This window comes from Planctomyces sp. SH-PL14, assembly GCF_001610835.1.
Classification (GTDB): Bacteria; Planctomycetota; Planctomycetia; order Planctomycetales; family Planctomycetaceae; genus Planctomyces_A.
Map to the genome: position 1 here is coordinate 6,999,999 of NZ_CP011270.1, position 115,343 is coordinate 7,115,341.

A 115,343-nucleotide genomic window follows, 5' to 3' on the forward strand; every position below is an offset into this window, starting at 1 on the left:
TCATGTCGTGGAGTGCAGCAATGACGGGACGCGAAGCGATCAAGTCCGCCCTCGAAGGAACCCGCAAGATCCTCGAATGGTTCGTCAAGGACTTCAGCGACGAGGACCTCCTCGTCCGCCCGCTGCCGAACGCCAACCACGCCGCCTGGCAGATCGGCAACGTCATCTCGGGGGACGTCTACTTCGTCCAGTTCGAAGTCCCGACCGCCAAGATGCCCGAACTGCCCGCCGGTTTCATGGAGCAGCACGGTCCCGAAGGAGCGTCCAAGGACACCGGCTTCCTGACCAAGCAGGAGTATCTCGATCTGTTCGCCCAGGTCCGGGCCGGAACGATCGCGGCCCTGATGTCGCTGACCGATGGCGACCTCGACAAGCCGTCTTCCGAGAAGATGCGTCCGTTCTCCCCCACCGTCGGCAGCGTCTTTCAACTCGCTTCCGATCACACGCTGATGCACGCCGGCCAGTTCAGCGTCATCCGCCGCAAGCTCGGCAAGCCGATCCTGATGTAACCGGCTCCAACCGGACATCGTGGCCCGCCCGGTTGTCGCTGTTCTCGATTGCGAGTTCGCGCAAACGATGCGCGCTCAAGTTTCGACGGATTCTGGATGTCCTGTCGGATAAGCCGCTCGATTAGATGCAGGCTTGGAAATCTCCGGGTTGCCGGGGCGCGGCCCGCCGGAACAATTCGGCCGGACCGAATCAGGCCGACGGAGAGGTTGTGGACACGATGAGTGAAGCGACGGAGCAGGGGGCCGGCCCGCCGGGATCCGGAATGAGAATGGACGTCGGGGCCGCGGCCGGGCTGGGCCTGTTGCTGGCCATCGCCTACGTCGGTTTCGTGAGCCTGGGGCTTCCCGACCCGGTGGCAGGAGTCGCTTGGCCGTTCGTCCGGCAGGAGTTCGCTCTGCCGCAGCGCGGGTTCGGTCTGACCTTCATCGCTCTTGGTGCCGGATATTGCCTGTCGAGTTTCCTCGGCGGGAAACTGACGCCCGCCCTCGGTCTGGGGAACCTGCTGTGGATCAGCAGCGGTCTGGTCTCTCTGGCGATGTTCGGCAACGCTCTGGCCCCGGTGTGGGGAGTTATGATCGCGTGCTCGGTCGTCTGGGGACTTGGGTCGGGAGGGATCGACGCCGGGCTCAACGCGTACGTCTCGCGGCACTTCTCGGCCCGGCACGTGAACTGGCTGCATGCCTGCTATAGCCTCGGCGCCACTTTGGGCCCGCTCCTGATGACCCTGATGATCTCCACTCTCAGTTCGTGGCGGCTCGGCTACGCCCTTGTCGGCGGAATCCTCCTGGCGATGACGGTGATGTTCCTGGCGACGCGGGACCGGTGGACCGATCCGGTCCCCGCCTCCGCCGACGCGACCGCGACCTCGCCAGTCGGCCTCTGGGCCGCCCTGGGGCACCTGCTCGTCTGGCTCCAGATCTGCTTGTTCTTTCTCTATACGGGCCTGGAGTTCACAGTCGGTCAGTGGTGCTTTTCCGTCCTGACCGGGTCCCGGGGCGTTTCACCGGAGGTCGCCGGCGCGATGACCAGCGGCTACTACGCCGCGATCGGCGTCGGCCGCGTCCTGACCGGGGCGATCAGTCACCGGATCGGTCTCGACACGCTCGTCCGCCTCGCGATGGCGACCGCCGTCGCCGGGGTGGGGCTGTTCGCATTTGGCGGGAGCCCGGCCTCCTTGCCCGGCCTGCTCCTCGTGGGACTGGGGCTGGCTCCGGTCTTTCCGTGCCTGATGTCTCGAACGCCGCAGAGACTTGGCCACGACGTCGCCGTCCACGCTGTCGGTTTTCAGGTCAGCGCCGCGATGCTCGGCGCGGCGACGCCCGGCCTGGTCGGACTGTTCGTCGACCGGATGGGACTGGAACTGATCCCGCGCTTCGCGCTCGTGCTGGCGGGGCTTCTGTTCGTGACGCACGAGGTCCTCCTTCGCCGGCAGCCGCAGCAGGCAGTCGACACGGACGGCGCTGAGAACGCCGGGGCCGTCGAAAGCGTCCTCTGAGGGGAAACATCACCTTCGACATCGGGATGGCGCACGCGGGGCGCTCTCGCGTCCGCGTTCATCGGTGTTCGCCGGCAGCTGAACGCCTCTGGTCGCTGCTCTTCAGCCGATTCCTCTTGACGGTGTTTACAGGTGTAAATACTTTCTGACGTCGTGGAGGCGTGGCCCATGACGGAAGCGGTGGAACTGTCGGATGCCGAGTGGCAGGTCATGAACCTGATCTGGGAGCGGCATCCCATCACGGCTCAGGACGTGATCGGAACGCTCGCGGAGCCCTGCCGATGGTCCCCGGCCACGGTGCGGACGATGCTCCACCGCCTGGTGAAAAAGGGGGCGCTGCACTTCACGCCCGAAGGAAACCGCTACTGGTACCGCGCCGCGGTCCGACGGGCCGATTGCGTCCGGAAGGCCGCGCGATCGTTTCTTGACCGCGTCTTCAGCGGCGAAGCGGCTCCGCTCCTGGCCCACTTCGTCCGCACGGCCAAGTTCACCCCGGACGAACTCGCGGAACTCCGCAGACTTCTCGATCAACAGGAAGGTTGAATCATGGATGTCGGAATGCTCATGGAATGGAGTCTCTGGTTCGCCTGGAGCATCGTTCGAGCGGCGGTCCTCACGATTCCCGTCTTCGTGCTGGCGGTTGTGGTGACCGGGCTGGGCCGACGTTGGCTGGCTCCCTGGGTCCGCTGGTCGATCTGGTCGCTGGTCCTCGTCCGTCTGTTGATGCCGGTCAGCATCGGCAGTCCGCTCAGCCTGCAACGACTTCTTGGAAGCGATTGGTCGGAAGTGACGGAGGAGACGCAGAGTTTCGACCCGTTGCCGAATCCGGAAGACGGTGTAAGAGCCTCGACGACCCGCGACCTCGTTTTCGCCGAGGCGATCTCTCCGGGGAGCAGCATCTCGGCTGCTCCGACTGCTGACGATGTTCGGTTCGCCGACGCCGCTGAGATCGCACTGGCCGCTCTCCTCGCCGGAATGGCGATCATGGGACTCTGGACTCTGATCACGACGGTCCGGCTCCGCCTCTGGCTCCGGCGCGGCACCGAATGCGGTCGCGAGGACTGGCTGCAGATGCTGGCCGAAGGACGGAAGCGGTTCGGGATCTTTCGCCTCGTCGAGCTGCGGACCTTGCCGGGGCTGGGGAGTCCGGCGACCTGCGGATGGCTGCAGCCGACGATCCTTCTCCCGGAGGACATGCTCGATTGGTCCCCGGCCGAGATGCGGCACATTCTGTGGCACGAACTGGCCCATATCCGGCGGCGGGACGTGGCAACGAGCGGGGTCCTGGCGATCGCGAGGATTCTCCATTGGTGGAATCCCGTCTTCTGGTGGACTCAGCGATGCTGGCTCCTCGAACGGGAGCTCGCCTGTGACGCGATGGTCCTCCGACATCTCGAACGGGGCGATGCCCCCCAGTATGGGGAAACGCTGCTGCGAGTCCTCGAGCGTCTCGTTGGCCGCGGGCGGGGGATCGCGTCGCTCGCTCCAGGGTTTGTCTTCTTTCTCGGAAGGAAGCGAGCCGTTCGCCGTCGTCTCGCGGAGCTGTCGCGATCGGCTGCTCCGGAGACGAGAGGGCGCCGGTGGGTGGGCTGCGGCGCGGTCGTCTGCCTGGCCCTGATCAGTCTGACGGACCCTGTCCGCGCCAGGCCGGCGCCGCGGCCGACCGGCATCGCTCTTCCGGCCGAGACCGTCTGGACTCTCCTTCCCGCGGAGCCGCCTCTGGATATCGCGCGGGAAACCCGGGAGTACCAGCTGCGTCCGGCGATCGACCGCTATCTGCGGGACGAACCGAAGGAGAAGCCGGAGGCGATTGTGCAGGACATGGAACATGTCTTCCGGGCGTTGCTGCAGACGCCTCGGGAGGCCCGCGCCGAATTCCAGGCAGGACATCCCATCCCATTCTCGAAGGACGGAAGCTCCTATGAAGTCCGCGGCGAAACCCTCATCGTGCGAGGGACGGCCGAGCAACACGAGGAGATTGCAGCGCTGCTGGCCCGGTGGAGTCGGGACAACCGGCAGCAGATCGGCGTTGTCGCCCGGTTGGCGTCGACCAGTCTCTCGCTGGAGGAACTGCTTCCCGGTCCGGGAGGAACGGTCCTGAGCATGCCGGTTGGGCAGGAACAGCCCGACCTGGGAACGATGGCGGCTTGGACCCGGCATGACGTTCCGGCCTTTGTGCGGGTTCTCAGCGACGCGGAGATGCGGCACCTGATGCGGAAACTCCAGAGCGCCCGGGACAGCAATGTCTTGTTTGCTCCCAAGATTCTGACCTACGACGGCCAGTCCGCCTCCGTCCAGATGGGGTCGATCAGGCCGTTCGTGACGGGACTGCAGACCGGAGCGGCGAGCCGCCTGGAGCCGGTGGTTTCCGAGTTCACCGTGGGACCCGTTGTCCAGGTCCGCCCGATGATCGAGGAGGACGGAGGGACGCGGCTCGTCGTCCAGTGTCGCATCACCGAGGTCGCGGATGTCGATCACCTGAGCATGACCCACGACGGAAAGTCGGTCACGCTCCAGGTTCCGCACGTCTCGTCGTTGCAGATTTCGACGGCTCAGTCGATCCCGGCGGGGCACACGCTGCTCGTCGCTCCTCTGGAGAGGGACGCGACTGGGAACGTCTATGTGGCGTTCTTCTCCGCCGAGCAACTGCCCTGAACAAGGCGGGCGTCTCCCTGCGCCGGCAAAGTCCGTCGAGCGACTCTCCACGGAGCTGCGTGGATCTCGAGATGCGTAAGGCAAGCTCGTCTGAGCCGCGGCGAACAACCTCTCCTTGACAGAAATCCCGCACCGGGGAAGACTGAACCTGAATCTTGGGCGGCGTGAGACGCGGGGCCGCGTGGGCGAAAGCGAGGCCTCTCGTGAACTGCGCGTGACCGTTGGGCAATTCATTGTGGGAGAGGATCGTTGGCCCGGAAGAAACAGCCCAGCCAACCCATCGGGTGGATCGTGGCGGCGACCGCCGCGTTCGGCATCGCGGTCGGGGTCGTGCTGGCCGTGGTCTTGAGTTCCAGGGGGGAGCCCACCGCCGCCGCCGCCGCACCGCCGGCGGACGATCCGACCGTGCCCGCCCGGGCCGAGCAGGTCAAGTTGCAGGAACGGCTTCGGGAGCTCAGTGACGCCAATGCTGCCCGGGAGGCGGAGCTGTCCGCCAAGCGGGAGGAACTGGTGCGTCAGCAGCAGGAGTACGAGGTCCTGACGGGGCAGACGGCGCCGCTGTGACTGGAACAGACCGGCCCTCGGAGCGGCCGGGAAGGTGAGAATCGTTTTGAAGAGCGGCTGTGATTGGAAGGGGCCCATGAGCCTTCTGCGTTTCGCGACAGGGTGGCGGGGGACCGGCTGGCTGATGCCCGCCGCTGTCGCCGTGCTCCTCGGGACGCTCGTGGCGCACGGACAGGGGCCGAGCGAGGGACGGCCGGACGGGATTCCGAAGTCGGCGAAGCGTCCCGCGGGACAGGCTCCCCCTCCGGCGGATCAGCCGGCACGGCCGGGGGGAGCGGTTGGCGGCGGCGGTGCCGTCGATCCCGTGGAGACCATCCCGCTCCCTCCTCCCAAGACCGAGCTCGAGGCGGTCCAGCGACGCAACGACGAACTGCGGCGGCAGATCGAGCGGGCCGAGGCGTTCCAGCGGCAGATGGCCTCTGAAACGCCGAAGATCGAAAATTCGATCGCGTCGCTCCGGGCCGAGATCGAGAATCTCCGCGAGTGGAAAAAGGCGACGTTCGTCCTGGGGGATCCGCGGGGGACGGTGGCCGCCGCGATCCGGATCGACGGCGAGCGGTTTCTGGTCCAGGGGATCGCCGAAGGACGGCGGGTGTCGCCGCACCTCGCGGCCGCGGCCAAGGACCGGATCGTCTGCGTCGCGACTCAGGCCGGGCGCGACCTGGCCCGTCGGATCGCAAGTTCGTGCCGTCGCGGAGACGCAATCCAGGACGCGCTGCTGGAGGAGCTCAAGACCAAGGTCTGGAAGACACACCCGCTCCTTCCGCTGGCGGACGCGGGCGGGTTGCGGTTTGTCGTCTTTCGCGATGCGCAGAAACGGTCGCATCAGCAGATCGGCGTCTTCAGCAAGGTCGAAGGGGAAACGCTCTTCTACCAGCCGATCGGACGGGATGTCCGCCAGATCGATCGCAGCCGGATCGAGCCGGGAACCCTCCGCGCCGACGTGGGGGCGGACATCCTGGACGCCGTCGACGGGGACGCGACGTTCCTCGATTACTGCGTCCTGAGCGCGGCGCATGAGCTGTCCCAGATCGGCAAACTGCCGGGCCACATGGCCATCGGCGTCCGCGTCGAGCTCGACGGGATCTCGGGGAGCCTGCAGGATCAGTCCCGACTCCTCGTCCGCAGGGGGGACAGCAACGACTTCTTCCGGTGCGCGGGGATTCCGTTCTTCGACTTTGCGTTCGAATACACGACCTATCTGGCCGATCCCAACGCCGCCCTGAAGGAGCTGGCCCGCGGGATCGAGGACTCGCTCTACACCAAGCTCCACACCGCCGGGTTTCCCGTGGTCGAACTGGAGAACATCGAGTCGCTGCGGAAGCAGCCCGGTGACGTCCCGTCCTCGGAAATGGGGGCGGCGCTCAACGCCACGCACCTGCTCGTCGCCGAAGTCGGCCCGTCGCGGCGGAGCGGCATGTACCGTCTCTCGGTCCGCCTCATCGACAGCTACCGGGGGAACGTCGTCTGGGCGATCGACTCGGAGCCGACGCTCCCTCCGCACGACCCGAGCAACCCCCTGTTCCTGAAGTCCGGCCGGCTTGCCACGATCCGGTCCGTGAAGGACCTGCCGGAGGCCCAGGTTGTCCCGCTGGAAGGGATGGAGTCTCCGCTCCTTGTTCCGTTGGCCCGCGCCAACAGCCGGCCCCTGAGTCAGCTGGTCTTGCTGGAAGCGAGCCCTCCGGGAGAGGTTCGGTATCGCTCCCTCTTCAGCCGCAGGACCCTTACGCTTCCCGAGCGGCTCGTGTCGGTGCATGCCTCCGAGCCCTCGGAAGAGCCGAAGTTCCCCAAGACGGTCGTCGTCCGCCCGGTCGAGAAGGGGGTCGATCAGGTCGCGGACGAATCGATGCTCGAGTCGCAGCTGACGCGGGCGGTCATCTGGGCGATCGCGTCCGCCTCTATGACGCCGGCCGGCCGGATCGTCGAGGAACTCGAGGAGGGGAGGGCGTTTCGCATCTCGCTCGGTTCCCAGGACGGAATTCAGAAGGAGACGCTGCTGCGGATTCTGCGGCCCGGCCCCGGTCGGCCCGCGACGGACGCCGCGGCGGCGCTCTCCGGAGCGCCCTCGTCGGAGGAGTGTCCGCTCCCGATCACGTTCAAGGTCCGGACCCTGGATGCCGACTCGTGCGTCGTCGTCCCGATCCGGATGGGGTTGGAAATCGATGCGGAGTGGAACGACGGCCGCCTGACTCCCCGGCTGGGAGACATCGTTTACAACCCCTGCGAGCGGCCGCGGAAGTTCGCGGTCTTTCCTCCCGAGGACCGGCTGCGGGACGTGGCCGGAGTCGAGTTCGGCCGGATGCCGGTCTCGAAGCAGCAGAAGATCATGATCGACCAGCAGACCCTGGCCGCCACGATCCGCAGCAAGATCGTCACGAGCTTCGTGAACCTGCATGCGGCGTTCTCGGACGAGGGAATCTACGAGGACGATCCCGCCTGTCCCCTGCGGGATCGCCGGTTTCGCTGGAAGCTGCTGAACGTCCAGAAGACGTGCGAGCAGGTGGCGGCCAAGGGGGCGACGCACGCCATCGGGGGCTACATCAAGCCCGATCGGACCACGTTCGAAAACAACGTCCGGTATGAAGTCGAACTCGTCGTCTTCGAGCTCCACCGCGATGCGAACGGACAGTGGAGCATGACCGACACCAACATCCAGCTCCCCCGGCTGCGGCTGGGGGCCAAGCTCTGGGATTGACCCGTTCCGGGGCTGGCTCGAAGGGATCGCCGGGCCGTTAACGGAAAATCCATCTCGGCCAGGGAAGCCGTTTCAGAATGCCTCCGCATGCAAATCCCCCCCTCGGCGCGGGCCGTCGCCGAGGGAGCAACGCTTGCAATCCCACCCTCGATTTCTACAGTTTCCGAAATTTCGCGCCCCCGCGATCTCCCCACTCCCCCCTCCGTCGCCCCCCTGACGGAAACACTTCGGTGCCTTCGGGGTGATCGTCCGCGCGGAGCCTGACTGCCGGCCGTCTGTCCGCATGGCAATGTGCCACCGGAGCGGGCGGCCCCCACCAGCCTCCAGCAGAAGCCTGCCGTGCCCCGTCGCAACGACATCAAGAAGATTCTCATCATCGGCTCCGGCCCGATCGTCATCGGTCAGGCATGCGAGTTCGATTACTCCGGCACACAGGCCTGCAAGGCCCTGCGCGATGAGGGCTACGAGGTCGTCCTGGTCAACTCGAACCCGGCGACGATCATGACCGACCCGGGGACGGCCGATGCGACCTACATCGAGCCGATCACCTGGCAGTACGTCGCCGAGATCATCAAGAAGGAGCGGCCCGACGCCCTCCTGCCGACGCTCGGCGGCCAGACCGGCCTCAACACGGCGATGGACCTCTACCGCCGCGGGATTCTGGAGCAGCTGGGCGTCGAGATGATCGGGGCCAAGGCGGACGTCATCGCCAAGGCGGAAGGGCGGGAGTCCTTCAAGCAGGCGATGATCAAAATCGGCCTGGACGTCCCCCGCTCGCGGACGGTCCATACGATCGAAGAAGGCCGCGAAGCCCTGCGGGAAATCGGCCTCCCGATCATCATCCGCGCCAGCTACACGCTCGGCGGGACCGGCGGCGGGATCGCCTACAACAAAGAAGAGTTCGAAGACAAGGTCCGCAACGGCCTGGCGCTCTCCCCCGTCAGCGAAGTGCTCCTCGAGGAATCGGTCCTCGGCTGGAAGGAGTACGAGATGGAGGTGATGCGGGACAAGGCGGACAACGTCGTCATCATCTGTGCGATCGAGAACTTCGACCCGATGGGGGTCCACACCGGGGACTCGATCACCGTCGCGCCGGCCCAGACGCTGACGGACAAGGAATACCAGCGGATGCGGGACGCGACGATCGCGGTCATGCGCGAGATCGGTGTCGAGACCGGGGGTTCGAACGTCCAGTTCGCGATCGATCCCAAGACGGGGCGGATGACGGTCATCGAGATGAACCCCCGCGTCAGCCGCTCGAGCGCCCTGGCCTCGAAGGCGACCGGCTTCCCGATCGCCAAGATCGCCGCCAAGCTGGCGGTCGGCTATACGCTCGACGAAATCCCGAACGACATCACGCGGGAGACGCTCGCCTGCTTCGAGCCGACGATCGACTACGTCGTCACCAAGATCCCGCGGTGGACCTTCGAAAAGTTCCCGGACGCCGACCCGACCCTGACGGTCCAGATGAAGTCGGTCGGGGAGACGATGGCAATCGGCCGGACCTTCAAGGAGTCGTTCCAGAAGGCGCTCCGTGGTCTCGAGATCGGCCAGTTCGGCCTCGGCGGCGGGGCCAAGGACCTGTGGGGGAGCGACCAGCAGCCGGACGTCGCGGAGATCCGCAACAAGCTCGCCACGCCGAATGCCGAACGGGTGTTCTACATCCGCTATGCGTTCAAGGCGGGGATGAGTGTGGAGGATGTCTTCCAGCTCACGAACATCGACCCGTGGTTCCTGCGGAGCATGTGGGATCTCGTGGCGACGGAGCAGGAGATTCACTCCGCCGGCCGGATCGAGAATCTCTCGGCCGAGCAACTCCTCCGTTACAAACAGCGGGGCTTCTCCGACAAGCAGATCGCGTGGTGGCTCGGCTCGACGGAGCTGCAGGTTCGCCGCTACCGCAAGGACAAGGGGGTCATCGCGACCTTCAAGCAGGTCGATACCTGCGCCGCGGAGTTCGAAGCCTACACCCCGTACTACTACTCGACCTACGAGACCGAGGACGAGGCACCCAGCCGCCGGAAATTCGGCCCCGAGGGACGCGGGCTCCAGACGCTCGACGGCCAGCCGGTCGCCGGAAAAGAAGGCGTGACCGCGTCGGCGGTCAATGTCCAGGCGTCGACCGGCCACCAGCGGCGGGTCATGATCCTCGGCGGCGGGCCGAACCGGATCGGGCAGGGGATCGAGTTTGACTACTGCTGTTGCCAGGCGTCGTTCGCCATGCGGGAGCTCGGCATCGAGTCGATCATGGTCAACTCGAATCCCGAGACCGTCTCGACCGATTACGACACCTCGGACGTCCTGTTCTTCGAGCCGCTGACGACCGAAGACGTCCTCAACATCCACGACCGTCTCCAGCCGGACGGCGTCATCGTCCAGTTCGGCGGCCAGACGCCGCTGAACCTCGCCAAGGGGCTCGAAGCGGCGGGCGTCCCGATCATCGGCACGAGCCCGGCGATGATCGACGTCGCCGAAGACCGCGAGAAATTCAAGGAGCTGCTGAACAACCTCGGCCTCCGGCAGCCCCCGAACGGGACCGCCGACAAGGTCGAAGAGGCGATCGATTCCGCCCAGCACATCGGCTATCCAGTGTTGGTCCGCCCGAGCTTCGTCCTCGGCGGCCGCGGCATGGAGATCTGCTACGACGATGACCAGGTCCTCCGCTTCATGAAAGAAGCGGTCCAGATCTCGCCGGACCACCCGGTCCTGATCGACAAGTTCCTGGAGGACGCGATCGAGGTCGACGTCGACGCCATCTCGGACGGCGAGACGACCCTCGTCGGCGGGGTCATGGAGCATATCGAAGAGGCGGGCGTCCACAGCGGCGACTCGGCCTGCGCCCTGCCGCCGTTTTCGCTTCCCCAGGCGGTGATCGAGGAGATCAAGGACGCGACCTACAAGCTGGCCAAGGCGCTCAGCGTCCGCGGCCTGATGAATATCCAGTTCGCGGTGAAGCGGGAAGGTTCGGCCCACACCGTCTACGTCCTGGAAGTGAATCCGCGGGCCTCACGGACCTCGCCGTTCGTCTCCAAGGCGACGAATCTGTCGCTGGCCCGGATGGCCGCCAAGGTGATGGCCGGGGTGAGCCTGAAAGAGCAGGGGATCACCCAGGAGGTCTGGCCGCACTACACCTCGGTCAAGGAGAGCGTCTTCCCGTTCTCCCGGTTCCAGGGGGTGGACATCATCCTCGGCCCCGAGATGCGGAGCACCGGCGAGGTGATGGGGATCGATATGGAGTTCCCTGCGGCCTTCGCCAAGAGCCAGCTTGCCGCCGGGGTGAAGATCCCGACGGAAGGGACCGTCTTCATCAGCATGGCGAAGAACCACAAGGAAGCGATCGTCGAGCCCGCCCGCCGCCTGCGGGAGCTGGGCTTCAAGATCCTCAGCACCGCTGGAACCGCCAAGGTCCTCCAGCAGGCGGGGATCGAGGTCGAAACCGTCCGCAAGCTTCAGGAGGGCCGTCCGAACCTCCTCGACCACATGGCGAACGGCCAGGTCCAGATCATCTTCAACACGCCGAGTGGCAAGGGAGCCCGCAGCGACGAAGGCCGCATCCGCGCCAGCGCCGTGATCCAGGGGGTTCCCTGCGTGACGACGCTCCCCGGCTGCCACGCGATGGTCAAGGCGATCGAGTACCAGATCGCCCACCCGCAGCCGCAGGTGCAGGCCCTCCAGACGTGGGCCAAGTCGCTGAAGTAGCAGCGTCTCGGATCGAGAGCACTTCGCCCCCTGATGAACGGATCTGTCCGTTCGCCAGGGGGCGATTGTCATTCGGCAGCCCTCCTGGTGGCTCGGCAGCGAGGAGGGGCCCAAGGACGTTCGCGTCGCTTGAGCTCTCGCGGGCACTTTGCCATTGTGGTCGCATCAGCTCTTGTTGTTGCGACGTGAGGCGGCGATGCGGACGGCGATCTGGTTGGCTTCGATGGTCCTGATTTCCCGGTCGCTGATGGCGGCGGAGCCGTCGGCTCCAACGGGATCGCCCGAAATCGTCGCCGCGACCTCCCGTCTCGAGCACCTCTGGGGCGAGGGAGAATTCACCGAGGGGGCGGCCTGCGGGCCGGACGGGGCGATCTACTTCAGCGATATCCCGGATGCCAATCCGGGGAAGATCTACCGCTTCGATCCCGCCACGAAGAAGGTGACCGTCCACTGCGCCGAGAGCCGCAAGAGCAACGGGCTGGCCTTCACGAAGGACGGCCGCCTTCTCGCCGCCTGCGGGGCGAACGACGGTGGTCGGTCCTTGTGCGAGATCACCGCCGAGGGGAAAGTCGTTCCGGTTGTCGACCGCTTCGGCGGGAAGGTCCTGAACGCTCCCAACGATCTCGATGTCGACGCGGCCGGGAACGTCTACTTCAGCGACCCATTCTACGTCGGGAAAGAGCCGCTCGAGCTCGATCACATGAGCGTGTTCTTTGTCGACGGGAAGACGAAGGCGGTCTCGCGGGCCACGACCGACATCACCAAGCCCAACGGCGTCGCCCTCTCACCCGACGGTAAGACGCTCTACGTCGCCGAAACGAACAACGGCAAGCCGCTCCTCGCCTCCGCCGATCCGGCGTTCGCCCCCTGGCGAATGACGCTCAACGCCTTCCCGGTCGTCAGCCCGGGGAAGCTCGGCGAGCGGAAGATCCTGGTCGACTTCGGCAAGGGGGCGGGGATCGACGGGATGACCTGCGACGCGGCCGGGAACATCTATGCCGCGATCCGGAACGAGTCCCGCTTCGGGATGGCGATCTATTCGCCCGCGGGGAAGGAGATCGCCTTCATCCCGACTCCCGAACTGCCGACGAACTGCTGCTTCGGCTCCGCGGCGGATGAAACGGAGAAGCACCGGCTTTACGTGACGGCGGGGAAGGGGCTGTATCGGATCAACCTGCTCTCCGCCGGGCCGGTCTGGTACGCGCGTTGAAATGGCGCGCACCGGCGCGTCGAGGAAGGGGGCTGCCATGGGAAAGCTCGTGCTGTGGATGATCCTCCTGGCCGGTTTGGTCCCGTCGATTCTCGTCAGCGCCGCGGCGGCTTCCGCCCTGCTGTTTCGATCCCGCGGGCTTCCGAGGCGTTACGGGACGCAGGGCGTTGTCCATGAAGCCTACGTCCAGCTTTCGCTCTGGCCCCTCGACGTGACGATCGTGCCGCGGATCTGGCCGCTGGCCTTCACCCTGGCTGGCCTCCTGCTTCTGCTGGCGGGCCTGATCGGCCTGCTGCATTCGGGCCGCGAGACCCTCAGCCGGGCAGATACAGCCATTTCATCCGAGGCGTAATTCTCTCCCGTCAGCTGCCATTCGACCGCTTTCTGGGTTCTCCCGACCGGGGGGAGCGGGGTAAACTTGTTTGAACAGGTTTTGCGGTGAGGCTGCGATGTCCGATCTCAAGGTTCTGGAAACCAAGCCGACGGAAACGAAGACCGAAGTCGGCAGTTACTTCGTCTCGAACTACCCGCCGTTCTCTCAGTGGAAGAAGGAATCGGTCGGCGACATCTACGCCGCCCTCGACCGCGAGCCCGACCGGTCGGTCCCGCTGGGGATGTACCTCCACATTCCGTTCTGCCGGAAGCGGTGCAAGTTCTGTTACTTCCGGGTCTACACGCAGCAGAACGCCGACGTCATCAAGAACTACGTCGACACGCTGGACAAGGAAGTCGAGCTTCTCAAGACGCACCGTGGCATCCAGGACCGCAAGCTCCAGTTCGTCTACTTTGGCGGCGGGACCCCGTCGTACCTGAGCGCCAAGCAGCTCCTGATGCTCCGCGAGCGGCTGAGCGACTCGATCACCTGGGAAGAAGCCAAGGAAGTCACGTTCGAGTGTGAACCCGGCACGCTCAGCCTCGAAAAGGTCCAGACGCTGAAGGAGATCGGGATCACCCGCGTCTCGCTCGGCGTCGAGAACTTCAACGACAAGATCCTGGAAGAAAACGGCCGGGCGCATCTCTCGCCGGAGATCTTCCGGGCCTATGACTGGCTGAAGCAGGTCGGCTTCCCGCAGATCAACGTCGACCTGATCGCCGGCATGATCGGCGAGACGGACGAGAACTGGCACGCCTGTCTCGACAAGGTGATCGAGATGCGGCCGAACAACGTCACGATCTACCAGATGGAGCTCCCGTTCAACACGCTCATCTCCAAGGAGATGCTGGAGCACGGGATCGAGTCCCCCGTTGCCGACTGGCCGACGAAGCGTCGCTGGGCGAACGAGGCGATCGAAAAGCTCGGGAAGGCGGGCTACAGCCTCTCGAGCGGCAACGAGCTCGTTTTGGACGCGGAGAAGGACCGTTTCGTGTATCGGGACAACCTGTTCCGCGGGAGCGACATCCTGGCGGTCGGCGTCTCGTCGTTCGGCCACTTCCAGGGAGTCCATTACCAGAACAAGGACGCCCTGGAGGAGTACCTCAAGATCGTTCAGTCGGGCGAGCTCCCGATCAACCGGGCCATGACCCCCACGACGCATCAGAAGTTCATCCGCGAGTGGGTCCTCCAGATGAAGGAAGGGCACGTCGACGGGGGCGCGATCCGGCAGAAGTTCGGCCTCGATCCGTTCGTCGAGTTCGCCGAGCCGATCGCCAACCAGATCCGGGCGGGCTACCTAGAGCGGGAGAACGGCGGCGTCCGCGTCACCCGCAAGGGGCTGCTGCAGGTCGACAGCCTCCTCTGGGAATACTTCGAGCCGCAGCACCGCGCCGTGCGATATACGTAGAGAAAGTTTTCAGTCTTCAGTTCTCAGTCATCAGTTGATGAGAGCGATGGCGAGCGGTTTCTGAATCTCAGCAAGGCGATGTGATGTTCGAGCCCGTCCCCGGTTCCGTCGAGCGGGAGCTGGGAGTCCCGATTCCGGGCCGGATCGTCCCGCCTGACCAGTGGGCAAAGACGTCGCTCAAACGCGTGCCGCCGGGACCGATCGATTTCGCGGGGCTCTTCGGTCGGTCCGCGCCGGTCGTGATCGACATCGGCTGCGGCAACGGGCGTTCGCTCCTGCACAGCGCCGTAGCGCGACCCGAGTTCGATCATCTGGGGCTCGACATCCTGCCGGTCGTGATCCGCTACGCCACGCGGCGGGCCAACCAGCGGGGCTTGTCGAACGCCCGGCTGGCGGTCATCGGCGGCCTCGAACTGCTGCGGGAACATATCGCCCCCGGCAGTGTGACCGAGATCCATTGCTACCACCCGCAGCCGTACTATCGGATGGCGGATGTCGGTAAGCGGCTGATCACTCCGGAGTTCCTCCGTCTCGCGCATCGGGCCCTCATCCCCGGCGGGCTGCTGCGGCTGCAGACGGACCATCCGGCGTACTGGAAGTACATCCAGCAGATCGTTCCCGTATTCTTTGAGTGGGCCGACCGCCGCGAACCCTGGCCGAACGTCCGTCACGGCATGACCCGTCGCGAGCTGATGGCCCGCCGGCAGGGGCTCTCGATCTTTCGCGGCGAAGGCCAGTCGCGTATCGGCCTCGATCCCGACGAAGCGGAGCGGATCGCGGCGGAGCTTCCCCTGCCGAAGTTCAACGCGGACCGCCGGCTCCAGCAACTCGACGACCAGGAACGCCGCGCGAAGCCGTCGTGATCCGTCCGGAGACTCCGTCGATGCGTCCCGTTGCCCTCTGTCTCGCTTTCCTGGCCTCCGTGGCGCTCGGCGTCTGGGGAGCGACGTATGCCGACGAGTTCCTCGTCCAGTGGTTCCGGATTCCCGCGGGAGACCAGCGGGTCTGGATCGGGCAGGGGATCGTGGCGGTGGGGATCGCTTACTTCGTCGGCGCGCCGCTCTGGAAGGCGACGAGCTATCTCTTCCCGCGCCGCCGTCCACTCATCCCTTGCCCGGACTGCGAGAACCTGGTCTCCAAGCTGGCGAACCTCTGCCCGCACTGCGGCCGGCCGCTGGAGCCCGTGATCCCCAGCCCCAGGCCGCGATAGGGCAGGGGACTCAGCCGCCGGCGGGACGGACGATGCCCGTATCCGGGCTGCTGGCGGTGGCGTAGAGCTTCTTCGGGATCCGCCCGCCGAAGTACGACAGCCGCCCCGCAGTGCACGCCAGCTTCATGGCCGAGGCCATCGTCAGCGGATCGTCGGCGCTGGCGATCGCCGTGTTGAGCAGGACGCCGTCGCAGCCGAGTTCCATCGCGTACGAGACGTCGCTCGCGGAGCCGACGCCCGCGTCGACGATGACCGGATAGTCCGGATCGTTTTCCTTGAGGTACTCGAGGCAGATCCGGATGTTGTTCGCGTTGAGGATCCCCTGGCCGCTTCCGATCGGACTGCCGGCAGGCATGACCGAGGCGGCTCCCGCCTCCTTGATCCGGCGGGCTGTGATCGGATCGTCGGTCGTGTAGACCAGGACCTGGAATCCGTCCTTGACCAGTTCCTCCGTCGCCTTCAGGGTGGCGACCGGATCCGGCAGGAGGGTCTTCTTGTCGCCGAGGCACTCGAGCTTCACCCAGTCCGCGCCGGGGTTCTCGAGGCCCGACAGGATCTCGCGGCCGAGACGGGCCACGCGGACGGCGTCCTCGGCGGTGAAGCAGCCGGCGGTGTTGGGCAGGATCGTGTATTTGGAGAGGTCGATGTAGTCGAGGATGTTCCGGCCCTGGGCGTCGACGAGCCGTTCGCGCCGGACGGCCACGGTGATCACGTCTGACCCGCTGGCCTCGAGGCAGTCTCGCATCAGGTCGTAGGTGGCGTACTTGCCGGTGCCGACGATCAGGCGGGAGGTCAGCGTGTGGGTTCCGACGCGGAAGGGTTTGTCCGTAAACGGCATCTCGATGGCTTTCCAGAGCGTGGCCGGATGGTGTGATCGGTCCGGCGAATCGTTGATGTTAGAAATCCGGCCGGTTCTGTACCAGAAGCGGGGGCATGTCGAGTCTGCGTCCTTGCCGGACGGACGTTCATAGCTCAGACCCAACGTGCCCCGGCCGCTGGGGTCAAGGGGGCCTCGCCCCCTTGCCGCCGGAGGCACTCCTGTGAGGAACCGTGGTGGGCAACGGACGTCCCCTTTTTGGAACCGGCGTTGAGAACTCACCGCTCGCTCTGAAATCCCCGCGGGTCGGTGAGGGGGCATACGGCACGGTGTCCGCGCCTGGATACGTGCTCCTTCAGACATCTCTCGACGGCCAGGCCTCGGGCGGGCAAAGGGGCGTTGCCCCTCTGCACTCCCCACCAGGGTGCCCCTGGACCCGGCTCTTTCTTTGACTGCCCGTGACATCCGCGCCAGCTAACATACCCCCATGCCCGAATACCTCCTCGCCATCGAATCCTCCTGCGACGAAACCGCCGCCGCAGTCATCACCCGCGACCTGACTGTGTTGTCCAACGTCGTCGCCTCACAGGCCGAACTCCACGAACGCTTCGGCGGCGTCGTCCCGGAAATCGCCTCCCGAGCCCACGTCGAACGCATCCTCCCCGTCATCGACGAAGCCCTCACCACCGCCGGCATCACTCCTGCGGATCTGAAGGCCATCGCCGTCGTCACCGAACCCGGACTCGTCGGCTCCCTCCTCGTCGGCCTGACCGCCGCAAAAACGCTCGCGATGGTCCTCGACATCCCCCTCGTTCCGGTCAACCACGTCGAAGCCCACCTCTACGCCTGCCGCCTCGGCGCCGGCCGCGACATCTTCCCCGCCGTTGGCCTCGTCGTCAGCGGAGGACACACCAACCTCTACGACTGCCAGTCCGCCGTCGACTACCGCATGATCGGGGCCACAATCGACGACGCCGCCGGCGAAGCCTTCGACAAAGCCGCCGCCATCCTCGGCCTCCCCTATCCCGGCGGCCCCAACGTCGAGCGGACCGCCCGCACCGGCAACGAAACGGCCTACCGCCTCCCGCGGACCTTCCTCAAGGAGGACCGGCTCGAGTTCAGCTTCAGCGGCCTCAAAACGGCCCTCCTCTACGAGGTCCAGGGACAACCGGGCGCCCACCGCACCCCGCCGGCCATGACGCCGCAGCGCCTCGCCGACCTCTGCGCCAGCTTTCAGGCCGCGGTCGTCGACGTGCTGATCGCCAAACTCGAACTCGCCCTGACCCGCACCCGCCATCGCGCGATCTGCCTCGGCGGCGGCGTCGCGGCCAACGGCTACTTCCGCGACCGGGTCGAGGCGATGGCCCGCCGGCGGAAGGTGGAACTCTTCATATCCCCCCGCGAGTTCTGCACGGACAACGCCGGCATGGGAGCCGTCGGCTGGGAGCTGCTCGACCGGGGACGAACGGCGGAGCTCGACGTCGACGTCAAGCCGGGACTGATCCGATAGACCCCCGGACGCTTCACAAGAAACAGATCAAAGATCACGATTCGGTTTTTCAGACTCAGGAGTCCGCATGCAGCCGCAGGAAAAGGCCGAGAAGCTCGGCGTCACGTTCACCAAGCAGGAGCCCGGATACCTCAACCTCTGCATCCAGAGTGGCAACCAGCTCATCACCTCCGGCCATGTCAGCGACATGAAGGGGAAGCTCGGAGCCGGCGTCAGCGTGGAGCAGGGGTACCAGGCGGCCCGCGAGTGCGCCGTCAAGATTCTCCGCTCGGTGTGGAACACGCACGGAACGCTGAACGGCCTGCGGGTCCTCAAAGTCCTCGGCTGCGTCAACTCCTCCCTGGACTTCACCGACCAGCACCTCGTCGTCAACGGCTGCTCGGACCTCCTGCACGAGGTCTTCGGCAAGACCGGCGACGGCTTCCATGCCCGCAGCGCCCTGGGATTCGCCCAGCTCCCGACTGGGGTGGCCGTCGAAGTCGAAGCGATTTTCGAGATCAAGGCGTAGCCGTCCCGGCCCGGACCTGAACCCCGACCAGGATGCGATTGAAGCTCCGGTGGCTTCGTTTCCGATCGCTATGATTTCCGTCTGAATGTCTTCTCGCGCGGAGCGTCTGGATGCGGTATGCGTCGGCCTGCAATCGGATCGGGAATACGCATTCCGCCCTCGACCGCGCGATCGAAGACGTTCGCTCGCAGCTCGACGGCCGGACACCGGACCTCGCCTTCCTGTTCGTTTCGAGCGATCACGGTGAGGCGGAGTATTTGGGACTCCGGCTGCAGCACGATCTGGGCGTCCGGCACCTGATCGGCTGCACCGCCGAGGCGGTCGTCGGCACCGGAGTGGAGGTCGAGGCCGGCGCGGCGCTTTCCTTGTGGTGCGCCGCCTGGGACGGCGTCCCGCTTCGAACGTTCCACGTCTCGTGCGAGCGGACTCCCGACGGAATCCTGGCGAGCGGCTTCCCCGCTCCGGAAGACCTGGACTTCGTTCCCTCCGCCCTCTTTCTGCTGGGGGACCCGTTCTCCTGTCCGCCGGACAGCATCATCGAGCGGGTGGAGTCCGATTATCCGGGGCTTCCGCTGATGGGGGGGATGGCGAGCGGCGGCCGGGGGCCCGGGACCAACGCCCTCTTCTGCGACAACCGCCGGCTGGACGAGGGAGCCGTCGGAGTCCTGATCGGGCCCGGAGTTCCGGTCCATTCGCTCGTGTCGCAGGGGTGCCGGCCCGTCGGGGAGCGGTTCCTGGTGACGAGGGCGGAGCGGAACGTCGTCTTCGAACTCGGGGGCAAACCGGCTCTCGACCGGCTCGGAGAAGTCTTTTCCGGCCTGTCCCGCGAAGATCGGGAGCTCCTGCAGCGCGGCCCCCACCTGGGGATCGCGATGAACGAGTATCAGGCGGAGTTCCGCCGCGGAGATTTCCTGATCTCCAACGTTCTGGGAGGAGACAAGTCGAACGGGGCGATGGCGATCGGCAACCTGATCCGGGTCGGCCAGACGGTCCAGTTCCATGTCCGGGACGCAGAGACCGCCGATGAGGACCTGCGGGCGATGCTGAGTCGCACGCTGACCGAGATTCCGAAACCGGCGGCCGGCCTCCTGTTCAGCTGCAACGGTCGGGGGACGCGGATGTTCCCGGAGCCGCACCACGACGCGAAGGTCGTCGCGGAGCTGGCGGGGCCGATCCCGCTGGCGGGGCTCTTCGCCCAGGGCGAACTGGGACCGGTCGCGGGCCGAAACCACATTCACGGATTCACAGCCAGCCTCGCCCTCTTCGGTGACCAGCCCACGGCATAAGGGACGGATCGACTCGCTGTGAGCCTGCTCGCCGAGCGTCGGAGGTCCAGCCCGTATAGAAATGACCGGCATCCGCTGGTCGCCGGAGGCATCCCTTGGCGGAACAGCCCAAGCGACCCCAGGGCAGCCCATGCGCAAAGCGGCCCCGCGGCTCGCTTCCGGTCCCACTCCAGATGCCTTACCAATTCAGAGTCGAAGCCGATGGGCTTCGGTGGATTCGCCACCCGGAGAGAGGAAAATGAAAACCCTGCGACTGCTCGCTGTTCCTGCGGCCCTGGTCCTGATGGCTGGCCTGATGATGACATCCCACTCGCGTCCCGCCGGAGCCGATGAAGCGGGGAAAGTTCTCAAGCACGTCGTGATGTACAAGTTCAAGGACGAGTGCACGCCGGCGGACGTCCAGGCGGTCGTCGACGCGTTCGGCGGGTTGCCGAAGAAGGTCGACACGATCATCGGCTATGAGGCGGGGGTGAACGTCAGCGAGGAAGGGAAGTCGGAGGGGCTGACGCACTGTTTTGTCGTCACGTTCAAGAACAAGGATGGCCTGGCGACCTATCTCAAGCATCCGGCGCATGACGCCTACGTGCAGGTCGTGAAGAACCGCCGCGAGAAGGTGGTCGTCTTCGACTACTGGGCCGACACTGCGAAGTGATTTTTGCGGCTCGTTTTCAGCGACCGGCCGGGCCCCGCGGGGCCCGGCCGGTTTTTTTATGCGCCGGAGAAATGATGCCGCGTTGCCTCATTGAGGAGTGCATTGAGGCATCACCGCGAAACACCTGAAGGCAACGATGGTTACGTCAAAAGCCTGAGGCTGATCGTGTGGTTCGGTGGAGACGTGTTGCTTTGGGGAAACGTCGGTCGCCGCCGGTGTTCGCGAGTCGAAACGCCGGATTTGCGATTTGCAGTCTTCTGTAATGCCTTGTGCTGTAGGATGTTCCGCTGATCGGGCGAGCCGCGGATGTTCCTGTTTCTGAACACCCGCGCCGGGTTTGGCACCGCCGCTGCTTTACACCTTGAACATCACCAACCCCCGACGACACCGACCGAAAGACACCACGATGCGACTCTTCAACGCCCTCCTGAACGACGAAGCCGGCTTCATCGTCTCCGCCGAACTGGTCCTCATCGCCTCGATCGCCGTCCTCGGCCTCGTCGTCGGCCTCAGCGAAGTCGCCCTCAACGTCAACAACGAGCTCGAAGACGTCGGCTCGGCCTTCGCCAGCATCAACCAGGGCTACTCGGTCAACGGCACCGGCGGTCACAAGGGACGCACCAAGAACAGCAACTTCTGCGATACGGCCGACTTCTGCAGCAGCCAGTACGACATCCAGTAATTCCGTCAGCCCTCCGCGTCCCGTTCCCCTTCCACGCACAGCGGCCCGATTCACTTACGGCAGCATCGAGTGGGGTTGGTGTTCGCCGAAACCTCCGCCGGGAAACTGGCGGAGGTTTTTTTGTTGTTGAGCTGGAGGCTGAGCGTGGCGTGACGGTGTTGTGAACGAGGGAAGAAGAGAAAGGGCCACAGATGAACACAGATAGACACAGATAATGGCCAAGAACCGGGGTCCAGGGGGTACCCCTGGTGGGGGATGCAAGGGGGCAACGCCCTCTTGCCCGCCTGAGGCTTGGCCGTCGAGAGATGTCTGGAGGAGTGAGTGTCCAAACGCGGACACGGTGCCGTATGCCCTCTCACCAGCCCGCGGGGATTGCAAAGCCAGCTGTGCGATGTGAAGGAGTGCTCATAGCTGGTCCCACAAAGCGGACATCCGTTGTGTACCACCGTTCCTCACAGGACGTGCCTCCGGCGACAAGGGGGCCTGTGTTGTTTTTTGGCCCCTTGACCCCAGGCTGCCGTGGCACATTGGGATTGAGCTATGAGAGCCGCGCCGGCAAGGACGCAGTGCGAGCCCATCCGCCTCCTTGAGCCTTAGTCATCTCCACAAATCCGGAGGCAGGACCGGCCGCAGCGGCTCACTCTTCCTCTTCGTCACCGGTGCTCACGACCGCCACGAGGTCGTAGTCCTGCCGCTCCATGATCTCGACCGGAACCATGTCGCCGATCGAGAGAGCTTCGCCCTGCACATAGACCGTTCCGTCGATCTCCGGCGCGTCGGCATAGATCCGGCCCGCGAAGACCCCCGGCTCGACCTCTTCGTCGATCAGACAGTCGAGCTCATAGCCCACGAGCTGCTCGCCCCACTGGAAGGCGATGTTCTGCTGCATCTCCATCAGCGCGTCGCGGCGGCCGTTCTTGACGTCGTCCGGCAGGTGCCCGTCAAGCTTCATCGCCGGCGTGCCGGGCTCCGGCGAGAAGGGGAAGACCCCCATCCGCTGGAACTTCGTGTCGGCCACAAAGGACTTGAGCTCTTCGAACTGCTCATCGGTCTCCCCCGGGAAGCCGACCACGAACGTCGTCCGCATGACGAGGTTGGGGATGTTGGCCCGCAGCTTCTCGACGAGCTCCACCGTCTTCTCCCGGTTGACCCGCCGCTGCATCCGCTTGAGGACGGCGCTGCTGATGTGCTGCAGAGGCATGTCGAGGTAGGGGAGGATCTTGCTGGACGAGGCGATCGTCTCGATCAGCCGGTCAGTGAAGTTGACCGGATACAGGTACATCAGCCGGATCCAGTCGAGGCCGTCGACCTTCTCGAGCTCCTTGAGGAGGTCGACCAGCCGGACCTCCCCGTAGTAGTCCATGCCGTAGTAGGTCGTGTCCTGGGCGACCAGAATCAGCTCGCGGGCCCCGTCCTGGGCCAGCTCGCGGGCCTCGGCGACGACCATCTCGATCGGCTTCGTGACGTGCTTGCCGCGCATCTGCGGGATCGAGCAGAAGGTACAGGTTCGGTCGCACCCCTCGCTGATCTTGAGGTAGGCGTAGTGCGAGGGGGTCATCCGCAGCCGGGCCCGGTCGTCCATCGCCTTGATCGGGGCCGGCCGGAAGAGCTTACGCTGCTCATCGGCGATGGCACCAACGCGGGGAGCCACCGGAGCCGCGGTCGGCATACCGAGGCTGAGCTGAACGAGCGGCGCGGACATCTGCCGCTGCTGGCTGACCCTTGCGGCGACGTCGGCGATCTCATCCCGTCCGAAGACGCCGACGACGTGGTCGATGTCCGGCATCTCCTGGAGCAGGGCGTCCCCGCCGAGCCGCTCCGGCAGGCACCCGGCGACGATGACGCCGCCGGTCTTCCCCTGGGCCTTGAGGTCCAGCATCTCGCGGATGACCTGCTTCGACTCCGCCCGGGACTGCTCGATAAACCCGCAGGTGTTCACGATGACGAAATCCGCCTCGTCCGGATTGGAGACGAGGGTGTACCCGTCGAGGGCCAGGTTCCCGAGCATCTTCTCGCTGTCGACGAGATTCTTCGGGCAGCCGAGGCTGACGAAACAATACCGCCCCTTTTGCTGGGGACGTTCGTTCGTCGCCGAAAGGGGAGATGGAGGCGTACTAGCTAGGATCGGCAATTCGTTCATTCAAACTGTCTCAGGGAGGTCCATAGGACCGAACGTCGAGCGAAGTGTCGAAGTCGAGGTTAGAAGTAGTCTTCCATCCAGCTCAAATCTCGCTGAAGAAATCGACCAATGACATCTGTCGAGAAGAGCAATCGAAATCCACCGTAGGAAGACCCATCCCAGTACTGTTGATCTCCGAAGAACCAATTCCACGGCTTCGCAATCGTCCAAGTATCCCCGAACGGCGGCTTCGCATCATCACAGAAGCGATTTGGGTTCTCCCGAAAGTGACAGATCAATTGCGTTTCCGAATCCGCATGTAGGATCGCCGTGATTCCGGATTCGTCGAGTTCAACATCGGAGACTCGGGCGAGGCACCCGATTCCGTCCTCGATGTAGAGCCCTCGACGATTCTTGAACCAGGCGAGGCCTTCAGGAGGAGGAACCAGCTTGGGCATGTCCGACAGTGATTGAAGAATGGGGACGATCACTTCAGGTTCTTGGTTACAAACGGATACACCTTGACAAAACAATAGCGCCCTTTTTGGTGGGGGCGTTCGCTCGTCTCCGAAACGGGCAACGGAGGCGTACTATCAAGGATCGGCAAGTCGTTCATCAAACTGTCTCGGGGAGGTCCATCGAATCGGGCATCACGCAGCGACTGCGATCGATCGTCGGAAGTCATTTTCAAGCGTATCGCACTACGGTCGTCCCAAGAATTTTCGCCAACTGGGATTGGAAATTGGGTGGTTCTTCGCTGGCTGTCAAAATCACCTGAAAGTTCACCCTCGGAGGACAACCGGCGATCCATGTCTCGATCGTTCGACTGTCTTCCGTTTTGGTGACGTTGATCCCCATTTCAGGATTCTTGGAATACCCGTACTCCCAGTGGTTCTCCGAATCGAAGGTGAATGCGGGGAGGCTGAATGCCGACTGGAGTTCACGACAAACCTCCATCAGGTCGGCACTCGACAGCGCTGCGTAGTAAGAATTCAAAGACAGCGACGTCCCTGACCAAGTTTTGAAGTGACAAACGAATATGCCTTCACGAAGGCGTAGGTCCCCTTGGCCGCCGAAGGGGAGGGAGGGGGAGAGGCCGAGTCGAGGACTTCGAGAGACGGATTGGACACAGACGGTGATACCGGGCGTGGGATTCGGGCTTTCGGCGGGACGACGATCTGCCGTGCAGGACGGGCAGGACCGGTGAATGCCGAACGGGCCATCTTACCCGCCGGGACTCCCGCCGGGAATGCCGCGGCCGGGCGCACTGGGCCGGGGGTGCATTCGCCGATTGCTGGTCGCCAAGTACTGGTCAACCGGGTCCAGGGGCACCCTGGTGGGGAGTGCAGAGGGGCCTGTGCTGTTTTTCTGGCCCCTTGACCCCAGTCTGCCGTGGCATGTTGGGTTTGAGCTATCAGAGTCGTGCCGGCGAGGACGCGGTTCGAGGCAGCGGGACAAGGCATCCCGTCCCCCGTTAACCGCCCACCACCCAGCGAATGCACCCCATGCCGGGAGAGGGCATCCCGGGAGGGCGAGGCTCCAGCCGAGCCGCGGCGGTAGTGGAAGCGGCCGATTGCCTCCTCGGCGCGGTCGGGAGAGAGCCTTTCGCGGGCAAGCCCGTTGAGCCTGGAGGGGACGGATTGAAGGCGGTCTGGAACCCGCGCGGCTCAGCAGGAGCTTCGTCCTCCCGGGCGCTGTGGCCACACCGCTGACGTCAGGCGTCGGGACGTTCCATCGCCGAGGGACGCGGGAAGAAGGCGTCCTGAAAGACACAGACCAGCCGGGCTTCGACCATCCCGATCGCCCAGATCACAATCATCCCCACCAGCGGCCCCCAGACCGGCATCAGGACCTGTCCCCAGGTCAGAGCGGCGGGCCGGTTGAACTTGACGACCGACAACAGGAGGGCGGCTGCGACTGCCAGCGCCGGGGCGCCGTGCTTTCGCACCCAGAGGCCGACGGAGCGGGGGGAAGAGGAATCCATTGATGAAACGGGACCTGATACCGGTCTGTCGCCACCGGGCCGATTGTAGGCGGCCAGCCCCGGGTTTCGGCAACCGAGGCGGCGCCCACGCTGTCGCCGCCCCTGGCGCCCTTGAGCGACCGTTCATCGGCGGCCACCAAAACGAAAACGGCCCCGTGTTTCCACGGGGCCGTGTCTGACGCCAGCTCAGGCGGATCGCTCCGCCCGAGTCTCATCAAGGACTACTTGCAGGTGCTGCAGGCGGGAGCCGGAGCACAGCTGCAAGCCGGCACCGGAACCTGGCAGGTGATCTTCTTTTCGACCATCCGGCAGACCTGAACGTCGATTTCCTTCTGGACCTCGACCGGCACGCAGACGTTGTACTTCTCGGTCTTCTCTTCCGCGACGGTGTCGCAGACGGTGACCATGTACTTCTCTTCGCGGGTCTTCGGGACGCAGACGGTGAAGTTGCAGGTGCGGGTCTTCTCGACCGGAACCTGCTTGCAGACGGTGAACGTCCGGGTCTTCTTCTCCGGAACGCAGTTGGTCACCGTGTAGGTGTATTCCTGCTGTTCAGGCACCTGCTTGCAGACCTGGATCGTGCGGCTCCGCTGTTCGGGGGTGCACTTGGTCACACAGTAGGTGTATTCCTGCTGCTCAGGAACCATCTTGCAGACCTTGGTCGTGCAGCTCCGCTGTTCCGGAACGCACTTGGTCACGCAGTAGGTGTATTCCTGCTGCTCAGGAACCATCTTGCAGACCTGGATCGTGCGGCTCCGCTGTTCGGCGGTGCACTTGGTCACGCAGTAGGTGTATTCCTGCTGCTCGGGAACCTGCTTGCAGACCTGGATCGTGCGGCTCCGCTGTTCCGGAACGCACTTGGTCACGCAGTAGGTGAATTCCTGCTGCTCAGGAACCTGCTTGCAGACCTGGATCGTGCGGCTCCGCTGTTCGGCGGTGCAGACAGTGACGTCGTACTCGAACTGCTGGGTCGTGCAGACCGGCTTGCAAACCGTGTAAGGCACGTCTTCGCAGACGATGTTCGGACACCACTGACGGACGCACTTGGTGCAGCACGGGTTGCACGGATCGGCGACCTGAACGGTCGTCCAATGGCCGGCATCGCGCGACACCTTGCGGGTCAGCGTTTCCTGGGTCGTCGACCAGACCTGACGGCTGCCGGTCCGCTTTTCCGTGTGCGGAACCATGACCGTGTAAGGCTGTTCGACGTTCTCCGTGACGGTCTTGTAGACCGTCCGGGTCCCCTTCTTCTCTTCCGTCACCGGAACGAGAACGGTGTAGGGCTGTTCGACGTTCTCCGTGACGGTCTTATAAACCGTCCGGGTCCCCTTCCTCTCTTCGGTGTGGGGAACCATGACGGTGTAGGGCTGCTCGACCGACTCCATCACCGGCTTGTGAACGGTGCGGACACCCTTCATCTGCTCCTGCACCGGAACCATGACGGTGTAGGTGCGGGTCACGTCTTCCCAGACCGGACGGCCGACCGTGCGGGTCGCCTTGATCTCTTCCGTGTGGGGGACCATGACTGTGTAGGGCTGTTCGACGTTCTCCGTGACGGTCTTGTAGACGGTCCGGACGCCCTTCTTCTCTTCCGACACAGGAACCATGACGGTGTATTCTTCCGTCTTCTCTTCCTGGGCGGTTTCGTAGACGGTGTACTTTTCTTCGCGAGTCTGCGGCTGCTGCTCGGTGAAGTGCACCACGCGGGTGCGCTCTTCCTCGCGCGGAACCTGCTTGTGAACGGTGAACTTCCGCTCACGCTCTTCCTGCTTGTACTCGGTCACGGTGACGGTCCGCTTTTCCGTCACGGTTTCCGGCACCATGACGGTCTTCTCGACCGTCTGATACTGGGGGGCACACGGAGCGGCTTCCGCAGCTCCGCAGGCGGCGACCCCACCGCCACAGGGGTTGCACGCCGAAGCACACGGCGCCGGACAGCAGCGGGCGCGACGCAGGCGGCAATGGCCGGCGTCAGCGAACGCTGCGGTCAGGGCGAGTGCCACTGCGGGCAACGCCAGAACAAAACGTCTCATCAGCAGTCCTCCTCTCAAGGGTTGCCATATTGCGGCAATGCGCCGCAGTTGACGATAATCTCAGAGCAGACCCAGCCCAGGGTTAAAATGGAAAAAATGGAAATTCTGGGCAGGATGCCACGTCTTCATAAGATACGAGGCGTTTGAGGCTTTGCAAGGACTTGCACGGGTTCTTGAGTCGATCTCCCCCTCAGCCCATCAAAACAAGGACGGTACACCCATGCAAACGAAAAACCTACGTTTTATCGCTGCAATCTGCCTCATCGGAACGGCGTCTCCAGCCCTCCCAACCCTCATCGCCGACGACCTCTCGGCCTCGCAAACGGTCATTGTCATCTCCCCCAAGACGAAGGTCTTCGCGTCGGACAAGCCGATCGGAGATGCCCCTCCGGGGAGCATCCTGCACTACACGAAGACCAACGAAAAATGGCTCATGGTCCCCCGCTTCCAGGGGTGGGTGAACATCGAGGACGTCCTGCCGGTCGAGTCGGCCGTCAAGCACTTCGACAAGGTCATTGCCGAGAAGCCGACCGCCGAGGCGTACCACCACCGCGGCCTCGTCCAGATGCAGTTCGAGGAGTACCAGCAGGCCCTGGCGGACTTCGACCAGTCGATCAAGCTCGGAAACAGCACGCCGCAGATCTACATCAACCGCGGGAACGCGCTGCAGGAGATGGGCGAAGTCCAGCGGGCGGTCGCCGACTTCACGCAGGCGATCAAGCTCAATCCGACGCTGGGACGCGCGTACGACAACCGGAGCGCCGCGCTGGCGGAGCTCGGCTTCTATAAGGAGTCGCTCGCCGACTCGAACGAGGCGATCAAGCTCGATCCGAGCTACCCCGAGGCGTACAACAACCGCGGCGTGACCTACACCCATCAGAAGGACTACGCCAAGGCGGTCGCCGACTTCAACAAGGCGATCGAGCTCTTCCCGAAGTACGCCGACGCCTACGCCAATCGCGGCATCGCCCGCAAGGAAAGCGGCGACGCCGTGGCGGCCGTGGCGGACTACGAAGCGGCCCTCACGTTCCTGCCGGACTCTCCGTCGCTGAACAACGAGCTGGCCTGGATCCTGGCGACAACTCCTGACACCAAAGTCCGCAACCCCAAGCGGGCCGTGGAACTGGCCGAAGCCTCCGTCGTGGCGACCGAGCGCAAGGACGGAAAGTTCCTGGACTGTCTGGCGGCCGCATACGCCGCTTCGGAGCGGTTCGACCAAGCGGTCAAGACGGCGATCGAAGCGGTGAAGGTCCTTGGGACGACGGAAGAGGGCAAAGAAGCGTCTGACCGACTTGAGCTCTACCGCGGGAAGAAGCCGTTCGTGGAAACGATGAACTGACGTCGTCGCGCTGCGGCGGACAGGGCGTTCTTCCGGTCGGAGAGGGATCATGCCGGCGATCGTATTTCTGCTGGTATTGCTGACGCCGGTCCCCCGAACGCCACCGTGGACGCTGGTCGATTCGGAATGGCGGGTCGTCTCCGTCGAACGCGACGGAACGCCCGCCACCGACTTCCAGATCACGGAGCGAGCAAACGGCGGTCCCCCGATCCTGCAGGAACTCCGCACGCTCTCCTTCAAGCGGCGAGAGGCGATCTTCTTCGTCGGTCAGCCGGACGGGCGAAGGGGGCACGATCTCCATATGGGGACCAGCCCCTTTCCTCGCGGTCGGGAAGGGGACTACACCTTCCGCCTGCTGGGCCGGCCGCATCGCGGCCAATTCCGGATCGAAGGGGAGGAGCTGACCCTGACCCTCCACGACGAATCGGAGCCCGACGAAACCGCCACTCCGGCCGAGGCGGCGTTCGACAAGCCGCTCGTGATCCGGGCGCGGGCCGTCCCGGTCGATCCCCCCGCTTTCCCGTTCCCGGCCGCCGACTGATCGGGGAATCCCGTTCCGTCAGGGCTGTGGCGGCTTTCCGGCCACGGCTGCTCTCGAGGCCGGTCCCCGCCGGGCCACGCTGGCCGAACCCGTCGCCAGCGGATCGGCTCCAGTCTCGAATCACTCCGCGAGTTCGTCGGGACAGTAACTTGCGTCCCGGCAGCCCGCTTCTCACTATCTCCCTTCCTTCGAACTCTCGAACTGCCCAGCGTTTCCATGAAGACCGACGATCTCCGCGAAGCCTACCTCTCCTTCTTCGAGTCGAAAGGCTGCGTCCGCCGTCCCAGCGACGTCCTGGTCCCGCACGGGGACCCGACCGTCCTGTTCACCCCCGCGGGGATGAACCAGTTCAAGAACCAGTTCCTCGGCGTCGGTCCGATCGAGTTCACCAAGGCAACGACCTGCCAGAAGTGCATCCGGACCGGCGACATCGGGAACGTGGGGGTGACCGCCTATCACCACACGTTCTTCGAGATGCTGGGCAACTTCTCGTTCGGAGACTACTTCAAGCGGGAAGCGATCCACTGGGCGTGGGAGTTCCTGACCGGCAAGAAGTGGCTGGGGCTCGATCCCACGCGGCTGACGGTTACCGTCTATCTCGACGACGATGAAGCGTCGAACATCTGGAACAAGGAGATCGGCGTCCCGGTCGAGCGGATCTCCCGCTGCGACGAATACGAGAACTTCTGGCCCGCCGGCGCACCGACGGACGGTCCGGACGGCGTCTGCGGCCCCTGCAGCGAGATCTACTATCACACCCCCGGCGCTCCGAAGCCGGTCGAGATCTGGAACCTCGTCTTCACGCAGTTCAACCGCGTTGGCGCTCCGCCGAACAACCTCAAGCCGCTCCCCAAGAACAACATCGACACCGGGATGGGCCTGGAGCGGACGGCGTCCGTCCTCCAGGGAGTGATCACGAACTTCGAGATCGACACCCTCAAGCCGATCGTCCTCGCCGCGGCCGAGACCGTCGGCCAGAAGTACGAGCTGGAAGGACCGAGCGGCCGACCGCTGCGGCGGATCGCGGACCACGTCCGCGCCTGCACGATGTGCATCCACGAAGGGGTTCAGCCGGGGCCGTCGAAGCAGGGCTACATTGTCCGTCAGCTCCTCCGCCGCGCGCTGCTGGAAGGCTACCTCCTGGGGAAGAAGGACCCGTTCCTGTCCCAGGTCGTGCCAATGGTCGTCGAGATGATGAAGCGTCCCTACCCGGACCTCGTCGCCTCGCAGGAAATCGTCCAGAACGTCATCCGCGAAGAAGAAAAGCAGTTCCTCGGCGTCATCGACCGGGCCCTCCCCAAGTACGAGCGGCTCGCTCAGAAGGCGGGGAAGGGGGGAACGATCAGCGGCAAGGAAGCCCACGACCTGCACTCACAGGAGGGGTTTCTCATCGAGCTCATCGAGGCGATGGCCGCCCGCGACGAGGTCAAGGTTGACCGCAAGGGGTTTGAAGCCTGCGTCCGCGACCATGAGATCCGCAGCGGCTCGGGCGCCTTCGCCGATTCGGTCATGGCCGAGGGGCCGATCGACGCCATCCGCAAGGCGATCGGCAAGAGTGAGTTCCTCGGTTACAGCGACGAGACCGGCACCGGCAAGGTGGCGGGGATCATCGCCGAGGGGAAACTCGTCAACGACTTCGCCGAGATCGACAGCGCCGCTCCGATCGGGGTCGTGCTCGATCGCACACCGTTCTACGGCGAGATCGGCGGCCAGGTCGGTGACACCGGGAAGCTGGAAGCAAAGAGCTTCGTTCTCGACGTGACCGACACGCAGCGGGACGGGGATCTGGTGGTCCACATCGGCCGGCTCAAGAGCGGCAAGATCACCGTCGGCGACGAAGCGAGCGCCGTGATCGATGCCGAACGCCGCGCCGGGATCCGCCGGGCCCACTCGGCCACGCACATCCTCCACCACGCCCTCCAGACCGTCCTGGGCCCGAACGCCATGCAGCGAGGGTCCAAGGTCGAGGACGACGTGCTGCGGTTCGACTTCGCCCACAAGCAGGCGATGACCCCGGCGGAAGTGATCGCCGTTGAACGCGAGATCAACGCCCGCATTGCCGACGGCGCGACGGTGAAGACCGACGTCGTTGACATCAAGACGGCCCGTGAGCGGGGAGCGAAGGCGCTCTTCGGCGAGAAGTATCCGGACCTGGTCCGGATGGTCTCGATGGGGGACTTCAGCCTGGAACTGTGCGGCGGAACGCACCTGTCCAACACCGGACAGGTCGGCCTGACCCGCGTCATCTCCGAGGAGCCGGTCGCGGCGGGTGTCCGCCGGATCGTGGCCTACACGGGGGAGAAGGCGATCGAGAGCGTCCGCGATCAGGACAACCTCATCAAGCAGCTCCAGCAGCAGTTGCGGGCCGGCCTGCCGTCCGAGCTTCCGGCCAAGGTGACCCAGCTCCAGGACGAGCTTCGCGAAGTGAAGCAGGAGCTCTCCGAGTACACGAAGCAGTCGGTGGGGATCGAGTCGCAGAAGCTGCTCGCCGCCGCCGAGATCGTCAACGGCGTGAAGGTCATCTGCCGCAAGCTCGAGAAGATCACCCGCGACCAGCTCCGGGCGTATGTCGACGAGCTCCGGGGCAAGGGGGGCTCGGTCGCCCTGCTGCTCGCCGCGGTGATCGACGACAAGGTCGCCCTGATCGCCGCGGTGACGAAGGACGTCCAGGCCAAGGTCAAGGCGTCCGACTCGATCCGCGAAGCGGCCAAGGTGGTCGGTGGCGGCGGCGGCGGACGTCCGGACCTCGCGGAAGCGGGGGGCAAGGACCCGACCAAGATCGACGCCGCCCTCGAAGCTGCCCTCGCGACGTACCGCAAGGCCCTGGCGGAGTGAGGTGCTGGGGGTCAGGTATTCTGGTGACAGGGGGCGGCCCAGCGAATGGCAGTCGCCCCCTGTTCCTTCCTCCCGATCCCCGGGACTCGACACTTCCGTCCGACTGAGACTTGATCCCTGTCACCTGATACTTCTCCCGCCCCATGGACGCGATCCAGCAACTGACGCAGTACGAAGCGGACGCCACGGCGGCCATTGAAGCGGCCGCGGACGCGCCTGCCCTGGAACAGGTCCGGATCGAGTTCCTGGGGAAGAAGCAGGGGCGGCTCAAGGACCTGCAGGCGCTGCTCGGGCAGGTGCCGGTTGATCAGAAGCCGGTGCTCGGGAAGCGGTTCAACGAGGTCAAGGACAAGGTGACGTCGCTGCTCGAGACGCGGAAGGCGGCCGTCGAGCGTCCGGCCGCTGCGGTCGACGGGGTGGATGTCACGCTTCCGGGGACGCCGTTCCGGTACGGCCACCGGCATCCGATCTCGCAGACGATCGACGAGTTCAAGGCGATCATGTCCCGTCTGGGGTTCGATCCGGTCGATGGGCCGGAGATCGAGGATGAGCGGCACAATTTTGATGCGCTGAACATTCCGCAGGACCATCCGGCCCGCGATCCGCTGGACAACTTCTATCTGTCGGCGGCGAAGACGGCGACGGGGAGTCCGCTCTTGCTGCGGAGCCAGACTTCGACGGTTCAGATCCGGGTGATGGAGAAGACGCAGCCGCCGATCCGGATCGTGTCGCTGGGGCGGGTGTACCGGCCGGACGATATGGATGATACGCATTCGTGCATGTTTCATCAGATGGAAGGTCTGATGATCGATACGAATGTGACGATGGCGGACCTCAAGACGGTGCTGCGGCTGTTTGCAACGGCGTATCTGGGTGAGGACGTCGTGATCCGGTTCCGTCCGTCGTTCTTCCCGTTTACCGAGCCGTCGGTGGAAGTGGACATGCGATGGGGGGATCGTTGGCTGGAGATTGGCGGGGCGGGGATGGTGGATCCGAACGTGTTGGAGACGGTCGGTTATGATCCGGAGAAGGTGAGCGGGTTTGCGTTTGGGTTGGGGGTGGAGCGGTTCGCGATGCGTCGGTTCGGCGTGCGGGATATCCGCCTCTTTTATGAGAACGACGTCCGTTTCCTACGGCAGTTCTAAGCCTGGAAAGTCAAAGCACGGGGTCCAGGGGCACCCTGGTGGGGAGTGCAGAGGGGCCTGCGTTGTTTTTCTGGCCCTTTGCCCGCCGGAGGCCTGGTCGTCGAGAGATGTCTGAAGGAGTGAGTGTCCAAGCGCGGACACGGTGCCGAATGCCCCCTCATCAACCCGTGGGGATTGCAAGGCGAGCGGTGCGCGTTGAGGGAGTCCTCATGGCCGGTCCCACAAAACGGCCGCCCGTTGTGTACCACGGTTCCTCATGGAAGCGCCTCCGGCGGCAAGGGGGCGTGGCCCCCTTGACCCAGCCCTTTGAAGGTGCATCCTCCTTCATGGTAAACCGGTGTCATGTCGAGACATGCACAGGATTTCCAGGGAGGAGGCGACCATGGTTGGTCAATCGGTCCTCGACCGCTTCATTCAGCAGGCTCCGCTTTGTGTTATGGCCCGGGCGACGCTGGAGAAAGTCTTCGCCCCGCAGAGATTGGATGCCCTGTTTCAACGGACGGCTGTCCGACAGTACGAACGGGAGCTTCTGTTCTCGACCGTCGTCGATCTCATGAGCCTGGTCGTCTGTCGTGTCACGCCGTCCGTTCATCGGGCCTATCAGCAGAAGAAGGCCCAGATTCCCGTCTCCATCCGGGCTCTCTACGACAAACTGGGGCATATCGAACCGGCCACGTCCCGAGAACTGGTGCGGCAGACCGCCTCTGAGATGGCCGAGCTGATCCGGACGCTGCCGGCGATGGCGGCTCCCCTCCTTCCCGGATACCGGGTCAAGATTCTCGACGGCAACCACCTGGAGGGAACAGAGCATCGGCTCAAGCCGCTGCGAACTCAAGGAGGCGGAGCCTTGCCGGGCCAGTGTGTCGTCCTGCTCGATCCCCAGCTGCGGATGATCCTGGACGTGATTCCTGGTCTGGATGCCTACACCCAGGAGTGTCGTCTCTGCCTGCCTCTGTTGGAGGGGATCGACCCCAAGGATGTGGTGATCGACGATCGGAACTTCTGTACGAGCGAACTCCTGTTCTGTCTGGCCCGACACGCCGCGTTCTTCGTCACCCGGCAGCATCGGGGCCGGCTGCGATGGGAGGTTACCGGGAAAGCCAAATCGCTCGGCCGGGGCGATTCCGGCCGCCTGACGGAAGAGCCTGTCCGCCTGACGGATCCCACAACCGGTGAGGTCCTGCCGGTCCGCAGAATCACCATCGAGTTGGACGAACCAACCCGGGATCACGACTCCACGCTCCACTTGCTGACGAACCTGCCCGCCAGTGAGGTCACCGCAGCACAGGTCGCTGAGCTGTATCGGGAGCGATGGACGATCGAGACAGCCTTCCAGGAACTGACGACACACCTGAGGTGTGAACTCAACACCCTTGGCTATCCGCCTGCGGCCCTCTTCGGCTTCTGCACGGCGGTTGCGTGCTACAACGTCCTGGCGGTCGTGCAGGCCGCTCTGGCTTCTGCTCATGGCCAGGAGTTCGTTGACGAGCAGTTCTCGCACTGGCGGATGTCGGATGAGCTCAGCCGCACCTACGTCGGGATGATGATCGCGATTCCGGCGGATCAATGGGAACAGTATGGAACTCTTCCCACCGAAGCTCTCAGCCGGCAGCTCCACGTCTGGGCCCAGAGCGTCGATGTCATGCGATATCGCAAATCGATTCGTGGTCCCAAGACACGCACCAAACGTCCAGCCGCGAGGGCTCAGCACTTCTCGACCGACAGGCTTCTCAAGCAGCGGAGATCCAACACGGGATAGCCACCTTCAAAGGGCTGCCCCCTTGACCCCAGGCTGCCGTGGCACGTTGGGTTTGAGCTATGGACACCACGCCGGCAAGAACGTGTGTCGAAGACAGGTCGCTCCGGCGATGACGGGCGTACGGGCCACCGACCACCGTTTACCACGTCCACGCCGATTCGGACCGTGTCGTCCGGCAGATTGTGCCGGGCCGGGCCGATAACACTCCTGACAGGGCACGGAAACGGCGGCTTCTCTCCAGTCGCCTTCGCCCTCGATAACCGCCCGACACGCAAGGACCGGCTGCGTCCTCCTCCGTTTTCCGGACGCGGCTTCCGTCAGGCGGCACCCTTGTCGAGACGCCCCCCGTGTTCACTCCCGTCAAAATCGACCTCGTCGACGAACTCCGTCTCCGCCGCTGGGCGCGGATGAACTACCTCCCCGCCGAAGGCCGCAGCGACGCCTGGCACCCCGTCATCCTCGACGAGATGCAGGTCCAGGACCGCGAGAACAAGATCGCCCCGCGAGCCCCCAAGTGGCTCTCCCACGTCCCGCACATTGAATCGCCGGCTCCCATGGCGACCCTCGGGACGGACGAGCTCTACTACACGTGACTGGTCGAGGGACTAGCGACGAGGGTCCAGGGAAGGGCGGTCGCGCCATTCCCTGTCTCTCCAGTCCCTAGACTCTAGACCCTAATCTCCCGAACTCCTGATGCGACACGGGAAGCCCAACGCGTGGCAGCGCGGGCTTCCCGTGCGCTCGTTTGTACAGCACTGAACCGGCCCGTCGGCGCCTCATCAGGGCAGGGGAGGGATGGCGGCGAATCGCTTCACCTACAGACGCTTGACGTTTCGAGCGCGGAACGTCATAAAACTCGATTCTTTCCCCTCCGGCCCAGTGCCGGGCGGGATTGGTGTTCAGTGATTTCGTTCCGAATATTGTAAGGATCAGCAGGCATGGGCCGTTACACAGGTCCCAAAGCACGCGTCAATCGCCGCCTTGGTTTTCAGGCCTTTGAAAACGCCGGGGCGATCCGCGCGCTTGAGCGGAAGCCCTATCCGCCGGGCATGGCCCAGAAGAAGAAGAAGCAGTCGAACTACGGTCTCGCTCTGACGGAAAAGCAGAAGATCAAGTTCTACTACGGGATCCGTGAAGCCCAGCTCCGCCGATACTTCGATATCGCCAAGCGGTTCAAGGGGAACACCGGGGAACACCTCCTCATTCAGTGCGAGCGGCGGCTCGATAACGTCGTCCGTCGCGCCGGTTTCTGCGGCACCCGCCCGCAGGCCCGCCAGGGCGTCGCCCACGGCCACTTCCAGGTCAACGGCCGCACGGTCACGATTCCCTCCTTCCAGGTGAAGGCCGGGGACGTCATCACCGTCAAGAACCGTCCGAACCTCAAGAGCCGCTATGCGGAACTCGCCGCCTCGGTCGCTTCGAGCGACGTGAGCTGGATCCAGATGGATCGGGAAGCCCTCCGGGCGGTCGTGACGACTCTGCCAACCCAGCAGGACGTGAGCATTCCGGTCGAAGTGGGGCAGGTTGTGGCGTTCATGGCCCGCTAAGCGAAACGCCTCACAACCGCCGGAAGTCCGGCAGCCAATACAATCCACCCGGGCCGACCGGGTGGATTTTTCTTTTTCGCGATTCCCGTTTTCCGCTCTGAGGGCCGGGTCGAGGATATTCAGGATTCGACCCCGGCGCCGCGTTCTCCTCTGTCTGCTGACGTTTCCAGGATCTGTGTCATGGCGAAGCCTCCGTATCCGTACCCCGGTGCCCTCATCTTCGGCGTTCCCGGCGCGGGGAAGGGGACGCAGGGGGAGATCCTGACCAAGATCCCGGGGTTCTTTCACCTTTCGACCGGGGTGATCTTCCGCAAGCTCGATGCGAAGTCGGAAGAGGGCCGGATCGTCCGTGAGTACAGCGCCCGGGGGGAGCTCGCGCCGGACGACATGACGATCAAGATCTTCCTGAACTGGCTGGAGTCGCAGCGGCTGGCGGAGCGGTTCAAGCCCCGGGAGCAACTCCTGTTGCTGGACGGTATCCCGCGGAACCGCAACCAGTGCGAGATCCTGAAGAAGTATGTCGACGTCAAGGTGGTGGTCCACCTGATGTGTCATGACGAGGAGGCGATGATCGACCGCATTCGGCGCCGGGCCGTTCTGGAGAACCGTCCGGACGATGCCAGCGAGTCGGTGATTCGCCGCCGGTTCCAGGTCTATGAGGCCGAGACCCGTCCGGTGTTGAACTTCTATCCGGAAGACATCATCAAGAATGTCGAGTCAACCGGGATCCATGCCGAGGTTCTTCAGGAGTGCCTGAAGCATCTGGCGCCGGTGCTCCGTGAAAATTTTCCGCGTAAGGATCTGTAGGCTCCAACCGCGTCCTTGCCGGCGCAGCGTCCATAGCTCAAACCCAACGTGCCACGGCAGGCTGGGGTCAAGGGGGCCACGCCCCCTTGCCGCCGGAGGCACTTCTATGAGGAACCGTGGTACGCAACGGATGTACGCTTTGTTGAGCCCGCTATGAGGACTCCCTCAAATCACACCGCTGGCTTTGCAATCCCCGCGGGTTGGTGAGGGGGCATACGGCACGGTGTCCGCGCTTGGACACGTGCACCTTCCGGTGTTGTCCGACGAGACGGCCTCCGGCGGGCAAAGGGGCGTTGCCCCTCTGCACTCCCCACCAGGGGTGCCCCCCTGGACCCGGTGGGGCATTCGCACCTGAGCGCACCTACGACACCCGTCGGCCCGGCGCAATGCCTGCGCAAAGAGGACGAGAACAACAGGCGACTCTACCTTCCGCCTTCAGCCTCTCCCCACCAGGCTCAGATGTCCAAAAAGCTCGACGACACCTGATCCCAGCAATGCACCGCGTCGTCCTTCGTCGCCGCAAACCGAATATTGCCGTCCTGCGAGATCACGACCGCCAGCGCACTCGGAAACTTCTGACAGAACCGGAACGCCGACCGGTGACGGGTCCCCACACCATCCGTCCGCGCCGGACGGGAATTCGCCCCCTCCGGATCCTCGCAGATCCGGATCGTCTCCACTTCCGGAAGCGACCCCGAAATCTCCGCCCCGAAGCCCAGGATCTCAAACCGCTTCGTCATCAACACCGCCCCATCCACGCCCGCCAGACTGGCGACCATGTGGGCCACTTCAAAAATCGCTTCATCCAGCTGAGCCACCAGCGGATCGTTCGTATGCAGGAACTGCTCCCAGATCTCCTGCTCCGTCGCCCCGGTCGTGATCGCCTGCAGCCGATGCACGATCCGGAACAACAGCGTCCGGAATCGCCGCCGCGGCTCCTCATCGAGAAACCGATACTTGACCTGCAGGAACGTGTTCGCGGCCAGCAGCTGCCGACCGATCTCGAGCTCCACAAACAGCAGCGTCCCGCCATGCCGCTGAGCTCGGACCAGGCTCACAATTCGGCGAAGAACGTGCTTGGCGAGCAGGGCCGTCAGCCGCTCAATGATCGTGGCGTCGGCGTTCTGCGGCAGCCCGTACTGCGAGACATACTCCTGGCGAAGCTGCCGCCTCGCTTCGGAGAAGACGGCGGGAAGCCAGGCCGAGTCGAAGACGTCGAGGTCCGGGCGGAACAGGTGGCCGTGGTTCAGCAGGGCCAGTGTCGTGTTCCCCTGGCAGACGGTCATCTGCCCGGGGCCCTTGACGCACACGACCAGCGCCGGTGGCATCGCAGCGGGGAGCAGCCGTCCGCCGTGCGCCGCCTGAAGCCACCGCGGCCCGGACTGGACCAGGCCCCAGATTGAGAGCTGGCCGCGGTTCCAGTGGACGCCGAGCAGGGACCGGTGAAAGTCGGCCGCGGGCGCAAGCCGCCGCAGCTCGTGCTCGTCAAAGTTGCGGGCCGGAGAGAACATCAGCCGCAGGAGCCCCGTCGGGGGGCTGTCTTCGGCGGAGAGCATGTGCGGCGGGCAGGCCAGCAGCCGGAAGACGAGACGCCGCTGCTCTTCGAAGAGCAGGCTGGTCTGGTAACACGTCGAGAGAATCTGCTCGAGCGTGTCAGCCGACGGCAGGAGATCCCACCCCGCCGCCGAGTCCCATTGCTCGGCGACGAACGTCGCCAGATCACGAGGATAGAAATACGGCATCGCGCAATCGTCCGTGACAGGGAGCAGGGGAGGATTCAGGCCCAGGATTGCGGATCCAGGGGGAGGCGTGTGCTCTCTCCTGGATCCCGTCACCTGAGCCCTGTTTCCTTGGGCCTCTCCTCATGACGCCTTGGCCGCTTCCGGGCGGGTGCAACGGCCGATCTCACGGACCGCCTGCCGCAGCCGCTGCGAGTTCTCGACGATCGCCAGCCGGAGGTAGCCTTCTCCCTCTTCTCCGAAGCCGCGGCCGGGGCTGACCGCCACGCCCCCTTCTTCAAGGAGCTTCATCGCGAAGTCGATCGAGCCCATCTTGGCGAACGGCTCGGGGATCTTCGCCCAGACGAACATCCCGGCCTTCGGGCGGTCGATTTCCCAGCCGAGACGCTCCAGGCCGTCGCACAGGACGTCGCGGCGCTTCTCGTATTCCTGAGCCAGGGCGTCGACCGAGGCGTCGGTGTGCCGCATGGCCACGATCGCCGCGATCTGGATCGCCTGGAAGATGCCGTAGTCGTAGTACCCCTTGATGGTCGCGAGAGCCCGGACCATCTCCTTGTTGCCGCAGCAGAACCCGACCCGCCAGCCTGCCATGCTGTAGCTCTTGCTCATCGTCGTGAACTCGACCCCGACGTCGAGGGCCCCCGGGACCGAGAGGAAGCTCGGGGCCAGGTAGCCGTCATAACAGATGTCGGCGTAGGCGAAGTCGCTCAGGACGAGGAACCCGTACTTCTTGGCGAGCTTCACGAGCTCCACCCAGAAGTCCTTCTCGATGCAGGTGGAGGAAGGATTGTGCGGGAAGTTGGCGATGACCAGCTTCGGCTTCGGGTACAGGTGCTCGCAGGTGTAGGCGATGTTCTGGAGGAACACGTCCGGCTTGCGGACGTCGAGGTGGATCGCGTTCCCGCTCGCCAGGATCACCGCGTAGGTGTGGATCGGGAAGGTCGGAGAGGGGACGATCGCCGTGTCGCCCGGGCCCATGAGGGCCAGGCACATATGGCTGAAGCCCTCCTTCGAGCCGATCGTCGCGATGATCTCGTCGTCCGGGTTGAGCTGGACGCCGTACCGCTTCCAGTACCGCTTGGCGACTTCGACGCGGAGGTTCTTGATCCCGTTGGCGACGGAGTAGCGGTGGTTCTTGGGGTCGGCGAGGGCTTCGGCGAGCTTGTCCTGGACCATCTGGTCCGGCGGATCGGTCGGGTTCCCCATGCCGAGGTCGATGACGTCGATTCCTGCGACGCGCTTCTGGTACTTGACCTTGTTGATCTTGGCGAAGAGGTACGGGGGAAGCCGCTTCATCCGCTCGGCGACGGGAATGCCGAACGGGTTGTCGGCGACGGGGATCTCGTTTTCGTTGCGCATCGGAGTACCTGGTGCCGGCAAGCGATGTCGGGGGCCGGCTTCGACGGGGAACGACAGCGCCTCCTGTGGCGCGGTTCGGCTCTCCCGGTTCGATTGTATGAGTGCCCCGGCGATTCCGCGAGAGCGGGTTTCAGGTCGGGCAGGCATGTCGATCAGGCGCAGGTCGGTCCGGCTGTGGGAGAGCGCAGAAGGGGCGACGCGATCCCGGACGAGAGGGGTTGGGGCGGTCGCCAACCTGACAAGGGGGCTGACTTTTGGGGTGCGTCAGCCGGCCCGGGAGACCGCGTCGGCCGCGGGGGAAGGACGCTGCCCGATCGCACTGTTTCGAATCGTCGTAAGGTCTGAAATTTCAATGACAAAGAGCGGCTTCGCTTCGTTGTGAAGACGGTGCGAAACGAATACAATTTCAGTCCGCGAAGAGGGGGCAGGCCGAGCGAAAGCACTTCGGCGCAAACTGCTTCTGTGAATGGAGTTGTAGTGGCGGTCGGCGATCCGTGCGGAGACGTCGCCCGCGGTGAGGAGTCGATCCTTGGCAGATCAGGACGAGAACCTGTCCGGTGAGGCGTTTCAGCCCGGACAGAACGGCGCCGGAAACGGTGGGAGCGACCAGGGCATCGAGCGGATGGACATCCGCCAGGAGATGCAGCAGAGCTACCTGACATACGCCATGAGCGTCATTGTCAGCCGCGCTCTCCCGGACGCCCGCGACGGCCTCAAGCCGGCCCAGCGCCGCATCCTCGTCGCCATGAACGACCTGAATCTCGGCCCGAGCGGGGGCCGGATCAAGTGCGCCAAAATCTCCGGCGACACCTCGGGGAACTACCACCCCCACGGTGAAGCGGTCATCTACCCGACCCTCGTCCGCATGGCCCAGGACTGGGTGATGCGGGCCACCCTGGTCGACAAGCAGGGGAACTTCGGTTCAATCGCCGGTCTCGGCCCCGCGGCGATGCGGTATACCGAGGCCCGCCTCTCGCAGGCCGCCGCCGAGATGCTCGACGACCTCGGCCGGGACACGGTCGACTTCATCCCGACCTACGACCAGCGGGGGACCGAGCCGGTCGTTCTGCCGTCGCGGTTCCCGAACCTCCTCGTCAACGGGTCGACCGGGATCGCGGTCGGGATGGCGACCAGCATCCCGCCGCACAACCTCGCCGAAGTGGCGAGCGCGGTGCAGGTCCTGATCGACAACCCCGAGGCGACCTTCGACGACATCATGGAGGTCCTCCCCGGTCCGGACTTCCCGACCGGCGGCGTCATCTGCGGCCGCTACGGCGTCCGGCAGGGCTACCTGACCGGCCGGAGCACGCTGACGGTCCGGGCCAAGGTCGACTTCGAGACCGAGAAGAACACCGAAGTCATCGTGGTGAAGGAGATTCCGTACCTCGAGACCCGCGACCGGATCAAGGAGAAGCTCGAGGAGCTGATCAAGGAAGACAAGATCAAGGGGATCTCGAAGGTCGTCGACTACACCGACCGCAAGACCCCGACGTGGCAGGTCCGCCTGCACATCTACCTGAAGCGGGACGCCGACCGCGAAGTCGTCCTCAACCTGCTCTACAAGTATTCGCCGCTGCAGACCACGGTCAGCGTGATCCTGCTGGCCCTCGTTGGCAACCGGCCGCAGACGCTCAACATCCGGGACCTGCTCCAGGAGTTCATCCGGCACCGCGTTACGGTCATCCGCCGGCGGACCGAGTTCCTCCTCTCCGAAGCCCGCCGCCGCAAGCACACGGTGGAGGGGATGTTGATCGCCCAGATCGACATCGACCAGATCATCGACACGATCCGCCGCTCCCCCAGCCGGTCCGAGGCCAAGGTCCGCCTGCAGGCGATCAAGATGCCCGCCGAACTCGTCCAGAGGGCCCTCGGCGACGAAGGGTTCCGCCTGTTCCAGGAAGAGCAGGGGACCGCCGAGACCTATTCGCTCTCCATCAACCAGACGGAAGCGATCGTCAGCATGCAACTCGGTTCGCTGGCGAACCTTGAGCGGGAGAACCTGCAGGGAGAGCATCGCAAGCTCCTCGAAAACATCATCGAGTACCTGCGGCTCCTCTCCAGCGAGGCCAACATCCTTGTGGAAGTCCGCAAGGAGATGGACAACCTCAAGGAGAATTTCGCCGACAAGCGGCGGACCGAGATCTCCGAAGACGAACTGACCGACGTCAACAAGGACGACCTGATCCCCGAAGAGCCGATGGTGGTCACGCTCTCGCAGCGGGGCTACGTCAAGCGGACGCAGCTCAGCGTCTATCAGGCGCAGAATCGCGGCGGGAAGGGGATCGCCGGTGCCAAGGCGGACGAGGAAGATCCGACCGAGCACATGTTCGTCTCCAGCACGCACGCGTGGCTGCTCTTCCTGACGAACACCGGACGCGTCTTCAAGCAGAAGGTCTACGACCTGCCGCTTCAGGGGCGGACGGCGAAGGGGCGAGCCCTCGTCAACCTGCTCACGCTGGGCGAGGGAGAGACCGTCCAGGACTGCATCGACGTCCGCGCCTTCACGGAGGACGAGTACCTCCTGATGGTGACGAAGGACGGGACCATCAAGAAGACCTCCCTCGACAAGTTCGCCAACATCCGCGCCGGTGGAATCGTGGCGATCAAACTTGAAGAAGGGGACGCTCTGATCGACGTCGTGAAAGTCCAGCCGGGGCAGGACATCGTCCTCAGCACGGCGGGCGGGATGGCGATCCGCTTCTGCGAGACTGACGCCCGGGCGATGGGCCGCGACACGATGGGGGTCCGCGGGATCAAGCTCGGCAAGGGGGACACGGTCGTCGGCCTCACCGTCGCCGAAGAGGATGCGACGCTCCTGACGATCTGCGAGAACGGCTACGGCAAGCGGACCCCGTTCGGCGTCGTCTCGCCCGATGAGGCGGAAGGGGAGAGCGACGAAGCCGCGGCCACTGCGGCCGAGGAACCGGCGTCCGATGAAGAGGCTGGCGAAGAGGGCTCGGGCGAGTCGAGCGGTATGCGGTATCGCCGGCAGCGCCGGGGCGGCAAGGGGCTGCGGGACATCAAGGCGACGACCCGTAACGGCCCGGTCATGGGGACGCTGGCGGTCCATGACGGCGACGATGTCCTGATGGTCTCCCAGTACGGGATGATGCAGCGGATCCGGGCGAAGGACATCAGCGTCATCGGCCGCAACACCCAGGGTGTGCGGATCATGAAACTGGATAAGGACGACAAGCTCGTCAGCATTGCCCGGATCCCGGCGGAAGTCGCCGACGAGACGACGTCTCCGTCCCCCGCCGCTCCGCCGGTGGGTGATGCGGGAGAGCCGTCGTCCGAGGCGTGATCTGTGGCGGACAGACTCCCCCCGCGTTCTTGCCGGCGCAGCTCTGCTTGCTCAAACCCAACCTGCCACGGCAGCCGGGGTCAAGGGGGTCTCACCCCCTTGCCGCCGGAGGCACTTCCATGAGGAACCGTAGTAAGCAACGGACGTCCCCTTTGTGGGACCGGCGTTGAGGACTCCCTCCAATCACACCGCTGGCTTTGCAATCCTCGCGGGTTGGTGAGGGGGCATACGACACGGTGTCCGCGCTTGGACACGTGCTCCTTCAGACATCTCTCGACGAGAGGGCCTCCGGCGGGCAAAGGGGCGTTGCCCCTCTGCACTCCCCACCAGGGTGCCCCTGGACCCGGCCTTTGGGGGCGGCGCAAGACGACCGCGCGGTGTTCAGTCGTCCGCGGACTTCGAGAGCCGGTCGGCCAGATAGATCGGCTCCGGCACCCGGTGCTGGCGGAAGCTGCCGAGCACAAGCCGCGTCGCCTCCTCAACCCGGATCAGGTTCCCCGGCGAAACGTAAACCGGCTTCGCCGTCCCGCTCCCCGGCAGGATCGCCGCTCCCAGAAGCTCGTCCCCCTCCAGGATCGGCACAGGGACCAGCGGCGCGAGCGGCCCGGCAAGTCGGCCCGTCAGGTGGGACTTGGTCACTCCGACCGTCGGCACCCGGGCGAACATCCCGAAGGTCGCCGCAATCCCCGCCCGCCGGGGATGCAGGATCCCCGTTCCGTCAACGAACACCACGTCGGGAACACGCCCCGCCGCCACGACCTCCCGCCAGATCGCCTCATGGGCGGGAAGTTCCCGGAACGTCAGGTACGTCGTGATATAAGGAAATTGGACCGGTACGCTGAGCGCCAGCGACCACAGCGGCTCCATCGTCGCCGCGTCCATCAGCACATAAGCGGCCCGAGCGAATCCCGGAACCGGATAGGCGACGTCGAGCGCTCCGATCGTCCCCGGCTCACCCGGCAGCGGCCGCGCGAGATCAAGCCGCGGGAACACGCTCCCCTGAAACGCCTGAAGCTCCCGCAGCGGAGCAGGCCCCTCGAACTCGCTCTGCAGGCATTCGGGCGGAACCGTCTCGTCCAGGACCGGAACGCCATCCCGCAAGAGCCGCCGCACCTTCTCCGGTGTCCCTCCCTCGCCGTAAAGGCCGAGGTCCCCCCCCGCCCGGACGACGCAGTGGCATCGGCATTCCGGCGTGTGAGCGTGGGTCAGGAGGCACTCGGCCACCCACCGCGCCGCGATCGGGTCTCCCAGGCTGCGGGCGAGGGCCCCGTAGGTGGTCGCGCGGCCCGCGTGAATCTGGTCGAGACGCTCCGCCAGGTCGCGCTCCAGATCCGGGAGGGCGAGCCAGGGGGACTCTCCCGAGTGCTCGGCCATCACTCGGCGGTCCGCGGCAAGGCGGTCGAAACGATCCACACCGCGACCGCCAGCCAGATCGCGATGCCGATGACCCGCTCATCCCCCGGCAGCAGGAGGTAGCAGGCGGCCCCGATCGCGGCCAGCACATACGGGGCGGCCGCCAGGAGACCCCGGCGGACATCCATCCGGCGGGCCGCCACGACCAGCAGCGCCGCCAGGCCGAGCCAGACGAGCGTCCAGGCGCTTCCGGCCAAGAGGTCCCACGCCCGCCGCGGACGGGCCGCGATCGCGAGCTTGGGGCTCCCCCCGATCTTGGAGAAGTGAAGCGTCTGTCCCGCCGTCGGCAGGTCAAACTTGAGCGACAGGCCGCCCGCCTCCGTCCAGGTCCCGGCCGTCTCCTGCTGGATCTGGTCCATCAGCGGGCTGAGGTCGGATGCGAAGCCTCCGCCCCCCATGCCGCGGGAGAGCGTCGACAGTTTGCTCGCGTCCAGTTTGCTCCCGGCCTGGGACTCCCACCGGTTCTGCCGCGAGAAGTTGTCGAGCTCGATCCCGCCGCCGGCGGAGATCGGCCGGCTTCGGCCTCCCGCCATTCCGGCGGCGTCCCCCCACTGCGGCTTGCGGTCCTGCGACTGCTCAAAGGAAACGCCAGGGGGCTGCGCGTTTCCGCCGGAGCCCGGCTGCTGGCCCACCGCCTGTCCCTTCTGATACGACAGGTCGATCTGCGACTGGTTGGCAATCTGGCTGCGGAGTTTCCCGCGGGAGGACTCGGCGTCCCCCTTCTTGGCGGCGGCCTTCTCCTTGCCCGACTCCGTCTGCGGGACGGCGAACCGGAACTTCTGCTCCGTCTCCAGTTCGCGGACCGTTCCGTTCGCGATCCCGCCGAAGTCGTCGTTGGCGGCGTTGAGCCGGACGGTGTTGCTCAGAATGAAGCTCTGCGAGTCCTGCTGCTGGCTCGGCGCCTCCTCGCCCCCCTGCTGAGCCGCCTGCTGCGCCTGCTCGATCACCGCCCGGTTCCCTTCGAAGAACTCCAGGTACCGCTCCCGGCCCTCGCCGCGGAACTGCTGGAACTTGTTCTCAATCTGCTGGAGCGACAGGTCGATCTGCTTGAGGTTGCTCCGCGAGTTGTCGCGCTGGACCGCGCTGACCGTCGAGCTGTTCGAGACCCGCAGCAGGTCGAGGACGTCGGTCAGCTGCCGCTGGGCGTTGAGGAGCTCCGAGCTCACGGCGAACTCCTCCGCCTCCTCGATCGCGACGTTCGTCCGCGGCGAGTTCTCGATCGGCGTGACGCGGAAGTCGTCCGGGACGTAGACCGTCCACAGGGTCTGGGCGACCGTCATGCCGAACTCCGCCGAGTCGGTCCGCGAGAGGACGTGCGGGGCGGGGATGTCGAACGACTGCGCCCGCGGGCGGATTGCGTCTTCGAATGGCCCGCCGACGTGTCCGGCAAGGATCAGGACGAGCCGCAGTGAGAGATCGGACACATTGGTCGCCGGCAGGGGCACGAGCTGGGCGTCCGCCCCTCCGACCTGTGTCCGGACGGTCCGGGCCGGACGGCCGTTGACGACCGCCGCCAGGATCCGCGACGCGGGAGGGAGCCGCAGGCCGAGGAACTGCTGGCCGCGGCTGCGGATCGTGTACTCGGCCCGCGTCCGCCAGCTGCCGTCATGGTTGAAGACCGTCACGAGTTCCGTCCCGGTCACCGACGCGAGGTTCGTCTGGACCTCCTCGGCCCGCTGTGACTTCCACTGCGGGACGGGGCCGCCTCCGGCCCCCGCCGCCGGGAGCTCGACGACTTCCATCGCCTGCTCGAGAAGCGTGTCCTCGATCCGGAACGGAAGTTCCGAGCGGGTGACCGACCGGATCTGCTGCGGATTGACGGGAGCGAGCTGCCGGTTCGAAAGGTTGACCAGGACGCCGAAGTGCCGCTGCGTCTCCAGGGGGACCGCCAGGGCGGTCGCGTTGGGGACTTCCATCACGAGCGAGGGGAAGACCACCGTCTCGTCCGCTGCCGGAGGGAGCGTGGCGACCCCCGAGAGCAGGAACTGATCCCGGACCGGCTCGTTGAGGATCACCGTCCACCGGAGGCCCGTCTCGATCCGGCTCGAAGTCACCTGCCGGATCCGGCTGTCGGTGAACTGGAGCCGGTTCTCGAGCGAGAGTGGGGTGATGAACTGGAACGTGTCGGTCGCGGCCCGGCTGATCTTCCAGCGGAGCGTGATCCCGTGGTCGATCGAGGAGTTCGAGACCGCGGTCAGGGTGATTGAGTCCCCCGAGAGCTGCGGGACGCTGCGGGCGATGTCAAACGTCACCGCCGGCGCCTCGGGCTTCGTCGAGCGGAAGGCGAACTGGACCGGGGCGGCGTGGAGCTGCCGCAGTCCCGCGGGAGCCTGCTCGGAGGGGAGCGGGCGCCACGGATCGGGGAGCGTCCGCAGCGAGGCGGAGTAGAGATCGTCGAACCAGACCCCGACGGCGGCGGTCGTGCGGGTCGCGTCGAGCGGGCGGGGGACGCGGATGTCCATGGTCGCCCCTTCGGCCGGCAGCGTCACCTTCCCCTGGAGGGCGAGGCTCACCTTGCCGGTCCGGGGTGTGGCGAACTCGACCGTCAGGATCGGCAGGGCGTCCGCGGCAGCCGGAGCGGTGTACCAGTCCGCCAGCGGCGTCTCCGATTCGACGTCGATGACCAGGAAGTCCTTCGGGAGTTCAAACGAAACGCTCCCCTGGGGCGTCCCGCCGATGTCGAGATGGAACAGGCTGGCGATGAGCTGCTTCCGCAGTCCGATGCGGACGCCGTGCTCGGCAGTCACGGTCGTTTCCCGCGGCCGCCGGAACGGTTCGACGACGATCCGGGCCGGGCGGGCGCTGAACCGGTAGGCGGTCTGCGGCGTCCCTTCCGGACGGGCCAGTTCGGCCGCCGGCTGAAACTTCCCCGCGTCGGTCTGGACGACCCCGGTCGCCTCGCGGACCCGCAGTCCCAGCGAGGAGGTGGTAAAGAGGCCGACCTGTCCGGAGTCGCGGGAGACGTCGCGCGGCGCGACCTCGGGGACGGTGAGAGGTGTGGCGGCGTCCGCGTCGAATGTCCGGAACAGCTCGACCACGATCCGGGTCTGACGGTCGATCGGCTGCCGGAAGAAGACCTTGAGCGTCCGGTCCGCTCCTTCGCCGTTGGTCTCCCATCCGCTGACGTCGTCCCCGCGGAGCTTCTTGAGGCTCATCTCGGCGGGGAGGCTGAAGACAAGGTCGGAGATCGTTCCCTGGCGGACGCTGATGCCGAACGCGTGGCTCGACTGCAGGCCGGCGTCGTCGAACGAGGCGATCGTGGAGCTTTCCACCTGGACGATGGCCGAGTCGATCCCCTTGACCTGCTTCGGCTGCCAGGCGAGGGCGATCTCGCCACCCTGATCGACTGGGGCCTCGACGACCGTCTTGCCGTCGACGGTCCCCTTGCGGAACTGGCCGGAGGAGCCGGTCAGGCGGAATTCGAGATCGGGGGTCGGGAGCTCGAAGGTCAGCCGGGCGGCGGGGACGGGATGGAGCTTCACGGCAATCCGTCCCGCCGGTCCGGTCGTTTCGAGGGCCGTGCGGAACTCGACGTCGAGGACGTGCCGTCCCGGCTTGTCGAGAATCAGGACGGGCCGCGCCCCGTCTACGGCGAGGGGGGCCGGGGCTCCGTCGAGGACCGCCGACTGGATCGCGCCCCCTTCAAACGGGAGGGGGAGCCGGATCTGGTGTTTGCGGAATCCTTCGAGGAGGAACCGCGCCTTGACGAGCGCCGACGGATTGTCGCCGGGAGCGGAGGTGACGACGTACAGCGCCTCGGAGATCGTCGCCTCCAGCGGAGCCGGTTCCGACGATGCTTCGGTCGGCTTGGCCTGCTGGGAGAGCTTGAGGTACGTCTCCTGCGGGAGGAAGACGCGGAACGCCGTCAGCGGGTCCTCGCCGTTGTAGGGAACGACGAGGGCCTGGCGGTCGACGTCGGCGTCTTGCGCGCGAGCTTCGCCTCCGAGAAGGGAGAGCAGGGCAGCTCCCCCGATTGCGAGAGGGAAGACCGTCTTTGCCAGCCGGGTCGGCCGCCAGCCGGCGATCGCGGGGACGGCTCGGACGAGAGCCAGAAGGAGCAACCCGCCGATCCCGCCGGCGCAGGCCCCGTCCAGGAATTCCTGAGCGGTCGCGGGAGCCACGGGAGCCAGGGCGATCGGCAGGACGATGAGCAGGAGCGTCGCCAGGAGCAGCGGCCCGCGCCACCGGCGGAGGAGCCACGTCAGGAAGAGGATCACCGCCGCGACGAACCAGCTCCCGGCGCGGACCTGGTCGCGGCGCTGATAGCGGACGTCGAGGGCGGGAGTCGTCGCCGCGGAGCCGCCGCTGACGCCGTCCTCCCCACGGTGGGAGAACTCGACGCTCGCGGAGTCCGGCGGAATCGTCAGGGAGGCGTTCAGGGAGAGCAGCCCCGCCGCGTTCGCGAAGCCCTTGCCGGACTTTCGCCACCGGACCGTTCCCTCGGCTTCCTCGGGAGTGACGGGGGCCGGCGTGGCGGCGGGGGGACCGGGCGGGGAGGCCTGAGGAGCATCGGACGGCCGCTGGGGCGCCGTCTGGACGATCGAGGGAATGCTCGAGGGAGCCGCGGGGCCGTTGGCGGGTTCTGCGCCGCCCCGGGGGGCGACTACGTTCCGTTTACGGTCGATCATGCTGCGGGACTCGTCCCGGATCTCTGCTTTGAATTCCGACAAGAAGTCCTTGGGAGCGGCCGACTGCGGAACAGGCGACTCCGGCGAGGGAGGGGGAGGGGGCATCGGCTGTCCGCCGGGCACTCCGCCGAACATCGCCCCGTCCGCCGCCGGCTCACTGTACTGCCGCGGCCTCGCCAGCTCTTCCGTCACCGGTTTGGCGGGGATGTCCACGTCCATTTCAAAGTGCGCCTGCGGGAGGGCCTTCGGGCTCGCCGTGGTGGCGAGGCTCGATCGTCGCGCCGCCTCCCGCGACTGCTGGACCGCGGGGAGCAGCATCAGGAAGCACATCCCGAGAACCAGAAGGGATCCAGCCGCGATGCCGACGTACCGCCAGTTCGGCCGAGCGGTCGTCGCCAGGGAGAAGATCCATCGCAGCAGGAAAGCGGCGCCGAAGATGAGGGCCGCGACCGTGAGCATCGACGGGACATTCCGCGGAGCCTGGCGCCGGAGCATCCGCCAGACGCCGTCCAGCCAGCCGAGCGAATGGAGCTCCCCCTGCGGCCGGAACGTCCCGTGGCTCTCCACGAGCGCCAGGTCGCGGGGGTAGTGCAGCGTCCAGGACTGCTGGAGCGCCTCGAGCGGCTGTTCCCGTCCCGCCCCGTCGATCGCCTGAATGACCGGAGGATGGTGGACGATCCGGTTCGAGTCCGGCACGGGATCGGATTCGGTCCGGGCCGAGCGGTAGAGGAGCTTGAGCGTGTGCTGGGCTTCTCCGCCCGCCGGATCGTGCGGCACGACGAAGTCGTTCCCCCGGCGGCGGATCTCAACCGCGTGGCCGTCGATCGTCGCTCCCCACAGCTCGGCTGCCGGCATCGTGATCTTGAGCGACTGGATTCCGACGGCGGAGTACACGACTTCCGCCTGGTGCTGCCACCGGGTGTCCTCCTCCAGGACGCTGGCGAGCCGGGCCTGGTGAACGACCGCCGTCGGAATGGCGGTGCGGCCGAACCGCTGCTCCTGAATTCCGACCTGCCATCCGCCGCGGTCGGCGAAGAAGGCGGAGACGACTCGCTCCTGGGGAGCGTAGAACCCGGCCGGCATGTCGACCGGGTCGATCCCCGGCAGGGGCCGCCCGTTGGCGTCGACCGCCTGAATGGTGAGGAACTGCTCTTCCGCCGCCTCGATCGCGACGTAGCCGCTCTCCCGTTCGGCCGAGAGGACGCTGAGCACCGGCGCGGTCAGAACCCCGGCCGGCTTGGGGGTCCGCAGGTCGACTGTCAGCAGGTGCGGCCCGACGAGGAACCGGTCGAACCGGAGCGACCAGGTGCGGAGGCCGTTGACCGGCTCGCTGCTCGTCTGTTCGATCACCGGCACGACGTCTGTCGGCGCGGCGGCGGTCCCGCTGACGACCTGGAACCGGAGATCGGTCCCGGCCGATTCGGGAAGCGTCAGCGACAGCCTTCGGGCGCCGCCCCCCTGGAGCGTGAGATCCGACTCGATGTGCGAAAAGAGACTCGTTCGTTCGAGCCGCACGTAGGTTCGCGTGCTCGCGGTCAGCCGTGGCGGCTGTCGCTTGAGCGTCAGTTGCCCCGCCGCCCGCCCGTCCTGGTAGGTGAAGCCGTGCCGCAGCCCGGCCGAGAGGGCGGCGAACTTCTGCCGCAGGATCTCGAGGTCGTTGGCCCGGGCCAGGTCGAGTCCGACCACTTCGGCCGGGACGACGTCGAGACCCGCGGCGACTCCGATCCCGTACAGCCCTTCGACGACTCCCGCCTGCGGGAACCGGATCTCGGGGAGGGGGAGCCGCTGTTCCGTCTCCTCTGGGGGCCACGTCTCGGGGATCAACCGGGTCGAGATCTGGACCGTCCGGGTCTGGCCCGGGAGGAGCGGGGCGGGGAGGGGAATCCGGATGAGCTGCGTTCCGGCGTCGCTGGGGAGCATCTGGTGGTCGATCGTCTGTCCGTCGACCTGCGTCGCCAGGATCTGCCACGCCGCGGGGACGGAGACCTGCACTTCAAAGAGCGGCGCGAAGCGGGTCTCGATCGTCCCGACCGCGATCATGTCGATCCCGGTCTCGGTGAAGGTCAGGAGGTTCGTGACCGCCGCCTGGAGCTCGCGGGCCTTGGCTTCGGTCGAGAACGAGAGCTGGAAATCGGGCTTCCAGACCTGAAACGCCAGCCGCTGGTCGGAGGCGGGGCCGGTCTGGGCGAAGGCCTGCTTCGCCAGGTCCTCTTCGCTCATCTGCCGCACCCCGGCGGTCTTCTCGGTCCGGACCCGGACCCCCTGCGGGAACTCGACCCGCACGATGCCGACGTGCGAGGCGACCCCTTCGATTTCCAGCGTCGGGACCTCCCACGGCTTCCCCGGCTCGACCTGGACCACCCCCTGGAAGGTGATGGTCCGATCCCCTTCGATCGGCTGGCGGTAGTTGAGGGTGATCGTGGTCGTCCCGGGGGAATCGGGGGTGTCGGTCAGCTCCCACGCCTCCAGGCCCGTCGAGTCGACGCGGGTGATCTCGAGCTTCTTGGGGACGACGCACGTGAGGCGGTTCAGCGCCCGGCCGAAGACCTGGATCCGCGTGCTGGCGGACCAGGTGACGTCACCCGGCGTGACCCGCAGGCCGAACGCCGTGTTGGCCAGCGTGAGGGCATCCTTCCGATCGGTCGCCTGCCGGCCGGTGAAGGTGAGCTGGATCCGCTCCCGTCCGCCGACGGGGAAGACATACTCGGCTGCCTGGTCCTTCTCCCCGGGACGCTGGAGCTGCTGGCCGTCGACGGTCAGGAACCGCTGCGCGGGGGCGCTGACCGTCATCTCGGCCGAGGCGGCCGGAAGGAGTGAGAAGCCGACCGCCCGGTCGCTTCCGGTCGCCACGAGAGGAGCGGAGGCAACGAGCTTGAGAGGATGAATCCCGGCCTTGTCGAGGAACAGGTGTAGCAGGTCCTTGTTCTCGCCGTCGCGCGAGACCGCCGCCGGGCCGTCGTTGATCTGCACGGACTCGATCGACAGGCCGCCGATCGGCAGCTTCAAGTCGGTCCAGCCGCCGTGGTGCGTCTGGATCCGGGAGGTGACCGTCACGACGAGCTGATCGTCGCGGATCTCCGCGCGGTACCGCGTGTCCGAGAGGACGGCGGTCCGGGGGAGGGAAGCGACCGCCTCGGAGTTGGTCCGGGCCGCTTCGACGAGCTTGCGGAACTCGTCCTGCGGCAGGAAGACCCCCCGGGCATCGCGGGCGATCACGGCGTCGAGACTGTCGACCGGCACGTAGAGCAGCCGGTAGCCGCCGATCTCGCGGGGGAGCGTCGATTCGGCGTCCTGGGCACGGGCCGTCGCTCCGGGCAGGCCGAGGGCCAATCCAAGGAGGAGCAGGAGAAGCGTTTTGGCGGACATGGCATCGAGCCTTCGATGAGCGGTGCAGACGAGACAGGCGGCGGGACGGTTCTCCATCGAAGGCTTAGACGGCGGACGCCGGGAGAGGCTCTCCCGGAGGAACGTCCCGCGCGGGGGGCGGGGCAGGGGGTGTCGACGGCGGCGGACTCGCGGGGGGCGTGGTTCCGGAACGCGTCAGGGCGAAGAGGGCGTGCACGACCCACAGGAGCAGCAGGAACGCCAGCCCGTAGCGGGCGGCCGCCAGGACGTGATACAGCGTGTGCGGATCGTTGAGGGCGTAGAGCGAACAGACCAGGAGGGCGATCAGGAGGATCGTGAGTTTGTTCTCCCACGACGTCCGGATCAGGATCAGACCGACGATCGCCACGACCGTCGACAGGACCACCGCGATCGTGACGTTGTGCCACCACGCGATCCGGATCGACTCCGCCCCGCCGAGGTTGGAGTAGACCGTGACGTTCCGGCCTTCGGTCGGGAGCGGGATCGAGACCTGTCCGGCGGGCGAGGAGATGAACGAGGACTCCCGGTGCGAGTCGAGCTCGGCGGAAGGACCGCGGCCGAACAGGGCGTCCCACAGCGACCGCTTCCGCTCGATCTGGAACGGATTCGGATCGCCGACGAGCGAGTACTTCCGGGGAGCGTAGACCGCGACCTTCTGGTGCTGGACCGGCACGCGGGCTTCGGCGCCGCCGAGGACCGGCAGCGGCAGCAGCAGCCGGCCCCGCCCGCCGCGGCTTTCGCCCAGGCTCGGATTGACTCCCCACTGGAAGTGGAACGTGACGACGAACTCGTCTTCCACGCGTCCCTTGCGGATGACATTGAGCCAGAACGGCTCCCAGCTCTCGCCGACCTTCTGCTTCTCGCCGATCTCGGCCTTCTCGAGGCGGACCTCCGAGTTGCCGACATAGACCCCCAGGAGCTGCGGGCCGAGCGGAAGCTGCACGAGCAGCCGCTGCCGTTCCGAGGTCTTGAGCTGGTACTGGACGCAGTAGGTCGCGTCCTGTCCTTCGCCGATCACGATCTCCGCCAGCGAACGGGAGACGATCGTCGGGACGACCGGCTGGATGTCGAACTTCGAGTGCTCCAGGGTGACCACGATCGCTGCGTCGGCCGGCTGGTCGAAATAGCGGAAGGCCAGCGTTCCATCCTGCGGAAGGTGCTGGAGCTCGCGGACGTCGATCGCCTCGACATCTCCGCCGGCAGCATCAGCCGAGACCGCCAGGGAGTCGTCCTTGAAGACCGTCATCTCTCCTTCGACGCTCGACAGGGGCGTCTTGGCGTCCCCCTTCTCGTAGCCGAGCGGCCGGACCAGTTCGATTTTGCTGGACCGCGCGGCGCCCGCCTCACCGGCGGCCGACTTGAGGTCGTACTGGATCAGGAAGGAGACCGGGCCGGTCACTTCCCGCTGCATGATGATCGTCCACGGGACCCAGCCGTCCGCGGCGTCGCCCGAGGTCTTTTGCTTGATCGCCACCGCCGAGCCGGGGGCCGCCACGATCTGGATCCGGTCCTGGACCGCGGCGGGGGTCAGGAGACGGAACGTGTCGATCCCCGAATACTGGACGAGATAGGTGAGGCGCGTTTCGACATCGACCAGCTCCGGCTTCACCGTCGCCTTCGTGGCGACTTCGGCCGAGATGCGGGTCGCCTTCCGCCGCGTCGTCACGGGAATGGTGACCGGCCGACGAGTGAAGGCCCACGTCGAGTTCAGCTTGGCGTCCCCGAGCTGGGCGTTCCCGCTCAGCGGCACCGGCTGGGCGGAGACGAGTCCCTTCTCATTGACGAGGACTTCGACCGACTCCCGGGCGTAAACCCGGACCGTGCCGGTTTCCCGCTCGACCGCCAGCGGCTCAATGATCGGGAGGGCCAGTTCGGCCGGCTCCATCCCGGCGGCGTAGTTGCGGTGGGCCCGGACCGTGACGTCGATCGCTCCCTGCGTCTTTTCCCGCAAGGCGACCGTCAGGGTCTTGGTGGCCGCGTCGACCGAGAATTCCTTCATCGCCGGGGCTTCGACGGCGTCAACGACCAGCTCATCGGGAAGGCGGTACTGCAGCTGGAACACCCCGGCGCGGTCGACGACATGCCGGAAGACCGATTCGACCCGGACCTCGTCCTCGACGAAGGCGATCGAAGCGGCGTGATCGACAAGGATCCGCGGCTCGATCGGGCGGGCCTGGACCCGCAGCGTCACCTGCGGGTTGTAATAGCGGAAGCCGACGACTCCGTCCCCCTTCAGCCGGTCATCGAGCTCGGCAGCGTCGATCCGGGTCACCCCCTGCTGCTCGACGACCGCGAGCGTCAGGTCGGAGGACTGTCGAATCGCCACCTGCCCGCTCTCGCGGACGACGTCCAGCGGATGGATCCCGTTCACCGCCGCCTCGGCGGTCGTCCCGAGCACGGGGAAGGGATCGGCCGGAAGCTTGCTCTCGGTGTGGACTTCGACCTGGACCCGGCCTTCCCGCGGAGAGAGCAGCTCGACGGTGATGACCTGCCGGCTCGGATCGTTCTTGACCTGCCAGCCCTTGAGTTTCGCATCGGAGGCGACGTCCAGGATGCGGTGGGATTTGGGAACCGCGATCCGCAGCTCGGAGATCGTCCCCCGCAGAATCTCGTAGGTGAGATAGGCGTCGTGATGCACGAGCCCTTCGTCGATCGTGACCTTGGTCCGGTTGTCGACGCTCGTCAGGAGATCCATCTCCGGCTTCATGCTCGCCTTGGGATACCAGCGGGCGGCGATGCGGTTGGTCGATCCCAGGCTCGCCTTGAATTGCGTCGTTCCCGCGGCCGCTTCAACCGGCAGCGTTACGACCTTGGGGGTGACGTCGATCGCCTGGCCCTCTTCCGGGATGGCGATCTCGAAATTCGTGATTCCGACCGGCGGGGCCTCGATCGCGATCTCCCGGCCGTTCGGAGAAGTCTGGATCTTCGTCGACAGCTCGAGTTTGACCGTCTGCTCGCCGGCGGTCCCCAGCATCAGGGAGTAGGCCCCGGTTTCGGTCCCGCGAAGGACAACCTTCTCGCCCCCTTCGACCTTTCCGACCGCGGCATCGCCGAAGCGGAGCGGCAGTTCGACCCACGGCTTGCCGAGGACGTTGATCTTGAGCGTCACCGTGATCCGGGCCAGATCCCCTTCGACCTTGACCGCGTAATTGGCCTCGGTGATCACCGCCTTCAGGCTCTGGCCTTCGGTCGGCGCGGCGTCCGCCCGCTTCTTCAGATCGAGGTACTCCTGATACGGGAGCACGACGGTCGCCGTCTGCTTCTCGAAGACCTTCCAGAGGTCCCGGAACGGAAGATAGATCGTCCGGTCGACCCCTTTCGGTTCCGCCGCCGCGGCCGGAGGCGTCTCGGGGGGCGCCTGAGCCCGGGCGGGAGCCGGGGGCGCGAGGACGAGGGCCGAAAGAACGGTCAGGAAAGCCAGAATTCCGCGGAAGGATCGTTCCATCGACTGCGACCTTGTTCGAAGTCCGATTCGTGCAGGACTGAACTCCAGCGGAGGATCATTCCTCGCTGCGAGCAGGCGTCTCGCAGCGGAAACTCCGGGGGCGCAATGGTTTTGGAACGATTTCGCTCCAACCGCTCCGCCCCGCAAAGTGACGACCCGCTGAAAGTCAGTCCGGTTGCACAGGATGCGTTATCTGTACGAGATGGGCAATATTGAAGTCTCGATATTCCCACCAGCTTCGACGCGCGGCAAGATTCGAAAAGTTCAGGATTTGTGATGCAGTCGATGCGAAAATCTCGAAAATGACATCTCAACATTTGGGAGGACTCAGGATTCCTGCGTAAGCTGGACGAAGTTTCGGAACTTCCGACCGCTGCCGGAGTTGGACACTGTGAGTCAGGCCATGAACCTGCTGGTCATCGAAGACGACGCCGTGCTCGGCAAGGCCATTGAACGGGGCCTCCTCGAAAAGGGGTACGTCTGTCACTGGACCCGAAACGGCCGCCGGGGGCTGGAGTTCGCCCAGGCGCAGAAGTTCGACGCGATCGTCCTGGACCTCATGCTTCCGGATCTGACCGGTCTGGAGCTCCTCAAAACGATTCGCGCCCAGGGAATCCGGACCTCGGTCATCATCCTGACCGCGATGGGATCGGTGGAGGATCGCGTCAACGGCCTCAACGCCGGGGCCGACGACTACCTCGTGAAGCCATTCGAGTTCGCCGAACTGCTGGCGCGCCTGCATGCGGTCAGCCGGCGGTCGCACCATCTCCAGTCGTCCGTGATGTCGGTCGGGAGCCTGACGCTCAACATGTCGCTCCGCCGCGTGACACGGGACGGGAAGGAGATTGAACTCACCCCCACGGAATTCAGCCTGCTGGAGTTCCTCCTCAACAACGTCGGGCAGGTCGTGACCCGCAAGATGCTCTGTGAGCACCTGTGGGATGCGAACTGGGAGGGGGTCACCAACGTCATCGAGGTCCACATCAACCGGCTGCGGAACAAGATCGACCGCGACTTCCCGAGCCCGCTGATCCACACCGTCCGGGGCAAGGGATATGTCCTGCGGACGGACGTGCCGATCGCGTCGTGACCGCTGCCTGTCGGCGTGGACGTCTGCGACAGATTGAGCGCCTTAACTCCCAGTGGCGGCCCGGGCGAAACGTCTCTCATTCAGATGGGAGAAACCCGCGTTCCCGCAGTTCCTGGATGTTGTCGCGGGCGCTGCGCATGACCCGTTCCGTCGCGTAACGGAAGACCGCGATCCCCCCCAGCCCGTGCGGGGCGGTCAGGATTGCCACGTGGTCCTCTTCTTCGGCGTCGAGCTGCCGGTTCAGCTTGGCGACCATCTCTTCGACGCTGTCCGAGACCTGGCGGCCGCGCCGCTCCTGGTTGTTGAACCGCAGATGCGAGAACGCGGCCTGGCGGGAGAGGAGGAAGCTCGCCATCCGGCCGACGGCGTCGTCGTCTCCGTCAAAAAAGTTCTCGAACGCCGGGTCGGCGTTGTCCGGCGTGATGATCAGCGGACGCGTGACGCGGACCGTTCCTTCGGCGACGGTGACGAGGTCGGACCCCGACTTCGAGTCGACAACCAGGTAGTACGGCATCTCCGACTCACCGAAGGTGAAGAGGGAGTAGTGGACCGGGCGGGCGATGCTGACGGCGTTCCAGAGCCGGGCGAAGGCCTGCTCCGGATTCGGTGAGGAAAAGTCCATCAGTCTCTCGTGTGCCCCGCTCGGCGTCTGGTGTCGCAACGAGCTCGTGTCGCAAAGAGAGAGTGTGGCCCGGTCCGAATCGAAGTGCAATCGGACGTATCACGGCGTCGAGAGCGCGGCCTTCTGTCCGACAGCCACCGCGACAGACGCCGGCTTCCGGTCAGTTCCCGAACTGGCTCTGCGAGCGGAAGTTCTGCCCCCGCTCGCGGAGGAATTCCTCGTTGTTCGCGTCGGCCGGCCCGCCTGATCCCGCCATCGGCGCGAGGCGGTAGGTGAAGTCGTGCCGGTTCGTGACCCGGGCCGGAAGGAAATTGTCCGAGACGAGGTCCAGCGGGAAGATCTGATACCACGGCGGGGGGACCGGCTGCTGGACCGTCAGCGTCTCGAACCCCGGCTTCGAGAGGGTGATGTCGTTCACGCCGTAGTAGGTGAAGTCCATCGAGACCGGCGCCAGCCCGAGCCGCCGGCCGTTGACCTCGACGAGCGCGCCGGGCGGATCGGAACGGACCGTGATCCGCCGGCTGACCGACCAGCACCCCGTGAGCGCGGGGGCGAGCAGCAGCAGGACGATCGACAGTCGAGACCGGGAATCCATTCTCGGCAGGACAGGGGAGGGGCGAGGAGGGGCGGGGCGGAAGTGACCGAGGCCGCGAAGGGTATTCGACAGCCGCAGATGGGGGCTAGACGAAGTTCCTGCGACCGGCCGAGGCTGGTGTTGTGCCTTAAGGGATTGCCTTGGAATGGCTTGCGGAGACGCGGCCTGCCACCACTTCGTCTCGGTCTCCGCCGGGAATCCCCCTACAGCACGCCGTACGTTTCAAAGGCGGTCGTCGCCTTCATCCCGCCGCGGATCGAGTCGCGGATCGCGTTTTCGGTGTGGACCTTGGCCCACGCCCGGCTGATCACCTCGTCTTCGACCTCCTTGGGGACGCAGACGATCCCGTCGATGTCGGCGAAGACGAGATCTCCCGGCGCGAACTTCACGCCGCCGATCTCGACCGTCACATCGAGGTCGATGACCCGCTGGCGATGGAGGCTGTCATAGACCGAAGTTCCGCGGGCGTAGACCGGGAAGTCGATTTCGCGAATCTTGGCGATGTCCCGCGTCGCCCCGTCGACGATCGCTCCGACGCAGCCGCCGTTGCGGGCGGCGGTGGAGAGGAGTTCGCCCCACAGCGCCGAGTGCATCGAGCCTCCCGCTGCGCAGATCATGACGTCGTCCGGCTGGCAGGCGTCGAGGGCCTGCAGCTCCAGGGCATAGGGATGCGGGTCCGGATGGTACATGTCGGCCCAGAGGGTCGTCCGGCACCGTCCCACCAGTGTCTTTTCGACCGTCAGCGGCCGCAGGGGGACGCGGGGCGACTGGTTCCGCAGGCCCACGGAGTCCAGGGCGTCCGCCACGACGGCCGCATACAGAGACTCCCGCATCATTCCCAGGGTGATCGGTTCCGCCACGTTCACTCACTCCCACGGTCATCAGGTCCCCGGTGCGGCGCGGCCTCGGGGAGAATCGTTCGTCGAGCCGGGGAAGATAGCCCACCGCCAAAACGGTGAACATCGAACCGATCGGAGCTTCTCGATGAAACGGAGGGGGCAGAGTTAAACACCAAGACACAAAGACGACACCAAGGCCACCAAGGTCTATCCGTAAGACTGAGTCCTTTGTGTTCTTGGTGCCCCCTTGGTGTCTTGGTGTTTATCCCGCTCGTCGCAAGTTTCCCGCTGTCGAGTTCGGTTCTCCGTAGCCGCCCCAAGATTGCCCGTCTGGTCTGCCAGTGTCATGATTGTGCCGTCGCATGGCACGATCATGTCTTCGATGGAAACGAACTGAAATGGGTCTTCGACATCGCGACGGGTTCACGCTGATTGAGCTGCTCGTCGTCATCGCCATCATCGCCGTTCTCGTGGCCATCCTGCTCCCCGCAGTTCAGCAGGCGCGGGAGGCAGCCCGCCGCAGCCAGTGCGGCAACAACCTCAAGCAGATCGCTCTCGCCGTTCACAACTATGAGTCGGCGGTCGGCTGCTTCCCTCCGGGGCAGGTCCGGATCAACTTCGTCCCTACTCCCAAGGTGCGGGGCTGGTCCATGTTCGTCCAGCTCCTTCCTCAGCTCGACCAGTCCGCCCTCTACAACCAGTGGGACTTCGCCGAACCGCTGGCCAACGCCAACGGCGGCGCCTCGGCCCTCACGGCGCGGGTCCTTCCGGTCCTGCTCTGTCCCTCGGACGTCATTCCGCAGAACCCGGTCGTCTCCAGCAGCCGCTATTACGGCATCGGGAGCTACGCGGGGAACGGCGGCTCCCAAACGCATCCGCCGGCGGCCATCAAAGGGGATGGGATCTTCGTCCCCAGCGGATCGTCGACCCCGACTTTTCCCGTGGTCCGGATCGCCGACGTGACGGACGGCACGAGCAACACCCTCCTCCTGGGAGAGCGGAACCACATCGACGCGAACTACGACACGTTCGTCGCGTCCGCCTGGGTCATCGAGCCGATGGGGCAGTGGGGCTGGTGGGCTCCCTCGGGGGGCATGTACGGGCTGAGCGACGTGACCCTCAGCACCTTCGGCCCGATCAACTACCGCCTGCCGTTCGACTTCGCCGGAAAGGGCGGGGTTTCGCAGACCGACTTCACGAACACCTACGATGCGATGCGGGCCGGGAGCTTCGGCAGCCAGCACGCCGGCGTGGCCCAGTTCGCCCTGGCGGACGGCTCCGTCCGGTCCATCAACGAGAACATCTCCATGGACGTCTACCGGGCCGTCGGGACACGCTCTGGAAGAGAGCCGCTCGGCGACTTCTAAAGCCGCTCCTCGTTGGCCACCGGTTTCGTCAAGACCTCGAACTGCCTCCCCCCGCCCCCCATGAACTCACTCGCCCGCCTCTGGACGTTCTCAACTCTTCTCCTTCTGACGATCGTCTGTCCGAATCCTGCCGGGGCCGACGGACCCGTCGAGGTGACGATCACGAACGTGCAGGGGAAATCGGCAACGCTGACCGCCCAGAGCCTGGCCGACGCCCCCCGCGCGACCCTCACCGCCAAGGACCGCGACGGCCAGGAGCATCGCTTCGAAGGGGTCGAGATCCATGAACTGCTGAAGCGGGTCGAGGTCTCGACCGGCGAGGACCTCCGTGGACCGCGGATGAGGGAACTCGTCACCATCGAAGGGGCGGACGGCTACAGCGTCGCCTATTCGATCGGAGAGCTCTCGCCCAAGTTCACGGACCGGAAGATCCTGCTCGCCGACCGGATCGACGGCATGCCGCTCGCCGCGGAGACGGGGCCGTACCGGGTCATCGTGGAGGGAGACAAACGCCACTCCCGCTGGGTCCGCAACGTGGCGCGGATCCGAGTGCTCGACAGCGCGCAGCTTGTCCGTCCGGCGCAGGACCGATAGGGCGCTCCGAAGTCTGACTCCGCCCTGTTCCCGGAGCCGCGTGACGCACACCGCACGGCGAAGGTTTTCCCAATCCCGAACGGAAACTCCTTCGTCCTTCTCCCTTGGGAACGCTACGATGCCGGGAGCAGCGTTCCTGTTCTCCCGGCTGTCTGGACGTGAGGATCCGGCGTCTCCCGCCCGAGGATTCCCGCGGCTGCCAGGGGAAGGACGAAGACGCTCCGGACACGGGAGACTCACACCATGCGCATCGCCATCGGATCGGATCACGCCGGGTTTGATTACAAGGAACGTCTCAAGCTGTTCCTGATCGAGGCGGGGCACGTCGTCGAGGACTTCGGCACCTACTCCGACAAGTCCTGCGACTATCCCGAGTTCATTCGTCCGACGGCGGAAGCGGTCGCGGCTGGCGACTTCGACCGCGGCATCGTGCTGGGGGGAAGCGGAAACGGCGAGGCGATCGTCGCCAACCGCGTCCCCGGTATCCGCTGCGCTCTGTGCTGGTCGCTTCAGACCGCCAAGTGGGGCCGCGAGCACAACAACGCCAACTGCCTCGCCATCGGGCAGCGGACGATCACGTTCGACGAAGCGAAAGCGATCGTCGAGACCTGGATCGAAACCCCGTTCGAGGGGGGGCGACACGAACGCCGGATCCAGATGATCGACAACCCTCCGCCCGCGGCGGCCGGTAAAAAAAAAGATTGAGGGTTCCGCTCCCGCACCGGGCTGACCTTGTCGAGACCGCGGCGCTCGCCTGCATCTACTGCGGCGAGACGATCACGGTTCCGGTCGACATCTCCGCCGGATCGTCCCAGCAGTTCACCGAAGAGTGCCCGGCCTGCAGCCGTGAAGTGACGCTCCTCGTTACGATTGACCGGGAAGGGGAGGTCAGTCTGCGGTCGGATCCGCACTATCCGTAGCCGATGTCGGCGGCATTTTCGCGGGCGCCGCGTGAGCAACGTCGTCCCTGGTGGCAGGCGTTGTTGGGGGAGGCATTCGCCGATTGGTGGCCGCCCCAATGCTGTCTCACCGGGTCCAGGGGCACCCTGGTGGGGGATGCAAGGGGGCAACGCCCTCTTGCCCGCCGGAGGCCTGGCCGTCGAGAGATGTCTGAAGGAGTGAGTGTCCAAGCGCGGACAACGTTCCGGATGCCCCCTCACCAACCCGCGGGGATTGCATCGCGAGCGGTGTGATGTGAGGGAGTCCTCAACGCGGGTGCCACAAAGGGGACATCCGTTGTTTACCACGGTTCCTCATGGAAGAGGCCTCCGGCGGCAAGGGGTTGCCCCCTTGACCCCGGCTGCCGGCGAGGACGCTGTTGGATCCATCGCGAAAAGCCGTTCCGTCCCTCGTTCACCGACCACCATCCAGCGACCGCACCCGGCCTGTTTGCGGGGCACGGCCGGACATTTACGGCATCGGCGCTCCCCGTTAGACTTCCGCTCCTGCCACGTCAGGAAGCACCTGTAGCTCAATTGGATAGAGCATCGGTCTTCGGAACCGAGGGTTGGGGGTTCGAATCCCTCCGGGTGCACTTCTTCAATCTCGTCCTGGTGGCTGCCCAGAGGCGAACTCTTCCAGTGCCGTGGCGGTCAACTCGTTGCCCGTGGGCCCGGCAAATCTCTCTGAAGCCCGCGTGGCGTGCTGCTTCATCCCAGCATCGCCCAGGCAGCGTCCGATGACGGTGGCGACGCGGCGCCCGACGAAGCTCCCTCTCGGGATGGAGGTTCCGGCCTGCAGTCGTTCGATCCGCTGTACGTTGTCGAACTGGTCGTGGCTGAGGGGGACGATGATCTGCGGAATCCCCGCCTGAAGCGCTCGCGCTGTTGTGCCGATTCCGCCGTGGTGGACCAGGAGGGCGCTCCGTCGCAGCACGTCGAGCAAGGGAGCGTAACGTTCGTGGCGGACGTGGTCGGGCAGGGGCTCGGGAAGCTGTTCGGGGTACTTCGTCAGCAGGAGGCCGCGGCAGCCCAGGATCCGGCACGCGTCGACCGCCCCGCGGAAGAGGGGCGCTCCGTGGATCATCGCCGACCCGAACGTGAAGACGACCGGCGGCGGACCCGCGTCCAGCCAGTCCTTGAGATCGCCCGGGAGCTCGCCGGCGGCGTCCTCCTGAACGAATCCAGTCTGCTGGAAGTGGCCCGGCCAGTCGGGGGCGTCGGCGTACCACTTGGGGAAGAGGCCCAGGATTCGCTCAGGGGAATGGATCCAGTCCTTGAGATAGCGGTGGTGCTCCGGGAGGCCGAGTTCCTTGCGAAACCGCGAGAGGGTCGTCGAAAGGTGGCCGTCGACGACCCGGTCTCCCAGCCAGAAGAATCCACGGACGACGCCGCGGGGAACCCAGGTGGGAAACCGCACTCCCGCCAGGACCGGCGGATCGACGAAGCTCCGCAGCATGCACGGCTGGAGGTGGAGCGTTGCCAGCTTGAGTCCGGGGTGGGTCTCCTTGGCGACGCGGGCTCCCATGGCGAGGCTTCCGGCTGCCACGACGCCGGAGGGGTGACGTTCGTGGAACTCTGTCGTGAGACGGTGTCCTGCGCGGATTCCCTCGTAGACGTCGGGATCGGCGAAGACGACCTTAGTGCCGCGGCTCGGGTGCCAGAGGTCGGGGTTGCGGAGGATCCGGTTGTACTGCTCGATGGTGCCGAGCGGACTGAACTGCAGCCCGGCCTGTTCGACAGGCTCGCGGAAGTATTCGCCGGTGGCGAGGGTCACGCTGTGGCCGCGTGACTGGAGTTCTCGCCCGATTCCGATGAAGGGATTGACATCTCCCGAGCTTCCTTGGGGCAGGAGCAGAAATTCCATGGGACCGGCCTGATCGAGTTGCGACTGGGGTCCTGCAAGATGAGGCGGGGCGGCCGCACTGACAAGCTCAGGCGGGCAGGCCCAATGGGATGCTGGCTCGAGCGACGTCCTCGCCCGCGCGGCTCCGTTAGCTCAAACCCATCGTGACGGCAGCCGGGGTCAAGGGCCAAAGAAACGACACGGACCCTTGCCCGCCGGAGGCACTTCCATGAGGAACCATAGTACACAACGGATGTCCGCTTTGTGGTACCAGCGTTGAGGACTCCCTCACATCGCACCGCTGGCGTTGCAATCCCTGCGGGTTGGTGAGGGGGCATCCGACACGTCGTCCGCGCTTGGACACGCGCTCCTTCAGACATCTCTCGACGGCCAAGCCTCCGGCGGGCAAAGGGGCGTTGCCCCTCTGCACTCCCCACCAGGGTGCCCCTGGACCCGGTGAGACTGCGAGCAGCAACCGCGCTACCGACGGACCGGCACCGTCGAATACAGCGCTATGTCCGGATCAACCTCGTCGTCGTATTCCTCGGTATCCGGCTCACTGTAGGCCCGACGGGGGAGGGCCGCGCTCGAGAGATCGATCCGCACATGGATGATCCGCCGCGGACCGACCGCCTCTTCCGCCAGACGCTTCAGCTTGCGGTCCTGCAGATAAAGAAGGGCGACCGCCCCGACCGCGCTCGATCCCAGAAACAACACACCGGCCGCCGCCAGCCACGGCGCGCGGGACAGAAACAGGTACGCAAAGGTCGAAGCGAAACCGGTCCCGGTCATCCATTTGATGAGCCCGACGAGACGGCGATGGCAACCCCAGGTTTCGGGCTGCTCCAGAAGCGTAGGAATTGACGCACTGCGCCTGGCCATGCGGAATCCTGCAAAGAAGGAGATTCCGAAGGAATGCCACAACAACATCGCGAACGCGACGAAGGGACGGGTTGAGCGCAGCTCACAAGCTAACCGCCCGAAATCGGAAAGAGAAGCGCCGACTTCGAGATTCGACGACGGGTGCCGGCTCGAGCTCTCGGATCGGCCGCACGCCGGCGAGCCGCAAACGGAGCCCACCGCGCGGCTTCTGACATAGCCAAAGAAAAACTGGAGCGGAGAGGGGGGGATTCGAACCCCCGGTCCCCTTTCGGAGACACAGCATTTCCAGTGCTGCACAATCGGCCGCTCTGCCACCTCTCCGAACGTGAATTCACGTCAGCCCGGGATGACAAAACCTGCCCGCAACAGGAGTCGCGGGCCGGCTGTTTCCCGATGTCTTATTCGGCGGCTGCCTTGGCCGCGGCGAGGTCCGCGTCTCGCTGTTCGACGGCGGAGAGAGCGTTGAGACGGTTGGTGATCGACCGAACCTTGGCGCGGAGGTTCCGCCAGATGGGGTCCTTGCGCTCGCTGTCCGCGACGCCCTTTCCGTAGGCATCCAAACGGGTTTTCGCCTCGCCCAACTGGCGTTCCAACGAGGTCCGGTTCGACATCTCTAGCCTCAGTCCAACTTCTCTGAAAAACGGTCGAGTCCCGCAGTCTCTCAGAACAGGCCGGTTGTTGCAACGACAGCGGAAACGCTTTTGTGGTTCGCTGCTTGCGGGGCTCGGTTCCGTAGCGTAGTGGTCTTGTGTTCAGGGGTTGTCGCGGGGGAATTCGGCAGCGAAGCCCAGGCGGAGGTCGAGAAGCGAAGGAGACTCTCCAACAGTGAGCGTCAGCAGCGAGCAGCGTTCCAACCGCTGTGTTCCAAAGAGGTTGGAACACCAATTGATGCTAGGTGTTCACTGATGGCGAGGAGACCGCGCGCAGCCTGAAAGCCCGATGGTGACATGCCCCAGACAGACGGCGTTGGCGGGGAAATCGCGGGACGCCGATTGACGGCCGGCAGCCGGGTGGTACCTTTTGCCCCGGTATCGGGTGCCCGACAGGGTTGTCGGGAGAATAGGGAAGACGGTGTAACTCCGTCGCGGTCCCGCCGCTGTAACCGGGGACGACAGTCAGTTGAGAAGCCGATGGATTCCGTCCATCGCTTCCGCCACTGCGACGCAGGTCGCGGGAAGGTCTGACTGAAGAACGATCCGGAAGCCAGAAGACCTGCCTGATATCGCCGTCCGCCGGCCTGTTTGCCCGGCGGAGGCCTGTTTTGTCGGTCCCCTCGCGGAAAGGGCGTCGGCGTTCGCGGTCCGGCCCCCTTCTGATCGGGCTTCTCCGCGCTTCGCTTGCGCGGCTTTCCTCGTCCGGTGCGCGATTCACCGTCTGACAAGGAATTTTCGAATGGCTTCCCGTTTCCGGTCCCGCCGTGGTTTCACGCTGATCGAGCTGCTCGTCGTCATCGCCATCATCGCGGTGCTCGTCTCCATCCTCCTCCCCGCCGTCCAGCAGGCCCGCGCTGCCGCCCGCACGTCGGACTGCCGGAACCGGCTCCGGCAGCTCGTCATCGCCATGCACAACTACGCCGAGACGTACGGCGACCGGCTGATCCCCTACATCGTCGAGGACCAGGCACGGCTCAACTACCTGCAGACCTACGGCGGGAAGCAGGGGATGGCGCAGTACTGGTTCGGAACGGTCAACTACGACGAGCCGGTCATCAGCAAGCAGCTCGACTTCCGGAGCAGTCCGCTGGGACAGTTCATGGAGACGAACTATGCCACCTTCCAGTGTCCGGACTTCGGCCCCTCGCAGATGCAGAAAGTGCGGTTCGGGCGGCCGGCGAGCGGATACGCCTACAACGGCTACTTCCTCTCCCGGAGCGGGGGGCTGGACTACCTTCCGCCGAGCTGGGCCGCTCAGCCGTCGGCGAAGCAGCTCAGCGTCCGTCTTGCGGACGTGAAGCAGACGACGCAAACGATCGCCTTTGCCGATAGCGCGGCGGTTCTCTGCGAGGATTTCGCCTGCACCTCCAGTCCTCTGCAGGAAAACTGGATTCTCGAGCCGCCGAGCAACGATCTTCCGACGATGCACTTCCGGCACAACGGCGTCGCGAACATCGCCTACGTCGACGGCCACGTCGAATCGTCCGGGACCCGGGCTTTCGTGACGCCGTCGTTCGGCGATGGCGCCAAGATGGACCGGGAGCAGCTCGGGTATCTCTCCGACCGTCTGGGCAATACGAACTTCCAGGATGAATGGTACGACCTGAAGTAGGCAGCAACCTGGAGAAGCGAGGTTCAGTCCATTCCGCGAGGCGGTCATGCGGTTTCTGATATTTGTCGCGCTCGCACTGTGCTGTTCCTGCGCCGCGGAAACTCCGGCCGACCCCGAGCGCGGGGGGCAGATGGTCTATATCGACACCGCGACCGAGCAGCCGTTCGTCGCCAACATCTCTCGCGAGTTCCCGGCCCTTCATCCCGACAGCGGCGAGCGGACGCTCATCCCCGCGCTGTACTGCCCGACCTGCCAGAAGTGGTATCCGGCCCCTCCGGTGGAAGTTCTCCAGCGAAACCCGGCCGCGGCGAAGTGTCCCAAGTCGGGAGATGTCATGACGGCCAACGGGCCCTGGCCGACCGCTCCTGCCAAGTGATCCGAATGGCGGCGGCCGCCGTTCCTGGCCTCGATGCGTTCTCGGGGGTGTCGCGTTACGATGCCTGAGAACGTCCCCCCTTGCGACCGGTTGGTTGCGGGGATGGTGGGGCGGGGGATGGAGCAATGTCGGCCGAACTGGTCCAACTCGAAATGCTGGCGCAGATCGACGATCTGCGGGACCGCGTGCAGACCTGGGCCGCGCAGGAGTCCCCCTGGGTGCCGGTCCAGCGGAGCCAGGCTCTCCTCCGCCGTGTGCTGACTCGCGTCGAAACGCTGCGGATCCGCCTGGAGACGCCGCTCGTTGTCGCGACCTTCGGCGGGACAGGGACCGGGAAGAGCACGCTCGTCAACGCTCTCGTCGGGGCCGAGGTGACTGCTTCGGGGCGGCAGCGGCCGACGACCAAGAAGCCGCAGATCATCTGCCACACCGAGACCGACGCCCGGCTCCTCGGCCTGCCGCTCGATGAGTGCGAGCTGGTCCAGCGGGACGCCGAGATCCTCCGCGACATCGTGATCCTCGATTGTCCCGACCCGGACACGAACGAGACCGAGACCGCCGGCAGCAACCTCGCCCGGCTGCACGCGCTGCTGCCCTACTGCGATGTGCTGATCTACTGCTCGACCCAGCAGAAGTACCGCTCGAACCGCGTTGTGACGGAACTGGGACAGGCGGCGGCCGGATGCCGGCTCGTCTTCGTCCAGACGCACGCCGATCTCGACGAGGACATCCGGGACGACTGGCGGCAGCAGCTCCGGAGCCACTATGAGGTCCCCGACGTCTTCTTCGTCGATTCCGTGAAGGCCCTCCGCGAGCAACAGAGCGGCCAGCGTCCGTCCGGGGAGATGGGCCGCCTGATCGAGCTCCTGATCCGGCAGCTCGGGGCGTCGGAGCGGGTGCGGGTCCGGCGGGCGAACGTCGTCGACCTGCTGCACGCCGCCCTGACCCGGTCCCGCGAACAGCTTCAGGAGGGGCTCGACGGAGTCCGCTTGCTCGAGAAGGCTCTCGAAGTGCAGCGGGAGGCGATGGGCCGGCGGATGACGACGCGGCTCTGCGAAGACCTGCTGGCCAACCGGAACCTGTGGGAGCGGCGGCTCCTGGGGGCGGTGACCGACACCTGGGGGATGAGCCCCTTTTCCTCGGTCCTCCGGGTCTACAACGGCCTGGGGGCGCTCCTGACGTCGATGAGTCTCTACCGCGCCCGTACGACCGCCCAGATGGCGCTCCTGGGGGTGGTCCACGGGGCGCGATGGATCGAGAGCAAGCTCCAGTCGCAGGAGGCGGAGGACCGGCTGGAGCGGGTCAGCGCCTTCGGGATCGAGGACAACGACCTTCGCGAAGCGGAGCTGGTGATCGAGGGGCACGTCCATGCGGCCGAGCTCTCGGGAACGCTCGGCCAGGGGCGTTCGATCCGCGACCTGCGGCGGGAGGCGGCGGTCGTCGAGAAGCAGTTCCTCGTCGACGTCGGGCAGCGGCTGGAAGAGATCATCCGTGATCTCTCGGAACGGAACTCCCGCTGGTGGATCCGCGTTCTCTACGAAGTCACGTTTGTCGCCTTCCCGCTGTTCCTGCTCTACCGCATCGGCCGGAACTTCTTCTACGACTCGCTGGTTTACGAGCGGGCGTTTCTCTCGACCGACTTCTATGTTCCGGCGATCGTCTTCCTGGCCCTCTGGGGGGGCGTTCTGGTGATGCTCTTCGCCCACCGGTTGCGGCGGGGGCTCAACCAACGCGTCGTCGGCCTGGCGGAAGAGCTCGTCGACCTGCATCTCTCTCAGGGGCTGTTTCCGCAGGTCGAAGGGGCCTGCCAGGATGCCGCGCGGCGGACGGGAGAGATCGACCGCCTCGCCATCGCGGCGACGAAGCTTCGCGACGACCTGGCCGGCTCCTCTCGGCTCGGTTCTCAGAGGCTGCGGCCGGCGGCAGCGGAGACGTCGGGATCGGCCCTGGTCTCGTCTTCGGGGCTCGCCCTGGCTCGGCCGTGACGATCGGCCAGGCAAGTCGGGCGAATCATCGGCTCTCGTCGCGTGGGCCCTGATCGAACCGTATGATGAAGACTTCCGGTCGATGCCGGTTCCGAAACGTCGGGAGCGCCATGTTTCCTCAGATCCGCCTGCGACGGCTTCGCAGCCATCCCCGCCTTCGCGAAATGGTCCGCGAGACGAACCTCGCCCCGTCGGACTTCATCCTCCCCCTCTTCATCCGTCACGGGACCGACACCGAGGTCCCGATCCAGTCGATGCCGGGCCATTCGCAGTGGACGGTCGACCGGCTGACGAAGGAGGCCAGGGAAATCGAGTCGCTGGGGATTCCGGCGGTGATCCTGTTCGGCATTCCGGACGAGAAGGACGCCGTCGGAAGCAGTTCCTGGGATGAGCATGGGGTCGTGCAGCAGGCGATCCACGCCATCCGCGAGGCAGCGCCGACGCTGTACGTCATCACGGATGTCTGCTTCTGCGAGTTCACCGATCACGGCCACTGCGGCGTGCTCCACGAAGTGAACGGCACGCAGGATGTCGACAACGACGCGACCCTGCCTAACCTCGTGAAGCAGGCGGTCAGCCACGCCCGCGCCGGAGCCCACATGATCGCCCCCAGCGGCATGATGGACGGCATGATCGGAGCGCTGCGGGAGGGGCTCGACGCCGCGGGATTCACGCATGTCCCGATCATGAGTTACGCCGCCAAGTACGCCTCCGGCTTCTACGGCCCGTTCCGGGAGGCGGCGGAGAGCACGCCGCAGTTCGGCGACCGGCGGACCTACCAAATGGACCCCGCCAACGGGGCGGAGGCGCTTCGCGAGGTCGCCCTCGATCTCGCCGAAGGGGCGGACCTCCTGATGGTCAAGCCGGCCCTGAGCTACCTCGACATCATCCGCCGAGTGAAAGCGGCCCACCCGGACGTCCCCCTGGCCGCGTACAACGTCAGCGGTGAGTTCGCGATGGTCAAGGCGGCGGCCCGCAACGGCTGGATCGACGAGCAGCGGGTCGCCCTGGAAATCCTGACCAGCATCAAGCGGGCGGGGGCGGACCTGATCCTGACGTATCACGCCAAGGACGCAGCCCGGTGGCTGGCGGGAGAGTCCTGAGCCGTGAACTGGCGCGAGCGACTGCGGAACGCGTTTGCCGTTCCCGAGCGGAAAGAGGTCGAGCTGACCGACGAGGTCCGCCGCCGGATCGACGGGGTGTGCGAAACCCTCATCCAGCGGAATCTCGCCGCGCCGGCGGTTGTCCTCCTCGAGATGTCCCGGCCGATGAACTATGTCGGCGCCCAGGCCCTGCACGCCCTGACGCCGCTGCTGGCCGCGGTCGCCGAACCGGCACGGGTGACCGAGCTGGCGGCGTTCTTTGAGCAGCGGGGATCGGTCGAGTATGTCATCGGCCGCCTCGAAATCCTTCAGAAACGCAAGGGGCCGTCCTGACTCCGGCCGCGGATCCGCCCCGGTCCGCGGCCGATTGAACGCCCGCCGGAGGGGGACTAGACTCCTGAACTCCTGTCCCCGGCCTCACGGAATAATCGGTAAATCTCAACAAAATCCGTTTCGTTCGAGGGCTGGGGGGAGTTCGGCTCCGGGGAGGAGGGTATGGCCCGGTCGATGGAAGCTGTATTGTGAATGTTTCCGCGGATTTGGCGTTTCCGCGGGAGAGGGACTCGGGAACTGATCCTGGCGTAGGGTAGAACGGCTGCAATGGGCGTCATGCGATTCGTGTTCGATCCGCCCGAACTGTTCGACCAGTATCCGGAACTGCGCCGCGGCTACATCACCGGCCTCGACGGCCGGGTCCATCCGACCCGCATTGATGCCGAAGGCTCGATCGTCGCCTTTCGCCGTCAGAGCTCCGACAGCGGAAAAGTCCACGTTCCCTATCCGGTGGAAGGGCACGGCCGGCCGGTCCTGACGACCGCATCGCTCCCCGAACGCGAACAACCGTACATCCTCGCCCTTGAGCTGCTGCGGGGAAAACTTTCGGATATCCGAGATCAGGCGGCCGCCTGGGAGCAGGTCCGGATGACGATTCCGGACCAGTTCCGGACGCTCGCCAAGACTGCCTTTCAGAAGTTCGCCCACGCCTGCCTTGTCCAGGAGTTTCCAGTCGCCGCGACGCGCGAGGCCCACGAGGGGCTCTCCGCGATCTGCGAAGCGGCCAACGTGCTGATGGACGCCTACGTCCAGCAGCGGTCCGCCAGCCTGCGGGTGACGCAGGGAAGCCCGCCGACGCTCGTTGGCTGCACGCTCGATCGAGGCCTCCTCCAGAGCCCGTCCCAGGCGACGGTCACGGCGGCCATCACCTCGGCGATCGTTCCGATCGAGTGGTCGCGGATCGAACCGACCGAGGGGGAAGGGCAGTGGCAGGAGGCGGACGATCTGGTCCAGCACTGTCTCGACCACCGGCTCCTGATCGTCGGCGGTCCGCTGATCGACCTGACTCCCGGCGGGCTGCCGGAGTGGCTCATCCCGTGGGCGAACGACACGCTCAACCTGCCGAGCTTCGTCTGCGACTACGTCGAGACCGCGGTTGGGCGTTACCAGGGCCGGATCCGGATGTGGGAAGTCTCCGCGGGGGGCAACCTTGGCGGCGCGCTGGGGCTGACGGAAGAAGGCCGCCTTGCTCTCGTGGCCCGGACTCTCGAGACCGCCTACCGCCGTGACAGCGACGCGCGGTACTTCGTTCGCGTTGCTCAGCCTTGGGGCGAATACCAGGTCCGTGGGCAGCATCGCCTGACTGCGATTCAGTTCGTCGATGCCCTGCTGCGGTCGAATCTCGGGCTTTCCGGTGTCACGCTGGAAGTCTCGGCGGGTTATCTCGGGCGGGGCTCGCTGATCCGGGACCGGGCCAGCATCTCGCGGTTGATCGATCTGTGGAGCCTGCTCGGAATCCAGATCCACGTTGTCCTTGCCTGTCCCTCCTCGTCGGATCCGGATCCGAGTGCGGTCGGGGGATCGACGGTCGAGCCGAACGTCTGGAAGTCGGAGTGGACCGAAGCGGCCCAGGCGGAGTGGCTGGAAGCGGTGATCTCGATGCTCTGTGCGAAGCCGACCGTCACCGGCGTCTACGTCAGCAATCTCTCCGATGGCGCGGCCCATCGCTTCCCCAATGCCGGACTTCTGAGAGCGGACGGGACGCCGAAGCCGAGTCTCGAGGTCCTGCAGCGGCTCGGGCATCATCGATAGCGTTCTTGCCGGCACAGCTCTGTTTGCTCAAACCCAACGTGCCACGGCAGCCTGGGGTCAAGGGGGCCACGCCCCCTTGCCGCCGGAGGCACTTCGATGAGGAACCGTGGTAAGCAACGGATGTCCCCCTTTGTGGGGCCGGTGTTGAGGACTCCCTCAATCCAGAACGCTCGCTTTGCAATCCCCGCGGGTTGGTGAGGGGGCATACCGCACCGTGTCCGCGCTTGGACACTCACTCCTTCAGATATCTCTCCACGGCCAGGCCGCCGGCGGGCAAAGGGGCGTTGCCCCTCTGCACTCCCCACCAGGGTGCCCCTGGACCCGGTTTGGGCAGCCGTGCAACCGAGATCGCTACCCTCTTAGGCGACCCTTCGTAAAGATGGCCGACGTCTCGCCACATCCTGTCGAGAGGTCGCCGCTCATGAAGTGCCTGCCGTGTCTCCTGGTCCTCGTCGTTCTCTCTCTCGCCGGCTCGTGCGGAGCGGCGGAAACGCTGGAACGCATCCAGCACAACGACCCCAACCTGGTTGTCGATCTCGGAGTGGGCCTGTGGGCCTGGCCCCTGCCGGTCGACTACGACGGCGACGGTGACCCGGACCTCCTCGTCTCCTGCCCCGACAAGCCCTACAACGGCGTCTACCTCTTCGAAAATCCCGGCGGCGACAAATTCCCGGTTTTCAAGCCGGCCCGGCGTCTCGGCCCGGCAACGACCAACCTCCAGATCTCCTACGCCGGCAAACAGCCCCGGTTCCTGGAGCAGGGGACGGAGTTCGTCGACTTCCTGAAGGTCGGCCAGTCGCAGCCCCGCAAGCTGAACGTCCCCGAGCCGATCGATCCCAAATGGGCGAAGGTTCGCGAGAAGCAGTGGCGGCTCTTCGACTACGACGGCGATGGCGACCAAGACGTCGTGATCGGTCTCGCCCCGTGGGACGAATACGGCTGGGACAACGCCTACGACAAGACAGGCCGCTGGACCAATGGCCCGCTGCACGGCTTCGTGTACCTCGCCCGCAATAGCGGCAGCGACGCCGCGCCGAAGTACGAGAAGGCGGTGAAGCTCGAAGCGGACGGGAAGCCGATCGATGTCTACGGCCGCCCCTCGCCGAACCTGATGGACTTCGACGGGGACGGCGATCTCGACCTCCTGTGCGGCGAGTTCCTCGACGGCTTCACCTACTTCGAGAACACCGGAACCCGCACCGAACCGAAGTACGCCGCCGGACGGAAACTGGCCGGAGACGATGGCCAGCCGCTCAAGATGGACCTGGAGATGATCGTCCCTGTCGCGTTCGACTGGGACGGCGACGGCGATGCGGACCTGATCTGCGGTGACGAGGACGGCCGCGTCGCGTTCCTGGAGAATACCGGCAAGCACAAGGACGGTGCCCCGGTCTTCGCCCAGCCCCGTTACTTCCAGCAGCAGGCCGCCGACGTGAAGTGCGGGGCCCTGGCGACACCCGTTCCGGCCGACTGGGACGGGGATGGCCAGGAAGACATCATCTGCGGCGACTCCGCAGGATACGTCTCGTTCATCCGGAACCTTGGCGGCTCGCCGCGGAAGTGGGCCCGGCCGCAGCGGCTCTCCGCCGGCGGCCGCACGCTCCGGATCGAAGCGGGACCGAACGGTTCGATCCAGGGACCGGCCGAAGCGAAGTGGGGCTACACCTCTCCCTGCGTGGCGGACTGGGACCACGACGGCAAACTCGACCTGCTGCTGAACTCGATCTGGGGACGGATCGTCTGGTGCCGGAACATCGGGACGCGCGAAGCCCCCGAACTCGCCGCCCCGGCGCCGATTGTTGTCGCCTGGGACGGGGCGACGCCGAAACCGGAGTGGACCTGGTGGGAGCCGCAGGGGGGCGAACTCGCGATCCAGTGGCGGACCACGCCGCTGGTCGCCGATCTCGATAAGGACGGACTAAACGATCTCGTGGCGATCGACACCGAGGGGTATCTGGCGTGCTACCGCCGGACCAAGGGGGAGAACGGCGAACTGAAACTTCTGCCGCCGGTCCGCTGCTTCTCCATGGAAGGGCCCAGCGAGTTCGATTCGAATCACAATCGCGTCGGGATGAAACGGGACGACCTGCTGCGGCTCAACGCCCGCCACGCCGGTGCGAGCGGCCGCCGGAAAATCTGGCTGACCGACTGGGATGGCGACGGCGATCTCGACCTGCTTGTGAACGGCCCGAACGCGACGCTTCTCGAACAGGTCCGAAAGGAAGGCCAGCAGCTCTGGTTTGCCGACCGCGGCAAGCTGTCCGACCGAGTCCTGGCTGGCCACTCGACCAGTCCGACGGCGGTCGACTGGGACAAGGACGGCACGCCGGATCTCCTCGTCGGAGCGGAGGATGGCTTTCTCTACTATCAAGCCAGCACTCGCGCCAAAACCACAGAAGTCAATGCGGAGGCGGCACAGGACGCAGCGCTCCCGAGCGGAGTCCTTTCGCGGGAATTCCTTTACGAGACCGCTCAGTTTCCCGAGTGCCACGCCGGAACGCTGGCCGAGACCGGGCAGGGGCTCGTCGCCGCGTGGTTCGGCGGGGAGAAGGAAGGGACGAAGGATGTCGGGATCTGGGTCGCGCGGCACGTCGACGGCCAATGGACCGCGCCGGTCGAAGTCGCCAACGGCATTCAGCATTCGACGCTCCGGTATCCCTGCTGGAATCCGGTGCTGCACCAGTTTCCCAAGGGGCCGCTCGTCCTGTTCTACAAGTGCGGTCCGAGCCCCAGCGAGTGGTGGGGAATGCGGACGGAGTCGAAGGACGCGGGGAAGACCTGGTCGTGGCCGACGCGGCTGCCGCAGACGATCGACGGGCCGGTGAAGAACAAAGCGGTCCTGCTGAAGGATGGCACGCTCGTTTGCGGTTCCAGCACCGAGTACGACGGCTGGACGGTCCACATGGAGTTCACCCGCGACGAGGGGCGGACGTGGGACCGTGTGGGGCCGATCCACACCAAGGCGGAATTCAACGCGATCCAGCCGACGATCCTGCAGCACAAGGATGGCCGGCTCCAGGTCCTCTGCCGCACGAAGGAAGAAGTCGTATCGACCGCCACCTCATCCGATGGGGGGCGGACGTGGTCGAAGATGACCGCCACGGGTCTTCCGAACCCGAACTCCGGGATTGACGCGGTCACGCTTCGAGATGGCCGGCATCTGCTCGTTTACAACCACACGCGGCGGAGCAGCGGCATGCCGAAGGGGAGGGCGTTTCTCAACATCGCGGTCAGCGACGACGACGAGGTTTGGAAAGCGGCGGCGGTTCTTGAGAACGAGCCTGGCGAGTTCTCGTATCCCGCGTGCATCGAGACCGAGGATGGCCTGGTCCATGTTCTCTACACATGGAAGCGCCGCAAGCTGCGGCATGTCGTCGTTAATCCGAAGAAGCTGGAGCTGACGCCGATCGAGAATGGCGTCTGGCCTCAATCGAAATAAAGGGATTCAGCCACAGATAAACACAGATGGACACAGATAAGAAAAGACACAGGAACCAATCTTCCCCTGCCTTTATCTGTGTGAATCTGTGTTCATCTGTGGCCTATCCCCTCTTCTGAATACGGTCGCGGTCTGATCAGGGCGTGGCGGAGTCCTGCAGCAGCATCTCCGGCGTGATGACCGGTTTGCCCGTCTCCACACGGATCGGCACCGAGGACTGGCCGTTCGTACGGACCGGCATCTTGTAGCCCGTCAGTGCCACCGTCTTCTCACCCACCTTGATGTCCGCAATGCGAAGCGACGTCGATCCCGCAGGGGCCGAAGCGGTCGTGCGCGGCTGAGTCAGCGTCGCCATGCTCCGCGAGACCTGGGAGAACTGCGGACCGTCCGGCTGCAGTGTGAGACGGATCTGGTTCTTGTCCGGATACGTGAACTGCATCCCGATCCGCAGGTCGCGGGGTGGAGGACTGAACGGACCGCCAAGGTCCATGTTGGTCGCGTATCGGAGATAGTGAATCCCGTTCCGCGTCATGATCTGCGGATTCGAAAGCACCCGGTCCCCCAGCGAGACCTGGAGCGACGCCAGATGGAGCTGCCACGACGAGGCGGCCCGGACGATGATCTCGTCCTGACCGACCTGGATGTACGGCTGTGCGTCGAGCGACGCCAGCACCGTCTGCATCACCGGCGCCGGAGTCTTTTCAGGGCCGAGGAGCGAGACGCACCGCAGGAGGACCGGAGCCGGAACCTCGGCGACGAAGGCCGGATCGGAAAGGATCTTCACCAGACGCCCCTCGTTGCCGGTCTGGTTGTACAGCGACACCAGCATCGTCCGGCTGACCGGCGTTTCGAGGTCAATGTCGATGTTGCGGAGGATCGCGTCCTCGGCATCGGCGACGCGGTGATTCTTCTGCAGGATCCGCGCGCACGTCAGGTTCGCTTCCCAGACCTCGCCCGAGTAAGCGAGGGCGCGGCGGGCCGTCTCCACGCTGCCGGGCTGGCCGAGGTAGTCCTCGATCGCCGCCTGGTTCGCGAGACCGGTCGCCAGCATGTCGTCCTTGCGGAAGTGTCCGCGGCCGATGTTCTCGAGGCGGCTGTAGGTCTCCGAAGCGGCGACGTAGTTCCCCGACTCCTGCTGGGCCCGCGCGAGGTAGTACCAGTAGGGGGGATAGCACTCCATGAACGGCTCCATCCGCCGCAGGACCCGCACGCGGGTTTCCGGGTTCTTCTCCTTGAGGGCGATGTCGAGCGTGTCGAGATCGTCGCCGCGGACGAGCCAGCGGTCGGGGATCTTCTTCTTCTGAGCCAGCTGCCAGAAGGTCTGCATGAACTGCGACGACTTCTGGACGACCGAGTTCAACCGGGTCTTCTCGATCTTGACGAGATCCGACTCGTGCTGGCTGGTCATGGTCCGGTAGTCCCACCAGCCGCTCGCCCCGGTCCGGACGGCGTTGCCGACCTGCGCGGTGGCGATGTCGGCCCCCAGGGCGACGACGTCCCATGTGACTTTCCGGGCCATCGTCGAGCGATAGGTCTCTTTCGCGAGGCTTCGCTCGCGGTCGGCGATCCCGGTCTGGCCGATCTCGTCGAGGACCGAGGAGTAGAGCTGGATCACCTCGGGGTCGGAGATCCCGTCGAGGTTCAGGTTGTTGAGGATCTTCTCCTGCTCTTCCGAGAGCGTCACCTTGTCTGGATGCAGCCGGATGCGGTGGAAGGCGGCCCGGCAATAGTTGAGGGCGGTCGCCGTGGCGCGGTTTTCCTCGGCCAGCGGCGGGAGCGAGGTGGTCTGGACGCCGATGTCCTGAGCAGCGGCGACCGGAGCGGGCGAGGTGGCACTCGTGGGGGGCGCGGCGCGGTCGTCGAAGATCGGCTCGATCGAGAGCTTCAGCATCGGGGCAGGGGGGACGACCGATTCGTCGGCATGCAGGACGCTGGCGCAGTATCCCCAGAGCAGCGCCTGTCCAATCAGGAAGGCGGTGCGAAGAGCGGCGAATAGTCGCTTCGGCACATACGGCATAACGGTCTCCGGGGCCTTCAAACGCCGGGAAAGGCGAATGAACGACGCGCCGCTCCACGGCTTTCGCCCCGGTTCGGCGTTCAAGTCTAGCGCGGACGATTGACCCAAAGCGCCCGAACCTGTCGGACACTCGCAATCGTCAGGCTCCCGTCATGGGTCATGCGTGTCAGGTAAACCTTGCGGGGGGCCGGAGGTCCGTACCGCCCGGAGAACCGTCAAGGTTTGCCAGGTTTGCCGCCGTCGTGACATTCCGGATCGAATGCAACGGAGGTGCCATCGGCGCCGTGCGAAGGGAATTGCCGCCGCGGCCGGGGGGGCCTGGCCGCAATCGCCGACTATCGTGGCAGATAGGGGAAATCTGCACTTCGGCAGATCCTGCCGGTGCGGCGAACCGTTGTAGAGTCGGGCCGACGCGATGTAAGAATGGGCCCCCGAGTCCCTGGATCCGATGCCTTCCGCGATGCCGATCTCCGACGCCGACCTTCTGGCCTTCCTCGACGAGATGCTCCCCGGCGAGCGGGCGGCGGCGGTCGAGCAGGAACTACGGGGTTCGGCGGCCCTCCAGCAGCGGGCGGCGCAGCTCCTCAGGAAGCGGGACCAGGGGGGGCAGTCCCTCGGAGAGATCTGGCGGCGGCACCGGTTGAGCTGTCCCACGCGCGCCCAGCTCAGCGATTTCGTGACGGGGGTTCTGACCGCGGAGTGGTCGTCCTATATCCAGTTCCACCTGTACGAAGTCGGCTGTGCCGTCTGTACGGCCAACCTCACCGACCTGGAACGGGCCTCCGCCAGCGAATCGGAACGCGCCGCGCGAACGAAACGGTTCTACGACTCCTCCGCCGGAAAGCTGTAGCGCTCCCGCGATCAGCCCTCCGACTCGTCGGCCGGATCTTCATCCGACCGGCCGCGGAGGTAGACCTTGATCGGCACCTCGCGGAACGGCAGCTCTTCGCGGAAGTAGCCCAGCAGGTACCGCTTCCACGAGTCGTCGAACAGCTCCGGATCGTTGCACTTCACGACGATCGTCGGCGGTTCGGTCGAGACCTGGGTGGCGAAGAAGATCTTCGGCATCCGGTTCATCCGCGACGGCGGCTTGTTGAGCTCGATCGCCTGCTTGAGGACCCGGTTCAGCTGGCCGGTCGAGACCCGCTCGCGGGCCTGCTTGTAGATCGACTGGGCCAGGTTGATCAGCTTCTTGATGTTGCGGCTCTCCTTGGCGGTGATGAACGCCACCGGGACATGCCGCATCGTCGCAAAAGTGCTGATCAGATACTCCGACCACCGCTCGGCGGTCATCTCCTTGTCGAGCCCCAGGTCCCACTTGTTGACGACGAAGATGCAGGGCTTGTAGTGCTGCTGGATCTCGTCGACGAGCTGCTTGTCGACGCGGGAGATCGTCTCCGTGGCGTCGAAGAACATGAACACGACGTCCGCCCGGCGGATGCTCTTCTGGGCCCGGACGAGGCCGTAGTACTCGATGTCGTTGGCGAGGCTGTTCCGCTTGCGGACACCGGGGGTGTCGATGGCGACGAACGACTTGCCGTCGAGCTCAAAGCGGATGTCGACACTGTCGCGGGTCGTCCCGGCGATCTCGCTGACGATGACCCGCTCCTCTTCGGCGAGGGCGTTGATGAACGTGCTCTTGCCAACGTTCCGGCGGCCAACGATCGCGATCTTGAGCTCCGGCATCGCCGCCAGCTCGGCTCCCTCTTCCTGCTCCGACTCCGCCGCGGGGGGAAGGAGGGCGACGATCTGCTTGAGTAGATCGGTGCGGGCGCGGTTCGCCTTGACGCTCGTCTGGATCAGGGGAGCGCTCGCCAGGCCGTAGAACTCCGCGACTTCGAGGTCGGTCTTCGTCGAGTCGCACTTGTTGACGACGAGGAGCTTCGGCTTGTCGAGCTTCCGGAGCCGTTCAGCGACGACTTTGTCGAGCGGAGTGACCCCGGTGTTCCCGTCGACGACGAACAGGATCAGCGTCGCCTCGTCGATCGCCATCTGGATCTGGCGTTCGATGTCTTCAGAGAGGTCGTCGGCGTCGACGATCCCGATCCCGCCGGTGTCGACGAGTTCGAAGTACCGGTCCCCCTCGTTCATGAGGTATTTGACCCGGTCCCGCGTCACGCCCGCGGTGGGGTCGACGACGGAGACGAGCTTACCCGCCTGCCAGTTCAGGATGGAGCTTTTGCCCACATTGGGACGGCCGACGATGACAACCTGGGGGACGGGCATGGAAAGCAAAACCTCACGAAGCGGCGAATCGTGCAGTGTAGGGGAGCGACGGGGAACTCGCCATGAGCGACGATTGGGCGTCGGCAGCGCTTCTGGCGGCCCTGTCATCTATGGGCACACTCGGCAGAGGCCCGCAATCCCCACCTGGCCTTGCAAGCCGGCTCCGCGTTTGAATAATGGACATTTGTGTCCAGTTTGAGGTGTGGCGGCTTTCCATTGCGGCGGCCGCCTCCGGCTCACCGGTGTTGTCCCGGGGATGGCGTGATGAATCGACGTTCCGGCCCACAATCTCTCGCGGCCCGTGCTGAACGGATGAGCCTGCGCGTCTGCGCTGTTGCCGCTCTGCTCGTCGGCGGAGTGACGGCTCCGGCTCGCGGCCAGTTCGACTTCGATACGCCGCCGATCGAGTATTCAACAAAACCGGTCACGACCGACGTCACACGTCTCCAGGCGGACCTCGACGCGGGGAAGGTGGTGCTCGACTACGACGAGCGACACAGCTACCTCGCCTCGCTCCTGAAGCACCTGGACATCCCGGTCTCGTCGCAGGCCCTGGTCTTTTCGAAGACGAGCCTTCAGGGGCGCCGCATCTCGCCCCGCGCCCCGCGGGCGATCTATTTCAACGACGACACCTACGTCGGCTGGGTCCCGAGCGGCGACACGATCGAGATCATGTCGACCGATCCCGTTCAGGGGGAGATCTTCTACACGCTCGATCGCGAGCGGGTGGACCGGCCGGTCATTGTGCGGAACCAGGACAACTGCCTTTCGTGCCACGCGACCGTCCGCACGCAGAAGGTCCCGGGCGCCCTGGTCCGTTCGGTCTTCCCCGATCCCTCGGGGCAGCCGCAGCTTGCGTCCGGTTCGTTCGTGACGGACCACACGAGTCCCTTCGAGGAGCGGTGGGGAGGGTGGTACGTCACCGGGACCCACGGCCGGATGCGGCATATGGGAAACACCTGCCTCCAGGAGGGGGAGGGGAGGAACGATTTCGACAGGGAGGCGGGAGCGAACGTCACTGATCTCGCCGGACGGTGCGACGTCAAACGCCAGCTCACGCCGCACAGCGACATCGTGGCCCTGATGGTCCTGGAACATCAGACGCAGATGCACAACTTCCTGACGCTGGCGAGCTACGAGTGCCGTTCCGCCAACCACTACGACAAGACCATGAATGCCGTCCTGGAGCGGCCGGAGGACTTCGTCAGCGACGTGACGAAGCGGCGGATTCGCTCGGCCGGGGAAAAACTCCTGGAAGCCCTCCTGTATTCCGGCGAGTTCCCGCTGACCGACGAAGTCCGCGGAACGTCGACCTTCGCCCGGGACTTCTCCGCGCGGGGGCCGCGGGATTCGCAGGGGCGGTCGCTGCGGGACTTCGATCTCAAAACCCGGATGTTCCGCTACCCGTGCAGCCACCTGATCTACACGCCGGCCTTCGACCAGCTTCCGCGGGAGATAAAGCGGTACGTCGTCGGGCGTCTCGACGAGATCCTCACCGGCCAAGACGCGACCGAGCCGTTCCGGCACCTGGGGCCCGAGGACCGCACTGCGATCCGGGAGATCCTGCTGGAAACCAAGCCGGGCCTGTTTGCCTCCTAGGACAAAGAGACGCTGCCCCCTCCTGGGTAGCGATCACCTGGTTCAGGCCGCCTTGTCGGCGCGGTAGTTCTGCTTCTCTTCCAGGATCGAGCTGGCGTCGAACCGCTTGCCGAAGTACTTCGTCTGCGCGTCTTCGTTGCTGAGGACCGTCTTGGCGTCGCCGCTGACGAGCACCTGCCCCTGGACGATGACGTAGTTCCGGTCCGTGATCGTGAGCGTTTCCCGCTCGCGGTGGTCGGTCAGCAGGATCGAGATCCCGGAGTCCCGCAGGTCGGAGATGATGTCCTGGATGTCGTTGATCGTGATCGGGTCAATCCCGGTGAACGGTTCGTCCAGGAGGATGATCTTGGGATCGCTGGCGAGGCAGCGGGCGATCTCCAGCCGCCGCTTCTCCCCGCCGGACATCGTGTGGGCGATCTGCCGGCGGCGGTTCTGAAGGCCGAACTGCGAGAGGAGCTTGTCGACCTTGGCCATCCGCTCCTTGTGGCTGAGCGGGAAGAACTCGAGGATCGCGAGGATGTTCTCTTCGACCGTCAGTTTCACGAAGTAGCTGTGGTTCTGCGGCAGGTAGCCCATGCCGACGCGACATCGCTGATACATCGGCCAGCGGCTCACGTCTTTGCCGTGCAGGAAGATCCGGCCGTCGGTCGGGACCGTGAGGCCGCACGCCATGCTGAAGCTCGTCGACTTGCCCGCCCCGTTGGGGCCAAGGAGGCCGACGATCTCTCCCTTGTCGACGGAGAACGACACCCCTTGAACGGCCCGCTTCCCGTTCGGGTAGACCTTCACGAGATCTTTCGCTTCCAGCAGCGCCATCCTTTGCCTCCCCTCTAACAACCCGGACGCCATTCCGGGGGCCGGAGTCTACCGGGCGACGCAAAAGCGTCACAAGGGCGGTCGGGCGGGGCGAGGAGGCCAGCGGCGTGGTCTCGGAGCTTCGCGGCCTTCCATGAACGCATTTGATCCAGAGACCCAGGAATCGCGTTTGCGTCACGAACCGCTTCCGAAGGGGCGATGCGAAAGTCGCTGTTGACGTTGAGCGAAGTCTCCCATAGTTTTGCGGCGATTCTGCCACGAATCGCTGAGCTCTCTCCCTTGAGGTTTGCAAGCCATGTCCAAGCCCGCTGCTCCCGCTGCAACGGCCGCCGCCAAAAAGCAGGAAGAGAACGAGAACCGGATTCTCCTCTTCTCGTATCCCAAGATCATCTTCCTCTACCCGTCCTACCTCGTGGCCATCGTGGCGGCGATCTGGTCGTTCATCGAGCGGGCGGACATCACGTCGAGCGGCCACGTGATTGTCAGCTGGGCGTTCCTGATCACTTTGTCGATCAATCTCGTCGTCCTGTCGTTCGACTTTCCCCGCACCACCTCGATCACGCTCTTCTTCCTGATCGTCGCGGTCGGCCTGGGACTCGCGCTCGGGTCGGTCTACGTCCCGACCCTGTTCCCCGTTCTGGGATCGTTCCTCCGCAGCCTGCAGCCGACGGCGAACCACATGTTCTTCCTGCTGTTCGCCTTCGTGATGTCGTTGATCTACATGGGGGTGTGGACTCACTCCCGCTTCGATTACTGGGAGGTCCGCGGCAACGAACTGCTCCATCACCACGGCTTCATGAGCGACCTCGAGCGGTTCCCGGCCCCGCAGCTCAAGATCGACAAGGAAGTGAACGACGTCTTCGAATACCTCCTGCTCGGCTCGGGGCGGCTGATCCTCCATCCCAGCAACGAGCGGCGGGCGATCGTCCTGGAGAATGTCGCCTTCATCACTTCGAAAGAGCAGCGGATTACGCGTCTGTTAGGCTCGATGGAGGTCCGGGTTCGGAAGGACAGCGACGAGGTCTGAGGGTGACCGATCGAACGGGACTGCCTATGATGGGTTGTCCCGTTTGCTGCGCGGAAGGCTCCCGCGCTGGTGAGGCATCCAGACGCAGGAGAACTCGTCCATGGAAATCCGCTCCCCGCGTACCGGTCTGAAGTCGGTTGCTGTCCGTTCCGGCCTCTGGATGCTCCTGATCGCGTTCCTCGTCGGATCGGTCTGGAGCGTGCTGCCGTCGAAATCCCCGTTCGGGCTACGCGAGCTGGCCGCTCAGGACAAGGGGGACGAGAAGAAGGACGAAAAGGAGGCGGCCGACGCTGTCCCGAGTGAGAACCCGTTCCCCGGCCGCTTCCCGGCTCCCAGCCTGGAAGGGGGAGTCGAGTGGCTCAACACCGCCGGCGAGATCTCGCTGAAGGACCTGCGGGGGAAGGTCGTCCTGCTCGACTTCTGGACGTACTGCTGCATCAACTGCATCCACGTCCTGCCGGACCTCAAGAAGCTCGAAGAGAAGTACGACAAGCAGCTTGTCGTCATCGGCGTTCATCACCCGAAGTTCGAGAACGAGCGGGACACCGAGAACATCCGCCGGGCGATCCTGCGATACGAGATCTCGCACCCGGTCGTGAATGACGCCAACCGCGTCATCGCCGAGAAGTACCAGTTCAGCAGCTGGCCGACCCTCGTCCTGATCGACCCCGAGGGGAATTTCGTCGGGCAGCAGCCCGGCGAAGGGACCGGCGAGCTGTTCGACATGGTGATCGGCAAGATGATCGCCTATCACCGGGCCAAGGGGACGCTTGATGAGACCCCCGTCCGGTTCGCCCTCGAGCGGGCCAAGGCGGAGCCGACGCCGCTGCGGTTCCCGGGGAAGATCCTGACCGACGTGGCGGGGGACCGGCTGTTCGTCTCGGACAGCAACCACAACCGGATCGTCGTCAGCAGCCTGTCCGGTCAGCTCAAAGAAGTGATCGGCAGCGGCGCGATTGGCCGCAAGGATGGAGACTACGCGACCGCCGAGTTCGACCATCCGCAGGGGATGGCGCTCGTCGATGACGTCCTGTACGTCGCGGATACCGAGAATCACCTGCTCCGGGCGGTCGACCTCAAGGCCAGGACCGTCACGACCAAGGCCGGGACCGGTGTTCAGTCGAAGTCGCGGGAAGCGGGTGGACCGCTGCTGCGGACGGCGCTGAACAGCCCCTGGGCCCTGACCTATCTCGACGGCAAGCTCTACGTCGCCATGGCGGGACCGCACCAGCTCTGGTCGTGGGAACTCGGATCGAACGACATCCGCGTCTTCGCCGGCTCGGGGCGTGAAGACATTCTCGACGGGACGCGGGCCGAAGCCGCCCTCGCACAGCCCTCGGGAATCACGACCGACGGCAAGGTCCTCTATCACGTCGACAGCGAAGGCTCGGCGGTCCGCCGCGTCACGCTCGGGGGGAAGGGGCGTGTCGACACGGTCGCCGGGCCGCGCGACTTCCCGCGGGGCCGCTCGCTGTTCGAGTTCGGCGACGTCGACGGCCGCGGCGCGACGGTCCGGATGCAGCATCCGCTCGATGTCCTGTTTCACGACGGCAAACTCTTCGTGGCGGATACCTACAACCACAAGATCAAGGTCATCGATCCCAAGACCGAAGCGACGGCGACCTGGCTCGGCACCGGGAAGCGCGGGGCGGGGCTCTCCCCGGTCGAGCTCTCGGAGCCGGCGGGCCTGGCGATCGCCGGCGACCAGCTCCTCGTGGCGGACACGAACAACCACCGGCTGCTGTCGGTCGATCTCAAGACGAAGGCGACCCGCGAGTTTGTGATCAACGGCCTCACCCCTCCGGCTCCGCCGCAGCCCAGGGAAGAGAACGACGGACTCGCGCCGGTCGAACTCCCGGCCATCGCCGCCAAGGCGGGGGAAACCCTGACGCTCACGCTCGATTTCACCCTCCCGCCGGCCCACAAGCTCAACCCGCTGGGGCCCGTCAGCTATCGCCTCAAGGCGGTCGGGACGGCGACGGCGGTCGATAGTGCCGTCCTCGGCGCCCGCCACGACGGCTCGGGCGAGGGGAGCACGGGAACGATCGAGCTCCCCCTGGCCGCGACGCCGGGGAAGGGGACGTACGAGCTGACGATGAACTACACGTACTGCCGGGAAGGGACCGAGGCGGTCTGCCGCTTCGGCCGGCAGAAGTGGAAGGTGACGATCACCACCTCGGCCGACGGTTCGACCAAGCCGGTTGCCATTCCGGTTCGTGTCGCCATGAATTGATCGGGAGGGAGCTGGTTCCGAGTGGCGGACGTAATGTGCCAGCACGCTGAGACCCGGGGGCCGGGCAGGCGGCGGCAGATCACGTCAACTTGCGCCGCCGGTTCCCCAATCTCGTCCGTTCCCCTCTTCCTTCCGCCTGTTCCGGCGGTTCTGTACCGTACCGGTCGTGCTCTGCATTGCTCCCCCGCGTCCCCAAGTATCGCGTGAGGCAGACATGGCGAAACCTCCGGTCCTGCAGGTGTACCAGGCAGGCGAGACAACGATCGTCGGGTTCTGTGGCCAGGAGATCCTGGACGAGATTGGCGTCTCGCAGTGCCGGACCGAGGTCATTGAGATTCTCAAGGCCAACGACTGCAAAGTGCTCGCCTTCGACCTCACGGGCGTCCAGATCATCCCGAGCGGACTGCTCGGGCTGCTCTCCTCGATCCGGCAGATGGGTGTCGACGTCCATCTCTACAATCCGTCTGACGACGTCCGCGAGGTCCTCTCCGTGACGCACCTCGAACGGGTGATGCCGATCCACGTCGTTGAAGTCGATCGACCGGCGAAAGGCTGAACCGTGGCGCAGGGGAGTCCGACGGGAACGGGGCGGCCCGAGAAGATGGGGGTCGATTCCAGCCGGTGGTCGCGGGTGCGGGAGTTGGCGCAGGATGCGGCGAACTCCGGGATCTCCCGATTGGCGATCGCCGTCGCGGGATGCGGAACGACGCTCGATCCAGTTTTCGTCCAGAACGAACGGGGAGCCCTGCCGGCAAGGCCCCTCGACGATGACTCGATTTTTCTCGTCGCCTCGCTGACGAAACCGATCGTCGCGATGGCGGCCCTGCTCCTCGTCGAGCGGGGCAGGCTGACTCTGAATGACCGCGTCTCCGACCTGCTGCCGCTCAAGGACTCCTCGAAGAAGTCGCTCACGCTCCGTCATCTGCTGACCCACACGTCAGGGCTGCCCGACATGCTCCCGGGCAACCGGGAGCTGCGGATGGCCCGCTCGCCGTTCGAGGCGTTCTACGAAGGGACGCTCCAGGCCGCGATGGACTTTCCGCCCGGGCGCGGCGTCCAGTACCAGAGCATGGGATTCGTTCTTCTGGACCGGATCATTGCGGACGCGGCGGGTGTTCCGACGGCGCGGTTCATCCAGGAGGAGATCTTTGAGCCCTGCGGTATGAACGCCTCGATCCTGGGGGCGCCGGACGGGTGGTTTGACGGCGGTTCTCCGCAGTTGGAGCGGATCGTTCCTGTTCAAGTCCCGCCGGAGCAGGTCGGGGGGGACGAGTGGAACTGGAACAGCCGGTACTGGCGTCAGTTCGGTGCCGCGTGGGGGGGGCTTCTTTCGACGCCGGCGGACCTGGCTCGGTTCTGTCTGATGATGCTGTCGCGCGGGAGTGTCGGGGGTCGGAAGCTGTTTTCTCCCGCGACGATTGCCGCCGCGACGACCAACCAGCTCGGCGCGTTCCCTGACGTCCCGGAGGCGGACCGACGCTGTCGCGGGTGGGGGCTCGGCTGGCGGATGCAGTGGCCGGCGCATGCCGCCTCGTTTGGGGACCTGCTGTCGCCTGCGACTTATGGTCACTGGGGAGCGACGGGGACTGTCTTCTGGATTGATCCGCAGCTGGACCTGGCGACCGTGATCCTGACCGACACGCCGCTTGATCGCAGCACGCGGTGGATTATGCGGCTGTCTAATGCGATCGCGGCGGCCCGGTTGGAGTCCGCGCGCTAAGCGCTGTCCGCAACTCAGCGTCATCGGCCCACCGAGGTCCAGGGGGCACCCTGGTGGGGAGTGCAGAGGGGCAACGCCCCTTTGCCCGCCGGAGGCCTGGCCGTCGAGAGATGTCTGAAGGAGCACGTGTCCAAGCGCGGACAACGTGCCGGATGCCCCTTCAACTAACCCGCGGGGACTGCAAAACGAGCGGTGTCGATGGAATGAGTCCTCAACGCTGGTACCACAATGGGGGCATCCGTTGTGTCCCACGGTTCAGCGAGGAAAATGCCTCCGGGGTCAAGGGGGTGAGACCCCCTTGACCCCAAGCTGCCATGGCACGTTGGGTTTGAGCTATCAGAGCCGTGCCGGCAAGCACGCCGTTCAGACACCCGCCTCGAGCTTGAGGTGCTTCAACAGGTCGCCGGCCGACAGGATGTACCCAATGTAGAACGGACCGAACGCCGCGTACTTCGCCGACGCCTGATCGAACCGCATCGTGTACACAATCTCCTTGATGTGCTCCGGCGACCGGCTCCAGAGCGTCACCCCCCACTCCCAGTCATCGAAACCGGTCGACGCCGTGATCAGCTGACTCACCTTGCCGGCGAACTTGATCCCCGAAGTGGCATGCTCCGCCATCAGCGCGGACCGGACACTGAACGGCTCCGTGAACCAGTTCGCGTGCGGATCCCGGATCTTGTTCATCGGGTAAAAACAGATCACCGGGAAGTTCGGAAAGTCCGGATACAGCCGCTGCTGATTCATCATCGGCAGCCGCTGCTCATAAGCCCGGACTTTGGCGGCGTAGCTCGGATCCTCCGCCGAGACCCCGTCCATCTTCAGCCGCTCGCTGTACTGCTCGACCGTCGGGACATACTCGGAGACTTCCGTGATCGACACGAACGAGTACGTCGGCTCGAGCGCCGCACCGATCGCCGTGGCCCGGATCGCCTGCTTGACCGCGTCGATCTTGAGGGGATCTGGATCGAGCATCATCAGCCCGAAGTCCGCCCGGTGCCCCGAGACGGCAAACACCTGCAGCCGCTCCGGATTGCCGGCCCGCTCCGGATTCAGGAGCTCTTCGAGCTGGCTCAGGCCCGCCCGCCGAGCCGCGGAGTCGAGACCGCCCCACACCTGCGGATTCACCCGGTAGTACAGGTGCAGGCAGTGCCACCCCGTCGTCATGCGGATGGTCGGATCAGGCAGGGGAGCGGCGTGAGAGGGAGGACGCACGCGAAGTTCCTTGAAGAGTTTTTCGGAAAGGCTTTGCGAAGACAGCACCGGGGGCCGGGCAGCCGTCGACAGCCACCAGCGAAGGTGACCAATCTGCCGGGGGCTACAGGTGTGGTTGGCCTGAACTGTCCCGGCGGTCACGGATTATGGCGACCGGGTGATGGGGCGGCAAACTGGGCGCGGCTCGCCGTTCTCCGGGGAGTCGGTAAAATCGCCCATCGTGTCCCAGGAGTCTTCTATGCGTTGCAACTTGCAGTGGGTTCTCACGGCCCTGACCGCCTTCACCCTCACCCGACCCGCTTCGGCGGGAGACTGGCCCCAGTGGATGGGCGAAGCGCGGGATGGGCTCTGGAAAGAGACGAGGATCGTCGACCGGATTCCTCAGGACGGCCTCAAGGTGCTGTGGCGGGTTCCCGTCGGCGGAGGCTACTCGGGGCCAGCGGTTGTGGGGGATCGGGTGTATGTCACCGACTACCAGAAGACGGCCGGGACGATCACGAACAACCCCGGCTCACGGGATGAACTGACCGGACAGGAACGGGTCCTGTGCCTGAATGCGAAGACGGGCGAGGTCCTCTGGAAGCACGAATACGACCGGCCGTACAAGCTTTCGTACCCCAGCGGTCCCCGCGCCACGCCGACCGTGGCGGACGGTCTCGTTTACGCCCTCGGCGCCGAGGGGAACCTGTGGTGCCTCAAGGCGGACTCCGGCGAAGTCGTCTGGTCGAAGGACTTCGTCAAGGACTACTCCGCGCCGGTCCCGATCTGGGGCTTCAGCGGCCATCCTCTCATCGACGGACCCCGGCTGATCTGCCTCGTCGGAGGGAAGGGAAGCGTGGCCGTCGCCTTCGACCGTAAGACCGGCGAGGAGAAGTGGCGGGCGCTGTCGGCCTCGGAGTCGGGATATGCTCCCCCTTCGATGATCGAAGCGGGAGGCAAGCGGCAGCTCCTGGTCTGGGATGCCGACAAGCTGAACTCCCTCGACCCAGAGACCGGTGCGGTCTACTGGTCGCAGGACCTCAAACCAAGCTACGGGATGTCGATCATGGCCCCGCAGAAGGAGGGGGACCTCCTGTTCGCCAGCGGGATCGGCAACGTTGGGGCGGTCTTCCGCCTCGATTCGACGCGGCCGGCCGCGGAGCGGGTCTGGGAAGCGAACGCCTCCAAGGGACTGGCCGCCGCCAACGTGACGCCGCTGATCGTCGACGGGACGGTCTACGGTGCCGACTGTCAGCAGGGGGCCTTCCGGGCCTTCAATCTGGCGGACGGAAAGCGGCTCTGGCAGTCGTTCCAGCCGACCACGGGAGGGAAGCGGGGCGCGTCGCACGGGACCGCGTTCCTGGTCCGGAACGGTTCGCGGTTCTTCCTTTTCAGCGAAACCGGGGACCTCATCGAGGCGAAGCTGACCCCGACCGGCTATGAGGAACTCGGACGGTTCCATGTTCTCGAACCGAGCCAGACCGTGTTCGGTCGGGAGGTGGTCTGGTCGATGCCCGCCTTCGCGAATCAGTGCGTCTACGCCCGCAACGACAAGGAACTGGTCTGCGTCTCGATGGCCGCCGACGAGTAGACGGAACGATGGAAAGAGGATGAGCGGAGGCGGGGAAGGGCGGGAGAGACGTGCCGATGCCAACGCGCCCGCCCGACGTCGCCCGCCACGCCCCCGGCACCGCCGCGGCGGCTCGCCTCTTTCTGGCGCTGGCCGCCAGCATCGTCGGGATCGCGATCCTGCTCGGCTGGGGGCTCGTGCGACTGGCGGGACGGCAGGTCGTCGTGACGACGAACGGCATGCGGTTCCCCCCCGCGTTCGTCCTGAGCTCGCTGCTGCTCTTTGCCGGGAGTCTGGCGCTGCACCGGGCCGTCTCCTGGGTCCGGATCGAAAAGCAGCACCTCTTTCGCCGCTGGCTTCTGATTTCTCTCGGGCTGGGGGCCGCCTTCATGGGGGTCCAGACCTACGGGCTGTGGGCCATGCTCCCGGCGGAGCGGTCGGCCGAGGAGGCGTCGCTCGGCATCACACCGTTCGTCCTGATGCTCGCGGCCCTGCACGTCATGCACTTCGTCGTGGCGACGCTGTTCGTGGTGCTGATCACGGTCCGTTCGTTCCGGGACCGCTATGACCATGAGTACTACTGGGGCGTCCGGTACTGCGCCTGGTTCTGGCACTTCCTGGGAATCGTGTGGTGCGGAATCCTGGCCGTCATGATGATCGCCGTCACCTGAGTGGTGTCGCTCTCTCTTTTCCAAAGCTCTGCCAGTGAGCTTCCCCCCTCCGGGACCGCTCGATCGCTCGTTCCGGTCGCGACTTGAGTCCGGAAAGGGCCGACGGTAGCGGTTGCGCAGCCTCGCTAAATTTCCGGACCGGAAAAGTTTCACTACACGGTCAAGGTTCTCAATTGGGGTGTGCTGGGTGGCCGAAAAGATTACCAGACCTTCCCAGTTGACGCCGTTTGAAGACCTGCCATGACCCCGATCCTGACCCTCGACGCCTCCGCTTCGGCCTCCATCACTCCGGCCGGCGCGTTTCTGAACCGGATCGTCCGGCACGACGTCGCGGTTGATCGGGCCGCGGGGGAGTTCGATCGCTGGTGCACGGACCGGGAGCTGCGAGAGCAGGCTCTGCGTCGCCAGATGCAGGAACTCCGGAGCGCGGTCTCGACCGTCCTGTTCCGGACCGGCAAGCCGAAGTAGGGCGGCCCGGTCCAGGGTGAGCGATCGATGCTCGCTCAGCCTCGATTCGGGAGGCAGCGCAAGTGATTCCTGCTCTAACGATTAAGCGATCGCTCCCGTGTCGAGCCTGGGTGGCCGACCGGAAGCGTCCCCGGAGGAATCCCGGCGATCTCCGGTCGCGAGACAGTTCGTTCTTGAAGTCGTGGCGGCTGGCGGTTACGGTCAAAACTGCGTCAGAAACTCCAGGGATCCTGCTGGTCGATCCTGGAGCGAGGTGTTCCAGCGGACCACGCAGTACCGGGGAGCGCGGGATGGCGAGTGCACGGGCAACAGCTTTGGCCGAAGTGTTGTGGGAGTTGAAGCGAGCGGATCGTTTTGCCACATGCAGCGCAGTGGCCCGTCGCGCGGGATTTGCTCCGGGACCGGATGGGCGAATCGTCCGCAGCAGCCTCGAAGTGGTCCGACAGGAGTGGCCGCATCTTCAATGGTGGCGAGTCCTTCCCGACGACGGCCGGATTGAGCACACCGGCTCGCTGGCGGTCCAGTTGCGGGAATACGGCGTGACCCTCGAAGCCGATCCGAACGGTCCCTACGCGCACGTCATCCTCGACGAGCGGAGCCTGATGGTCTGGTCCAGCGAAGCGGCTGCGGTCGCAGTCGAGACCGCCAAAGTGTGAACGGGACCGGTCAAAGCTGGACGCCTTGAAACCGTCCGTCGCCGGCGATCATGCCGGGGCGGCGATCACCGATCTGGCGAACCGATCGCCTGCAGGTACCGGGACAGTTGAAGCTGAACCTTCTGCAGGCATCGCCAGGCGGCGGGGGCGAGAATCATCTTCTGCTGCGACTTGCTTCCGGTCGCCTCGAGCTCTTCGCCGTGATCGAGCGTGTACAGCACGTGCACCTGCAGATAGTTCAGAAGGTCCGATAGCTGGGCCGCCTGCAGGGTGGTGAGATCGGAAGGGAGTTCCGGCGGCGGGACCGTCGGAGACGTCACGAGCGGATTGACCCGCTTGTCCGTGCTGTCGTCATCGTCGTCGCGCTGGACTGTGGCGCGGCCCGCGCTCTCATCGAGTTCCTCCTCGCTTCCGTAGAGGAGGGTGCAGCGGCCGATGACGATCTGGTCTCCCGGCTGGAGGACCCGGATCTTGATCGGGTGCCCGTTGATCCGCGTGCCGTTCGTGCTGTCGACGTCTGTCAGGATGATCCGGCCGGAGTCCTCCTGGATCCGGGCGTGCAGGCGGCTGACGCGGTCATCGTTGAGGCGGATGTCGCAGTCTTCTTCCCGACCGATCGTGACGGGGGTCTCGAGGTCGGCATAGGTTCGCCCCGCCTCCAGGCCGTCGAGAATCTGAAACGTCACGAAGGCCATCTTGGCGAACCTCAAGGAAGCAGCCGCCCCTCGCCCACCCGCGTCGGCAGCGGACCGCTCACACGATTGTCCCCGGCAGGCCCGCGCCGGCCAAGCGCCTACGAAACGGTGCAGGGAATATTGGGATCATGATAGCGGTCGCGGAGCGCCGTGTAGACCTCGGACAGGAGATCGCGGCGGCTGACCGGTTTTCGCAGCACGCCGTAGGCCTGGGCCGCGCGGGCTTCCTGGGCCAGCCGCTCGGTGAGGTCGGCGGTGATCAGGATGCAGGGGAGCCCTGTCCGGACCTGCTGGATGATCCGCAGGGCATCGAGTCCCGTCAGCAGGTGCATGTGCATGTCGAACAGAGCCAGGTGAATCGGCTCGTGTTCGACGATTTCGAGCGCCCGCTCCGCTGACGGGACCGACAGCGTGAGGAAGTGCGGCTCGAGGATGCTTTCAAGCGTTTCCCGGAAGCCGGCATCGTCGTCGGCGATCAGGACGCGGTACGTTGTGCTGGGCGAGGCCACCACGAGATCCTCTCGTAGCGAGGAAAAGGCAAAATGTTCACTATCGCATAACACATTCTACGCAGACGCGTCAATTGGTATTGATGGATTCCCGGGATTGGCGCGCGTTCGGTGGCGTGGCAACGTCGCTGGTCGAACGGGGTCCAGGGGCACCCTGGTGGGGAGTGCAGAGGGGGAACGCCCCTTTGCCCGCCGGAGGCCTGGCCGTCGAGAGATGTCTGAAAGAGTGGGTGTCCAAGCGCGGACGACGTGTCGTATGCCCCCTCACAACACGCTGGGATTCCAGGGCGACCGGTGAGTTCTCACCGCCGGCATCACAAAGGGGACATCCGTTGTGTTCCACGGTTCCTCAGGGAAGCGCCTCCGGCGGCAAGGGGTTGCCCCCTTGACCCCGGCTGCCGTAGCACGTTGGGTTTGAGCTGTCAGAGCTGTGCCGGCAAGGACGTCATTCGAAAACTCTGACTTCCTCGCGGCACCGCTACTCGACTTCGACGATCGCCTTGATGACCCCTGTCTCCGGCCGCGTGTAGGACTCGAAGTTGTCCACCAGAGCGTCAAAGCTCGTGCGGTGCGTAATCCACGGCGCGGTGTCGATCACACCGGTTTCGATCAGCCGGATGATCCGTGAGAAGTCGCCCGGGAGAGCGTTCCGGCTTCCCTTGAGCGTCAGCTCCCGCGCGTGCATCAGGCGATGCGGGAACTCGAGGCTGTCCGACGTGATACCGACATACACGAGCGTCCCGGTATGAGCGCAGTAGTTGAGGGCGTTCGACATCGAACGGGCATTGCCCGTGGCGTCGGTGACGACCGTGTAGAGCTCGCCGCCGGTGATCTCGCGCATCTGCTCCAGTTCCGAGCCGTCCCCCTTGAAGACGATCGTGTGCGGGACCTGGTACTGCCGCCGGCAGAAGTCGAGACGCGACGGGACCATGTCCATGACGGTGATGACCGCCCCGGTGAGCCGCGCGAACTCGAGCGTCGCCAGCCCGATCGGCCCTGCGCCGATGATCAGGATGTGCTCCGCGGGGCGGGGAGCGCCGCGGTCGTTGGCGTGACACCCGATCGCCAGCGTCTCCACGAGGGCCAGCTGTTCGAACGACAGTCCCCCGGTCGACCGGTGGAGCTTCCGCGCGGGGATGATCCATCGCGACCGCAATCCGCCATCGGTATGGACCCCCAGCACCTGGAGGTTCTGGCAGCAGTTCCCGGACTTGCGGCGGCTGGCGAAGCTCTGCTCGTTGTTGATGTACGGCTCGACGGAGCAGCGGTCTCCCGGGGCCACGTTCTGTACGTCCGGGCCGACCGCCAGGACCTCGACTCCCAGCTCGTGCCCGGGGATTCGCGGGTAGCTGAAGAACGGCATCTTGCCGAGGTAGCCGCTGAGGTCCGTGCCGCAGATCCCCATCCGGCGCGTCGTCACGAGGGCTTCGCCGGGGCCGGGGGCCGAAGGCTCGGGGAGGTCGAGGCGGACGAACTTGCGAGGTTCTTCGAGGCAGAGCGCTTTCATGGCGTAACCGGAGCGTGACCAGGGGCCGAAGGGGAGCGGGGAAAGTCGAATGCGACGAGAGTCTGGCGACTTGCCTTCGCGAACAGAAGCGCTGTCCCTCGGTCATGGAGACTCGCGGTGTTCCGTCGAACGTGGCGAACAGGCGGCTTTCCGCAGACGCATGCTGGCGCCCTGCTGATCGGTGAACGTGGTTCGTGACGCCCGGGGGCCTCCGCACAACGTGCGCGGACGCACCTCATCGGCACGTCCCGCCGACGCCGCTCCGAAGGAGTTTTCTTTCCCTTCACCCTTTCCGGAATTTCTGTTAATGTCGCCGAGTTATGCGTGACCGATGAAACTAAAAAGATCGGTCCAGTTGATGGGTGGCAAGGAGGCCATCGTGAGCATTTCAAAATCGCAGTTGGACGTGCAGATTCGATGGCTCATTCGGCGCGACATGCCCGAGGTCCTGCGGATCGAGCAGTCAAGCTTTGAGTTCCCGTGGACGGATGAGGATTTCCTCTGCTGTCTTCGCCAACGGAACTGCATCGGGATGGTGGCTGAGCACAACCATCAGATCGTGGGCTTCATGATCTATGAACTCCACAAGTCCCGGTTGCATATCCTCAACTTCGCCGTCGCGCCGGAAATGCGCCGGCAGGGGATCGGCCTGCAAATGGTCCTGCGGCTGGTCGACAAGCTGTCGCAGCAGCGGCGGAATGAGATCCTTCTGGAAGTCCGCGAGCGGAATCTGGAAGGCCAGCTCTTCTTCCGCAACCAGGGCTTCCGGGCGATCAGCGTCCTCCGGTCGCACTATGACGACACGGACGAAGACGCCTACATCATGCAGTTCCGTCTCGACGCCGCGGCCGATGCATCGGCCCCGTTCGCGCCGCAGAACCGCATTTCGGAATTCGACGCTGCATAGGCCCCACTCAGTGAGCGGCGCCCCTTGTTGATCGGACGGGCCAGGAAAGGATTCCCGGCGACTCCGGTAGGCTATGGGGGGCGGTGTTCGCACTGGACCTGATCTTGAAGTTCGCGGATCCCAGTCGGGAGCCGCGAACTTTTTTCGTTTCCTGGGGCAGGGGAGTGCCGGTCGAGGCCCGCAGCCGGAGAAGATTTACAATTTCCGGGGAAAAGGGAGGAAAAGACTACAAAACGAGGCCAGAGGGTGATCGCCGCGGCGGAGACAGGTCGATGAATATGGGCGTCAGGGACGCTCGATGGATGGGCGGACCTCAGTCATAACGCAAGATGCAGCAGTGTCTTACGACCTGCCTTTTTCAGCGCCAGGACGGTTGCGAGGACTCGTGACCATGCGCACTCTCAATCATCTCATGGACCAGCTCATCTCCTCCGCCGTCGGTCCCCGCAAGGCCCCGTTGATGACCGAATTCGGCATCCGTTATGCTGCCGAGACCGTCGGCGGCGGCCAGAGGGGCGAGTCGCACAACTCGCAAGGGGGCGAGAGCTTGAGCAATGGAGAGACTTCACCGGCTCGCCAGCCGTCCGCCGCGGAGGGCGGTCGTGACGGAAACGGTACGGACGGAACGGTGACGCCGGCTCGTGCAGAACGCCTGCGTCGGATCCGTGCCCAGATCGAAGCCGGTGTCTATGATACCCCTGAGAAGTTCGAGGCGGCGATCGACCGCCTGTACGAAGTTCTCCAGAACGATCTGGAGCCGCGGTAGGAACACGCGGCGATGATATCGCAGCAGCGGTGACGGCCTCAGCGGAACTCGAGGCGCCCGCAGGCCGGATGGTGCCCCCGTGGAAGCGACGTTGCCCGAACCTGACCTGTCTCCCGAGCTCGATTCTTCGATCTCCCCGGTCGAAAAGTACCGCGAGTTCCTGGCGACCAAGGGGCTGCGGCTGACGCGGGAGCGGAGCATCATCGTCGAAGAGGTCTTCGCCTCACACGATCACTTCGACGCGGAGCAGCTCGTTCAGCGGCTCGCCCAGCGGACCGACGGCCGGCGCGTCAGCCGATCGACGGTGTATCGCTCGCTGATCCTCCTCGAAGAGGCGGGAATGCTCCGCAAGGTCGCCCGCCAGGACGACCGCGATGTCTACGAGCACGAGTACGGCTATCCGCAGCACGACCACCTGATCTGTAAGAAGTGCGGCACGCTGTTCGAGTTCCACAACGAGGGAATCAGCGAACTGCTGGAGGAGATCGCCCGCCAGCACGGGTTCCGGATGGAAGGGCATCGCCTCGAAGTGAGCGGACTTTGCACGGCATGCAGCCGGCCCCCCGCCACGCGTCCGAAGAAGTTGAATCTGCTCTGAGCGGTTTCCCCTCGGGGCGGCGAGGTCGACGAGGGGAGCGGAACCGGGGCGTCGTTCTGGCCGGTTCTTGAACCCTTCCGGCCTAGATGCGTTTTCTTTGCACGGTTATACTCCCAAAGTTCCCATATCTCCGAGGGTTGCGCGACCGCGTCGCGGCCGCAGTATGGGAGCCTTCGTTCCGAACGGATTCGCGGAGAAATTCCGCCAAGTGAAGAGTCGACGTACCAGCTCGCTGCTCGGCGTTCAGATCGTTTCTACCGGCTCGTATGTGCCGGAAGGGATCGTCACGAATGCTGATCTCAATGTGAAATACGGCTTCGATGCCGAGTGGATCGAGCAGCGGACCGGCATCCTGGAACGCCGCCACGCTCCGCCCGGGATGGCCACCTCCCACATGTCGGTTGAGGCGGCCAAGAAGGCGATCGCGTCCGCGGGAGTGAGTCCCTCGGACATCGACCTGCTCGTTGTCGGGACCTTTACGCCGGACTACCTCTGTCCTTCGGCCGCAAATCTCATTCAGGATCAGCTGGGGCTGGATTGTCCCGCGTTCGACGTGGCGGCCGCCTGTTCCGGCTTCATGTACGCGCTCGTCACTGCCTGTCAGTACGTCTCGACCGGGAACGCCAAGCTGGCGCTCGTGGTCGGGGCCGACACGAACAGCCGGATCGTCAATCCCAAGGATTACCGCTCGTACCCCCTCTTCGGCGACGGAGCCGGGGCGGTTCTGGTGACGCGGGGCGGTCCGCATCAGGGGCTGATCTGCTACCAGATGGGCTCGGATGGCTCCGGCGCGGCGCTGCTCGATCGGCCGATGGGAGGGGCCATGAATCCCTTCAGTCCCGTCGGTCTGGAGCAGGGCGAGCACTACCTGCGAATGGATGGCCGGAGCGTCTTCAAGTGGGCGGTCCGGACGGTCGTCGATTCGATCGAACTTGTGCTCGACCAGAGCGGACTCTCGGTGCATGACGTGGAGCTGTACCTGCTCCACCAGGCCAATATGCGGATCATCGAGGCGGCCCGGGAGCAGCTCGGGATCTCGTCCGACCGGTTCTTCAACAACCTGCAGCGCTACGGCAACACCTCCGCCGGATCGATCCCCCTCGTTCTCGACGAGGCGATGCAGGCCGGACGCCTCCGCCGCGGCGACTCGGTTCTGATGTGCGGTTTCGGGGCGGGGCTCACCTGGGGAACAGGCGTCTACCGCTGGTAGACTGCGTCGCCGGGCGAAATCCGGTCGAGTCAGCTTGCTGGCGGCCGATGCCCCGGGACGCGACAGCCGTTCCTGATCTTTTGGACGTTTTCTCCCTCCGCGGCCCGATTGCGTCCCCTGCGGGGTCTCTGTAAACTCCTCCCCCTTCCGTTGTTCGATTGTCAGTGGATTGCAGGTGTTCCGATGATTTTCCGCCCGCGTACGAAGGCCAAGAAGGCCCTCAAGCAGAAGCGCTGCACGAAGTGCGGCCGCCTGGTCCAGTGGCGCGCCCGCTGCAAGACGTGCCATAAGGCCCAGTAGTTTCGGGCGAGTGGCCGGGCGCGATCGACCAGGGGACCAGAGGCGAGGCAGGACGATGGGAGCGGAAGCTCGGATCAAAGAACTCGGACTCGCTCTCCCCACGCCTCCCAAGCCCGCGTTCGTCTACAAGTCCGCGGTGCAGGTCGGAAACCTGCTCTACGTCTCTGGCCACGGCCCGTGGCAGGGGGACGGCTACATCGCGGGAAAAGTCGGAGTCGACGTCTCCGCGGAACAGGCCAAGGAGGCGGCCCGTGTGACGGGCCTTGCCATTCTGGCCACTCTCCGCCGGGAGCTCGGCTCGCTGGACCGCGTCGTGCGGACGATCAAGACGCTCGGGATGGTCAACGCCATTCCTGAGTTCACTGAGCACCCCGCGGTCATCAACGGCTTCAGCGAACTGCTCCGGGAAGTCTTTGGCGACGCCGGAGTCGGGGCGCGAAGCGCCGTGGGAATGGGCTCTCTCCCGGGGAACATCCCGGTCGAGATCGAAGTCATCTTCGAAGTCATCTGAATGTCGTCGGGCGCAGACCAGGGCTCGGTCTGTTGGCGAAATCTTTCGTGCGAAAGCGGCGGCGTCCCGCATGAAGCCGCCTTTTTTCCGGGCAGGAGACCGCTCAGCCGCGCTCATCCGTTTCGCCCTTGGTGGCTTCCGTCCCGCCGCCGGTGCTGAACTCCACCTGGATGAGCGGGTCGAGCGTTCCGGTCTTCTCGAAGTTGCCGATCACCGTTTCGTACAGCGTGTGGTGCCCCAGAACGGAGCGTCCCACGTAGGCCCGCGTCTGCGTGTGATAGGCGACGACTTGGGATTCGCCGACCCGCAGCCGGTATCCAGTCGCTTCCCACGGCTCCATGACTCGTCCGTTCTCGGCGACCGTCAGCCGGTTCCAGTCGACTCCCGCTTCGTGCTGCTCGGCATCCCACTCGTAGATCACGGGGAGGTAGAGCCCTCCCCGGCCCCGGGCGGCGACATGCAGTTGCCCATCCTGAATGCTGAATCGACCGGTCGTCGGGGTGGCCTTTTCCTGGGGGAGGTAGACCGGGCAGACCCGCAGGCGGGTGTCCTGCTGGAAGAGGGCCCACTCCCTCGTCGCCCCGTCGCTGGCAACGGTCCAGCCTTCACTCAGTGGGAGCGATGCGGAGTATTCGATCTCGGTATCGAAGGCTCGGACTTCGTCGGCCAGGAGCAGCCAGGGACGCCGCTTGGCGATCATGACGTGCCGATGCAGCGAGACGCCGGGGCGGACCAGGGCCTGGAGCTCGGCGAAATCGGCTTCGCTGTCGGAGTACCAGCAGCTGCACGTCCATTCCGCGGGACTGCGGAGCCACTCCGTGCCGAGCCGGATCCGGGCCTCCCAGGCGCCGTCAAACAGCGGCCGTCCGTCGATTCCCAGCGTCAGGCCGGGAGCCGGTCGATGAAACGCGACGACCGCGTGGGACGAGAAAGTCTCCCGCTGCGCGGCGAGCGAAGCGGAGTGGGCCCATTCGGAATGTGAGGACCGCAGCCGCCGGAGGGCCCGGGCGGTCGTCTTGGAGGGGGAGGGGAGGCGCTCGCTCTCGCCGGCCGTCTCCAGCCAGCGGAGGACCGTCCGTGTGTCGGTGGAGCGGGACAGGTCCAGCAGTCGCGACGCGGTCCGGAGCAGGCCGACCGTTTCCTTCGAATCGTTGCCGGGGAGTTGCCCCGCGTCGTTGAGGAGTCCGGTCGTCCGGACCACGAGCTGGGAGATGCGGTTCCGGGTCTGCTGCGAGAGGACCGCCGATTCGCGGAGGTGATCGAGGACCAGGCACCGCACGAGCGAGGCGAGGATCGCCGGCAGCTCGTGGAAGACTTGGGCATGAGGGGCGCCGGTTTCGTCCGTCAGGCGGTCCAGTTGACCGGCCAGTTGCTCGTCGAACGACGCCGAAAACGCGGACGCCCCTGCGATCGGCCAGTGCGTCGTGGCGAACCACCACGGCAACTCAACCCGCGAGAGGAACTCACCCAGCGAGGCAATCGCCTCGTCGGAAGCGGATGACTCGATCAGCGGCAGCCCCTCTTCACCGGTCCGGCCCCACAGGGGGAGGACGATGCGGCTGGGGAGGCTGGAGCCGAACGCCACAAGGGCGACGAACGACATGAACAGACCGGCGGGTTCGAACGCCTCCGGAGAGGCGGCCCATTCCCGGACGAGCCGGGCCGTTTCGCTCCGCTGCTGCCGGTGGGGCAGGGCGGCCGCCTCGGTCAGTGACGCCAGGAAGGCCGCCGCCGGGCCGTTGGTCTCACCTTCGAGGACCTCGACCGCGGGGCGGGCGAGCGTGAGCAGCCCCGAGGAGCCCGCCTTGCGGAGCGGCTTGGGGAGACGAGAGGAGTAGGGGGCCCGTGCCACGAGCGCGTGAACAAAATCGCGAGGAACCTGTTCCTGCGCGGCCGCCTTGAGGGCTCCCCGCACGGCCGGATCCAGCCGGAGATCCCGCAGCCAGTTGTGATCCGCGTCAAAGCGGGGCGGTGTCAGATGGGGAGCGACGGTGGAGTCTTGCATGCCGGGTTCGGGGGAAAGGTGTTCGCCGTGAGAGTATCCGATGGGGAACCGGATTCAACATCCGGTGTCTCGTCCAGGAACGGAATGGATTCCGGCGGTTCCGAGTCGTCCGTGCGATCGGTCCCCGGCCGACCGGAAGGTTGCTGCGGTGTCGAGCCGCTCCTATAGTCCGCCCTTCCCGGGCCCGCCCGTTGCCGGGGATGTGTGGAGCAATGAAGGCGTAGCTCAGTCGGTAGAGCAACGGACTTTTAATCCGTAGGTCCTGGGTTCGAGTCCCAGCGCCTTCATTTTCTTTTTTGGCCTCCGCCGGTGTCGCTGGGAGCGTGCCGATTTCTCGCCGGTGCCCGCGGCGGCCTCCGTATCGACTGGGGCCGTAAGGCGTTAGCTGTGGAGTCGAAACGCAAGAAAAACGGGATACCGGGCCGAAAAGTTCTCCAGCCTTCTTGAGGCGCGGCCGATGCATTCCAATGCATGTTGGACTGAGAATGCATTGATGGCCCAGTGGACCGGCGGCAGTTTCGTGGCAGATTCCGGCCACATCCGCTTGTCGTCCGTCCGAATCGACTGATCGACTGCCTCGCGCCACCCGGTAACGCCGGTGTGTCATGTGCAGCCTCCTTCGGCCTGCGCTTCTCGCCTCGCTTTTACCGGCCGACCGGTGGTCGCGCGGCTGTTGCAGGAGACGCCGCGCCTTGCGCACAGCGGTTGATTCGTCTTGGCCCCCGCCTTCTCTCTCCGGCGCCTGCGATCGAGCCTTTTGACGACCCGCCACCGCCCCCTTCGACGCGCGGCTGGGGGGGAAACGGTTCACCGCAATCGGGGACCGTGACGTCCAGTCGGTTGCCTTGAGGAGATGGTTTCAGTATTGCCAGCGTCTGGGCCGTTTCCATTCCGTCGGTCCGGGCGGTGTGAACGAGCCCGGCTTCTCCTCGATCGCGACCGATCGCAATGGAAGAGGCGAACCGCACGCGGTCGTTGATGAACCTGGACCGATCGGCGTCAAGGAGTTGCAGCGTGAAGTCGAGCGATCCGCTCCATCCACCTCAGATCTTCCTCATCGACCAGGATGACTCCCGGCGGACGCAGATGGCCCGCATCCTCTTCCGCGGGTTTCCGGGAGGAGCGCTGCGCGAGTTTTCCGGCCTGCCGGAACTGGCGAACGTGGAGGCGGGAACGTCGGCACTGCTCGTTGCGGCCGATGCCTGTTTCGCCTCGATCGGGACTGCGGACGAATTTACGGCTCGCTGGCGGGAAAGCCCGCTGATTCTCATCTCCACGGGGGCCGAGGGCTCGCCCGAGCGGGAACGCCTCTCGTCATGGCGATCGGATGTCGTGCGCGTTCCCGTCGCCGACGTCGCGTTCCTGCCGCGAATGGTCCACCGCGGGCTGAACGGGATGGTCTCGGCCTCATTGGTTCCGGAGAGGCCGCTGGCCCGTCTTTCCGGACAGGCGCTCGGGGGGATTGCCGACGCCGCCGATCTGCTCCTGTTCGTCCACGGCGGGGACGGAACGATTGTCGACGTGGAATGCGGCCTGGCGCTGCCGATCGCCTCGAGCGTGGAACGGCTCGTCGGTGCGACTCTCGCCGACATTCTCCCACCGGCCTCGGCCTCCGCCGTCTCCGCGGCGATCGAGGCGGTCCTGCGGGACGCGACCCCTCGCACAATCGACTATCCGGTCACGATTCTCGGTTCGCAGACCCACTTCCAGGGGCGGCTTGTCCGGCAATCCGCTACGCATGTCCTGGCGGTTCTGCGGGACATCACGCTGAAGGTCCAGGCCGCGCAGGCGATCGCCCTGTTGTCGCGGCGGGAACACCAGGTCCTCACGCGAATCATCCTGGGGGAGACCAACAAGGAGATCGCCGCGCACCTGGGGATCGGCGTCAAGACGATCGAGACGCACCGCGCCGGCCTGATGAAGAAGCTGAAGGCCCGTACGGTGGCGGACCTCGTGCGGATCGCATTTCGTGCCGAGGTTCCCGCGGAGCCGTAAGCCACGGCGATGGGGCCGGCGAAGCGAACGCCTCGACAGTTCCAGGCCGCAACGGGCTGCCGTCGCGGCAATCGCCAGAGGCTGAGGAAGCGTGCCAACCTGGCAGCTTTCTCTCGCCTCGTTTTTGTTCGTCTTTCGGAAGTTTCTTCTCCGCAAGATGTTGCGTAGCTCCGATTGTTGGGCGGCACATCCTTTGCTTCCGTCTAAGTCCTGATGAGTGTCGGGATCCCCTGACATTCGTGGCGGACACGGCCACGGTGCTGCGGAGCTGGACGAATGCGATTGTTTCGGTGGGGGAATGCGCTCGAGGCGTTTCGCGATCTGCAACAGGAGATGGATCGTCTCCTGGAGAGCGTGAATCTGGCCTCCGACGGTCTGCGATACGGGCAGCCGTACCCCCCCACGAACATCTATGACGCCGGTTCCGCGTTTCTCATCACGGTCGAGCTCCCTGGGCTGAACGCGTCGGACGTTGAAATCAGCCTCGCCAACGGCGTCCTGACAATGAAGGGGGAGCGGGGAGCCAACGAAGGTGTTCCCGGCGATCAATATCGCCGCTGCGAGCGCCCGCGGGGGAGCTGGGAGCGACAGTTCGCGTTGCCGGAACGGGTCGAGGAAGAGGGGATCCGGGCGGATCTGCGGAACGGGATTCTGGTGCTGAAGCTCCCGAAGAGTCCTTCGACGCAGCCGCGGCAGATCCCGGTCAACGGCGGAGCGGCGACGGTGGCGGGAGTATCAGGAGGAGAGGGGCAGGGCGATGTCTGAGAACATTCCATCCATGGGAGGGGCCGAGCCGGTCGATCCGCGGACCGCTCAGCGGTGGGTGCGGACTCCCCCGATCGACATCTTTGAGACCTCCGAGGGGCTCGTGCTCCGCGCGGACCTGCCCGGAGTGGCTCCGGAGTCGCTGGAACTGCAGGTGCAGGACAACCGGCTGAGTCTCTTCGGGCGCGTTCACGCGCCGCTGGAGGCCGATGCCCAGATCCTGCATCAGGAGTATCGCGTCGGGGATTTCGTCCGTTCGTTCATTCTGAGCGACGATGTCGACCACGATCGGATTCGGGCCAAGCTGGCCGATGGTGTTCTGGAGCTGACGCTTCCGCGGGCCCGCAAGGCGGAGCCGAGGAAGATCGTCGTCCAGGGGGGCGAGCCCTCTTAGGATCACGCCCGCCGGAGACGCTTCTTTGGAGGAACGGTCCGGACTTCACGAGTGTTCGATGCCGCTGACCTGTTACCTCGGAATGCCGATTGCGGTCTGGAGATTGCGATCCTCGTGGAACCGATCGGTGTCGCGGTAGAATCCGCAGAGGGTCCCAGCCTCCATGGAGCTCTCTCAACATGAATGTCCTCATCTCCGGCGCGAGTGGTCTGATCGGTGGTCATCTCGTCCCTCGGCTGGAGAGGGCGGGGCATCATGTGTTCCGGCTGGTGCGGCGGAAGCCGTCGTCGCCGATGGAGCGGCAGTGGAATCCCGATGAGCGGGTCGATCCGATCGTGCTGGACCGGATCGATTCGGTGATTCACCTGGCTGGCGAGAACATCGGCGAGGGCCGCTGGACCGAAGAGAAGAAGCGCCGGATTCGTGAGTCGCGGGTTCAAGGGACGCGGCGGCTGGCCGAGGCGATTGCTGAAGCCCCCGCGCCGCCGAAGAGTCTGGTCTGCGCCTCGGCCATCGGGTTCTACGGCGATCGGGGGGATGCGACGCTCGACGAAGGGAGTTCGGCGGGGGCGGGTTTCCTGCCCGAGGTTTGTCGCGAGTGGGAGGCGGCCGCCGATCCGGCCCGCAGTCGCGGCGTCCGTGTGACTCATGTGCGGCTGGGGGTTGTCCTGAGCTCCGAAGGGGGAGCCCTGGCGAAGATGCTTCTGCCGTTCAAGATGGGGGTCGGGGGCGTCATTGGCAGCGGGAAGCAGTACTGGAGCTGCATCAGCGTCGATGAGGCAGCGGCGGTGTTTCAGTACGTGGCGGAGAACGATGCAGTCAGCGGGCCGGTCAATGCCGTCTGTCCGGAGCCGGTGACCAACCACGATTTCACCAAGACACTGGGCCGGATTCTGGGGCGGCCGACGGTCTTTCCGCTCCCGGCGTTCATGGCGCGGCTGGCGCTGGGGCAGATGGCGGACGATCTGATTCTTTCGAGTGCCCGCGTCGTTCCGGCGAAGCTGACTGCGGTCGGTTATCCGTTTGCCCATCCCAATCTGGAGTCGTCGCTCCGGGCGGCGCTGGAGGGGCATCGATAGGTCTACGGGCATCGGCCGAACCGGGTCCAGGGGCACCCTGGTGGGGGATGCAAGGGGGCAAGGCCCTCTTGCCCGCCGGAGGCCTGGCCGTCGAGAGATGTCTGAAGGTGTTTGTATCCAAGCGCGGACAACGTGCCGGATGCCCCCTCACCAATCCGCGGGGATTGCGAAGCCAGCGGTGTGGCGTAGAGCAGTCCTCAACGCCGGTACCACAAGGGGAACATCCGTTGTGTCACACGGTTCCGCGACGAAAATGCCTCCGGCGGCAAGGGGGCGTGGCCCCCTTGACCCCAGGCTGCCGTGGCACGTTGGGTTTGAGCTATGGACGCCGTGCCGGCAAGGACGCGGTTCGAGCCAGCGGGATAAGCGCCTGCGGTTCTCCCGGCCCCGCGGACACTTTAGCGCCGCGGCCGGGAGCGATATGATCCGGAATTCCCCACATTCCACCGCACCGCTTCCTCGTCGAGGCCGTGCGGCGGTTTCTTTTATTGACCCGGCCTGTCGATGTCTTCAACTCCCGTCGCTGCGGAAACCCAGGAAGAGCGGATTCTGGTTCTGGACTTCGGTTCACAAACCGCCCAGCTCATCGCCCGCCGCGTTCGCGACCAGAACGTCTTCTGCCAGCTCGTCCGACACGACCTCTCGGCAGAACGGATCAAGGCCCTGAACCCCAAGGGGCTGATCCTCTCGGGAGGCCCCGCCAGCGTCTACGCCCCCGGCGCCCCCCAGCCCGATCCGGCGATCTTCGACCTCGGCATCCCCATCCTCGGCATCTGCTACGGGATGCAGGCGACCTGCCGCGTCCTCGGCTGCAACGTCGTTCCGGGCGAATCGCGGGAGTTCGGCCACACCCACACGCACAAGGTGACGGACGACCCCCTCTACGACAGCGTCCCCACCGACTCCGTTGTCTGGATGAGCCACGGCGACCAGGTCCAGAACCTGACCGACCACTTCGTCCCGCTGGCGTCGAGCGACACCTGCGCCAACGCGGCGGTCCGCCACCACACCAAGACGATCTACGGACTCCAGTTCCACCCCGAGGTGACGCACTCCGCGTTCGGCGGCGTGCTGCTGGGGAACTTCGTCCGCAAGATCTGCGGCTGCCGCGGAACGTGGAAGATCTCCTCATTCATCGACCAGCAGGTCGCCACGATCCGGGAACGGGTCGGGAACAAGCGGGTGATCTGCGGTCTCTCGGGCGGGGTCGATTCCTCCGTCGTAGCCGCGCTGCTGTTCAAGGCCATCGGAAAACAGCTCTCCTGCATCTTCGTCGACAATGGACTCCTCCGGAAAGGAGAACGGGAACAGGTCCGCGAGCAGTTCAGCGAGCATTTTCAGACAGACCTGCACGTCGTCGACGCCCGGGAGCAGTTCCTCGGCGAACTCGCGAACGTCTCCGATCCGCAGCAGAAGCGGAAGATCATCGGCCGGGTCTTCATCGACATCTTCAAACAGGAGGCGAAGTCGATTCCCGATGCCCACTTCCTGGCGCAGGGGACGCTGTACCCGGACGTGATCGAGTCGGGAGCGAACCCGGACGGCCCGGCCCACACGATCAAAAGCCACCACAACGTCGGCGGCCTGCCGGCGGAACTCGGCTTCGAGCTGATCGAGCCGCTGCGGGACCTGTTCAAGGACGAAGTCCGGCGGATGGGGCTGGAGCTTGAGCTTCCCGAAGACCTGATCTGGCGGCATCCGTTCCCCGGTCCGGGGCTCGCCGTCCGCTGCCTGGGAGCGGTCTCCGAGAGCCGGCTGGATACGCTCCGCGAGGCGGACGCGATCCTGATCGAAGAGCTCCACAAGGCCGGAGTCTACCGCGACGTCCAGCAGGCGTTCGCGGTCCTGCTGCCGATCCAGTCGGTCGGCGTCATGGGGGACGCCCGGACCTACGAAGACGCCCTCGCAATCCGTGCCGTCGACACGGACAACTTCATGACGGCCGACTGGTCCCGGCTGCCTTACGACCTGCTGCAGCGGATCTCGACCCGGATCATCAACAGCGTCCGCGGAGTGAACCGCGTCGTCTACGACATCAGCTCCAAGCCGCCGGCGACGATCGAATGGGAATGAGTTCGCCGCATTTTGCTCGACCTGCCGCCTCCGCTCCCGGAGAATGGCAGGCGGCTGCGGGGCTGTGAAAACTCTGACCGGGAGGCTCTCATGAAGTCGCTGACCGAGTATCTGACGTTCACGATTCGCGAGCGGGTGGGCTTCGTCAACATCACCGGCCAGGTGGAAGAGGTGGTGCGGCGAAGCGGAGTGAAAGAGGGGCTGGTGCTGGCGAACGCCATGCACATCACGGCGTCGGTCTTCATCAACGACGACGAGAGCGGCCTCCAGGATGACTACCGCGCCTGGCTCGAACAGCTCGCTCCCTTTGATGCCTCACCCGAGCGGTACCACCACAACCGGACCGGCGAGGACAACGCCGACGCCCACATGAAGCGGCAGATCATGGGGCGAGAAGTCGTGGTCGCCGTGACGAACGGGCTCCTCGACCTCGGTCCGTGGGAGCAGATCTTCTACGGCGAGTTCGACGGCCGCCGGCCGAAGCGGGTGCTGATCAAGGTGATTGGGGAATAGGGGCTGCTGCGAAATGAGGACGGACGTGATCGACAGCTCGTTTCGGTCACTCTGCGGACGGCCCTGTTGGGGTGTTCGGTATGACCGGCAGCTGAACCTGTCGCTTAACTTCGGCAAGCCGTCTCTCGATGTTCGCGAGCCGTATGATTCCGCGTCCCCGTCGGACTTGATCCGCCAACGGGCTTCACAGCGGGATATCACCGTTCGTGGGCAATGGTGGCTATGGATTTACTGTTGTTTCTGGCGGCTAACCTCGGGCGATCTGGATCTGGCGACCGGTTCTTCCTCACTCCGGCGAATTGAGCGGGCGACTCAACAGCTGGATGGACAAAAGCTTGTGTCCGTGGCTGTCCTGCCGTCGACAGGGGCAACACGATTTGAGTTCGATCTCGGCTGTGTTCTGCACTGCCGTCGCTTTGAACAGAACTCGGCCGACGAACTGTGGACACTCTACAAGCCGCGTGGATACGTGTTGTCGATCTGTGGCAACGGGACTTTCAGTCATCAACGTGATACCGAGGTCAAGAATTGCTTTCGACCGATCGAGGACGGGGTTCGGTCTGAGAGCTGATAGGGGATCGGGATCGGATTCCACCAACGAAGCATCGCCGCAACCATCCGGTGTGACGGAGCCGGTTGCTCGGCGTGCTCTGGTTGAAAGTGGCGGGGCCGCGTAGCATGGGGCGTTGGATTGGCACTCCGTGTGAGGAGTGGCAGGAGGCTTCCCATCTCGGGGATAGGACTATGCGCTGGAATCTGCTGAGCGCGCTTGCGATCGTTCTGATCGGGACGGTCTTCGCGTCTCTGGTTTCAGGTCAGGAAACACCCCCCGCACCGGCTGGGCCGACGCTCGATCAGTTACAGCTGCAGGTCAAGAAGGACTTCGATCGCTTCGAGAAGTCGCTGTTCAATGTGGCCGAAGGGCTGCGGAAGACGGAGCCCGATCGGGCGGAACTGCTCTATCGGGCGCGGACCCAGAGCGAGACCCAGCGGCTGGCGGACGAGATGGCCGCCATCGCCGACCTGCTGGAAAAGAAAGCACGCAAGCCGGGGGAAGAGGCTTCGTCTCTCTACGGCCGGGCTGGCGAACGGCAGGAAGAACTTCTGGCCCGCCTGGAGCAGTTGCTCAAGATCCTCCAGAGCGAGAACGAGCGGGAGCGGATCAACAAGGAGATCGCCCGGATCCAGGATCTCCTCAAGGATACGAACCGGATCATCGGCAAACAGAAGGACGTGCGGGCCGATACCGGCCGCGGCGGAAAGCCAGGCCAGAATCTCGAAGAGGCTCAGGAGTCGGTCGAGAAGGACGCGCGGAAGCTCGCCGATAAGATTGACCGGCACGATGCCGAGCAGACCGGAAAGCCGTCGCCGTCGGGGAAGCCGATGGACGGCAAGAGCCCTCCGGAGAGCAAGCCCGGCGAAGCCAAGCCGGGTGAGTCGAAACCGGGGGAATCCAAACCGGGTGAATCGAAGCCCGGAGACCAGAAACCGGGCGAGGAGAAGAAAACCGGCGAGCCGAAGCCGAACGAACAGAAGCCGGGCGATCCCAAGCCCGGCGACATGCCGCCCATGCCCGGATCGCCGATGGATGGCAAACCGTCCGACGGCAAGCCGATGCCCGGCAGCCCCTCCCAGCCGGGACGGCCGATGCCGATGGGGGAATCGAAGCCGGGGGATTCCGACCCCAAGGCCCCGCAGCAGGGGGAGCCGTCCGGTCCCCAGGAGCCGCAGCGGACCCAGGGACGCGAGGAACTGGAGAAGGCCCGCCGGGAGATGCAGAACGCCATCGAGGAGCTTAAGAAAAAGAAGCTCAATGAGGCGTCGAAAGACCAGGACGACGCGATCGCCCAGCTCGAGCAGATGAAGGCCCGGCTCGAGGAGATCCTGCGGCAGCTCCGCCAGGAGGAGAAGGACATTTATCTGGCGATGCTGGAGACGCGGCTGCAGAAGATGCTCCGCGCTCAGCTCAAGATCAACACGGAGACGACCCGCCTGGAGTCGGTCGACAAGGCGGCCCGCGGCTCCCAGACGACCGCCCTCTCGCGAGATGAGGCGGGGAACGCCATCGAGGCGGACAAGACCCTGAACCTGCTCAAGGAGGAGGGTTCGTCGGTTGCCTTTCCGGAGGCGGTCGAGCAGATGCGGGACAACATGCGGCTTGTGACCGGCCGGCTGGAGAAGGCCGACACGGGGGAGACGACGCAGCTCATCGAGCAGATGATCGTCGAAGGTCTCGAGGAGATGCTGCTCGCCATCCAGAAGGAAATGGAAAAGTCCCGGCAGGAGAAGAACAAACCCAAGCAGGGGCAGCAGGGGGGGGAGCCGCAGGACCCCTCCCTCGTCGAGACCATTCAGGAACTCAAGATGATCCGGTCGCTGCAGAATCAGGTGAACCGCCTGACGCGGCAGGTCGGCATCCAGGTCGACGGAGAGCAGGCGACCGAGCCGGACACGATCAAATTGATCGACGACCTCGCCCGCCGCCAGCGCCGGATCCAGGAGGCGACGTATGATCTTTCGACGGGGAAAAACAAGTAGACTTCGTCCGGTCTCCGGATACCGTTGAGGAGTCCGTCGCGTGCGGGAACTGGCAGGGAGGGGGAGCGGGAGGCAAAAACCTCGCGGTCCCCTTCAGACGGACTGATCGGGGCAGGATGGATCTGCCGAAGAGACAATTTGGGAGAACGCGATGCGCGTCGCCGCGACAATGGTGCTGAGCCTCGTTTTGGGCTCCACGGCTCTGGCCGCGGAGGTGTTCGCTCCCCAGACCACGGATCAGGCCAAGGCGGCGACCCGGCAGTGGCTCGCCACGCGGCAGATTTCCGATTCCGCCCTCCTGGGCCAGCTCGACACGCTGTGGCAGTTCCCGAGCGCCGAGCCGACGCCGGCTGAGCGGTTCGACGCCGTGATGCAGACCTTCTACTCCGTCGACCCGGATGTCCGGCAGCTCGTCGACGCCTGCCGGGGGCTCGCTCCCCGGTTCTGGATGAACGACTTCGCGGCGATCGCCTCGCACCGCAACGACCCGTTCTATTCGCAGAACGTGCGCTACTTCTATGCCCGCTACCTCACGGTCCTGACGCTGTACGAGGAAGCGCTCGACCTGTTCAACGAGATTGAGCCGGAGCAGGTGGTCGATCCGGCGGGATGCCTGTTCTTCAAGGCGGTCTGCGAGCATAGCCTCCTGCAGAAAGACGAGGGGCTCAAGACGATCGCCCTCCTGACCGGAAGCACGCAGGACGTCCCCGCCCGCTACACCCAGGTTGCGGAGCTGATGAAGTTGGACTTGGAAGGGCTCAAAGAAAAGTCGCTCTCGGAAGTCGCCCGCCAGATGGACGACGTCGAGCGGCGGCTGGCCCTTGGCCGGGCGGGGGAGAAGGTGCAGCGCGTCGAGGAGAAGATCATTTCGACGCTCGACGAGATCATCAAGAAGCTGGAAGAGCAGCAGGGTGGGGGCGGAGGAGGCGCGGGGAACGCCGGAAATGCCGCTCCCAGCAACCCGGCGGACGAATCGTACGTGGGCGGGATCAAGGGGCCCGGCGAAGTCGATCCGAAGAAGGCGGGCCACAAGGACAACTGGGGCAATCTGCCCCCCAAGGCCCAGGCGACGGCCAAGAACATGCTCGACCGCCAGTTCCCGCCGCACTACCGGCAGGCGGTCGAGGAGTATCTCAAGAAGCTGGCGGACCGTCAGGCACCGTCGCGGTAACAGCTTTGGTCTCGCACGCTGCTCAGCGCTACGTCAGGCGGACGGTAGAGGGGGACTCGCGTCTCCGATCGGCTGCTCGAAGAAGTCTTCGCCCGCTGCCCGGGGCGACCACTCGGCGCTGCTTCGGGGCTGGGTTGCGATTCCGGCCAGTCGGAGAAAGTTCGCCAGCAGGGCGTGGCCGTGCTCCGTCAGGATCGCCTCCGGGTGGAACTGCACGCCGTAGAGGGGCCATTCCCGGTGAGCGAGTCCCATGATGAGTCCGGACTCGGTCCGGGCCGTGACGGTCAGCTCCGGCGGCAGGTTCTGGTCGGAGACGATCAAGGAGTGATATCGGGTGGCGCGGAAGGGACTCGGCAGACCGGCAAAGACGTCAACCCCCTCGTGGCTGACGAGCGACGTCCGGCCGTGCCGCGGTTCCGGACTGCGGGTCACCTCGCCCCCCAGGGCCTGGCCGATCGCCTGATGGCCGAGGCAGACCCCCAGAATCGGGATACGGCCGCCGAGCCGGCGAACGACGTCCAGCGTGATCCCGGCCTCGTCCGGCGTGCAGGGGCCGGGCGAGAGAATGATGGCCCGCGGCGGTTGCCGCTCGATCTCCTCCACGCTCGTTGCGTCGTTACGAACGACCGAGGTTTCGGTCCCCAGCTCCTCCAGGTACCGGGCGAGGTTGAAGACGAAGCTGTCGTAGTTGTCGAGCAGAAGGACCATGGATCGTCCGGACCGGGCTGTCATCGCGCGACGGGCAACAGGATGAACGCATCGAGGCTCGTCGCCCTCATTATTCGTACGTGAGCTGTGCGGAGAACGTCCCATCCCGATCGGCCGTCGTGCGGAGCCAGTACGCCTCGAAGCCGGCCGGGAACTCGTGCGTCACGGTTTCCCCGGCCTGGACCGCCAGCTCGCGATAAGTTCGCCACGTCCCGCTGCCGGTGATGTCGAGTTCGACCCGCATCCGAACGGGATCCCGGGAGGAGTTGGTGAGCGTGAGCGTCTTCCGGTCGTAGCCGGTCATGAGGTAGGGATCGGAGGGAGCGTCCTTGGCGACCGCTGTCTCCATCCACGGCCCGCCGTAGCCGCGGGGCTTCCCCATCCGCCAGACGTCGTCGATCGCTCCGACCCACAAAGCGCAGCGGCGATCGGCCGACCGGACGATGTGGGGGTTCCCCTCCGGGAGGTCCGGCGAGAGGCCGGTCATCACGAACAGGCCCCGGTAGGAGCAGAAGTCGTGAATTCGATAGCCGTGCGTCGCGACCGGCCGGACCTTGGCGAAGCCCCCCGCGTTCTCGGCCGGCAGCTCGTAGAACGTGCCGTGAGCGCTGAACAGGTCCCGCTCAGTGGCGACTTCCCGGGCAACCCGCTGCGGGCCGATCCACGAGACCCCGTCGAATCCCTTCTGGCTCCGCGGCAGCCGCCAGCGATGGCCCCCGTCGTCGACAAAGATTACGGAAGCGCTGTCTGCGGTCAGCACTTGGTCCGGGATCGCCGCCTTCTCGGCCGTGTAGGCGAGGGTGGCGGGGTCGTTGACCGGCGACAGTGTCAGCGATTCGTCCAGCTCGTAGTATTCGGACGGCGCGACCGACTCACCGTCGACCAGTTTCCGGACGACGCTCAGCGTCCGCTTGTTCTTGTCCCGGGCGCGGACCAGCCCGCCGAGTGACGCGGAATCCGCGGCTTCGGTCAGACCGGCAAAGATCGGATTGGACGCGGTAGTCCGCGGATCCGGCTCCGAGAAATGGAACGTGGCGGTTACCTTCTTCAGCGGCCCCCGGCTCGACAGCCGGAGCCACTCGCCCGATTCCGTGATCTCCTCCCAGCGATGCTCGCCTGGGGCGAGCGTCCAGCGCTTCCAGGCGGTCCAGTTCCCGGTACCGTCGCGGTCCATCTCGGCCTCGATCGTGGCCGGCTCCGTCCCCTGGTGGCCGATCGAGAGGTGCCGCCGAGGATACCCGGCGATGAGGTACGGCTCGGTGACAGCTCCCGCGGCAACGTCTTCCTCCAGCCAGAGCGCCCCGCGGCCGAGGACCGGGCCGAAGTCGTCGAGCTGCTTCGATTCGAGAAACCAGAGGTTTGACTGCGACTGCGGGCCGGGGATCTCTCCCTTGGCCTTCCGCTTGTTGAGGAACTCGTTGTGGGCCGTGTCGTCGCAACCCAGGACGATCCGGTCCTGCCAGCGGCAGAAGTCTCCGACGACCTTAAGGTAGGTGGATCGCGGGGCGATCCCCTTGGCATTGGCCGGCGTGAAGTTGCGAGGGAACCGCCAGAACGCGCCGTGCATCGTCATGAGAAGATCGTCCTCGCCGACCTCCCGGATGCGGGGCCACTCCGTGTTCCAGCCGTGGGCACCGTCGTAGCTGTGACTCGCTTTGGGGAGCCGGTAGGAGTGCCACTTGCCCCCGTGCAGGACCATCAGGATCAGCGAGCGGTGGTCCCAGCCGACGCTCCAGATCGGATCGTCCGGGCGTTCGTTCCCGATGATTCCGCCGGGGCCGGTCACCTCGGTAAACTGATTGCGGCGGACGACATGCCAGTCCTCCCCCGGTCCGGTCCATTCGGCCAGGACGCCGGATTCGATGTCCGGCCGTTGACGGGCCAGGGGGCTGTTCTCGCCGTTGTTCGCGTAGATCAGCCGCCCCTGTCCACTGTAGAGCCCCTTGCCGTGGTATCCCGGCAGCAGGCTCCCGCCATGGTCCTTCTGGCGGTTGCCGTCCTCATAGAGCTGCGTCACCGCGAGCGTGCGGACGTCGACCTCGTAGAACCCCTCCTCCATCGTCGCGTAGTAGATCTTGTCCGCCGGCGCCATGAGGTGCCGCGCGTTGCCGGTCAGCCGCCCGAACATCTCCTTGGGGGGAATGACCCGCACCTGCCGCTGCGCGTCGATGACGTAGGGGCCAATGAAGAGCTGCTGCGACTCCCGGTGGATCATCCGGTTGGCGGGCGTTCCGCCGAC

At 65.4% G+C, this 115,343-nt stretch carries 87 protein-coding genes, 3 tRNA genes and 1 riboswitch (1 of these 91 only partly in view); of the genes, 63 read left to right on the forward strand and 27 right to left on the reverse strand.

The window, feature by feature from the left end:
• The first annotated feature begins 20 nt into the window (after window positions 1-20).
• The 12 genes from VT03_RS26900 (at window position 21) to VT03_RS26955 (ending at window position 15,819) form a co-directional block, all read left to right on the forward strand.
• On the forward strand, window positions 21-509 hold the full coding sequence (locus VT03_RS26900; protein WP_075095867.1) for a DinB family protein: 489 nt from the start codon (window positions 21-23) through the stop codon (window positions 507-509).
• A gap of 218 nt (window positions 510-727) precedes the next feature.
• Window positions 728-2,005 (forward strand): MFS transporter, encoded by a 1,278-nt coding sequence (locus VT03_RS26905; RefSeq protein WP_156514786.1) that lies wholly within the window; start codon window positions 728-730, stop codon window positions 2,003-2,005.
• Window positions 2,006-2,173: 168 nt separating this feature from the next.
• Entirely contained in the window at window positions 2,174-2,548 is a 375-nt protein-coding gene (locus VT03_RS26910) for a BlaI/MecI/CopY family transcriptional regulator (RefSeq protein WP_075095868.1), read from the forward strand.
• Between the two features lie 3 nt (window positions 2,549-2,551).
• Complete coding sequence (locus VT03_RS26915; RefSeq protein ID WP_075095869.1) at window positions 2,552-4,660, forward strand: M56 family metallopeptidase; 2,109 nt, start codon at window positions 2,552-2,554, stop codon at window positions 4,658-4,660.
• Window positions 4,661-4,909: 249 nt separating this feature from the next.
• Window positions 4,910-5,224 (forward strand): hypothetical protein, encoded by a 315-nt coding sequence (locus VT03_RS26920; protein WP_075095870.1) that lies wholly within the window; start codon window positions 4,910-4,912, stop codon window positions 5,222-5,224.
• 76 nt (window positions 5,225-5,300) lie between these two features.
• On the forward strand, window positions 5,301-7,919 hold the full coding sequence (locus VT03_RS26925; protein WP_075095871.1) for a hypothetical protein: 2,619 nt from the start codon (window positions 5,301-5,303) through the stop codon (window positions 7,917-7,919).
• A 339-nt stretch (window positions 7,920-8,258) separates the two neighbouring features.
• Window positions 8,259-11,618, forward strand: a complete 3,360-nt coding sequence (gene carB / locus VT03_RS26930; protein ID WP_075095872.1) for a carbamoyl-phosphate synthase large subunit — start codon at window positions 8,259-8,261, stop codon at window positions 11,616-11,618.
• A gap of 196 nt (window positions 11,619-11,814) precedes the next feature.
• Window positions 11,815-12,828, forward strand: a complete 1,014-nt coding sequence (locus tag VT03_RS26935) for an SMP-30/gluconolactonase/LRE family protein (RefSeq protein WP_082846567.1) — start codon at window positions 11,815-11,817, stop codon at window positions 12,826-12,828.
• Window positions 12,829-12,865: 37 nt separating this feature from the next.
• Window positions 12,866-13,180, forward strand: a complete 315-nt coding sequence (locus VT03_RS26940; protein WP_075095873.1) for a hypothetical protein — start codon at window positions 12,866-12,868, stop codon at window positions 13,178-13,180.
• A 97-nt stretch (window positions 13,181-13,277) separates the two neighbouring features.
• A complete protein-coding gene (locus VT03_RS26945; RefSeq protein WP_197489094.1) occupies window positions 13,278-14,609 on the forward strand; it encodes a coproporphyrinogen-III oxidase family protein in 1,332 nt (443 codons plus the stop codon).
• Between the two features lie 83 nt (window positions 14,610-14,692).
• Window positions 14,693-15,472, forward strand: coding sequence for a tRNA (guanine(46)-N(7))-methyltransferase TrmB (locus VT03_RS26950; RefSeq protein WP_075095874.1), 780 nt, complete (start codon window positions 14,693-14,695; stop codon window positions 15,470-15,472).
• A 20-nt stretch (window positions 15,473-15,492) separates the two neighbouring features.
• Window positions 15,493-15,819, forward strand: a complete 327-nt coding sequence (locus tag VT03_RS26955; protein WP_156514787.1) for a hypothetical protein — start codon at window positions 15,493-15,495, stop codon at window positions 15,817-15,819.
• 10 nt (window positions 15,820-15,829) lie between these two features.
• Here VT03_RS26955 and VT03_RS26960 read toward each other — a convergent pair whose 3' ends face one another.
• Window positions 15,830-16,657 (reverse strand): thiazole synthase, encoded by an 828-nt coding sequence (locus tag VT03_RS26960; protein WP_075095876.1) that lies wholly within the window; start codon window positions 16,655-16,657, stop codon window positions 15,830-15,832.
• Window positions 16,658-17,123: 466 nt separating this feature from the next.
• Here VT03_RS26960 and tsaD point away from each other — a divergent pair, with 466 nt between their 5' ends.
• From tsaD to VT03_RS26985, 5 genes are all read left to right on the forward strand, one after another.
• Entirely contained in the window at window positions 17,124-18,146 is a 1,023-nt protein-coding gene (gene tsaD / locus VT03_RS26965) for a tRNA (adenosine(37)-N6)-threonylcarbamoyltransferase complex transferase subunit TsaD (protein WP_075095877.1), read from the forward strand.
• Between the two features lie 67 nt (window positions 18,147-18,213).
• Window positions 18,214-18,654: a RidA family protein gene (locus tag VT03_RS26970; RefSeq protein ID WP_075095878.1), complete on the forward strand. Its 441-nt coding sequence runs from the start codon at window positions 18,214-18,216 to the stop codon at window positions 18,652-18,654.
• A 110-nt stretch (window positions 18,655-18,764) separates the two neighbouring features.
• The gene (locus VT03_RS26975) at window positions 18,765-19,940 is read left to right on the forward strand and encodes an FIST N-terminal domain-containing protein (RefSeq protein ID WP_075095879.1); all 1,176 of its coding nucleotides are present in this window, start codon (window positions 18,765-18,767) and stop codon (window positions 19,938-19,940) included.
• A 238-nt stretch (window positions 19,941-20,178) separates the two neighbouring features.
• Window positions 20,179-20,592, forward strand: coding sequence for a Dabb family protein (locus tag VT03_RS26980; protein WP_075095880.1), 414 nt, complete (start codon window positions 20,179-20,181; stop codon window positions 20,590-20,592).
• Window positions 20,593-20,998: 406 nt separating this feature from the next.
• The gene (locus VT03_RS26985) at window positions 20,999-21,274 is read left to right on the forward strand and encodes a branched-chain amino acid aminotransferase (protein ID WP_075095881.1); all 276 of its coding nucleotides are present in this window, start codon (window positions 20,999-21,001) and stop codon (window positions 21,272-21,274) included.
• A gap of 637 nt (window positions 21,275-21,911) precedes the next feature.
• On the opposite strand, the gene rimO is transcribed toward VT03_RS26985, so the two are convergent.
• The 4 genes from rimO to VT03_RS27010 all read right to left on the reverse strand — a co-directional run bounded on the left by rimO (window position 21,912) and on the right by VT03_RS27010 (window position 27,410).
• Window positions 21,912-23,414, reverse strand: coding sequence for a 30S ribosomal protein S12 methylthiotransferase RimO (rimO, locus tag VT03_RS26990; RefSeq protein ID WP_075095882.1), 1,503 nt, complete (start codon window positions 23,412-23,414; stop codon window positions 21,912-21,914).
• A gap of 59 nt (window positions 23,415-23,473) precedes the next feature.
• Entirely contained in the window at window positions 23,474-23,884 is a 411-nt protein-coding gene (locus VT03_RS26995) for a hypothetical protein (RefSeq protein WP_156514788.1), read from the reverse strand.
• Window positions 23,885-25,107: 1,223 nt separating this feature from the next.
• Window positions 25,108-25,377, reverse strand: coding sequence for a hypothetical protein (locus tag VT03_RS27005; RefSeq protein WP_075095885.1), 270 nt, complete (start codon window positions 25,375-25,377; stop codon window positions 25,108-25,110).
• A gap of 221 nt (window positions 25,378-25,598) precedes the next feature.
• Entirely contained in the window at window positions 25,599-27,410 is a 1,812-nt protein-coding gene (locus tag VT03_RS27010; protein ID WP_082846568.1) for a hypothetical protein, read from the reverse strand.
• Window positions 27,411-27,630: 220 nt separating this feature from the next.
• Here VT03_RS27010 and VT03_RS27015 point away from each other — a divergent pair, with 220 nt between their 5' ends.
• The 8 genes from VT03_RS27015 to VT03_RS27050 all read left to right on the forward strand — a co-directional run bounded on the left by VT03_RS27015 (window position 27,631) and on the right by VT03_RS27050 (window position 37,383).
• Window positions 27,631-28,749, forward strand: a complete 1,119-nt coding sequence (locus VT03_RS27015) for a tetratricopeptide repeat protein (protein WP_075095887.1) — start codon at window positions 27,631-27,633, stop codon at window positions 28,747-28,749.
• A gap of 49 nt (window positions 28,750-28,798) precedes the next feature.
• Entirely contained in the window at window positions 28,799-29,290 is a 492-nt protein-coding gene (locus VT03_RS27020) for a hypothetical protein (protein ID WP_075095888.1), read from the forward strand.
• Window positions 29,291-29,506: 216 nt separating this feature from the next.
• Window positions 29,507-32,125, forward strand: a complete 2,619-nt coding sequence (alaS, locus tag VT03_RS27025; protein ID WP_075095889.1) for an alanine--tRNA ligase — start codon at window positions 29,507-29,509, stop codon at window positions 32,123-32,125.
• A 143-nt stretch (window positions 32,126-32,268) separates the two neighbouring features.
• Window positions 32,269-33,270: a phenylalanine--tRNA ligase subunit alpha gene (pheS, locus tag VT03_RS27030; protein WP_075095890.1), complete on the forward strand. Its 1,002-nt coding sequence runs from the start codon at window positions 32,269-32,271 to the stop codon at window positions 33,268-33,270.
• Window positions 33,271-33,652: 382 nt separating this feature from the next.
• Window positions 33,653-35,029: a transposase gene (locus VT03_RS27035; protein WP_075095891.1), complete on the forward strand. Its 1,377-nt coding sequence runs from the start codon at window positions 33,653-33,655 to the stop codon at window positions 35,027-35,029.
• A gap of 347 nt (window positions 35,030-35,376) precedes the next feature.
• A complete protein-coding gene (locus VT03_RS27040) occupies window positions 35,377-35,622 on the forward strand; it encodes a hypothetical protein (RefSeq protein WP_075095892.1) in 246 nt (81 codons plus the stop codon).
• A gap of 345 nt (window positions 35,623-35,967) precedes the next feature.
• Entirely contained in the window at window positions 35,968-36,576 is a 609-nt protein-coding gene (gene rpsD, locus VT03_RS27045; protein ID WP_075095893.1) for a 30S ribosomal protein S4, read from the forward strand.
• Between the two features lie 180 nt (window positions 36,577-36,756).
• Window positions 36,757-37,383 carry an adenylate kinase family protein gene (locus VT03_RS27050; protein ID WP_075095894.1) on the forward strand — a complete coding sequence of 209 codons (627 nt, stop codon included), beginning with the start codon at window positions 36,757-36,759 and terminating at the stop codon, window positions 37,381-37,383.
• Between the two features lie 455 nt (window positions 37,384-37,838).
• Here the strand turns inward: VT03_RS27050 and VT03_RS27055 are convergent, their stop codons facing one another.
• Both VT03_RS27055 and VT03_RS27060 read right to left on the reverse strand, forming a co-directional pair.
• Window positions 37,839-39,125, reverse strand: coding sequence for a putative sensor domain DACNV-containing protein (locus tag VT03_RS27055; protein ID WP_075095895.1), 1,287 nt, complete (start codon window positions 39,123-39,125; stop codon window positions 37,839-37,841).
• A 120-nt stretch (window positions 39,126-39,245) separates the two neighbouring features.
• The gene (locus tag VT03_RS27060) at window positions 39,246-40,481 is read right to left on the reverse strand and encodes an aminotransferase class I/II-fold pyridoxal phosphate-dependent enzyme (RefSeq protein WP_075095896.1); all 1,236 of its coding nucleotides are present in this window, start codon (window positions 40,479-40,481) and stop codon (window positions 39,246-39,248) included.
• A gap of 529 nt (window positions 40,482-41,010) precedes the next feature.
• On the opposite strand from VT03_RS27060, the gene gyrA reads away from it, so the two are divergent.
• Entirely contained in the window at window positions 41,011-43,785 is a 2,775-nt protein-coding gene (gyrA, locus tag VT03_RS27065; protein WP_231870528.1) for a DNA gyrase subunit A, read from the forward strand.
• Window positions 43,786-44,166: 381 nt separating this feature from the next.
• Here gyrA and VT03_RS27070 read toward each other — a convergent pair whose 3' ends face one another.
• From VT03_RS27070 to VT03_RS27080, 3 genes are all read right to left on the reverse strand, one after another.
• On the reverse strand, window positions 44,167-45,159 hold the full coding sequence (locus tag VT03_RS27070; protein ID WP_075095897.1) for an endonuclease V: 993 nt from the start codon (window positions 45,157-45,159) through the stop codon (window positions 44,167-44,169).
• Window positions 45,159-53,192 carry a hypothetical protein gene (locus VT03_RS27075; protein ID WP_075095898.1) on the reverse strand — a complete coding sequence of 2,678 codons (8,034 nt, stop codon included), beginning with the start codon at window positions 53,190-53,192 and terminating at the stop codon, window positions 45,159-45,161. The genes VT03_RS27070 and VT03_RS27075 overlap by 1 nt, the downstream gene beginning before the upstream one ends.
• A 64-nt stretch (window positions 53,193-53,256) precedes the next feature.
• Entirely contained in the window at window positions 53,257-56,637 is a 3,381-nt protein-coding gene (locus VT03_RS27080) for a hypothetical protein (RefSeq protein WP_075095899.1), read from the reverse strand.
• A 403-nt stretch (window positions 56,638-57,040) separates the two neighbouring features.
• Here VT03_RS27080 and VT03_RS27085 point away from each other — a divergent pair, with 403 nt between their 5' ends.
• Entirely contained in the window at window positions 57,041-57,727 is a 687-nt protein-coding gene (locus VT03_RS27085) for a response regulator transcription factor (RefSeq protein WP_075095900.1), read from the forward strand.
• Between the two features lie 76 nt (window positions 57,728-57,803).
• Here the strand turns inward: VT03_RS27085 and VT03_RS27090 are convergent, their stop codons facing one another.
• The 3 genes from VT03_RS27090 to VT03_RS27100 form a co-directional block, all read right to left on the reverse strand.
• Window positions 57,804-58,349 carry a hypothetical protein gene (locus VT03_RS27090; protein WP_075095901.1) on the reverse strand — a complete coding sequence of 182 codons (546 nt, stop codon included), beginning with the start codon at window positions 58,347-58,349 and terminating at the stop codon, window positions 57,804-57,806.
• 160 nt (window positions 58,350-58,509) lie between these two features.
• On the reverse strand, window positions 58,510-58,944 hold the full coding sequence (locus VT03_RS27095; protein WP_075095902.1) for a PEGA domain-containing protein: 435 nt from the start codon (window positions 58,942-58,944) through the stop codon (window positions 58,510-58,512).
• Window positions 58,945-59,147: 203 nt separating this feature from the next.
• Window positions 59,148-59,804 carry an RraA family protein gene (locus VT03_RS27100; protein ID WP_231870530.1) on the reverse strand — a complete coding sequence of 219 codons (657 nt, stop codon included), beginning with the start codon at window positions 59,802-59,804 and terminating at the stop codon, window positions 59,148-59,150.
• A gap of 377 nt (window positions 59,805-60,181) precedes the next feature.
• Here VT03_RS27100 and VT03_RS27105 point away from each other — a divergent pair, with 377 nt between their 5' ends.
• The 5 genes from VT03_RS27105 to VT03_RS27125 all read left to right on the forward strand — a co-directional run bounded on the left by VT03_RS27105 (window position 60,182) and on the right by VT03_RS27125 (window position 63,278).
• Complete coding sequence (locus VT03_RS27105; RefSeq protein ID WP_075095903.1) at window positions 60,182-61,150, forward strand: DUF1559 domain-containing protein; 969 nt, start codon at window positions 60,182-60,184, stop codon at window positions 61,148-61,150.
• A 60-nt stretch (window positions 61,151-61,210) separates the two neighbouring features.
• A complete protein-coding gene (locus tag VT03_RS27110; protein WP_075095904.1) occupies window positions 61,211-61,744 on the forward strand; it encodes a molybdopterin-dependent oxidoreductase in 534 nt (177 codons plus the stop codon).
• A 243-nt stretch (window positions 61,745-61,987) separates the two neighbouring features.
• Complete coding sequence (gene rpiB, locus VT03_RS27115; protein ID WP_075095905.1) at window positions 61,988-62,449, forward strand: ribose 5-phosphate isomerase B; 462 nt, start codon at window positions 61,988-61,990, stop codon at window positions 62,447-62,449.
• Complete coding sequence (locus VT03_RS27120) at window positions 62,446-62,664, forward strand: CPXCG motif-containing cysteine-rich protein (RefSeq protein WP_075095906.1); 219 nt, start codon at window positions 62,446-62,448, stop codon at window positions 62,662-62,664. The genes rpiB and VT03_RS27120 overlap by 4 nt, the downstream gene beginning before the upstream one ends.
• A 540-nt stretch (window positions 62,665-63,204) precedes the next feature.
• Window positions 63,205-63,278 (forward strand) — tRNA-Arg (locus VT03_RS27125).
• A 5-nt stretch (window positions 63,279-63,283) separates the two neighbouring features.
• Here the strand turns inward: VT03_RS27125 and VT03_RS27130 are convergent.
• The 4 genes from VT03_RS27130 to VT03_RS27150 form a co-directional block, all read right to left on the reverse strand.
• The gene (locus VT03_RS27130) at window positions 63,284-64,549 is read right to left on the reverse strand and encodes a glycosyltransferase (RefSeq protein ID WP_075095907.1); all 1,266 of its coding nucleotides are present in this window, start codon (window positions 64,547-64,549) and stop codon (window positions 63,284-63,286) included.
• A gap of 459 nt (window positions 64,550-65,008) precedes the next feature.
• On the reverse strand, window positions 65,009-65,410 hold the full coding sequence (locus VT03_RS27135) for a hypothetical protein (protein WP_156514789.1): 402 nt from the start codon (window positions 65,408-65,410) through the stop codon (window positions 65,009-65,011).
• Window positions 65,411-65,644: 234 nt separating this feature from the next.
• Window positions 65,645-65,731 (reverse strand) — tRNA-Ser (locus VT03_RS27145).
• A 77-nt stretch (window positions 65,732-65,808) separates the two neighbouring features.
• Window positions 65,809-66,021, reverse strand: a complete 213-nt coding sequence (locus VT03_RS27150) for a hypothetical protein (protein ID WP_075095910.1) — start codon at window positions 66,019-66,021, stop codon at window positions 65,809-65,811.
• Between the two features lie 405 nt (window positions 66,022-66,426).
• A riboswitch (cobalamin riboswitch) is annotated at window positions 66,427-66,645 on the forward strand.
• 157 nt (window positions 66,646-66,802) lie between these two features.
• Between VT03_RS27150 and VT03_RS27155 the strand changes: the two genes are divergently transcribed.
• From VT03_RS27155 to VT03_RS27185, 7 genes are all read left to right on the forward strand, one after another.
• Entirely contained in the window at window positions 66,803-67,675 is an 873-nt protein-coding gene (locus VT03_RS27155; protein ID WP_075095911.1) for a prepilin-type N-terminal cleavage/methylation domain-containing protein, read from the forward strand.
• Between the two features lie 46 nt (window positions 67,676-67,721).
• A complete protein-coding gene (locus VT03_RS27160) occupies window positions 67,722-68,051 on the forward strand; it encodes a hypothetical protein (protein WP_075095912.1) in 330 nt (109 codons plus the stop codon).
• A 125-nt stretch (window positions 68,052-68,176) separates the two neighbouring features.
• Complete coding sequence (locus VT03_RS27165) at window positions 68,177-70,036, forward strand: GTPase (RefSeq protein ID WP_075095913.1); 1,860 nt, start codon at window positions 68,177-68,179, stop codon at window positions 70,034-70,036.
• A 110-nt stretch (window positions 70,037-70,146) separates the two neighbouring features.
• Window positions 70,147-71,139, forward strand: coding sequence for a porphobilinogen synthase (gene hemB, locus VT03_RS27170; RefSeq protein ID WP_075097320.1), 993 nt, complete (start codon window positions 70,147-70,149; stop codon window positions 71,137-71,139).
• 3 nt (window positions 71,140-71,142) lie between these two features.
• The gene (locus VT03_RS27175) at window positions 71,143-71,472 is read left to right on the forward strand and encodes a hypothetical protein (protein ID WP_075095914.1); all 330 of its coding nucleotides are present in this window, start codon (window positions 71,143-71,145) and stop codon (window positions 71,470-71,472) included.
• Window positions 71,473-71,748: 276 nt separating this feature from the next.
• Entirely contained in the window at window positions 71,749-73,224 is a 1,476-nt protein-coding gene (locus VT03_RS27180; protein ID WP_197489095.1) for an endo-1,4-beta-xylanase, read from the forward strand.
• Window positions 73,225-73,645: 421 nt separating this feature from the next.
• The gene (locus tag VT03_RS27185; protein WP_082846570.1) at window positions 73,646-76,663 is read left to right on the forward strand and encodes an exo-alpha-sialidase; all 3,018 of its coding nucleotides are present in this window, start codon (window positions 73,646-73,648) and stop codon (window positions 76,661-76,663) included.
• Between the two features lie 136 nt (window positions 76,664-76,799).
• Here the strand turns inward: VT03_RS27185 and VT03_RS27190 are convergent, their stop codons facing one another.
• Window positions 76,800-78,680, reverse strand: a complete 1,881-nt coding sequence (locus VT03_RS27190) for a tetratricopeptide repeat protein (protein WP_075095916.1) — start codon at window positions 78,678-78,680, stop codon at window positions 76,800-76,802.
• A gap of 448 nt (window positions 78,681-79,128) precedes the next feature.
• Here VT03_RS27190 and VT03_RS27195 point away from each other — a divergent pair, with 448 nt between their 5' ends.
• Complete coding sequence (locus VT03_RS27195) at window positions 79,129-79,530, forward strand: hypothetical protein (protein ID WP_082846571.1); 402 nt, start codon at window positions 79,129-79,131, stop codon at window positions 79,528-79,530.
• 11 nt (window positions 79,531-79,541) lie between these two features.
• Here the strand turns inward: VT03_RS27195 and der are convergent, their stop codons facing one another.
• Window positions 79,542-80,906 (reverse strand): ribosome biogenesis GTPase Der, encoded by a 1,365-nt coding sequence (gene der, locus VT03_RS27200; protein WP_075095917.1) that lies wholly within the window; start codon window positions 80,904-80,906, stop codon window positions 79,542-79,544.
• A gap of 312 nt (window positions 80,907-81,218) precedes the next feature.
• Here der and VT03_RS27205 point away from each other — a divergent pair, with 312 nt between their 5' ends.
• On the forward strand, window positions 81,219-82,505 hold the full coding sequence (locus VT03_RS27205; RefSeq protein ID WP_075095918.1) for a hypothetical protein: 1,287 nt from the start codon (window positions 81,219-81,221) through the stop codon (window positions 82,503-82,505).
• A 42-nt stretch (window positions 82,506-82,547) separates the two neighbouring features.
• Here VT03_RS27205 and lptB read toward each other — a convergent pair whose 3' ends face one another.
• Window positions 82,548-83,321, reverse strand: coding sequence for an LPS export ABC transporter ATP-binding protein (gene lptB, locus VT03_RS27210; protein WP_075095919.1), 774 nt, complete (start codon window positions 83,319-83,321; stop codon window positions 82,548-82,550).
• 295 nt (window positions 83,322-83,616) lie between these two features.
• Here lptB and VT03_RS27215 point away from each other — a divergent pair, with 295 nt between their 5' ends.
• The 4 genes from VT03_RS27215 (at window position 83,617) to VT03_RS27230 (ending at window position 88,301) form a co-directional block, all read left to right on the forward strand.
• On the forward strand, window positions 83,617-84,348 hold the full coding sequence (locus VT03_RS27215) for a hypothetical protein (RefSeq protein ID WP_075095920.1): 732 nt from the start codon (window positions 83,617-83,619) through the stop codon (window positions 84,346-84,348).
• A gap of 100 nt (window positions 84,349-84,448) precedes the next feature.
• Complete coding sequence (locus VT03_RS27220; protein WP_231870531.1) at window positions 84,449-86,581, forward strand: thioredoxin-like domain-containing protein; 2,133 nt, start codon at window positions 84,449-84,451, stop codon at window positions 86,579-86,581.
• Window positions 86,582-86,795: 214 nt separating this feature from the next.
• A complete protein-coding gene (locus VT03_RS27225; RefSeq protein ID WP_075095921.1) occupies window positions 86,796-87,137 on the forward strand; it encodes an STAS domain-containing protein in 342 nt (113 codons plus the stop codon).
• 3 nt (window positions 87,138-87,140) lie between these two features.
• Entirely contained in the window at window positions 87,141-88,301 is a 1,161-nt protein-coding gene (locus VT03_RS27230) for a serine hydrolase domain-containing protein (RefSeq protein WP_075095922.1), read from the forward strand.
• 363 nt (window positions 88,302-88,664) lie between these two features.
• On the opposite strand, the gene hemQ is transcribed toward VT03_RS27230, so the two are convergent.
• Window positions 88,665-89,516 carry a hydrogen peroxide-dependent heme synthase gene (hemQ, locus tag VT03_RS27235; RefSeq protein WP_231870532.1) on the reverse strand — a complete coding sequence of 284 codons (852 nt, stop codon included), beginning with the start codon at window positions 89,514-89,516 and terminating at the stop codon, window positions 88,665-88,667.
• A gap of 238 nt (window positions 89,517-89,754) precedes the next feature.
• Between hemQ and VT03_RS27240 the strand changes: the two genes are divergently transcribed.
• From VT03_RS27240 to VT03_RS27255, 4 genes are all read left to right on the forward strand, one after another.
• The gene (locus VT03_RS27240) at window positions 89,755-91,086 is read left to right on the forward strand and encodes a PQQ-binding-like beta-propeller repeat protein (protein ID WP_075095923.1); all 1,332 of its coding nucleotides are present in this window, start codon (window positions 89,755-89,757) and stop codon (window positions 91,084-91,086) included.
• Window positions 91,087-91,142: 56 nt separating this feature from the next.
• Window positions 91,143-91,736 carry a heme-copper oxidase subunit III gene (locus VT03_RS27245; protein ID WP_075095924.1) on the forward strand — a complete coding sequence of 198 codons (594 nt, stop codon included), beginning with the start codon at window positions 91,143-91,145 and terminating at the stop codon, window positions 91,734-91,736.
• A 240-nt stretch (window positions 91,737-91,976) separates the two neighbouring features.
• Window positions 91,977-92,204, forward strand: coding sequence for a hypothetical protein (locus VT03_RS27250; protein ID WP_075095925.1), 228 nt, complete (start codon window positions 91,977-91,979; stop codon window positions 92,202-92,204).
• A gap of 371 nt (window positions 92,205-92,575) precedes the next feature.
• Window positions 92,576-92,860 (forward strand): hypothetical protein, encoded by a 285-nt coding sequence (locus tag VT03_RS27255; protein WP_075095926.1) that lies wholly within the window; start codon window positions 92,576-92,578, stop codon window positions 92,858-92,860.
• 65 nt (window positions 92,861-92,925) lie between these two features.
• Here VT03_RS27255 and VT03_RS27260 read toward each other — a convergent pair whose 3' ends face one another.
• From VT03_RS27260 to VT03_RS27270, 3 genes are all read right to left on the reverse strand, one after another.
• The gene (locus VT03_RS27260; protein WP_197489096.1) at window positions 92,926-93,546 is read right to left on the reverse strand and encodes an FHA domain-containing protein; all 621 of its coding nucleotides are present in this window, start codon (window positions 93,544-93,546) and stop codon (window positions 92,926-92,928) included.
• Window positions 93,547-93,653: 107 nt separating this feature from the next.
• Window positions 93,654-94,064, reverse strand: coding sequence for a response regulator (locus VT03_RS27265; protein WP_075097325.1), 411 nt, complete (start codon window positions 94,062-94,064; stop codon window positions 93,654-93,656).
• 478 nt (window positions 94,065-94,542) lie between these two features.
• Window positions 94,543-95,571, reverse strand: coding sequence for a zinc-binding alcohol dehydrogenase family protein (locus VT03_RS27270; protein ID WP_075095928.1), 1,029 nt, complete (start codon window positions 95,569-95,571; stop codon window positions 94,543-94,545).
• 436 nt (window positions 95,572-96,007) lie between these two features.
• On the opposite strand from VT03_RS27270, the gene rimI reads away from it, so the two are divergent.
• The 5 genes from rimI to VT03_RS27295 all read left to right on the forward strand — a co-directional run bounded on the left by rimI (window position 96,008) and on the right by VT03_RS27295 (window position 99,863).
• Window positions 96,008-96,478: a ribosomal protein S18-alanine N-acetyltransferase gene (gene rimI, locus VT03_RS27275; RefSeq protein WP_410000426.1), complete on the forward strand. Its 471-nt coding sequence runs from the start codon at window positions 96,008-96,010 to the stop codon at window positions 96,476-96,478.
• A gap of 391 nt (window positions 96,479-96,869) precedes the next feature.
• Window positions 96,870-97,244, forward strand: a complete 375-nt coding sequence (locus VT03_RS27280) for a hypothetical protein (RefSeq protein ID WP_075095930.1) — start codon at window positions 96,870-96,872, stop codon at window positions 97,242-97,244.
• A gap of 91 nt (window positions 97,245-97,335) precedes the next feature.
• Entirely contained in the window at window positions 97,336-97,842 is a 507-nt protein-coding gene (locus tag VT03_RS27285; RefSeq protein WP_075097326.1) for a Fur family transcriptional regulator, read from the forward strand.
• 208 nt (window positions 97,843-98,050) lie between these two features.
• Entirely contained in the window at window positions 98,051-99,052 is a 1,002-nt protein-coding gene (locus VT03_RS27290; RefSeq protein ID WP_231870534.1) for a 3-oxoacyl-ACP synthase III family protein, read from the forward strand.
• Between the two features lie 355 nt (window positions 99,053-99,407).
• Window positions 99,408-99,863 (forward strand): RidA family protein, encoded by a 456-nt coding sequence (locus tag VT03_RS27295; RefSeq protein ID WP_075095932.1) that lies wholly within the window; start codon window positions 99,408-99,410, stop codon window positions 99,861-99,863.
• Between the two features lie 103 nt (window positions 99,864-99,966).
• Here the strand turns inward: VT03_RS27295 and VT03_RS27300 are convergent, their stop codons facing one another.
• Window positions 99,967-101,868 carry a hypothetical protein gene (locus tag VT03_RS27300; protein ID WP_075095933.1) on the reverse strand — a complete coding sequence of 634 codons (1,902 nt, stop codon included), beginning with the start codon at window positions 101,866-101,868 and terminating at the stop codon, window positions 99,967-99,969.
• Window positions 101,869-102,082: 214 nt separating this feature from the next.
• Between VT03_RS27300 and VT03_RS27305 the strand changes: the two genes are divergently transcribed.
• The 9 genes from VT03_RS27305 to VT03_RS27345 all read left to right on the forward strand — a co-directional run bounded on the left by VT03_RS27305 (window position 102,083) and on the right by VT03_RS27345 (window position 112,396).
• Window positions 102,083-102,155 (forward strand) — tRNA-Lys (locus VT03_RS27305).
• Window positions 102,156-102,882: 727 nt separating this feature from the next.
• The gene (locus VT03_RS27310; protein WP_197489097.1) at window positions 102,883-103,863 is read left to right on the forward strand and encodes a LuxR C-terminal-related transcriptional regulator; all 981 of its coding nucleotides are present in this window, start codon (window positions 102,883-102,885) and stop codon (window positions 103,861-103,863) included.
• A gap of 276 nt (window positions 103,864-104,139) precedes the next feature.
• On the forward strand, window positions 104,140-104,628 hold the full coding sequence (locus VT03_RS27315; protein ID WP_075095935.1) for an Hsp20/alpha crystallin family protein: 489 nt from the start codon (window positions 104,140-104,142) through the stop codon (window positions 104,626-104,628).
• The gene (locus VT03_RS27320) at window positions 104,621-105,022 is read left to right on the forward strand and encodes an Hsp20/alpha crystallin family protein (RefSeq protein WP_075095936.1); all 402 of its coding nucleotides are present in this window, start codon (window positions 104,621-104,623) and stop codon (window positions 105,020-105,022) included. The genes VT03_RS27315 and VT03_RS27320 overlap by 8 nt, the downstream gene beginning before the upstream one ends.
• A gap of 179 nt (window positions 105,023-105,201) precedes the next feature.
• Entirely contained in the window at window positions 105,202-106,101 is a 900-nt protein-coding gene (locus VT03_RS27325) for a TIGR01777 family oxidoreductase (RefSeq protein WP_075095937.1), read from the forward strand.
• A 504-nt stretch (window positions 106,102-106,605) separates the two neighbouring features.
• Window positions 106,606-108,174 (forward strand): glutamine-hydrolyzing GMP synthase, encoded by a 1,569-nt coding sequence (guaA, locus tag VT03_RS27330; RefSeq protein ID WP_075095938.1) that lies wholly within the window; start codon window positions 106,606-106,608, stop codon window positions 108,172-108,174.
• Between the two features lie 90 nt (window positions 108,175-108,264).
• Window positions 108,265-108,687, forward strand: a complete 423-nt coding sequence (locus VT03_RS27335) for a secondary thiamine-phosphate synthase enzyme YjbQ (protein WP_075095939.1) — start codon at window positions 108,265-108,267, stop codon at window positions 108,685-108,687.
• Window positions 108,688-109,431: 744 nt separating this feature from the next.
• Entirely contained in the window at window positions 109,432-111,225 is a 1,794-nt protein-coding gene (locus VT03_RS27340; RefSeq protein WP_075095940.1) for a hypothetical protein, read from the forward strand.
• A 151-nt stretch (window positions 111,226-111,376) separates the two neighbouring features.
• A complete protein-coding gene (locus VT03_RS27345; protein ID WP_075095941.1) occupies window positions 111,377-112,396 on the forward strand; it encodes a hypothetical protein in 1,020 nt (339 codons plus the stop codon).
• A gap of 33 nt (window positions 112,397-112,429) precedes the next feature.
• Here the strand turns inward: VT03_RS27345 and VT03_RS27350 are convergent, their stop codons facing one another.
• Window positions 112,430-113,104, reverse strand: coding sequence for an anthranilate synthase component II (locus tag VT03_RS27350; protein WP_082846572.1), 675 nt, complete (start codon window positions 113,102-113,104; stop codon window positions 112,430-112,432).
• A 70-nt stretch (window positions 113,105-113,174) separates the two neighbouring features.
• Window positions 113,175-115,343, reverse strand: partial view of a hypothetical protein gene (locus VT03_RS27355; RefSeq protein ID WP_075095943.1) — the 3' portion only. The gene runs 279 nt beyond the window's last position; only the last 2,169 of its 2,448 coding nucleotides appear in the window; the start codon falls outside the window, past its right edge; its stop codon occupies window positions 113,175-113,177.

What these genes read in the sequence shown, in the direction of transcription:
- VT03_RS26900 (WP_075095867.1), top strand. Translation starts at nt 21, where the DNA reads ATGACGGGACGCGAAGCGATCAAGTCCGCCCTCGAAGGAACCCGCAAG.
- VT03_RS26905 (WP_156514786.1), top strand. Translation starts at nt 728, where the DNA reads ATGAGTGAAGCGACGGAGCAGGGGGCCGGCCCGCCGGGATCCGGAATG.
- VT03_RS26910 (WP_075095868.1), top strand. Translation starts at nt 2,174, where the DNA reads ATGACGGAAGCGGTGGAACTGTCGGATGCCGAGTGGCAGGTCATGAAC.
- VT03_RS26915 (WP_075095869.1), top strand. Translation starts at nt 2,552, where the DNA reads ATGGATGTCGGAATGCTCATGGAATGGAGTCTCTGGTTCGCCTGGAGC.
- VT03_RS26925 (WP_075095871.1), top strand. Translation starts at nt 5,301, where the DNA reads ATGAGCCTTCTGCGTTTCGCGACAGGGTGGCGGGGGACCGGCTGGCTG.
- VT03_RS26935 (WP_082846567.1), top strand. Translation starts at nt 11,815, where the DNA reads ATGCGGACGGCGATCTGGTTGGCTTCGATGGTCCTGATTTCCCGGTCG.
- VT03_RS26940 (WP_075095873.1), top strand. Translation starts at nt 12,866, where the DNA reads ATGGGAAAGCTCGTGCTGTGGATGATCCTCCTGGCCGGTTTGGTCCCG.
- VT03_RS26945 (WP_197489094.1), top strand. Translation starts at nt 13,278, where the DNA reads ATGTCCGATCTCAAGGTTCTGGAAACCAAGCCGACGGAAACGAAGACC.
- VT03_RS26950 (WP_075095874.1), top strand. Translation starts at nt 14,693, where the DNA reads ATGTTCGAGCCCGTCCCCGGTTCCGTCGAGCGGGAGCTGGGAGTCCCG.
- VT03_RS26955 (WP_156514787.1), top strand. Translation starts at nt 15,493, where the DNA reads ATGCGTCCCGTTGCCCTCTGTCTCGCTTTCCTGGCCTCCGTGGCGCTC.
- VT03_RS26960 (WP_075095876.1), bottom strand. Translation starts at nt 16,657, where the DNA reads ATGCCGTTTACGGACAAACCCTTCCGCGTCGGAACCCACACGCTGACC.
- tsaD (WP_075095877.1), top strand. Translation starts at nt 17,124, where the DNA reads ATGCCCGAATACCTCCTCGCCATCGAATCCTCCTGCGACGAAACCGCC.
- VT03_RS26970 (WP_075095878.1), top strand. Translation starts at nt 18,214, where the DNA reads ATGCAGCCGCAGGAAAAGGCCGAGAAGCTCGGCGTCACGTTCACCAAG.
- VT03_RS26975 (WP_075095879.1), top strand. Translation starts at nt 18,765, where the DNA reads ATGCGGTATGCGTCGGCCTGCAATCGGATCGGGAATACGCATTCCGCC.
- VT03_RS26980 (WP_075095880.1), top strand. Translation starts at nt 20,179, where the DNA reads ATGAAAACCCTGCGACTGCTCGCTGTTCCTGCGGCCCTGGTCCTGATG.
- VT03_RS26985 (WP_075095881.1), top strand. Translation starts at nt 20,999, where the DNA reads ATGCGACTCTTCAACGCCCTCCTGAACGACGAAGCCGGCTTCATCGTC.
- rimO (WP_075095882.1), bottom strand. Translation starts at nt 23,414, where the DNA reads ATGAACGAATTGCCGATCCTAGCTAGTACGCCTCCATCTCCCCTTTCG.
- VT03_RS27005 (WP_075095885.1), bottom strand. Translation starts at nt 25,377, where the DNA reads ATGGATTCCTCTTCCCCCCGCTCCGTCGGCCTCTGGGTGCGAAAGCAC.
- VT03_RS27010 (WP_082846568.1), bottom strand. Translation starts at nt 27,410, where the DNA reads ATGAGACGTTTTGTTCTGGCGTTGCCCGCAGTGGCACTCGCCCTGACC.
- VT03_RS27015 (WP_075095887.1), top strand. Translation starts at nt 27,631, where the DNA reads ATGCAAACGAAAAACCTACGTTTTATCGCTGCAATCTGCCTCATCGGA.
- VT03_RS27020 (WP_075095888.1), top strand. Translation starts at nt 28,799, where the DNA reads ATGCCGGCGATCGTATTTCTGCTGGTATTGCTGACGCCGGTCCCCCGA.
- alaS (WP_075095889.1), top strand. Translation starts at nt 29,507, where the DNA reads ATGAAGACCGACGATCTCCGCGAAGCCTACCTCTCCTTCTTCGAGTCG.
- pheS (WP_075095890.1), top strand. Translation starts at nt 32,269, where the DNA reads ATGGACGCGATCCAGCAACTGACGCAGTACGAAGCGGACGCCACGGCG.
- VT03_RS27035 (WP_075095891.1), top strand. Translation starts at nt 33,653, where the DNA reads ATGGTTGGTCAATCGGTCCTCGACCGCTTCATTCAGCAGGCTCCGCTT.
- rpsD (WP_075095893.1), top strand. Translation starts at nt 35,968, where the DNA reads ATGGGCCGTTACACAGGTCCCAAAGCACGCGTCAATCGCCGCCTTGGT.
- VT03_RS27050 (WP_075095894.1), top strand. Translation starts at nt 36,757, where the DNA reads ATGGCGAAGCCTCCGTATCCGTACCCCGGTGCCCTCATCTTCGGCGTT.
- VT03_RS27055 (WP_075095895.1), bottom strand. Translation starts at nt 39,125, where the DNA reads ATGCCGTATTTCTATCCTCGTGATCTGGCGACGTTCGTCGCCGAGCAA.
- VT03_RS27060 (WP_075095896.1), bottom strand. Translation starts at nt 40,481, where the DNA reads ATGCGCAACGAAAACGAGATCCCCGTCGCCGACAACCCGTTCGGCATT.
- VT03_RS27070 (WP_075095897.1), bottom strand. Translation starts at nt 45,159, where the DNA reads ATGGCCGAGCACTCGGGAGAGTCCCCCTGGCTCGCCCTCCCGGATCTG.
- VT03_RS27075 (WP_075095898.1), bottom strand. Translation starts at nt 53,192, where the DNA reads ATGTCCGCCAAAACGCTTCTCCTGCTCCTCCTTGGATTGGCCCTCGGC.
- VT03_RS27080 (WP_075095899.1), bottom strand. Translation starts at nt 56,637, where the DNA reads ATGGAACGATCCTTCCGCGGAATTCTGGCTTTCCTGACCGTTCTTTCG.
- VT03_RS27085 (WP_075095900.1), top strand. Translation starts at nt 57,041, where the DNA reads ATGAACCTGCTGGTCATCGAAGACGACGCCGTGCTCGGCAAGGCCATT.
- VT03_RS27090 (WP_075095901.1), bottom strand. Translation starts at nt 58,349, where the DNA reads ATGGACTTTTCCTCACCGAATCCGGAGCAGGCCTTCGCCCGGCTCTGG.
- VT03_RS27095 (WP_075095902.1), bottom strand. Translation starts at nt 58,944, where the DNA reads ATGGATTCCCGGTCTCGACTGTCGATCGTCCTGCTGCTGCTCGCCCCC.
- VT03_RS27105 (WP_075095903.1), top strand. Translation starts at nt 60,182, where the DNA reads ATGGGTCTTCGACATCGCGACGGGTTCACGCTGATTGAGCTGCTCGTC.
- VT03_RS27110 (WP_075095904.1), top strand. Translation starts at nt 61,211, where the DNA reads ATGAACTCACTCGCCCGCCTCTGGACGTTCTCAACTCTTCTCCTTCTG.
- rpiB (WP_075095905.1), top strand. Translation starts at nt 61,988, where the DNA reads ATGCGCATCGCCATCGGATCGGATCACGCCGGGTTTGATTACAAGGAA.
- VT03_RS27130 (WP_075095907.1), bottom strand. Translation starts at nt 64,549, where the DNA reads ATGGAATTTCTGCTCCTGCCCCAAGGAAGCTCGGGAGATGTCAATCCC.
- VT03_RS27135 (WP_156514789.1), bottom strand. Translation starts at nt 65,410, where the DNA reads ATGGCCAGGCGCAGTGCGTCAATTCCTACGCTTCTGGAGCAGCCCGAA.
- VT03_RS27150 (WP_075095910.1), bottom strand. Translation starts at nt 66,021, where the DNA reads ATGTCGAACCGGACCTCGTTGGAACGCCAGTTGGGCGAGGCGAAAACC.
- VT03_RS27155 (WP_075095911.1), top strand. Translation starts at nt 66,803, where the DNA reads ATGGCTTCCCGTTTCCGGTCCCGCCGTGGTTTCACGCTGATCGAGCTG.
- VT03_RS27160 (WP_075095912.1), top strand. Translation starts at nt 67,722, where the DNA reads ATGCGGTTTCTGATATTTGTCGCGCTCGCACTGTGCTGTTCCTGCGCC.
- VT03_RS27165 (WP_075095913.1), top strand. Translation starts at nt 68,177, where the DNA reads ATGTCGGCCGAACTGGTCCAACTCGAAATGCTGGCGCAGATCGACGAT.
- hemB (WP_075097320.1), top strand. Translation starts at nt 70,147, where the DNA reads ATGTTTCCTCAGATCCGCCTGCGACGGCTTCGCAGCCATCCCCGCCTT.
- VT03_RS27180 (WP_197489095.1), top strand. Translation starts at nt 71,749, where the DNA reads ATGCGATTCGTGTTCGATCCGCCCGAACTGTTCGACCAGTATCCGGAA.
- VT03_RS27185 (WP_082846570.1), top strand. Translation starts at nt 73,646, where the DNA reads ATGAAGTGCCTGCCGTGTCTCCTGGTCCTCGTCGTTCTCTCTCTCGCC.
- VT03_RS27190 (WP_075095916.1), bottom strand. Translation starts at nt 78,680, where the DNA reads ATGCCGTATGTGCCGAAGCGACTATTCGCCGCTCTTCGCACCGCCTTC.
- VT03_RS27195 (WP_082846571.1), top strand. Translation starts at nt 79,129, where the DNA reads ATGCCTTCCGCGATGCCGATCTCCGACGCCGACCTTCTGGCCTTCCTC.
- der (WP_075095917.1), bottom strand. Translation starts at nt 80,906, where the DNA reads ATGCCCGTCCCCCAGGTTGTCATCGTCGGCCGTCCCAATGTGGGCAAA.
- VT03_RS27205 (WP_075095918.1), top strand. Translation starts at nt 81,219, where the DNA reads ATGAGCCTGCGCGTCTGCGCTGTTGCCGCTCTGCTCGTCGGCGGAGTG.
- lptB (WP_075095919.1), bottom strand. Translation starts at nt 83,321, where the DNA reads ATGGCGCTGCTGGAAGCGAAAGATCTCGTGAAGGTCTACCCGAACGGG.
- VT03_RS27215 (WP_075095920.1), top strand. Translation starts at nt 83,617, where the DNA reads ATGTCCAAGCCCGCTGCTCCCGCTGCAACGGCCGCCGCCAAAAAGCAG.
- VT03_RS27220 (WP_231870531.1), top strand. Translation starts at nt 84,449, where the DNA reads ATGGAAATCCGCTCCCCGCGTACCGGTCTGAAGTCGGTTGCTGTCCGT.
- VT03_RS27225 (WP_075095921.1), top strand. Translation starts at nt 86,796, where the DNA reads ATGGCGAAACCTCCGGTCCTGCAGGTGTACCAGGCAGGCGAGACAACG.
- VT03_RS27240 (WP_075095923.1), top strand. Translation starts at nt 89,755, where the DNA reads ATGCGTTGCAACTTGCAGTGGGTTCTCACGGCCCTGACCGCCTTCACC.
- VT03_RS27245 (WP_075095924.1), top strand. Translation starts at nt 91,143, where the DNA reads ATGCCAACGCGCCCGCCCGACGTCGCCCGCCACGCCCCCGGCACCGCC.
- VT03_RS27250 (WP_075095925.1), top strand. Translation starts at nt 91,977, where the DNA reads ATGACCCCGATCCTGACCCTCGACGCCTCCGCTTCGGCCTCCATCACT.
- VT03_RS27270 (WP_075095928.1), bottom strand. Translation starts at nt 95,571, where the DNA reads ATGAAAGCGCTCTGCCTCGAAGAACCTCGCAAGTTCGTCCGCCTCGAC.
- rimI (WP_410000426.1), top strand. Translation starts at nt 96,008, where the DNA reads ATGCCCGAGGTCCTGCGGATCGAGCAGTCAAGCTTTGAGTTCCCGTGG.
- VT03_RS27280 (WP_075095930.1), top strand. Translation starts at nt 96,870, where the DNA reads ATGCGCACTCTCAATCATCTCATGGACCAGCTCATCTCCTCCGCCGTC.
- VT03_RS27295 (WP_075095932.1), top strand. Translation starts at nt 99,408, where the DNA reads ATGGGAGCGGAAGCTCGGATCAAAGAACTCGGACTCGCTCTCCCCACG.
- VT03_RS27300 (WP_075095933.1), bottom strand. Translation starts at nt 101,868, where the DNA reads ATGCAAGACTCCACCGTCGCTCCCCATCTGACACCGCCCCGCTTTGAC.
- VT03_RS27315 (WP_075095935.1), top strand. Translation starts at nt 104,140, where the DNA reads ATGCGATTGTTTCGGTGGGGGAATGCGCTCGAGGCGTTTCGCGATCTG.
- VT03_RS27320 (WP_075095936.1), top strand. Translation starts at nt 104,621, where the DNA reads ATGTCTGAGAACATTCCATCCATGGGAGGGGCCGAGCCGGTCGATCCG.
- VT03_RS27325 (WP_075095937.1), top strand. Translation starts at nt 105,202, where the DNA reads ATGAATGTCCTCATCTCCGGCGCGAGTGGTCTGATCGGTGGTCATCTC.
- guaA (WP_075095938.1), top strand. Translation starts at nt 106,606, where the DNA reads ATGTCTTCAACTCCCGTCGCTGCGGAAACCCAGGAAGAGCGGATTCTG.
- VT03_RS27335 (WP_075095939.1), top strand. Translation starts at nt 108,265, where the DNA reads ATGAAGTCGCTGACCGAGTATCTGACGTTCACGATTCGCGAGCGGGTG.
- VT03_RS27340 (WP_075095940.1), top strand. Translation starts at nt 109,432, where the DNA reads ATGCGCTGGAATCTGCTGAGCGCGCTTGCGATCGTTCTGATCGGGACG.
- VT03_RS27345 (WP_075095941.1), top strand. Translation starts at nt 111,377, where the DNA reads ATGCGCGTCGCCGCGACAATGGTGCTGAGCCTCGTTTTGGGCTCCACG.
- VT03_RS27350 (WP_082846572.1), bottom strand. Translation starts at nt 113,104, where the DNA reads ATGGTCCTTCTGCTCGACAACTACGACAGCTTCGTCTTCAACCTCGCC.